A 115,022-nucleotide genomic window follows, 5' to 3' on the forward strand; every position below is an offset into this window, starting at 1 on the left:
ACGCCGCTGCCTGGCGCTCCAGCTCCGCCTTCGCGTTGCCCTCCCGGTTGGCCAGGTAGGACTGTGCGAACGCCTTGGCTCCGGCCTGCGCCTCCTCGGGCACCGACGCCGCGTAGTTGATCTGAAGGACCGCGGTGTTCGGCGGCACCTCGACCGAGACCGCGCCCGCGAGCACGTCCACGTCCTCGCGCTGGAGCACCTTGGCGGCTCCGGCGACCACGGCGGTCGAGCGCATGAGCTGCGCCTCGGTGTCCAGGTTGATCTCGTCGCGGGTGCGGCCGCCGGCCACGTTGGCGTCCAGCCCGGCCGGTCGCACCAGCACGGACGCCGTGGAGACGTACTCGCGCGGCAGTGATTCGTTGTACGCCGCACCGCCGGCGGTGCCGGCCAGGGTCAGCAGCACGGCGATCCACCAGTGACGGGCGATCAAACCCAGGTAGTCGCTCATGTCGTACGACGAGGGGGGAGGCCCGGCGTATGTCGCGTCCACGGCGTGTGGCCCTTCTCCGGCGTTGTTGCGTCCGGTGAGGTCAACGGTCCGGCGGTAACGACGTAACTAGGCATATCGGCCGATACCTGCGCAATGACCGTTCGTGCAGGTGAGAGGCCTGCGTGGTGCCAAGCGGCAGTTAGCGCGTTCTTCGGCGAAAAGCTCGCAAACAAGACACAACGGTTATGATGCCCCAGAGGGTACGCGGATTCGGACAGAAATCTGAGTGCCCGCTTTCGGGGGAAGGGGGCGACCTGATGAGTAGGACGCGAATCGGCATCGCGGTCACCGTCACCATGTCCACGCTGGCCTCGGCAGTGCTGCTCGGCCTGGTGGCGGGGCGGCTGTCCGCGCCGCCGACACGGGTCACCGTGTCCGAGGACTCGTACACGATGAGCACCGAGCCCGGCGTCACCGCCGGCAGCCGGCTCTACCTCACCGCGGGCGGGGTGGGCGGTGGCGCGGCGGTCAGCTACCTCAAGTTCGACGTCGAGCTGCCGGCCGGCCGCCAGCCGAAGAAGGTGTGGCTGTGGCTCGGCCGGCACAGCGGCCCGCTGCCCCGGCTGGTGGAGCTGACCACCGTCCCCGACACCCGCTGGCGGGAGGGCACCCTCACCGCCGAGTCCGCGCCCCGGCTGGGCAGCGTGGTGGGCAGCGTCGCACCGGGCCGCTTCGACCGGGCGGTCGCCTTCGACGTGACCCGCGTCGTCCGCCGCTCCGGCCGGTACGCCTTCGCGATCACCGCCCCCAGCAGCACCGAGGTCGCCCAGTTCGTGGCGGGCGAAGCCCGGGCCGACAGCACCACGACCGGCCCGCCGACCATCACCTTCGAGTGGAACGAGCCCGCCGCGCCGACCCTGCCGCCACCGGCCGACCAGCCCACGACCGCGCCGAGCCCGTCCGGGACGGGCGCGCCCGAGCCGACCGTGACGCCGTGGCCGGGCACGACGTTCGACCCGAGCGCGACGCCCCTGCCGTCCGCCGCCCCGGACCCGTCCACTCCGGTCGACCCGGCCACCGACCCCAGCCCGGTCCCGAGCGGCACCTTCGCGACCGACCCGGTCTACGAGCCCGAGCCGAGCCCGGCCGCCCCGAGCGACGAGCCGACCACCCCGGGCCAGCCCGGCGCCCCCGACCCGTCGACCGCTCCCGACCCCGAACCCGGCTCCGAGCCGAGTGCGGAACCGGACCCGAGCACCGACCCGGGTCAGCAGCCCAGCCCCGACCCGGGCACCCAGCCCGGCGACCCAGGCACCGAACCGGGTCCCGGCACGGAGCCTGGGCCTGGCACCGGACCTGGCACCGAACCCGGACCTGGCACCGAGCCGAGCACAGGACCGGACCCCGGCACCGAGCCGAGCACGGGTCCACAGCCCGGCACCGAGCCCACCGCAGGCCCGGACCCCGGCACGCAGCCGAGCCCCGATCCCGGCACGGAACCCGGTCCCGCGCCAGGTCCTGACCCGGGACCCGGGCAGCCCGATCCGGGCACCGAACCCGGCCCGGAGCCCAGCCCCGGCGTCCCGCCGGTCGAGCCGACCGACCCGCCGGTCACCGAACCGAGCATGCCGCCGGTCATCGACCCGACCGAGCCGCCCGCGACCGAGCCGAGCACGCCACCGGCTACCGATCCGAGCACGCCGCCCGGGACCGACCCGAGCGTCCCGCCGGTCGTCGACCCGAGCACCCCGCCCGGGACCGACCCGAGCACACCGCCCGGGACCGACCCGAGCACACCGCCCAGCACGGATCCGAGCGCGCCGGTGTCACCCGGCCCAAGCGTGCCGCCCACCTCGCCGTCGCCGTCGACCGACCCGAACCTGCCGGTGGAGTGCGTGATCGGGCAGGCGCTGGTGCCGACCTGCGGAGCCCTGTGGGGCGTCGCGCCGGGCGCGCACACCTCGCAGAACCGCATCCAGGCGCTGTACGAGTTCGAGCGGCGCACCAACCGCCAGCAGGTCGTCTACCACGCGTACCACCGCGGCACCTCGCTGTTCCCCACCGCGCAGGAGCTGTCCATCACCAAGGATCCGCTGCACAAGCGGGTGCTGTTCCTCAACTGGAAGCCGCAGGGCGTCAGCTGGGCCGGCATCGCCCGCGGTGACGCCCGCACCGAGGCCTACCTGGACCGGCTGGCCGTGCACATCCGCGGCTCGCTGCGCGACCAGTTCTTCTTCACGATGAACCACGAGCCGGAGAACGACGTCATCGCGCGGCCCGGCAGCGGCATGACCGCGAAGGACTACGCCGCGGCGTACCGGCACGTGGTCACCGGGCTGCGCGCCCGCGGCGTGACCAACCTGGTCTCGGTGATGTGCTACATGGCGTTCGTGCCGTGGAACGTCAAGGACTGGTTCGAGGACCTGTACCCCGGCGACGACGTGGTGGACTGGGTCGCCTGGGACACCTACGCCTACAGCGACCCGGGCTACGGCTACGGCGACTTCGCGGAGATGATGAACCGCAAGTCGGGCAGCCGCAAGGACTGGCCGGGCTTCTACAACTGGGCCGCGACGTCCTTCCCGGACAAGCCGCTGATGCTGGGCGAGTGGGGCGTGTGGCACTCCCGCAACAACCCGCAGCACCAGGCCAGGTTCTTCGACTCGGCGCGGCTGCAGCTGGAGCTGTTCCCGCGGCTGAAGGCGCTGGTCTACTTCGAGTCGCCGAGCGCCGAGGAGGGCCGCAGCTCGATGATCGACATGACCTCGACGGGGCTGTCCTCGTTCCAGCAGTTCAGCAAGCATCCGGCCTTCGACATCGTGACCGGACCGGCCTACTGAGCCCGACCGCGACGGCCCGCCTGGTGGCGGGCCGTCGCGCTGCTCAGCTGCGGGGGTTGATCCAGCCCTCTTCGCCCAGGAACACCAGCACGGTGTCCACGGCGTCGTCGATGGTGCCCTCCGAGGTGTCGAGCACCAGCTCGGCGTCGGTCGGCACCTCGTACGGGTCGTCGATGCCGGTCATCCCGGTGATCTGCCCGGCGCGGGCGCGGGCGTAGAGGCCCTTGCGGTCGCGCTGCTCGCACACCTCGATCGGGGTCGCCACGTGCACCAGCACGAAGTCGGCCCCGGCGGCGGTGGCCATGGCGCGGGCGTTGGCGCGGGCGCTGGCGTACGGCGCGATCGGGCAGCAGATGGCCATGCCGCCGTGCCGGGCCGTCTCCGCGGCGACCCACCCGATGCGGCGGATGTTGAGGTCGCGGTCGGCCTTGCTGAAACCGAGCCCGGCGCTCAGCTCGCGGCGCACCACGTCGCCGTCGAGCACGGTCAGGCTGCGCTCACCGGTCTCCAGCAGCGCGTCGGCGACGCCGCGGGCCACCGTGGACTTGCCGGAGCCGCTGAAGCCGGTGAAGAACAGGACCACACCGCGCTGGCGGCGGGGCGGGCGGGCCTTGGACAGCTCCCGGGCGACCGCCGGGGGCGTGTGCCACTCCGGCAGCGGCAGGCCGTCGTCGAGCAGCCCGGCGATCTCCTCGTCGGTGAGCGCGATGCGCTCGAAGCGCTCGGGCACCTCGTCGCGGTCGCGCCACTGGCCGTCCCGGCTGTCGTAGACCAGCTCGCGCGGGATCAGCACGCGCGGGCCGCCGCCGGACATGGTGGTGGCCGTGCCGAGCAGGTGCGTGGCGCCGTACGCGGCGGCGACCCGGGCCCGGATCAGGGCGTCGGTGATCTCGTTGCCGCGGCTCGCCAGCGGGATGGCGACGATCACGGGCTCGTTCATCCGGTCCCGCGCGGCCAGCACGCAGCGCACCAGCGACTCCGAGGTCAGGCCGTCGGGGCCGGGCGCGCCGACCGGCACCAGCACGACGAGCTGGGCGTTGAGCTGGCGGGCGGCGTGGTTGAGCTGGGCGAGCTGCGGGCGGTGCAGCGGCCGGTCGGCGAAGTAGCCGAGCACCCGCTGCGCGGTCAGCAGCCCGCGGACGTGGTCGGTGGGCATCCGCAGCCGGTCGAACGGGGCCCGCCCGCCGTCGCCGTACCGGGTGACCGGCCCGGCGACGCCGCACCAGCCCTCGCGGGTCGGCCACACCTCGGCGACGTCGAGCCGGGCGACGGGTGCGCCCTCGGCGTCGGTAAGCACGAGTGGCGGGGCGTCGGCGACCTCGATGCCGTCCAGCATCCCGGCCGGCACCTCCAGCTTGACCTGCAAAGGCCAGGGGCGTCCGTCGACGAGCCGGGAGGTGGCCGCCACCGAGCGCAGGTCGTCGCGGCCGAGGAAACCGCCGAGCGGCGCGTACGCCCCGGCCAGCAGCAGTTCGAGGTCGGACAGCTCGGTCGGGTTGGGGGTCCACGTGGGGGCGCCGCGCAGCGCCTCGTCGCCGATCACCCGTTCGCTCCGCTCGCTCACGTCTGCTCCTGCCTCCCCAGCGTCGGCATCGCACCGCGACGCTCCACTGTTGCCCATGACCTCTGCCCGGCTGACCGCCGCTGTCGCGGCGCGTCAAGCGACGCACCGTGTTCCGCAGGTGACAAGTGTGGCAGCAGTGCGCACCCCGGTCGAGTGCATCACGCCCATGATGAGATCGTGCCGCGGTTTCGGCGAAGTAACGCCCGCCGATATGTCCGGTAGGCGTGACTTCGCCGAAACATTCAGTCCGTTCAGCCTGTGTTGCGCATCCCGGCGGCGATGCCGTTCACGGTCGTGAGCAGTGCCCGCTCCAGGGTCGGGTCGGTGGTCGGTGCGCGGCGGCTGCCCGGTGCGGTGGCCACCGCCCGGCCGGCCAGCCCGGCGTCCCGGTACTGGCGCAGCAGCGCCACCTGAAGGTGGTGCAGCGGCTCCAGGTAGGTGTCGCGCACCCCGAGCGTACGCCGCAGCACCGGCTGCGACTCCAGCAGCGCCGACTCGCCGGTGATCGCGAGCACCTCGGCGACGCTGCGCTCGTACTCCTCCTCGATGCTGTCGAAGATGGGCAGCAGCGGTCCGGGGACCAGGGTCTGCACGTAGCCGCGGGCGATGGTGAGGTCGGTCTTGGCCAGCATCATCTCCACGTTGGACAGGAACGTCCCGAAGAAGTGCCAGCGCTCGAACATCTCCCGCAGGTCGTCGGCCAGACCAGCCTCGCGGGCGGCGCGCAGGCCGGTGCCGACGCCGAACCAGCCCGGCACGATCTGGCGGGACTGGGTCCAGCCGAACACCCACGGAATGGCGCGCAGGCCGCCCAGGCCCGCGCCGGAGTCGGGCCGCTTGGCCGGGCGGGAGCCGATGTTCAGCGCGCCCAGCAGCTCGGTCGGCGTCGCCGCCCAGAAGTACTCGGGCAGCTGCGGGTTCTCCACCAGCTCGCGATACTTCACGAAGGCCGCGTCGGAGACCACGGTCATCGAGCTGTCCCACTTGGCCAGCGCCTCGTCGGGCTGGCGCGGGGTGGTGTGCAGCAGCGTCGCCTGCAGCACCGCGGCCACGGTCAGCTCCAGGTTCTCCCGGGCCAGCGCGGGCAGCGTGTACTTGTCGGAGATGACCTCACCCTGCTCGGTGACCTTGATCGCGCCGTCGAGCGTGCCGTACGGCTGGGCCAGGATCGCCTCGTGGGTGGGGCCGCCGCCGCGGCCGACCGTGCCGCCCCGGCCGTGGAACAGCCGCAGCCGCACGCCGTGCTTGGCGGCGATGTCGCGCAGCGAGCGCTGCGCCTTGTGGATGGCCCACTGGCTGGTCGTGATGCCGGCCTCCTTGTTGGAGTCGGAGTAGCCCAGCATCACCTCCTGCACGTCGCCCCGCGCCCGCACCAGCGCCCGGTACGGTGCCAGGCTGAGCAGCTGGTCGAGGATCTCGCCACCGGCCCGCAGCTCGGCGACCGTCTCCAGCAGCGGCACGAACCCGATCGAGGCCCGCGGCGCGTGCGGGTCCACCAGGCCGGCTTCCCGGGCCAGCACGGCCGCCGCGAGCACGTCGTCCACCCCTCGCGTCATCGAGATGATGTACGACTCGACGACGTCCTCACCGAAGCGCTCCTGCGCGGTGCGGATCGTGCCGAACACGTCGTAGGTCTTGCGGGCCGAGTCGGTCAGCGGGCTGTCCACGCTCGACAGCGGCCGCCGCCCGGTCAGCTCCTTGGCCAGCAGCGCGATGCGCTCCGTGCGGCTCAGCGAGGCGTAGTTGGTGACCTCGCCGACCTGCGTGTAGAGCTGCGCCAGCACCGCGTGGTGCGCGTCGGCGTGCTCGCGCACGTCCATCGTCGCCAGGTGCAGGCCGAACGCGCTCACCGTGCGGATCACCGAGGCGAGCCGGCCCACCGCGGTGAGCTGCCCGGCGTTGCGGGCCAGCGAGGCGCGCATCAGCTCCAGGTCGGCGACCAGGTCGCGGGTGCCCCGGTAGTCGCGGCCGGGCACGTGCTCGGTGCCGCGGGCCAGCCGGGTCCGGGTGTTGGCGAGCTTCGCCCGGATGCAGCGGGCCTTGAGCCGGTACGGCTCCTCGGCGTTGACGCGGCGGAAGCGCTCGTCGACCTCGGCCAGCGCGTCCAGGTCCTTGGCCAGGCTGGCGGACAGGTCCAGGGACACCCCGCGCAGCCGGCGCGACACCGACACCTCGTTGATCAGTTCTTCGAGGGCGTGCTCGACCGCGCGGATGCCGTGCTCGTGCTGCAGCAGCAGCACGTCGCGGGTGACCGCCGGGGTGACGTACGGGTTGCCGTCGCGGTCGCCGCCGATCCAGGTGCCGAACGTCAGCGGGCGGGTGGTCGGGGCGGTGTCCACCCCGAGGCGCTTGAGGGTCTCGGCGAGGTCGTCGAGCACCTGCGGCGCGGCGTCGTCGTAGAGGTCGCGCAGGTAGTAGACGGCGTTGCGGGCCTCGTCGGTCGGGTCCGGCCGGTCCAGACGCAGCTCGTCGGTCTGCCACAGGAGGTCCAGCAGCTCCGACAGGCGGCGGTCGTTGAGCGCGGTCTCGCCGTACAGGGCGGCCGCGGCGAACTCGCCGTCGAGCTGGTCGGCGACGCCTCGCAGCTTGGTCAGGATCGAGCGGCGGGCCGCCTCGGTCGGGTGCGCGGTGAACACCGGCCGGATCGCCAGCCGGCGGGCGGCCGCCGCGATCTCGCTGGCGGGCACGTTGCGCTCGGCGATCAGCTTGGCGGTGGAGTCGAGCCAGCCGCCGTGCACGGCGCGGCGGCGGCGCAGCTCGCGGGCCCTGTGCACCTGCTCGGTGATGTTCGCCAGGTGGAAGTACGTGGAGAAGGCCCGGGCCAGCAGGGTCGCCGTGGAGACGTCGAGGCCGCCGAGCTTCACGGCGGCGGTGTCGGCGTCGCTGCGCACCAGCGCGCGCACCTCTTCGACCAGGTCGAGCAGGCCGCGGCCCTCCTGGCGGGCCAGGGTCTGGCCGAGCAGGCCGCCGAGGCGGCGGATGTCGGCCCGCAGCGCCGCGTCCGCGCCGTCCGGATCGCCGTCGACGTCCGGGTGATAGGTCAGCTCGCTCACCGCGCTGTTCCTTCCGTGGGTACGAAGGACGGCGCTGTCCTGCGGTGGATGCTACTGCCCGAGTGCCGGAAGCGGCGCTGTGACGCGGGCCATCCCACCATTCGCGATCATCTCCGCCCCACCCACAAGATCACCCGACTTGCCCGGCACCTGTGCGTATCTTGACGGCTCATCCGCCCAGGTGCCCGGCAAGCCGAACGATCAAGGGCACCCGGCGTGTCCCGGTGGCCGGGACGGCGAGCGCCTGGCCACGGGCCGGAAGTTCAGCTGCGGCCGCCGGCCGGTCGTGGGGCGGCGGCTCAGGCGACGTGCGTTCCCCAGCCGCCGGCGGAGTCGACGATCTGACCGGTGATCCACTCGGCGTCGGGGGAGCAGAGCCAGCCGACGAGCTTCGCCGTGTCGGCGGGTGTGCCCCAGCGCTTGGCCGGGAAGCGCTCACGGACCCAGACGTGGGTCTCCGGATCGGCCCAGCCGGTGTCGTTCGGGCCGGGGTTGACCGCGTTCACGGTGATGCCGCGTCCAGCCAGCAGGACCGAGAAGTCCCGGGTCAGATACTCGATCGCGGCCTTGCTCGCGGCGTATGCCAGCTCGCCGGTCATCGGGCCGAGCCGCTGCCCGGAGGTGAACAGCACGACCCGGCCCGGCCGGGTGTCGTCATGCGCGGCGGCGTACGCCTGGACCAGGAGCATGTTGGCCCGCACGTTGACGGTCAGGTGCCGGTCGATCTCGTCGGCCGCCAGCTCGCCCAGGGGCGTGGATGTCGAGTACGTGTGGCAGGACACCAGGGTGTCGAGCCCGCCGAACCGCTCGACGGCCGCCGCGACCAGCGCCTCCGGCCCGCCCGGGACGGTCAGGTCGAACGGTTGCCAGTGCGCGCCGAGTTCGGCGGCAAGCGCGGCCGGGTCGCCGCCGAGCAGCCCCTGCTCGGCGTCGTACGTCGGGTGGCCGGTGATCATGACGCGGTACCCGTCGGTGGCCAGCCGCCGGGCCACCGCCGCGCCGATGTTGGCGGTCCGCCCCACGCCGGTGACCAGCGCGACGGGTCGATAGGCAAGATCGTGAGTCATCGGCTCAGACGATAGGGGCGTGCCGAAACCGGTGCAAGCCGGAAACATCCATAAGCAGGTTATGTAGATGCGATCTACGTAGACGCCATCTACATAACCGTTCGGGAGGACGTTTTCGCAGGTCGGGGAGTGTGCGGCAGTGTTTCCGCAGCGTACGGCAGCGGGTGCGCGGCGGTCCGGCAGCGCGATGCCGCACGATCGTCGTCGTCAACCGCCCCGACCGGTCGCCACCTGCGCAGACGGTTCGTGGGGCGAATCCCCGTGCAAGAAAGAGGAACCCTCATGCGTCGTGCGCTCGCGGCCGTCTTCCTGGGCGGCGTGCTGCTCGCCACCGCCGCCTGCGGCACCGAGGCGGAGCCGGAGGCCGCGGCCCCCGACTACTCGGCCAACACCAAGACCGTCTGCACCTCGCTGGAGGAGGTGCTCTCCGGCAAGACGCTGGAGAAGGAGACCACCGACGCGCTGGCCGTGGCGCTCAAGGACAAGAAGACCCGGGCCGCGATCGAGAAGGCCTCGATCGCGGTGATGAAGGACGTCTTCACCAACTGGGCGGCCGGCATCGAGGCCGAGGCGGCCAAGGCCGAGGACCCGCAGTTCAAGGCCGACATCAAGGGCTTCGCCGACGCGCTCAAGGCCGAGGTCGAGAAGATCAAGAAGCTGGACGACGCCGACAAGATCACCGACGGCGCCGCCGTCACCGCGGCGGGCGAGAAGCTGGACAAGTACTGCGCCTGACGCCCGCACGGCCGCCCGTCGCACGCGGCCGCCCAAGATCGATCGACTTGCCTGGCACCTGGGCGAATACCGTCCCAAGATTCGCACAGATGCCAGGCAAGTTCGACGATCAAGGTGGGGTCGGGCCGGGCCCCGCCGCGCGTCGGGGGCGTAAACCGGTCGGCGGGCAGGAGTAGGCTCGACGACGAAACCCCGTACCTGCCTGGTTGCGGGGCTTTCGCCGTGGCTTGCCCATGGCCCGTGCGCACCGGGCGGGAAGGCGCTTACCCGTGAACCTCACCGGACTCCTCCAAGCCGCGACAGCCGACCCCGCGCTGGCCCGAGCCACCGACCTGGCCCGCACCGAACCACAGCTCGACCTGACCGCCCCGGCGTCGGCCCGCCCGTTCCTGGTGGCGAGCGCCGCCAGGCAGCGCCCCGTGCTGGTGGTGACCGCGACCAGCCGCGAGGCCGAGGACCTGGCCGAGGCGCTGGGCGAGTTCCTCGACCCGGCCACCGTGGCGGTGTACCCGGCCTGGGAGACCCTGCCGCACGAGCGGCTGTCGCCGCGCTCGGACACCGTCGGGCGGCGGCTGGCCGTGCTGCGCCAGCTCGCCCACCCCGAGGGCCGCCCGCTGAGGGTGCTCGTCGCGCCGGTGCGCAGCATGCTGCAACCCCAGCTCAAGGGGCTCGGCGACCTGGAACCGATCGACCTGGGCCAGGGCACGGTCGCGCCCCTGGACGAGCTCACGCACACGCTGCACGATCTCGCGTACGCCCGGGTGGATCTCGTCACCAAGCGCGGCGAGTTCGCGGTGCGCGGCGGCATCCTCGACATCTTCCCGCCCACCGACGAGCACCCGTCCCGGGTCGAGTTCTGGGGCGACGAGGTGGAGGACATCCGCACCTTCGCCGTCGCCGACCAGCGCACCATCGCCAAGGTCGACCGGCTGTGGGCCCCGCCGTGCCGGGAGCTGCTGCTCACCCCGGACGTGCGCGAGCGCGCCGCACAGCTCGCCGCCGACCATCCGGCGCTGGAAGAGATGCTGACCAAGCTGGCCGAGGGCATCCCGGTCGAGGGCATGGAGTCGCTGTCCCCGGCGCTGCACCACGGCCGCGACTCGATGCAGCTGCTGCTGGACTGCGTGCCCGGCGACACCCTGGTGCTGCTGGCCGACCCGGAGCGCATCCGCACCCGGGCCCACGACCTGGTCCGCACCTCCGAGGAGTTCCTGGAGGCGAGCTGGGCCGCGGCCGCCGTCGGCGGCAAGGCCCCGATCGACCTGGGCGCCGCCGCCTTCAAGACCCTCGCCGAGGTACGCGGACACGCCGCCGCTCTGGATCTGCCCTGGTGGACGACGTCCCCGTTCGGCCTGGTGGCCACCGAGAAGGCCGCCGACGAGCCGTGGTTGGACACCCCCGAGGTCGAGGTCGCGCCGGACACCGGAGCCGTGCTGACCTGGTCGGCGACCCAGCCGACGGTGTACCACGGCGACACCGCGAAGGTGATCGCCGACGTGAAGGGCTGGCTGGCCGACGGCTGGCGGGTGGCGCTGGTCTTCGAGGGCCACGGGCCGGCGCAGCGTTCGGTCGAGGTGCTGCGCGACGCGGGCGTCGGCGCGGTGCTGGTCGAGCAGATCGCCGACCTGCCGGACCCGGGTCAGGTCGTGGTGAGCTGCGGACGGCTGCGGCTCGGCCTGGTCGACGAGGCCGCGAAGCTCGCCGTGCTGACCGGGGCGGAGATCTCCGGCGGGCGCGGCACGGGCACCCGTGAGCTGGGGCGCATGCCGTCCCGGCGGCGCAACACCATCGACCCGCTGGAGCTGCGCGCGGGCGACTTCGTGGTGCACGAGCAGCACGGCATCGGCAAGTACGTCGAGCTGGTCCAGCGCAAGGTCAACGGTGCGGACCGGGAGTACCTGGTCATCGAGTACGCCGCCAGCAAGCGCAACCAGCCCGGCGACCGCCTGTTCGTGCCCACCGACGCCCTCGACCAGCTCTCCCGCTACGTCGGCGGGGAGCAGCCCACGCTGCACAAGATGGGCGGCGCGGACTGGCAGAAGGCCAAGGCGCGCGCCCGCAAGGCGGTCCGCGAGATCGCCGCGCAGCTCATCCAGCTCTACGCCGCCCGGCAGGCCGCCCCCGGCCACGCCTTCGGGCCGGACACCCCCTGGCAGCGCGAACTGGAGGACGCGTTCCCCTACCAGGAGACGCCCGACCAGCTCTCGGCCATCGAGGAGGTCAAGGCCGACATGGAGAAGTCGGCCCCGATGGACCGGCTGATCTGCGGCGACGTCGGCTACGGCAAGACCGAGATCGCGGTGCGGGCGGCGTTCAAGGCGGTGCAGGACGGCAAGCAGGTCGCCGTGCTGGTGCCGACGACGCTGCTGGCGCAGCAGCACTACAACACGTTCTCCGACCGGATGGCGCAGTTCCCGGTGGTGCTGCGGCAGCTGTCGCGCTTCGCGACCCCGAAGGAGGCCGAGGAGACGCTGAACATGGCTGCCGAGGGCCGCGCCGACATCATCATCGGCACCCATCGGCTGATCCAGAAGAGCACCCGGTTCAACCGGCTCGGCCTGGTCATCGTCGACGAGGAGCAGCGCTTCGGCGTCGAGCACAAGGAGCGCCTCAAGGAGATGCGCACCAACGTCGACATGCTGACCATGTCCGCGACGCCGATCCCGCGCACCCTGGAGATGTCGATCACCGGCATCCGGGAGATGTCCCAGATCACCACGCCGCCGGAGGAGCGCCACCCGGTGCTCACCTACGTCGGGGCCTACGACGACAAGCAGGTCGCCGCCGCGATCCACCGTGAGCTGCTGCGCGACGGCCAGGTGTTCTACCTGCACAACCGGGTCGAGACCATCGACAAGGCGGTGCGCCGCCTCCGGGAGCTGGTGCCCGAGGCGCGGGTCGTCGCCGCGCACGGGCAGATGGGCGAGGAGGCCCTGGAGAAGGTGATGGTCGGCTTCTGGGAGAAGGAGTACGACGTCCTGGTCGCGACCACCATCATCGAGTCCGGCATCGACATCCCGAACGCGAACACGCTCATCCTGGAGCGGGCCGACCTGCTCGGCCTGGCCCAGCTGCACCAGATCCGGGGCCGGGTCGGGCGGGGCCGCGAGCGCGCGTACGCGTACTTCCTCTACCCGCCGGAGAAGCCGCTCACCGAGCAGGCCCACGAGCGGCTGGCCACCATCGCCCAGCACACCGAGCTGGGCGCGGGCATGTACGTGGCGATGAAGGACCTGGAGATCCGCGGCGCGGGCAACCTGCTCGGCGGCGAGCAGTCCGGGCACATCGAGGGCGTCGGCTTCGACCTGTACGTGCGTATGGTCGGCGAGGCGGTGCAGCAGTTCAAGGGCGGCGGCGCGGCGCAGGAGGAGGCCGCCGAGGTCAAGATCGACCTGCCGATCGACGCGCACCTGCCGCACGACTACATCGACTCCGAGCGGCTGCGCCTGGAGATCTACCGCAAGCTCGCCTCGGCCCGCGACGAGGCGGCGCTGCAGGAGGTCGTCGCCGAGTTGACCGACCGTTACGGCGAGCCCCCCGCCCCGGTCGCCAACCTGGTCGCGGTCGCCAAACTGCGGATGACCGCGCGGGCGTACGGCCTGACGGAGATCTCCCTGCAGGGCAAGCACGTGCGGTTCGGCCCGCTGGAACTGGCCGACTCCAAGCAGCTGCGGCTCAAGCGCTACCACCCCGACTCGGTCTACAAGACGGCGAATTCACAGGTCAGCGTGCCCACGCCGATGAACCGCCGGGTTGGCGGCGAGCCGCTGCGCGACCAGGCGCTGCTGGACTGGTGCGCCCAGCTCCTGAAGGACGTGCTCGGCTCATGAGCGAGCGCAGCGAGCGAATCACGGAGCCCAGCACGCACGGTGTCGACGAGCGAAGCGAGGAGACGCCGTGAGCCGCCGCTGGACCGTCGTGGACACGCCCATCGGGCCGCTGAGCTGCGCGATCGATGACATCGGGCTGTGCTCGGTGCAGTTCGGCGCGCTGGAGGTAGCGCAGGAGGTGGACCCGCTGCTCGACGACATCGCCGAGCAGTTGCGCGCTTACTTCGCGGGAGAGCTGGTGGAGTTCACCCTGCCCGTGTCGGTGCGCCGGGGCAGTGACTTCGAACGGGCGGTCTGGGCCGAGCTGTCCCGCATTCCGTACGGGGAGACGCACACGTACGGCCAGGTGGCGCGGGCGGTCGGCGAGCCCGACGCGGCCCGCGCGGTCGGCGTGGCCTGCAACCGCAACCCGGTCGCCGTGGTGGTCCCGTGCCACCGGGTGGTCGGCGCGGGCGGCAAGCTCGTCGGCTTCGGCGGCGGCCTGCCCGCCAAACGCCACCTCCTCGAACTCGAAGCCCGCGTTCGCATGGAACACGACTGGCTCGCCTGACCCCCTTGATCGTCCGACTTGCCGGGCAGATGTGCGTATCTTGAGCACGCTTTCGCCCAGGTGCCAGGCAAGTCGAGCGATCAAGCACCGCAGCGCGGGCCCGGGACGCCGAAGGGGTGGCCCGGACAATGTCCGGGCCACCCCTTCGGGTGTGCGATGGGCGGGTCAGGCCCGCCGGCGGTTCGTGACGACGGCGATGGCGGCCCAGCCGAGCGCGAGGACGGCGAAGCCGTAGCCGAAGGCGGGGTAGTCGATCGGCGGGGCGCCGATGAAGAAGTCCTGCAGCCAGGTCGCGCCCGCGGTGGCCGCGGTGGTGACGGCCGCGCCGAAGACCGCGGCGATCAGGGCGAGGCCGAGCCCGGACGAGCCCTTCGCGACGGCGACGCGCTCCGGCCCGGCCTGCTGCGGGATCAGCTGCTTCCTCCCCCGTGAGGCGGAGAAGGCCAGGAAGACGATGTCGATAGCGATCGCGCCGGCGAGCAGCAGCAGCGGCGGGATGGACTTCGGGAAGCCCGTGCCGGCTAGCAGCCCCCAGACGACCAGGCGGTATGCCACGTACGAGCCGGCGATCGCGGTGGCGGTGAAACGCGCGCCGACGAGCGCGCGGGCGGCGACCAGCGTCAGCATGGCCGCGCCGGTGATCCAGACCGGGTAGACCCAGGAGTCGACCGGGAGCGCGAAGCCCGTGACCGCGATCTCGTCGACCGGGCGGCCGATCTGGTCGGCGGCGAACTGCAGCAGGATCGGCTCGGCGGTGGGCGCGCCCGCCTTCCAGCTCTCCAGGGAGAGCACGCCGTACTCCTGGTGCTGGCTGGGGAACAGAACGTTCTCCAGGAAGAAGCCCCAGATGAAGGCGCTGATCACGGTGCGGGTGCGGCTCGGCGGGGTGGAGATCCAGTAGCCGCGGGCGACGCCGAGCAGCATGAACGCGGTGCCGATGTACAGCAAGGCGTGGCTGGGGCTCCAGGCGGTGATGTCCAGGCCGTTGATCCGGTGGTTCAGGATGTCGATGGGGATGGCGATCAGGAACGTCGCCGTGCCGCCGACCATCAGACGCTTCGCGATCTTGTCGACGCCCACGTTGTGGTATGCCTGGAACAGCACCAGGGCCACCACGACGACCGTGCCCGCCGTGTTCAGCAGGTGCGGCGGGGCCGCGTCGTCGCGCAGCCACTTGAAGTGCCACGACATGTCCCAGGTCGAGCCCAGCATCTTCAGCGCGAAGGCGACCAGCCAGAGCCGGTAGACGGCGGCGACCACCGCGGGGCCCTGGCCTGCGTCGGGCCCGCTGCGGGCCAGGCCCACCCAGCCCGAGGTGGTACGAGGAAGCGTCTGCGTCGTCACGGCCGGAATTCTGCCGTGTCGGAGGGGGTCTACGCGCCCTCCGAACACCTGAATCCACCCTGAGATCTCCCGGAGTCGCCGTTCGTGAGAGAGTGGCGGCGTAAGCGCCTGTCACTGGAGGATTCCGTGCGCCGTCTGACCGCCGCGGCCGGCATCGCCGTCGCCCTGCTGGCCCTGACCGCCTGCCGGTCGAATCCGAACGTCGCCGCGTACGTGGGGAACACCACGTTCACCGAGGAGCAGGTGACGCAGCTGATCGACGAGGTCAAGAAGATCCCGAACATCGATCCGCAGGCCGTGCCCGACCGTTACCAGGTCGTGCAGATGCTGGTGCTCGACGAGGTCTGCAAGCGCGCCGCCGCCGATCTGAAGGCGACCCTGCCGCCCGTGCAGACCCAGCCGGGGCAGCCCGCGCTGGCCGGTGTGCAGCAGAGCCTGCAGAACTGCCGCGAGAACCTGCCGGTCAAGGGCGTCCAGCCGACCCCCGCGGAGCTGCGCGAGGTCTACGACAACGGCGTGGCGGTGGGCGCGATCAACGCCACCGACCCGGCGAACAGCTTCGACAAGGTCGCCCCGCAGCTGGCCCAGAGCGGTGAGCTGGGTGACGCGCTGGCCAAGCGCAACGTGCTGAAGGACACCGCGGACGCCATGAACGTCTCGGTCAACCCGCGCTACCGCCCGATGAACTTCGCCGTGCTCAGCTTCAACCAGGGCCCGGCGCTCAGCCTCGGCCTCGGCCAGCCGGCCGACGCGGTCAAGGACGGCGTGATCCCGGCGGACACGGCGGCCGAGCCCCAGCCCCAGCCCCAGCAGTGACGGCGGACCGCCGGATCATCCTGCTCGTCACGTCCCCGCGGATGCCCGCGGGGTTGCTCACCGCGGCCGCGTGGGACGTGGTGCGGGCGTTTCCGGTGCTGACCGGTGCGGAGAACGAGCACACCGCCGCCCTGCGCGCCGCGGGTGCGGCGGTGAGCGTGGTGCCGGACGCGAGCGCGGCGACGTTGCTCGACGCGGCGCAGCCGGTGGCCGTGTGGCTGGCCGGGCCGGGCGGCGACGAGTTCCTCGCCCGCGAACTCGGCCTGCGGCTGGCCCGCGAACCCGGCCTCGCCGAGCTGGAGCTGATGTACGGCTCCTGGGACCCGCCCGGCGCGCGCCTGCTCGACGCGGTGGCCGTCACCGACCGGCTGCAGAGCAGCGACCCGTGGCGGCGCGAGCAGACCCACCGCACCCTGGCGAAATACCTGCTGGAAGAGGCGTACGAGGCCTACGACGCGATCGTCGCCGGGGACCACGCGGCCGTGCGCGACGAGATGGGCGACGTGCTGCTGCAGGTGCTGTTCCACGCCCAGCTCGCCCAGGAGCTGCCCGAGGACGAGCGCTGGAACGTCGACGACGTGGCCGGTGACTTCGTGGCCAAGATGATCCGCCGCAACCCGCACGTGTTCGCGGACACCCCGGCCGAGGACATCGAGGAGATCATCGCCACCTGGGAGCGCGTCAAGGCCGAGGAGAAGGGCGGCGAGCGTGCCCCGCTGGACGGGGTGACCTGGTCACTGCCCTCGCTGACGCTGGCCGCCAAGCTGCTCTCCCGGGCCCGCCGCCACGGCCTGCCCGAACCCGCGCCGTCCGACACCCTCGGCGGCCGCCTGCTGGCCCTGGTCGCCGCCGCCGGCGAGGACGCCGACGCCGAAGCCGCCCTGCGCGAGGAACTGCACCACTACGCCGACTCGGTCGCGAACCGTTCTTGATCGTCCGACTTGCCCGGCAAGTGGGCGAATGGGCGGTCAAGATACGCACGGGTGCCTGGCAAGTCGAGCGGTCGCGGGGGCGGCGGGTACGTTGAGGCGATGACGCTGGAGTTCGCACCGCTGGCGGAGCACATCGCCGACGCCCTGCTGGAGTCGTCGCCCGAGCTGGCCGCCGCGGCCGGTGACCACCGCTTCGACGACCGCCTGCCGGACCTGTCGCCCGACGGCACCACCGCAGACATCGGCATGCTGCGTGACGCGGCCGACGCGCTGTCGCAGGTGGACGCGGACTCACTCGACGACGAGGAGCGGGTCGACCACGCCATCCTCAGCTCGCTGGTGGACCGGCAGCTGTTCGAGCTGACCGAGGTGCGCTCGCACCAGTGGAACCCGCTGCGGCACAACCCGGGCGCGCTGCTGCACGCGCTGATGGCCCGCCCGTTCGCACCGGTGGAGCAGCGCCTGCACGCGCTCGCGGGCCGGCTGCTCCAGGTGCCTGACGCGCTGGCCACGGCGCGTACGGTGCTGCGCGACGCGCCCCGCATCCACCTGGAGACGGCGGCGGGGCAGTTCGCCGGCACCGCCGCGTTGGTGCGCGAGGAGCTGCCGCGGCTGCTGCTGCAGGAGCCGGGACTGGCCGAGCAGATGCAGCTCGTCGCGGCGGAGGCGGTGCTGGCACTGGACGACTTCGCCGCCTGGTGCGCGACGCAGGCCGAGCGCGGCGAGGGACGGGACCCGCGGCTGGGGCGCCGGCTCTGGGAGGCCAAGCTGTGGCACACCCTGGACACCGAGCTGGGCGCTGCGGAGGTGCTCAAGCGGGCGCAGGACAACGTCGAGCGGGTCACCGCCGAGCTGCGTGAGGTCGCCGTCGAGCTGGTCGGCGGCAAGGCCGACGACGAGACGGTGCGCCGGGCCCTGGACCTGATCGCCGCCGAGCACCCGGACAACGACTCGATCGTCGGGCTGGCCTACCACGCGGTCGAGGAGACCACCGCGTTCGTACGCGAGCACGACCTCATCAGCCTCATCGACGACCCACTGGTCATCGAGGAGATGCCCGAGTTCTCCCGGGGCGTGGCGGTGGCCTACTGCGACCCGCCGGGCGCGCTGGAGACGGCGGTGGTGCCCACGTTCTACTGCATCGCGCCGACCCCGGCGGGCTGGCCCGCGCAGCGGGTCGAGTCGTTCTACCGCGAGTACAACGACCACGCCATCCGCAACCTGACCGTGCACGAGGCCATGCCGGGGCACTTCCTGCAGCTGGCGCACGCCCGCCGCTACCGGGGCAGCACCCGGGTGCGGGCGCTGGGCCGCTCCGGCACGTTCATCGAGGGCTGGGCCGTCTACGCGGAGCAGGCGATGGTCGAACGCGGCTTCGGCGGCCTGCCGGTGCGCGCCACCCAGCTGAAGATGCAGCTGCGGTCGAGCATCAACGCCATCCTCGACCAGCTCGTGCACTGCGAGGACCTCAGTGAGGCCGACGGCATGGCGCTCATGCTGGACCGCGGCTTCCAGGAGGAGGGCGAGGCGGCCGGCAAGTGGCGGCGTTCGCTGCTGTCCTCGACGCAGCTGTCGACGTACTTCGTGGGCTGGGCGGAGGTCGCCGAGATCGCGAGGCTGCGACCGGCCGGTGTCACGGCGCGTGAATGGCACGACCGCATGCTGTCGTACGGCTCGCCCGCCCCCCGCCACCTGCGCACTCTTCTCGGTCTGTGAGGGTTTGCGCGGCGGCGGGGCGATGGGGGAGGCTGTCGCCCATGCGAAATACGGTCGGCATGCCGCGTGCCCCGCGACTCTCCGTATTTCGGCGTGCGGCCATCGCGCCCCTGCTGGGGGCGCTGCTCGCGCTCACCGGCTGCCAGGCCATCACCGACGACGGCGTCGCGCCCGACCGCGCCCGGCTGCTCGGTGACCTGGCGGCGCAGCTGCAGCGCGCCTCGCAGCGCCCGTACCACGCGGAGTATCTGCTGGCCGGCGGCGTGCGTGGCGAGATCTCGCAGCAGACCAAGCCCGCGCGGGAGGTGTACGCCTACCCGGGCGGCCGCCTGCTGGTCGACCCGAACGGGCAGACGTCCTGCGTGACCGCGGTGCGCCCGGCGCGCTGCCAGATCCGCGCGCTGCCCGCGCCGGGCCCGGCCGCGCTCACCGGCTACAGCGAGGTGACCCGGCACGGGCTGGTCACCGCGCCGATCGTCGCCGACCTGCTGCAGGCCGCACAGCTGCAGTCCCAGGCCGACGTGGAGGCGCACGACGTCACCCTGGCCGGCCAGCAGGCGACCTGCCTGGAGGTGTCCGGGCTGACCGACGCCGAGGCGGGCGGGTTCACCGTCTGCGTGACCGCCGCCGGGGTGCTGGCCAGCTTCGCGGGCGTGGTCGGCGGGGTGGTGATCGACCAGGCGCTGACCCGGGTCTCCACGTCGCCCCCGGCGGAGGTCTTCGCGCTGCCCGAGGGAGCGCGGGTGGTGGACCACCGGCCGAAGAGCCCGGCGCCGTGACGGCTCGATAGGCTGCCAGGGTACGCACCGGCCGCTCCGGCCAGGGGATGTCATTGCCGACGACCACGCCAGTGAGCGCACATGAACGAGGGAGCACACGTGGCCACCATTGAAGGCTTCGTAGCCCGGGAGATCCTCGACTCCCGCGGCAATCCGACCGTCGAGGTCGAGGTCGGTCTCGACGACGGCACCATCGCCCGCGCCGCGGTGCCCTCCGGCGCCTCCACCGGCGCCTACGAGGCGCTGGAGCTGCGTGACGGCGACAAGAGCCGCTACCTGGGCAAGGGCGTCGAGAAGGCCGTCGCCAACATCGAAGACCAGATCATCGACCAGCTGATCGGGTACGAGGCCAGCGAGCAGCGCCTCATCGACGCCAAGATGCTGGAGCTGGACGGCACCCCGGACAAGTCCGTGCTGGGCGCGAACGCGATCCTGGGCGTCTCGCTCGCGATCGCGAAGGCCGCCGCGAAGAGCGCGGAGCTGAGCCTGTTCCGCTACCTGGGCGGCCCGAACGCGCACCTGCTGCCGGTGCCGATGATGAACATCATGAACGGTGGCGCGCACGCCGACTCCAACGTGGACATCCAGGAGTTCATGATCGCGCCGATCGGCGCGCCGAACTTCCGCGAGGCGCTGCGTTCCGGGGCCGAGGTGTACCACGCGCTCAAGAGCGTGCTGAAGAAGAAGGGCCTGTCCACCGGCCTGGGCGACGAGGGCGGCTTCGCGCCGAACCTGCCGACCAACGCCGCGGCGCTGGACCTGATCGCGGAGGCCGTGCAGGCCGCCGGCTACACCCTGGGCAGCGACATCGTGCTGGCGCTGGACGTGGCCGCGACCGAGTTCTTCGACAACGACGTGTACACCTTCGAGGGTGTCGCGAAGTCGCGCGAGGAGATGATCGCTTACTACGCCAAGCTGGCCGAGTCGTACCCGATCGTGTCGATCGAGGACCCGCTGGCCGAGGACGACTGGGCCGGCTGGAGCGCGATGACCGCCCAGCTCGGCGGCAAGATCCAGATCGTCGGTGACGACCTGTTCGTCACCAACCCGACCCGCATCGCCCGCGGCATCGCCGAGAGCGCGGCCAACGCGGTGCTGGTCAAGGTGAACCAGATCGGCTCGCTGACCGAGACGTTCGACGCCGTCGAGCTGGCCCACCGCAACGGTTTCCGCACCATGATGAGCCACCGCTCGGGCGAGACCGAGGACACCACCATCGCCGACCTCGCCGTCGCGATGGGCTGCGGCCAGATCAAGACCGGCGCCCCGGCCCGCTCGGACCGCGTCGCCAAGTACAACCAGCTGCTGCGCATCGAGGAGGAGCTGGCCGACGCGGCCCGCTACGCCGGCGCTGCGGCGTTCCCGCGGTACACCGCGGGAAAGTGACGCTGCCGCGTCACACCGCCGGAAAGTAAGCAAACTTAAGCAACCGCGCGGGTCCGTGACGCTGTTGCGGCACAGGGCCTAGCATGTGATCGAAGCTCCTTTCATGCCCACGCCGGACGTGGAAGGAGCTTCGATCATCGCGCAGGGGGGGGAGGGGTGATGCAGCGGCGACAGCCTGGAGGGCAGGGGCCGGTGCGCCGCCCCCAGGGCGGCGCCCGCGGCAGCGCCCGCGGCACCGCCTCCGTCCGCACCCGTGAGGGCGAGCGTTCACAGAGCCGTCCCGCCGCCGCCCGCCGCGCCGCCGCCGCCGGAGCGGCCAAGCGCACCAGTGCCCCGAACCCGCACGGCCTCACCGGCCGGGCCACCGCGCTGCTGGTGATCCTCGCGGCACTGGCGCTGGGCTACGCCTACCCGGTGCGCGTCTACCTCACCCAGCTCGCCGAGATCGAGGCGATGCGGCAGTCGCAGCTGGAGCAGCAGGAGCGCATCGCGGGGCTGGAGCGGCAGGCCGAGAAGTGGAAGGACGACGAGTACATCAAGGCTCAGGTCCGCCGCCGCTTCTTCTGGGTCTCCCCGGGGCAGACCCCGCTGATCCCGATCTGGGACCCGGACGGCAAGACCGACCAGGACCAGACCCCGAAACCGCCGCCGCCCGCCGAGCCCGACAGCTGGTACGGCAAGCTCTGGACCCGCCTGGACCCGGAGCCGGAGCAGAAGAACTAGGAGCACCCATGGATCGCGACCTCGTGCCGGCGCCGACGCGGCAGGAGGCGACCGAGTCCGATCTCGCCGCGGTCCGCGCCCAGCTCGGCCGCCCCACGCGCGGCACCCGGGCGGTGGCGCACCGCTGCCCGTGCGGCAAACCCGACGTGGTGGAGACGGTGCCCCGGCTGCCCGACGGCACTCCTTTCCCGACGCTGTTCTACCTGACCTGCCCGCGGGCGACCGCGGAGTGCAGCCGGCTGGAGTCGGCCGGGCTGATGAAGGAGATGAACGAGCAGCTGCGCACCGACCCGGAGCTGCGCGCCGCGTATCTGAAGGCGCACGAGGACTACCTGACCCGCCGCGAGGCGATCGGGAACGTGCCGGAGATCGAGAACGTCTCCGCGGGCGGCATGCCCGACCGGGTCAAGTGCCTGCACGTGCACCTGGGCCACGCGCTGGCCGCCGGTCCGGGCGTGAACCCGTTCGGCGACGAGGTGATCGACCTGGTCGAGCCCTGGTGGACGGCGGGTCCCTGCGTTGAGTGAGTTGACCGTCCGCAAGGCCCGCACCGCCGACGTGCGCGGCATCCGCCGCCTGATCGACACGTACAGCGGTGAGCGCCGCCTGCTGAGCAAGGCCACCGTCGCGATATACGAGGACGTGCCGGAGTTCCGGGTGGCCGTCGACGACGACGGCGCGGTCGTCGGCTGCGGCGCGCTGCACGTGCTCTGGGAGGACCTGGCCGAGATCCGCACCGTCGCCGTGGACGCGACCTGGCGGGGCCGCCGCGTCGGCCACCAGATCGTCGAAGCCCTCCTCGACGATGCCCGCGAGCTCGGCGTACGCCGCGTCTTCGTGCTGACCTTCGAGACCCGCTTCTTCGCCTCCTTCGGCTTCACCGAAATCGACGGCGCCCCCGTCCCCCCACCCGTCTACGAGCAGCTCCTCCGCTCCTACGACGAAGGCGTGGCCGAATTCCTAGGCCTGGAACGCGTCAAACCCAACACCCTCGGCAACACCCGCATGCTCCTCCACCTGTGAAGCAAGGGCATCATCGGCTCGCGTCAGCGAGACGAGCAGCAGCTCGGCTTATCGCTGTGCGTAGCGGAAGGGCACCTTCTTAACGCCTGTAGGGTGGTGACGTGGGAGATGCCGTCGCCGCGATCGACTGTGGCACCAACTCGATCCGCCTGCTGATCACCGAGAACGGCCACGACGTCGAGCGCCTGATGCGCATCGTGCGCCTGGGCGCGGGCGTGGACCGCACCGGCCGCCTCGACCCGGCCGCGATCGAGCGCACCCGCGTCGCGCTGACGGAGTATCGCGGGCTCATCGAGTCGCACGGGGTGAGCCGCATCCGCATGGTCGCCACCAGCGCCACCCGCGACGCGGCGAACGCGGTGGACTTCCACGACATGGTCCGCGCCACCCTCGGGCAGTCCGCCGAGGTCATCACCGGCACCGAAGAGGCCGCGCTGTCCTTCGGAGGAGCGGTGACCGGGCTGGACGGCAGCGGCCCCTACCTGGTGGTGGACATCGGCGGCGGGTCGACCGAGTTCGTCCGGGGGCACCGCGCCGTGGACAGCTCGATCAGCATGGACATCGGCTGCGTACGCATGACCGAACGCCACCTGCCCACCGACCCGCCCACTGCCGCGCAGCTCGACGCGGCCACCGCCGACATCGACGCCGCGGTGGCGCAGGCGCTGGCCCACGTCGGCACCGGGCCGGCCACGCTGGTCGGAGTGGCGGGCACGGTCACCACGCTGGCCGGCATCGCGCTGGGCCTGGACCGATACGACCCCGCCCGGATCCACCACTCGGTGCTGCCCGCCGCCACGATCGAGCGGCTGGCCGCGGAGTTGTCCGCGATGGACCACGACACGCGGGCGGCGATCCCGGTGATGCACCCGGGCCGGGTAGACGTGATCATCGCGGGCGGGCTGATCCTGCGGGAGATCATGCGCCAGACCGGCTTCGCCGAGATCGTCGTCTCCGAACACGACATCCTCGACGGCATCGCCGCCTCCATCAGCGGCTGAGCAGCAGATTACGCGCCGCAAGGTAGTCCGCTGCTTGCGGTACTATGCATAGCGAACTACTCTGCTGAGCGTGGATACCACCCAACTGCTCAAGGGGGTCCTCGACCTGGCCGTGCTCGCCGTGCTGCGCGACGACGACGGCTACGGATACGACATCCTCCGCCGCCTGCGGACTGCCGGGCTGACCGAGATCGGTGACGCCTCGGTCTACGGCACCCTGCGTCGGCTGTTCGCGGCCGGCTACCTCACCACGTACGTGGTGCCCTCGGAGGAGGGCCCGCACCGCAAGTACTACGCGCTCAACCCGGCCGGCCGCACCCAGCTCAAACAGGGCGGCGACGTGTGGCGCGAATTCGCCTCCACGATGAACACCCTGCTGAGGGAGCCGGCATGAGTGAGTTCTGCGAGCGAATCATGAGCCCTGGTCATGCCGCCGACGAGCGGAGCGAGGAGAAGGCATGAGTGAGCCAGTCGAGATCGCACAGTACGCGGCGCAGGTCGGCGCGGCCCTGGCCGACCTGCCCGAGCAGGCGCGCAACGACCTGCTGGAGGACCTGCCGGCGCACCTGGCCGAGGTGGCGGCGGAGATCGAGGCCGAGGGCGGCGGGGTGACGCTGACCGAGCGGCTCGGTCCGCCGAGCATGTACGCCGCGGAGCTGCGTGCCACGCTGGGCCACACGGGGGGTCCCAGCCGGCGGTTCGCCTGGGCCGGGCGGGCGTCGTCCCGGGTGCGGACGCGCTGGGCGGGGCTGGACCGCCGGCTGGGCCCGATCATCGGGTACCAGCGCCTCGGCGAGTTCCTGGCCCTGCTGCGCCCGGCCTGGTGGGTGGTGCGCGGCTGGCTGGCCGCGATGCTGGTGGCGCAGCTGTGGCGCGACGGCGACGGGCTGGGTCTGCTGCCCCGCTTCGAGGGCAGCACCGTGCTCGGCCTGCTGGTGCTGGCTGCGTTCGTGGTCGGCTCGATCTGGCTCGGTCGGCGCACCGCGGCGGTCCCACCGACCCGTCGCCGGGACCGGGTGGCGCTGGGCGCGGCGACGGCGGTGATGGTCGTCTTCGGCCTGGGACTGTGGGTCGCGGCGGACGACCGGCTGGTGGGTTCGTCCTGGCGGGAGTCGACGCCGACATCCTGGGTGGGCGACCCGTATCAGCAGGTCAACGATGTCTTCGTGCTGGGTCCGGATGGTCAGATCATCCAGGGTGCGCGGCTGGTGGACCAGGACGGCAGCCCGGTCGTGCTCGGGTATTGCGCGCAGCGCTTCGGCTGGGAGGGCCCCGGCGGGGGCGGACGCGGCTGGGAGTGGCGGGTCGTCTACCCGTCCTGCCCCGACCTCACCGCGCCGCAGCTGCCCTGGGTAGCCGTGTCGCCGGAGCCGGTGCCGTGGCAGACCCCGGTCGCCGGGGTCCCGTCGGCCGGACCGTCCCCGTCGGGCACGCCGTCCCCGAGCGCCTCCGCCGCGACACCCGCGGCCACCCCGTCGGGAACGCCCGCACCGCAGCCGAGCCCTTCCCGGCGATGAGGGCAGCCGAGCGTCCGCAGGGTGGGTGAACGGCCCCGGAAGCGCAACTGAACGACCAGGACGGCCCTCCCGATGTGGATCGTGAGGGCCGTCCTTTCGGTGGGGAATGTGGCCGGTGCCGTCCGGCAGGCTGCGGGAATGGCCGGACGGCGCGGCGACGGGGCGGTGCGCAACGGGCGGCCACGACAGAATGACCGCGCCACCACCCCTCGATCACGAAGGTTTCCCATGTACGAGCAGCCCGGCCGGCAGGTGCCGTCCTCGCCATACGTCACTCCGGCGCCCCCGCGCCGCAAGACCGGAAAGACCATCGCCATCGTCATCGCCGCCGTGCTCCTGCTCTGCTGCTGCGGGGGTGGGGCGGTGCTCGCGGTGAAGCCGGACGCGGTCAGCGGCTTCTTCAAGGACATCGTCGAGGCCGTCGAGAGCAATGTGGCGAACGCGAAGGTCGGCGACTGCGTGAACACCTTCACCGCCGTCGAGGACGCGCGGGTGGTCGACTGCACCTCGGCGGAGGCGGCGAACCGGGTCGTCGGGGTCCTCGCCGACAAGACCGAGACCGAGTTCAATGCCGACAGCGCCTGCGACGCGTACCCCACGACGGAGTACGTGATCTGGATCGGCCGGAAGGGCGGCCGAGGCAGCGTGTGGTGCCTGGAGCAGATCAAGAAGTGAGCGGTCGGCGTCACGGAGCATGAAATTCCGTCGCTGAACGGAGGATCCCCCGGCGCTGAATCGGCGGCACTGTTCGGCCGTCCGTACCGCATGCCGGGGGTCTCCGGCAACCAGGTCGCGAAGATTCACAGCCAACGCTAAGGTAACGCGGTCTCCGTGACGGCACGTGAGACAAGACGCCCCCGCCGCGACCCGTTCCGGACGAGGGCACCCCTCGGAAGGAAAGAAACACATGAGCGAGCAGGTAACCCCGGCGGTCCCGGCGGCCCAGGAGACCGCGACGGAGCCCTCGGGCGCCAAGTCGGTCGCGGCCGGGATCGGCAAGAAGATCCTCGGCTACATCGTCGTCGCGGTGGTCGTGCTGGGCGGCGGTCTGGCGTACAAGTACCTCAGCGGGTCCACCGACATCGCCAAGGCCGGCGACTGCATCACCGACGCGGCCAACGCCGACGACATGAAGGTCGTCGGCTGCGACTCGGCGGAGGCCAAGTACAAGGTGCTGGGTGTGCTGGAGGGCGTCAACGCGACCCAGGCCGAGTCGGCGACGGGCTGCGGCCAGTGGCCGGACGCGACCTCCTGGTTCTCGATCATCGAGCAGGGCAAGACCACGGGCAAGTTCCTCTGCCTGTCCGACAAGTGAGCTGAGCTCGCGCCCGCTATATCACTTCTGCGGCGGCGTGGTGAGTTACGACCATAAGTCGTAACTTTCGCCACGCCGCCGTCGTCTTCCCCGGTACCGTCCGGTGTGGTTGGCTACCCGGAACGCCACGACTGTGCGACCAGCCAATGACGACTGACCGTCAGGAGGACGACCTATGGGTGAAATGGTGGATTACCCCAGCAACGGGGGGACCAGTGAGGGCTACCTCGCGCTGCCCAAGAGCGGCAGTGGACCCGCGGTCATCGTGATCCAGGAGTGGTGGGGGCTGGTCCCGCACATCATCTCGCTGGCCGACCGGTTCGCCGAGGCCGGGTTCGTGGCGCTCGCGCCCGACCTGTACCACGGCGCGCACACCACCGAGCCCGACGAGGCCGGCAAGCTGATGATGGGCCTGGCCATGGACCAGGCCGCGAAGGACATCGCGGGAGCCGCGCGATACCTGGCCGGGCGGCCGGAGACCACGGGCGGCGTGGGCGCGGTGGGCTTCTGCATGGGCGGCAGCCTGGCGCTGTGGTCCGCCACGGTCAGCGACGAGATCACTGCCGCGGTCGGCTTCTACCCGGCGCTGCCGTGGGAGCGCATGGCCCCGCAGTGGTCGAACTACCAGGGCAAGACCGCGATGATCCACTGCAGCGAGGAGGACGGCACCTCCGCCGCGCCCGGCATCAAGACCGCCCGCGCCGCCATCGAGGAGGCCGGCGGCACCTGCGTCGTGCACGACTACCCCGGCACCCACCACGCGTTCGTCAACGACGACCGGCCCGAGGTGTACAACGCCTCGGCGGCGGCCAGCGCCTGGGCGCGCACGGTGGAGCTGCTGCGCACCAAGCTGTGACCTCGGCCGACGGCTCGTCCCGGCGGCCCGCCGGGACGGCCTCCGAGCTGCGCTCGAGGGCGGCCGAGCTGGCCGCGCTCGACGAGGAGGTCTCCCGCTGCCGCCTGTGCCCCCGGCTGGTGGCGTGGCGGGAGGAGGTTGCCGCGACCAAGCGGGCCGCGTTCCGCGACGAGGTGTACTGGGGCCGCCCGGTCCCCGGGTTCGGCGCGGCCGACGCCCGCATCCTCATCCTCGGGCTGGCCCCGGCGGCGCACGGCGGCAACCGCACCGGGCGCATCTTCACCGGTGACCGCAGCGGCGACGTGCTGTTCGCCGCGCTGCACCGGGCGGGTCTGGCCAACCAGCCCACCAGCGTGTCCTGCGACGACGGGCTGCACCTGACCGACGTGCGCATCGCCGCCGCGGTGCGCTGCGCCCCCCCGGACAACAAGCCGACGCCGGTCGAGCGCGACACCTGTGCCCCCTGGCTGCACCGCGAGGTCACGCTGCTGCGGCCGACTCTGCGGGTGGTGATCGCGCTCGGCGCGTTCGCGTGGGCGGCGTGGTGGCCTACGCTGTCCACGGTGTACGGCGTCAAGCCGCCGGTGCCGCGTCCGAAGTTCGGGCACGGGGCCGTCTTCCTCCCGGAGGGCGGCGCCGCCAGCTCGTCGCGCGGACCGGCGCTGCTCGGCTCGTACCACGTCAGCCAGCAGAACACCTTTACCGGGCGGCTCACACCCGCCATGCTGGACGACGTGCTGAGCCAGGCCCGGCACCTCGCCGGCCTCGACTGAGTCGACCTCGACCGCGTCGGGCCGCGACCTGACGCCGCCGGGCAGAAGCGAAAATCGGAGCGGGGAACATGGGAGCGTTGCGTCGCTGGTGGCCGTTGCTGGCCGTGGCCGCGCTGCTGATGCTCGCGGCCGCGACGGCCTCGGTCTCGGTGCTGCCGATCGGCCGGGCCGCGCCGGAGCAGTCCGCGTCGGCGAACCCCACCCCGACCGCCTCGCCGTCGCCGCGCACGCCCACCCCGTCGCCGTCCGCACCGCCGGAGGAGGCCGCCGACACCGGCTGGCTGGGCGTGGTCGGGCTGGCGGTGCTCCTCGCCATCGGTGCGGCCGTGCTGATCGTGCTGCTCAAGGCCGCCGCGAAGTCCACCACGAAGTTCCGCCGCCGGGCCATCCGGGAGAAGCCGCCGGTGCGCATCGCACAGCTGACCGACGAGGAGGAGGTCGTCGCGGCACTGGACGCGGGCCTGCTCGACCTCGACGACGACGCCGCCGATCCGCGTACCGCCGTCATCGCCTGCTGGGTGCGGCTGGAGCAGGCCGCCGCCGCCGCGGGCGTGCCGCGCCTGCCCGACGACACCGCCACCGACCTGGTCGTACGCATGCTGCACCGCCGCCGCCTGGACGCCGGCGTGCTCAACGGCTTCGCCGACGTGTACCGCCGCGCCCGCTACGCCACCCACCGCGTCGACGACGACATGCGCCTGCAGGCCAGGGCCTCCCTGCATCGCCTGCGCGACGAACTGACCGCCGGCACCCGCGGTGAGGTGAAAGCATGAGCGGGCTTCGCAAGCGAATCATGAGCACTGGACATGCCCCTGACGAGCGCAGCGAGGAGGGGGCATGAGCGAGCACGACGACTTCGTGGACGGTGACGTCGACGACGGTGCGACCCTGGGCGACCTGCTCGGCGGCTTCAGCCGGCCGGAGGGGCCGGTCGCGGCCCGCCCGCCCCGTCCGAGGGCGACCCGCTGGCTGAGCCTGCTCGGTTTCGCCGTCGCCTGGACCGCCGCGGGCTGGATCACGCTCCAGGTGTTCAGCCTGGAGATGTCGTTGCCGCTGGTCTTCGCGGTGGCGCTGACCGTGGTCGGGGTGTGGCGGATGGCCCGCTCGCTGAAGGCCCCGCTGCCGCCCCGGCGCGCGGGCCGAGCCGTCGCCGACGACCAGTCCGAGGTCACCGACGGGCTGCGGCTGGCGGTGGCCCGCTGGGAGACCATCCTGGAGTGGAGCCACACCGACGCCGCCCGCTTCCAGCGCCGGGTGCAGCCGCGCCTGGCTGAGGTGGTCGACGAGCGGCTGCGCCAGCACCACGGCGTGAACCGCGCGACCGAGCCCGAACGCGCGCGTAGGCTGCTCGGTGATCCGCTCTGGACGCTCCTCACGGTGCCGGCCAAGCGCCCGCCCAGCCCTCGCGAACTCGATGTGATCGTCAATGCCTTGGAGAAACTGTGAGCATGCAACCGATCCCCGCCGCTGAGGTGGGCCGTCTCGCCCAGCAGGTGCTCGACCGGGTCGGCACCGTGATGGTGGGCAAGCGCGACTCGCTGGAGCTGGTGCTGGCGGGCATCCTCGCCGGTGGCCACGTGCTGCTGGAGGACCTGCCCGGCCTGGGCAAGACGCTGACCGCGCGGACCTTCGCCCAGGCGCTGGGCCTGGACTTCCGCCGCCTGCAGTTCACCCCCGACCTGCTGCCCGCCGACGTCACCGGCTCGTTCCTGTACGACCAGCGCACCCACGACTTCACCTTCCGGGCCGGCCCGGTCTTCACGAACCTGCTGCTCGCCGACGAGATCAACCGCACGCCGCCGAAGACGCAGGCGGCGCTGCTGGAGGCGATGCAGGAGAAGCAGGTCTCCGTCGAGGGCGTGACGTACCGCCTGGAGGCCCCGTTCCACGTGCTGGCCACCGCCAACCCGATCGAGTACGAGGGCACCTACCCGCTGCCCGAGGCGCAGCTGGACCGCTTCATGCTGCGCGTGTCGTTCGGCTACCCGGAGGCCGACGAGGAGCTGAACGTGCTGCGCCGGCGCATGGTGCGCCGCCAGGAGGAGTCCGAGGTCGAGCCGGTCGTCGACGCGGCCACGCTGCTGCGTATGCAGGCCGGGCTGGAGCAGATCGAGGTCGAGGACTCCATCTGCCGCTACCTGGTGGCGCTGGCCGCGGCCACCCGCGAGCACCCCGCGGTGCTGGTCGGCTCGTCGCCGCGCGGCTCGCTGGCCCTGCTGCTGCTGTCCCGGGCCCGCGCGGCGCTCGCCGGGCGCGACTATGTCATCCCGGAGGACGTGAAGGCGGTCGCGCTGCCCGCGCTGGCGCACCGGATCACGCTGCGGCCGGAGATGTGGCTCAAGCGCATCGACCCGGTCTCCGTGGTGGCCGAGGTGCTCGCCGCGACGCCGGCCCCGGTCAGCGGCGCGCTGCCGAGCCACGCGGCGGCAGGCCGCCAGCCGGCCCCCGGGCGGCGGCTGGCGGAGTTAGAGGACGAGCTGCTGGACCCGCCGTACCGGTCGACCGGGCTGCGAGGCTGAGATGTCCCAGCCAGGCTCCCCCGAGGGCGACCTGGAGCCCGTCGCGTCCACCGACACCGGCGAGAACTGGGCGCCCACCCGGGCGCTGGGCCGGGCGGTGCTGGTGGCGGGCCTGCTGCTGGTCGCCGCCGTGCTGCTGGGCCGCACGGACCTGGTGATCCTCGCCGCGCCGCTGGCGCTGAGCGTGGCGTTCGCCCTGGCCAAGCGGCCGCGGACGCTGCCGGGCCTGCGGCTGTCCACGGTCGAGTCGTTCCCCGTCGAGGGCGGTGACCTCGGCGCGACCGTCGAGGTGGAGAACCGCGACATCACCGGGTACGACCTGACGGTGGTGCACCTGCAGCACTCGCCCTGGCTGCGGCTGGAGGGCGGGGCCGCCGAAGCGGGTCCGTCCCGGCGCGGCGGCAACCGTCCCTACGTGACCCTGGTGCCCCGGGGCGTGGCCACCGCCGTCGAGCTGGCCGGTCCCGCCGTGCGCTGGGGGCGGCACTGGCTGGGCCCGGCGTCGGCGCATGCGGTCGCCGCGGACGGGCTGCTGGTCAGCCGGGCCGTGGTCACCGGCGCGCTGGGCGTGAAGGTGTATCCGCTGACCGAGCCGTTCAACGCCGACGAGGCGATGCCCCGGGCGGCGGGCCTGGTCGGCCAGCACCGCTCGCGGCGGCCCGGCGAGGGCGGCGAGCTGGCGGGCGTACGCCAGTTCGGCCCCGGTGACCGGCTGCGCCGCGTCGACTGGCGGGTCTCCCTGCGCACCGAGCGGCTGCACGTGGCGGCGACGCTGTCCGACCGTGACGCCGAGGTGGTGGTCCTGCTGGACCTGCTGGCCGACGCGGGCCGCTCCGGCGGCATCGGCGGCGCGTCCTCGGTGCTGGACCGCTCCGTACGCGCGGCGGCCGCGATCGCCGAGCACTACCTGCACCGCGGCGACCGCGTCTCGGTCCTGGAGTACGGCGCGCAGGCCCGCCGCCTGCGCCCGGCCAGCGGCCGGCGGCAGTACCTGACGGTGCTGGAGTGGCTGCTGGACGCCCACCCGAGCCCGACCGCGCAGGAGCGGGGCGGCGCGCAGCTCGCGGCGGGCATCTCGGCGGCGGCGCTGGTCGTCGTGCTGACGCCGCTGCTGGACGCCCGCTCGGCGGCGATGCTGGCCGGCCTGGCCCGCTCGGGTCGCTTCGTGGTCGCCGTGGACACGCTGCCCACCGACCTGACCTCGCCGCCCGTGAACACCTGGAGCGACGTGTCGTACCGGCTGTGGAAGGCCGAGCGGGAGAACACGATGGGCCAGCTCGCCGAGCACGGGGTGCCGGTGGTCGCCTGGGCGGGCGCGGGCAGCCTGGACGCCGTGCTGCGGGACGTGTCGCGGCTGGCCGCCGCGCCGAAGGCGGTGCTGCGATGAAACAGCTTCTCTCGCAGGTCCGAGACCTGGGCCGGATCACCGGCGGCCCGCTGCTGGTGCGCGGGGTGGTCTTCGTGGCCGCTTTCACCGGCCTGCTGCTGGCCGCCCCGGGCGGGCTGCCCGCGCGGATGATGCTCGGCTTCCTGGCGCTGGCCGCGGTGCCCGCGCTCGCCCCGGGCGGGGTGGTGGTGACCCTGGTGATGCTGGCCACGGTCGGGATGTGGCTCGTCGACACGATGCTGTTCCTGGCCGAGCCGTCGACAGGGCGGCTGCTGGGCGCCGCCGCGGCGCTCTACCTGCTGCACAACGCGGCGGCGCTGGCGGCGGTGCTGCCGTACGACGCGATCGTGGACAACCAGGTGCTGCTGCGCTGGGCGGTGCGGTCGGGGCTGGTGCTGGCCGCGGCCGGGGTGCTCGCGGTGCTGCTGATGACGGTGTTGCCCGGCATGTACATCACCACGCCGACGGTGGCGCTCGTGGTGGGCCTGGCCGTGGTCGCGGCCGCCGTGGCGCTGCTCACTCGGCTGGGCAGGCGGCCCTGATCAGGGCGGCGTGACGGCCGTCGCTGTCCGGGATCACAGGCATCGGCGCTGATCAGGGCGATGTCACGGCGGTAGCGTGAATGCGTGAAGCCTGTACGGATCCTGGTGGTGGGCGCCGGCCATGTCGGCCTCTACGCCGCCCTGCGCCTGTCCAGCAAGTTGCGCTCGACCGAGGCCGAGGTCACGGTCGTCGACCCGCAGCCGCACATGACGTACCAGCCGTTCCTCCCCGAGGCCGCGGCCGGCAACATCTCCCCCCGGCACACCGTCGTGCCGCTGCGCCGGGAGCTGCGCGACTGCAACATCGTGCACGGGGCGGTGACGAAGGTCGAGCACTCCCGCAAGGTCGCCACGGTGCAGCCGGTGGTGGGCCCGTCCCGGGAGATCCCGTACGACCACATCATCGTCGCGCCCGGCAGCGTCTCCCGTACGCTGCCGATCCCGGGCCTGCGCGAGCACGCGGTCGGCTTCAAGACCATCGGTGAGGCCATCTGGCTGCGCAACCACGTGCTGGAGTGCCTGGACATCGCGGCCGCGACCACCGACCCGCAGACGCGGCAGCGCGCGCTGACCTTCGTGGTCGTGGGCGCGGGCTTCGCCGGGGTCGAGGCGCTGGGCGAGATGGAGGACATGGCCCGCGACGCGCTGCGCTACTACCCGGAGCTGAAGGCCGACGACATGCACTGGGTGCTGGTCGAGGCCACGCAGCGGGTGCTCCCTGAGGTCGGGCCGCAGATGGGCGCGTACACCGTCGAGGCGCTGCTCAAGCGCAACATGGACCTGCGCCTGGGCACCCGCCTGGAGTCCTGCGTCGACGGCGTGGTGAAGCTGTCGGACGGCGGCGAGTTCGCCGCGGACACCATCGTGTGGACCGCGGGCGTCAAGGCGCACCCGATGATCGCCGCGACCGACCTGCCCCGCAACGCCCAGGGCAAGCTCACCTGCGACCCGACGCTGCGGGTCGTCGACGGGGACTCCTTCGTCGAGGGCGCGTGGAGCGCGGGCGACTGCGCCGCGGTGCCCGATCTGACCGCCGCCGCGGGCGAGATGTGCTCGCCGAGCGCGCAGCACGCGGTGCGCCAGGCGCGCCTGCTGGCCGACAACCTGATCGCCACCGTGCGCGGCAAGGGCATCCGGGAGTACCGGCACAAGCACGTCGGCTCGGTGGCCAGCCTCGGCCTGCACAAGGGTGTCGCGCACGTCTACGGCTTCAAGGCCAAGGGCTGGGTCGCCTGGTTCATGCACCGCACGTACCACATGAGCCGCATCCCGTCGCTGAACCGCAAGGTCCGCGTGATCGCCGACTGGACCCTGGCCCTGTTCCTCAAGCGCGAAGTCGTCTCCCTGGGCGCTCTCCACCAGCCCATGGACCCCTTCGCCCAGGTCCCCCCCCCGCCCCCCCACCCCTCACCACCCCCGCCCCCCCTGGCCCACCCCTTAACCACTCGCGGCCACCCCGTGACCCCGAGGCCGCAAGTCTTTAAGAGTTGCCGCAGGAAGGCGGGCCCGCCGGAGGCGGGTGGGGTGGGGTCACCAGTTGCGGGGCCAGTAGAGGACGCCGCCGGAGGGGGTGCCGGGGCCGAGGAGGGCTTCCAGAGTGCGCTGGAGTTCGGCGTGGCGGGGGTGGCCGGGGGACAGGACGACGCAGGCGGCGTTCCACTTGGTCAGGTCTTTGCGGGCGTCCAGGCGGTGGTCGTCGTTGATCGCGGGCACCACTCCGGTGCGGGCCACCTCGGACAGCACCCAGGACGTGGTGCGCTTGCCGATGCCCATGGTCGCCTTGCCGTTCGACCCGTGCGGGCCGATGAAGAAGCCCTCGGGCAGGGCGAACGCGGTCAGTGCCGCGGTGGCGTATCGCATCGGCTGCGGCTGCTCCGGGGTCGGCAGCGGCACCGGGACGATGACGTCTCCGTCGGTGGCGCACTGCCGCCACAGGCCGTCGGCGAAGAACGCCGGCACGGCGGCGCGGTCGGCGGTCGGCAGCGGGGTCGGGAACAGCGGCACCAGCGCCGCGGCGACCAGCGCGGGGACGGCGATCCGCACGCCGCGCCGGTCCGACCGCTCAGCCCGCCGCAGCGCCAGCACCAGCAGCACGGCGAGCAGCGGGATCGCGGCCAGCGCGAAGCGCATCGGCAGCGCGCCGTCGACCACGGGCAGGTGCATGAGCAGCCGGTACGGGCCTGGCAGCGGGGTGCGTTCGCCGTGCAGCATGACCTGCGGGCCGAGCGCCAGCGAGCACATGACCAGCGCGCCCACGCCGCAGGCCGCCGCGAGCGCGTCCCGCCGCTGCCAGACCAGCAGCCCCAGCGACAGCAGCACCAGCGGCCAGCCCAGGAAGGTGTTGTACTCGGCCGGCCCGGTGGTCAGTTTCGCCGCCGCCTCGTCGCCGGCCACCGTCAGCGGCGAGAACGCGGTGAACCCGGCCAGGTCGGCGGAGAAGTAGAAGGGGCTGAACACCCCGTCGGAGACCGACTGGGGGCCCTTGAACTGGACCCACAGCGGATATGCCAGCAGCGCGACGGCGACCGCGACGGCGATCGACAGCCCGGCGGCGAAGCGAGCCAGCACCGCCCGCGGCGGCCGGGTCATCGCCACGTAGGCCACGGTCACGACGGCCAGCGCGAGTGCGGTGAGGAACAGGGTCTCCTCGCCGATGAACACCTGCAGGCTGACCAGTACGCCGAAGAGCGCGCCGCAGCCGATGACCCGGCGCGGCCGGGCGGTGCCGGAGCGAGCGGCGCGGGCCAGCTCGACGACGCACCACAGCATCGGCGGGATCAGCCACTGCGCGGTCATGTGCAGGTGGCTGTTGGACTGCGAGACCATGCCCGGGGCGAAGCCGCAGAACGCCGCGCCGACGGCGGCCGCGATCCGGCTCGCGCCCAGCGTGCGGTGCAGCAGCAGGTACCAGGCGATGGCGGTGCCGGCCAGGTTGAGGGCGACCAGCAGCGCGAACGTGGTGGCCGCGCCGAACGCGGCGGTGACCGGGGCGAGCAGGCCGCCGAGCAGGATGACCGTGGTGTTGGCGAGCAGGTTGACCCCGTACGGGGCGTTCAGCCGGTCGGTGACCAGCGAGAAGTCGCCGCTCCACAGCATGGTGTCGTGGGCCAGGAACCACTCGTAGAGGATCTGGTCGGGCGGGTTCAGGGCGAGGGTGCGGGTTTCCGGATCCGGCCAGAGCCCCAGGGTGAGCCATCCGGCCAGCGCCAGGAAGGCCAGGCCGACCAGGACGTCGCGGGCCCACTCGTGCCGCCGGGCGGGCCGCCCTGCCGCGGACGCGTCCGCACCACCCCGTTGGCCAGGCAGTTCGGCGTTTTCCGGGGCGGTGGTGAGGGCGGGCGCGGTGCTCGTCACGCGCTTGACCCTAGCGCTTCGCGTGCGCTTGTGGCCGATCGGCCGCTGTGCTCACGTTCTCCGGATAGTGACAACGGGCGTGCTTCGGGCCGGGGCGAACCGCTACCGTGTCAGGGCACAGCAACATGCGTAACGCGCCCGGGTGGTGGAACGGCAGACACGGTTGCCTTAAAAGCGACTGCCGAAAGGCGTGCGGGTTCGAGTCCCGCCCCGGGCACCAGCAGGTTGTGCCGTGGTCCGCGCCGGTGTGCCGAATGGCGTTTCCGCGGCCCGGTGGGCGATGCGCGAAAGACGCGGCGAAAAGCTTCACAAATAGTGACGCGCTCCGATCGCCTGCCACGGGGGAAGCGGGCGATTGGAGCGCGTTGTGGACGAGCATAGCGAGCGCCCGACGGTCTGTCACCCCCTGGTTGCCTGCTTTTCTCTCCGAATTTCACGAGGTGTGGTAACGGTCGATGGACACCCTGTGACGACGTGAATTCGCAGGCTTTTCATAAGGTTTCATTAAGGATCGGGCGTGGTGATTGTTTTGGGTGGTGGTCGAGTCCGACCGCATCCGCGCGCCGCAAGCGTCGCCGACTGAGGTGACCTCCGACACCGCGACGCGTGGGTCGGTTCTCCCAGCCCGGCCGGCCGCCAGTGGGAGGCTCGAAAAACCGTGATCTCCGTAGGTGCGCCGATCCGCTACTCTGTCGGCACATTCCCTGTGGAGGAGGCGAGACCCGCTGTGAAGAGTTCCAACCCGGTGCTCAGCCGCATCAGTGCGGCGGCGCAGCAGCCCCGGTACTCGGTGCCGGGCCAGGGCGCCCCGGCGGGCTACCCGGAGGGCGGCTACCCGGAGGTCGTCCAGTCCGGGCACGTCGACCGGATGACGATCGACGACGTCGTCGTCAAGACCGTGACCCTGCTCGCGACGACCGCGGCGACCGCGGCGATCGCCTGGTACGTGGTGCCGTTCGAGGTCATGCGGCCGGTGCTGTACGCCTCGATGTTCCTCGGCGTGATCGTCGGCCTGGTCATCTCGTTCGCCCAGGTCACCAACGCGGCGGTGATTCTCGGATACGCGGTGCTCGAGGGTGTCTTCCTCGGCCTGATCAGCAAGGCCTACGAGTACTTCTTCGAGGGCATCGTGCTGCAGGCGGTCATCGCCACGCTCTCGGTGTTCCTCGCCATGGCCGCGCTGTACAAGATGAAGATCATTCGGGCCACCCCGAAGTTCATGAAGATCGTCATCGGCGCGGCGGCCGGCCTCGCCGTGGTCATGCTGGTCAACTTCGTGATCTACCTGTTCAGCGGCTCGGTCGGCCCGCTGCGTGACGGCGGCCCGATCGCCATCGGCTTCAGCCTGGTCTGCATCGTGGTCGCGGCGCTGATGTTCGTGGTCAACTTCAAGCAGATCGAGGACGGCATCGCCGCCGGCCTGCCGCGCAAGTACGGCTGGCTGGGCGCGTTCGGCATCCTCGTCGAGCTGGTCTGGCTCTACCTGGAGATCCTGCGCCTGATCTCCTACTTCTCGGAAGACTGACCGGTGCGCCCCGAGCGGGCGCACCCGACGACCGCCGCTCCGGGGACGCCCCGGGGCGGCGGTCCGTTTTCCGGGCCGGGACAATCGCGGGGTGAGCATCGAGCAGTTGACGCGCGCCGTCGACCTCCTGGCCAACCAGGTCGGACACTGGACCCCCGCCCGCTGGCGCGATCAGGGCGACCAGCTGCACAAACTGGTCCAGCGTTTCGCCGACCAGGCCGCGGACCTCACCGGCACGCCGCGCCGCGACGTGCCCCGGCTGTCCGATCTGGCCTTGCCCGACCAGCTCAAGGTCGTCGTGGCCGACCTCGTCGCGGCCTCCCCGCCGCACGAGCTCACGGCCGCCGCCGCCGACGAGATCGCCGCCCTCCGCCGCACCCTCACCTGAGACGAAGGAAGGGCACCTTCCCAACGCTCCGCGTTGTAGAAGGTGCCCTTCCCGACGGCTCGACGCCGTGAAGTGCGGGAGTGTCAGCCGAGGCGCTCGATGATCATCGCCATGCCCTGGCCGCCACCGACGCACATGGTCTCCAGGCCGATGCTCTTGTCGTGCCACTGCAGGTTGTTGATCAGTGTGCCGGTGATGCGGGCGCCGGTCATGCCGAACGGGTGGCCGACGGCGATCGCCCCGCCCATCACGTTCACCTTCTCCAGCGGCAGGCCCAGCTCCCGGTACGACGGGATGACCTGCGCGGCGAAGGCCTCGTTGATCTCGGCCAGGTCGATGTCGTCGATGGTCATGCCGGCCCGCTTGAGCGCCTGCCGGGTCGCCTCGACCGGGCCGATGCCCATGATCTCGGGGCTCATCGCGGTGACGCCGGTCGAGATGATCCGTGCCAGCGGGTTGAGGCCCAGCTCGCGAGCCCGGCTGCCGCTCATGATCACGACTGCGGCCGCGCCGTCGTTGAGCGGGCAGCAGTTGCCCGCGGTGATCCGGCCGTCAGGGCGGAAGACCGGCTTGAGTCCGGCGGTGCCCTCCAGCGTCACGCCCGCGCGGGGGCCGTCGTCCTGGCTGACCACGGTGCCGTCGGGCAGGGTCACCGGAGTGATCTCGCGGGCCCAGAAGCCGTCCTTGATCGCCTGCTCGGCGAGGTTCTGCGACCGTACGCCGAAAGCGTCCATGTCCTCGCGGGTCACTCCGTGGACCTGGGCCAGGTTCTCGGCGGTCTGGCCCATCGTCAGGTAGATGTCGGGCAGCTCGCCCGTCTCGCGCGGGTCGGTCCAGACCGGCGTGCCGGCCCCGGCGCGCTGCGCGGAGCGGGCCTGGGCCGCCTCGAAGCGCGGGTTGTTCCAGCTCCCGCCGACGGCCGCGGCGGCGTCCGGGGGCAGCCAGTCCGAGTTGCCGCGGGCATACCGGGAGACCATCTCGACACCCGCCGAGATGAACACGTCGCCCTCGCCGGCCTTGATCGCGTGGAACGCCATCCGGCTGGTCTGCAGTGACGACGCGCAGTACCGGGTGACCGTGGCGGCGGGCAGCGAGTCGAGGCCGAGCAGGGTGGAGACCACCTTGCCCATGTTGAAGCCCTGCTCGCCACCGGGCAGGCCGCAGCCCAGGTAGAGATCGTCGATCTCGGCGGGGTCCAGGCCCGGGATCTTGTCCAGGGCGGCCTGGATGATGGTGGCGGTGAGGTCGTCCGCGCGCAGGTCCTTCAGGGAGCCCTTGCCGGCCCGGCCGATGGGGGACCGGGCGGTGGCGACGATGACAGCATCTGACATGAACGAACGTTAACTCCCCGGTAACTTGCCCCACCAGACCGGGTGAGAAAGTCATCAGCCCCGCCCGCCCCGCATGATTGCTCGACTTGCCTGGCATGTGGGCGAAAGGCAGCTCAAGATACGCACATGTGCCCGGCAAGTCGGCCGATCTTGACCGGGCGCCCGTCCCGCGCGGGGGCGGGGTCAGGGCAGGCGGGGGGTGACTCCGGCGGCGTGGGCCACGGCGGGGAGCAGGGCGTACGCCCACACCCGGTAGCCGTCCGCGGAAGGGTGGTAGCGGTCGGCCGACAGCGTGTTCGGGTCGGCGCGGAACACCGGCCCCGTCTCGGCGGCCAGGTCGACCACGGCGCCCCCGGCCGCGTGCACCGCGCGCACCTGCGCCCGCGCCACCCGGCGGCCCAGGAAGCCGACGACCTGGCGCAGCGGCGGCGCGATGGCGCGGGCCGCGCCCAGGTCGGGGCAGGTGCCCACGACGACCTCGACCCCGGCCTCGCGCAACCGGCGCACCGCCGCGCCCAGGTACGCCGCCGCGTCGGACGGGCGGCGCAGGGTGATCGCGTCGTTGCCGCCGACCAGGATCACCGCGACGTCCGGACGGTCGCCGAGCAGGCAGCGCGCCACCTGGGTGGCCAGGTCGGACGAGCGGGACCCGGCGACGCCGACGCTGGACAGCGCCACGGCCTGCACCGGGCCGCCCTTGCCGGACTCGCCGCCGGACAGCAGCGCGGCCAGCTGGCCGCCCACGGTGTCGGCGACCCGGTCCACACCCACGCCGAGCGCCGCGGAGTCGCCGAGCATGACCAGCCGCAGCGGGGCGGCGGAATCCGCGCCCACGGTGGTGCGCAGCGCGAGGCCGAGCCCCGGCTTGGCGTACCGGCGGCTGCGCGCCACCACCGCCTCGGCCGCGAGCAGCGCCGCACCGCCGACCGTGCCCGCGATGAGCGTGATCGCGGCAGCCTTCCCGATCCTCCGTGCCACGGAACTCATGCCCGCTCCTCGCTCCGCTCGTCGCGGACATGGCCGCTGAGCCCGCTGATTCGCTCGACAAGCTCGCTCATGCCTGCTCCACTACCTTCGTCTGGTCTGCCAGGCCGGCCGGGGCCTCGCCCTGGCGGACGACCTCCCACATGCGGCGGCGCAGCTGCGCCCACCGGCCGGCCGGGCCGCGATCACGGCCGTCGACGCGTACCCCGGCGACCTCGGTGCCGGCGTGGCGCGCCGCTTCGACCGCGGCCTGTGGCAGCGACCGTACCCCGTCGGCGGCGGTTCGTGCGCCCGCTTCCACGCGCTGCGGCCCGGCCGGGCTGCGCAGCGCGGCCACCACCGTGGGCAGCAGCACCGACGCGGCCAGCGCGTAGCCCTCGGCGGAGGGGTGGAAGCGGTCCCGGGCGAACAACCGGTGCGGCTGGGCGGAGAACGTCGGTCCGAGCAGCTCGCCCAGGGACACGGTGCGGCCCCCGGCCTCGACCACGGCGACGGTCTGGGCCGCGGCGAGCTGGCGGCTCCAGCTGCGGGCCAGCCAGCGCAGTGGCGGCCGGATCGGCTGCACGGCGCCGAGGTCGGGGCAGGTGCCCACGACGACGGTGGCGCCGGCCTCGCGCAGCCGCCGCACCGAGTCGGCGAGGTGGCGCACGGAGGCGGCCTGCCCGGCCCGGTGCGTGATGTCGTTGGCTCCGATCAGGATCACGGCCAGGTCGGGGTTCAGCTCCAGGGCCTCCTCCACCTGGTGCGTCAGCATTCCCGAGGTCGCTCCGACCACGGCGAGGCTGTGCAGACGGACCGGCCTTTCCAGACGGCGGGACAGTCCGGTGGCGATCAGCGCGGCCGGGGTCTGCCGGGCCCGCAGCGCGCCGAACCCGGCCGCCGAGGAGTCGCCCAGCATGGCCATGTGCACGGGCTCGCCGCCGAACCGGCCGCCGTACAGGCCGTCCGAGCGGGGCGGCGGGGCCTGGGCGATGGGGATGGTGCGCCGGGCCGCTTCGACCTGGCCGAGCAGCACGCCGACGGTGGCCAGGCCGAGCCCGGCCAGCGCGCCGCCGCCGTAGACGGCCAGCCGCGCCAGATCCCTGCCGCGACGGTGTGCCGCCGCGGCCCCTTGCGCAGTACGCTCGCTCATAGTGAACCCGCCTCACTCGGGAGACCCGCTGGGGAATCCTCGCTGAGGCTCCTACGTACCCAGCGGATCGTCGGCTGGTAACGCTCGCTCATGCGAGAAAGGTAGCGCTCTTCGGTTGCGCTCGGATGGAGGCGAGATGGGACGCACATTGCGTCGTACCGCGGCGTTCACCGCGCTGTGGAAGGCACTCATCACGGGTAACGGCAGCAGCGCCAGTCTGGCGGACCGGCTGGGCGCGATGCCGCGCATGGTCCTGGCCACGCTGCGCGGCAGGTACGACGGGCTCGGCCGGCTGATGGCGATCACCGCGGCCACCCTGTACGTGGTGTCCCCGGTCGACATGGTTCCGGAGGCGTTCCTGCTGGTGCTCGGCCTGGCCGACGACGTGATCATCGTCAGCTGGATCGCCGGGGCCCTGATCAGCGAAACCGATCGTTTCCTCCTGTGGGAGAACGGCGTCAAGGCGCCCGTCGGCGGTCCGATCATCGACGGCGACGTCGCTTAACGGCGGTTCAACCCCGGTCTACGCTTGACGCGTGCGCTACTACGAGAACGTCGTCGAGCTGATCGGTAACACCCCGCTGGTCAAGCTCCGGAATGTCACCGATCCCGGCGGCCCCACCGTGCTCGCCAAAGTCGAGTACCTGAATCCGGGAGGTTCGGTCAAGGACCGGATCGCGGTGCGGATGGTCGAGGCGGCCGAGCGGGACGGCCTGCTCAAGCCGGGCGGCACCATCGTCGAGCCGACCAGCGGCAACACCGGGGTCGGGCTGGCGCTGGTGGCCCAGCTCAAGGGGTACAAGTGCGTCTTCGTCTGCCCCGACAAGGTCAGCGAGGACAAGCAGAACGTGCTGCGGGCGTACGGCGCCGAGGTCGTGGTCTGCCCGACCGCCGTCGCGCCCGAGGACCCGCGCTCCTACTACAACGTCTCGGACCGGCTGGCCCGGGAGATCCCCGGCGCGTGGAAGCCCAACCAGTACTCGAACCCGAACAACCCGCTGTCGCACTACGAGCAGACCGGCCCGGAGCTGTGGGAGCAGACCGACGGACGGATCACGCACTTCGTGGCGGGCGTGGGCACCGGCGGCACGATCAGCGGCATCGGGCGCTACCTCAAGGAGGTCTCCCAGGGCCGCGTGAAGATCATCGGCGCGGACCCGGAGGGCTCCGTCTACTCCGGCGGCACCGGCCGGCCGTACCTGGTCGAGGGCGTGGGCGAGGACTTCTGGCCGGAGACGTACGACCGGACCGTCTGCGACGAGATCGTCGAGGTCACCGACAAGGAGTCGTTCGCGATGACCCGGCGGCTGGCCCGCGAGGAGGGTCTGCTGGTCGGCGGCTCGTGCGGGATGGCCGCGGTGGCGGCGCTGAAGGTCGCCGCGCAGGCCGGGCCGGACGACGTGGTCGTCGTGCTGCTGCCCGACGGCGGCCGCGGCTACCTGTCGAAGCTGTTCAACGACGACTGGATGGCCCGCTACGGCTTCCTGCGCACCGACGAGCACGGCGCGACCGTCGCCGACATCCTCACCGCGAAGTCGCACAGCAAGGGCGCGCTGCCGGAGCTGATCCACGTGCACCCCACCGAGACCGTGCGCGACGCGATCGACATCATGCGCGAGTACGGCGTCTCCCAGTTGCCGGTGCTCAAGGCCGAACCGCCGGTCGTCACCGGTGAGGTGGCCGGCGCGGTGGCCGAGAAGGACCTGCTGGACGCGCTGTTCACCGGGGCGGCCGCGCTGCACGACCCGCTGGACCGGCACGTCGGCCCCGCGCTGCCGATGATCGGCGGCGGCCAGCCGGTCGCCGAGATCGTGGCACTGCTGGAGAAGGCAGACGCCGCGATGGTGCTGATCGACGGCAAGCCCCACGGCGTGCTCACCCGCCAGGACCTGCTCGCCCAGCTGGGCTGATCCCGCCGCTCCGCCAAGATCGCTCGACTTGCCGGGCACTCGTGTGAATCGATCGTCAAGATACGCACAGGTGCCCGGCAAGTCTGCCGATCTTGGTGGGGCGGGCGGCCCGCGGTACGCGATCGGGTCGGTGTGTCGGGGATGCCACATTCACGATCGGCGTGCGGCGGGGGGCTACCCTCCGGTCATGCGCAGGCCGAGCGCGCTGAGCCGCTGGGTACGCCGGACGGATGCCGGCGCGCCGGGACGAGCCGTGTTCGCGGTGCTCATCGCGCTGCCGCTGGCACTCGCCGCCGGTTCCGCCGGTGCGGCCGCGCCCACCCCGGACCCCGCCGAACGCGACCGCTCGGCTGCGCTTGCCGCCTGCCTGCCGAACGTCGAGCTGCGCGCCCCCGACGGCGGCCCGCTGGCCCCGCCGCTGGCCCGCGGTTCGCGGGTGCTGGTCTACCTGCGCCAGGACCGCACCAACGTGCTCACCATCCGCTCGGGCGACCTCAACCGGATTGCCGAGCTCATTGTCGGCACGTCGCCGATCGAGTCCGCGCCGCTGCTGGTCAACGTCGACACCCGGCTCGTCGACGACCGGCTGACCTGGGCGGTGCCTCGGGTGACCGGCCTCGGCGGAGGCCCCGTGGACAGCGTCGTGTGGCACTTCCCGAGCGCGGTCCGCCTCGTGCTGACCGGTCCGCCGGCGCCCGGCGTGGTCTTCGCGCCGTACGCCGAGGTGTTCGCGGCACCCAGCCCGTCCCCCTCACCGAGCCTTTCGCCGAGCCCGTCGCCCGCGCCGAGCCTGTCGCCCGCCGCGTCGCCGATCGTCCCGCCGAGATCCTCCGGCCCGGCCGGCAAACCGTCCACCGCGCCCGGTCTGCCTCCCGTGGCGGCCCGTCCCGCCGGTCTGCGGACGCTGCTCCGCGGCGCCCCGGTGCTGCCGGACGGGCTGGACTGCGCCCCGCCGCCGTCAGCCTCGCCGAGCGCGTCCGCCGCCGCGGAGAGTCCCGCGGCCGGACCGGGCGGTCCCGCCCCGGGCGGCACCGGGTCCGCGGAGCCCTCGCCGAAGCCCGCGGGGGAGCGGCTGATGGCGCTGGCGTCACGCCCTGTGACGTGGTTCGGGGTCGCCGGGGTGCTCGTGGGGCTGGCCCTGCTTATCTCAGTAATCGCTGGTAACCGGGCACGCCGTCGGTTCCGTTAGCCCGTTTCGGCGGCAATCGCACAGCCTGTGCGACTGCACTGTCTTCCGCGAGTGTTGACTAAGCGTACGGAAGCGGCAGTGCTACCGAGGGGAGCGTGGAACGTGGTCACCGTCGACCATGCACCACCCACCGAGACCAGCCACAGGGAACCCTCCGACATAACCGATCACCTGCTGTGGCGCGACGCGCAGCAGATGCTGGGTCGGCACGACAGACCTGACGACGACCAGCTGTGCAACTGGTGCGGTCAGCATTGGCCGTGCCCGCCACGAAGGCTCGCCGAGCGTGCGCAAGCCGCGGCCAGCCGGCACTGGCGGGAGGCCTGGACCGTGCGGCACGACATCAACGGGATGCGCTCGCTACCCGCCTGGCGTGCTGATCTTGGCGAGCGTGGCGGCTCCATCATGCGAAACGGCACCCGCAGGAGCCTCTTCGACTAGCCAGTAAAGGGTGTTCCGACGACCCCCTGCCGTCCCCCGGCGTGTGGTCCTCGGGCCCCGTCCCAGCGGCGACGCCGTTGCGCTCCGCCAGCGTAGGCGCGCCGCGTGCATCGGTATGACTGAGCGGGAGCCGACATGCCTCCGTCGACTCCGCAACGCCTCCGGCCAGGCGTTCTCCCCAGTCGTGCAGATGCGTCAGTGGGCGAGGGTACGTGATCTCCGGTTCCCCGCAGTCCGGTCACGTACCCTCGCCCCGACTCGTCTAGGGCGAGAACTTCCAGATCAGCAGCAGGTAGCCGCCGCAGTACGCGGAGACGGCCGCGAGCGTGCCCACGATGACGAGCATCTTCGCCGGCTTCGTCCGGGCCAGCGCCCCCGCGACCGGCAGCAGCAGGGCGAATGCGGGCAGCAGGAAGCGCGCCTTCGCGTTGAAGTAACCCGAGCCGCCGAGCGAGACGGCGATCATGAGTGCGCTGAACATGAGCAGCTGCCAGGGTTGGCGGTCGATGACCGAGATCGCGAACAGCGCCACGCAGAGCAGCAAAACGAGCGCCACCAGCAGGTAGTCGGGCACTTTCGCCTCGGACAGCGCCGAAGCGGTCATCTTCGCCGTGTACCGGCCGGCGTCCCAGCTGGAGCCCCAGCCCTCGTGCTGGATGTGGAACCACCCGTCCAGCCGCCCGGTCCGGGCCGCCACCCAGCCCAGGTAGCCCAGCCAGCCCAGCGGCGCGACCAGCAGCGCGAACCAGGCCCGCCAGGTGCGGTCCTGCCGGCGCACGATCGCCACGAAGGCGGCCAGCACCACGACCGGGAAGAGCGCGGAGGCGGATGGCCGGGTCAGCCCGGCGAGCACGCTGAGCAGGGCCGCGGCCACCCACTGCCGACGCAGGGTGGCCAGCAGTGTCCAGGCCGCGAACGCGGTGAACATGGCCTCGGTGTAGCCCATCGACTCGACGATCGCGTGCGGCAGCAGGCCCCAGACCGTGGCCAGCAGCACCCCGGTGCGCCGGTCGTGCAGGTGGTTGCCGATCGCGAACAGCCCCCAGGCCGCCACCAGCGACATGACCCAGGTCAGCAGCACGCCGACGGTCGGCAGGCCGAACGGCAGGATCGCCCCGAGCCAGCGGGTGAGCGTCGGATGCAGGGGGAAGAACGCCATGGCGTTGGTCTGGATCTCGGCCGCGGAGGGGTAGCCGTGAGCGGCGATCTCGACGTAGTGCCCGGCGTCCGCCCGGCTGCCCAGCAGGCCGGCGGCATCCTTGCCGACCGTGTGGGCCCAGACGAACAGCACGACCAGTCCGCTGGTACGGGCGGCGGTGTACGCCACGAGCGCGGGCCAGGCGGCGGCCAGCGACCGCCGGACGGCGGCGGGCCATCCCGCGGGGCGGGTCCGGGCGGGCGCGCTCGGTGAGCTGATCTCGCTCAAGGGGGTGTCTCCGGGTTCAGCGCAGGAGGGGGCGTGGATCGCCGCGACGAGTTTAGGCCGTTCCCGTCAGCGGCGCGGTGGCACCGCGATCCGGGCCAGCTCCTCGGCGACCACGATCTCCCCGTCGAAGTGCGCCGCGGCCTCGTCGCCGAACACCGCCGCGTTGGGGTGGCGCTGGGAGAAGTGGGTGAGCACCAGCCGGCGTACGCCCGCCTCGGTGGCGATCCGGGCGGCCTGCGCCGCGGTGAGATGCCCGGCCTCGGCGGCCAGCTCGGCCTCCGTCTCCAGGAAGGTCGACTCGATGACCAGCAGGTCGGCGCCCTCGGCCAGCCGGATCGCGGCCTCGCACCAGCCGGTGTCCATCACGAACGCCGCCACCTGCCCCGGCCGGGGCTCGCTGACCTCGTCGAGGCTGACCAGCCGGCCGTCGGCCACCACCGTGCCGACCCGCTGCAGCACGCCGACGTCGGGGCCGCGTACGCCGAGCGCTGCCAGTCGCTCCGGCAGCATCCGGCGGCCGTCCGGCTCGGCCAGGCGGTAGCCGAACGACTCGACCGGGTGCCGCAACCGCTGCGCGCTGAGCGTGCCGAACGGTCCGGTGGCCAGCACGCCGTCCCCGTCGACCGGGCACTCGGTGATCCGGGCCTGGTCGTGGAAGTGGCTGGCGTGCCGCAGCCGCTGCAGGAAGTCCGCGCCGGAGCCGGGGAAGTGGATCGGCACCTCGTGCGGCACCCGGTCCAGCGACAGCCGCTGCACGATGCCGGGCAGGCCGAGGCAGTGGTCGCCGTGGAAGTGCGTGACGCAGATCCGGGTGATGTCGCTCGCCGCGGCGCCGGCCAGCAGCAGCTGCCGCTGGGCCCCCTCGCCGGGGTCGAACAGGAAGCCCTGGTCGTCCCAGCGCAGCAGGTAGCCGTTGTGGGCACGCTGGCGGGTGGGCACCTGGCTGGCCGTGCCGAGCACGATCAGCTCCCGGCTCACGGACGCCCCCACGCGGAGATCGTCTTCACCGGGGGAGGGTACCGCGCTGCGCATGCCCGTTGTTCTTCCAGCAAGCGCCAAGTCGCCGACTCGGACGCCGACGGCATGGCCCGAGGGTCACGGGATCGGGCGGGCGTAGCGCACGACCGGCACGCTCGCCGAGCCGATCGAGGTGGTGCGGGCGAAGCCGTCGGCGACCCAGCCGCCCCGCTCGTAGAAGCGGCGCGCCCGCGTGTTGTCGTTCACGACGTACAGCAGCGCCTGGCGGCAGCCGAGGGCGGCGAACTCGGCCAGGCAGGTGTTCATCAGGGCGAGCCCGACGCCCGAGCCGATCGCGTCGGGGTGCACGTGGATCGCGTTGAGCACGCCGGTGCACGCCGGGGCCTGTTCCTCGGCTCCAGCGGGACCCAGGTAGCTGAAACCGAGCACGGTGCCGCCGCGTTCGGCGAGGAGCAGGCGGTGCGTGTCCGCCTCGGCGGCGTACCGCCGCGCCCACTTGCCCTGCTGGTCCGCGACGGTGATCCCGGCCAGCTCCTGCGCGGTGAGCAGCTCGCGGTACGCCGACCGGCGGCTCAGCGCGTGCAGCTCGCCGATCGCGGCCACGTCCTCAGGCGTGCCGCCCCGGCGGATCGTCAGCGTCATGCCCGGCACGCTACCGCCAGGTGCTTCCGGCCGGGCGCGTGCTTCCGGAAATGAGAGCCTAGGTTGCGAAAGTTTCGGAACCGCGATGCGGCCTCCGATTTCGACATCGTGGGTGACAAAGTGCGCCGCAACCCTTGTCCTGAAGCCGGATTAGGGTGTTAGGGTGCGTGGGCTGATGCCTCAGTGGTGAGGCGCGAATACCGGAAACTACCGGAAGTGCAGCCATTCCGGGTGGAAGACAGGCAGGGCGATGTCGACCCACAAGGACGCCGCCGTCGCGGCCGCAGCCGATCTCGAACCCGACGAGCAGCCCTGGCGGGACCCGGCGTTGCCGGTCGAGCAGCGCGTCGACGACCTGATCGCGCGGATGACCCCGGCCGAGAAGATCGCCCAGCTCTACAGTGTGTGGCCCGGCGCGGGTGCGGACGGCGACGACGTCGCGCCCTACCAGCAGGACATGGTCGAGGACGGGTTCGACTGGCAGACCCTGATCGCCGCCGGGCTCGGGCAGCTGACCCGCCCGTTCGGCACCGCCCCGGTCACCCCGGCCGAGGGCATGGCCCGGCTGGCCGGGCTGCAGGAGGCGATCGTCGCGTCCGGACGGTTCGGCATCCCGGCCCTGGTGCACGAGGAGTGCCTGACCGGGTTCACCACGCACGGCGCGACCGTATTCCCGACCGCGCTGGCCTGGGGCGCGGCCTTCGATCCCGCACTGGTCGAGCGGGTGGCCGCCGCGATCGGCCAGGGCCTGCGCGCGGTCGGGGTGCACCAGGGCCTCGCGCCGGTGCTCGATGTGTCCCGCGACCCCCGGTGGGGGCGCACCGAGGAGACCATCGGCGAAGACCCCTACCTGGTCGCCACGATCGGCACCGCGTACGTGCGGGGGCTGGAGTCCGCCGGGATCGTGGCGACGCTCAAGCACTTCGCGGGCTATTCGGCCTCGCGGGCCGGGCGCAACTTCGGCCCCGTCGCGATGGGGCCGCGCGAGCTTGCCGACGTGATGCTGCCCCCGTTCGAGATGGCACTGCGCGACGGCGGGGCGCGCTCGGTCATGCACTCGTACGCCGAGATCGACGGCGTGCCCGCCGCCGCGGACGGCCGGCTGCTCACCGACCTGCTGCGCGGTTCGTGGGGCTTCGACGGCACCGTGGTCGCGGACTACTTCGGCATCACCTTCCTGCACTCGCTGCACGGCGTCGCGGGCGACCTCGCCGACGCGGCGGGCCTCGCTCTGGCCGCCGGCGTCGACGTCGAACTGCCGATCGTGCGCTGCTACGGGCGGCCGCTGGCCGACGCCGTGCAGGACGGCGCCGTTCCGATGACACTGGTGGACCGGGCGGTGCGCCGAGTGCTGCGGCAGAAGTGCGAGCTCGGCCTGCTCGACCCGGACTGGACACCGCCGCGCCCGGCAGCCGTGGACCTCGACCCGCCCGCGGCCCGCGAACTGGCCCGGCAGCTGGCCGAGCAGTCGGTGACCCTGCTGGCCAACGACGGCGTGCTGCCGCTGGCCCCGGCCGCCTCGATCGCCGTGGTGGGGCCGCTGGCCGACGACGCCGACGGCATGCTCGGCTGCTACACCTTCCCGCGCCACGTCGGGCTGCACCACCCCGGCCTGCCGCTCGGCGTGTCCATCCCGACGGTGCTCGAATCGCTGCGCGCCGAGCTGCCGAAGGCGGCGATCACCCACGCCGCGGGCTGTGCGGTCGACGGGACGGACACCACCGGCGTCGCGGCCGCGGTCGCGCTCGCCGAGCAGGCCGACGTGTGCGTCGTGGTGCTCGGCGACCGGGCCGGCCTGTTCGGCAAGGGCACCTCCGGGGAGGGCTGCGACGTCACCGAACTGCGGTTGCCCGGGGTGCAGGAGCGGCTGCTCGGCGCGTTGCTGGACACCGGTCGGCCGGTCGTCGCCGTGCTGCTGGCGGGGCGCCCGTACGCCCTGGGCGAGTGGGCCGGCCGGCTCGCCGCGGTGGTGCAGGCGTTCTTCCCCGGCCAGGAGGGCGGCCCGGCGGTGGCCGGGGTGCTGGCCGGCCGGGTCGAGCCGTCGGGGCGGCTGCCGGTCGGCGTGCCGCGCCACCCGGGCGGACAGCCCGCGAACTACCTCGCGCCGCCGCTGGGACACGCCACCGAGGTCAGCACCGTGGACCCGACCCCGCTGTTCCCGTTCGGGCACGGGCTTTCGTACACGAGCTTCGCCTGGGAGCCGCCCGCCGATGCGGGAACGGTGACCTGCCCGACCGACGGGGCGGTCACGGTCGCGCTGACCGTGCGCAACACCGGCGAGCGGGCCGGGACCGAGATCGTGCAGCTCTACCTGCACGATCCGGTCGCCCAGGTCACCCGGCCGGTGCAGCGGCTGATCGGATACACCCGCGTCGCGCTGGAACCGGGCGCGGCCCGGCGGGTGGAGTTCACCGTTCCCGCTGACCTGGCCGCGTACACCGGGCGCGACGGGCGACGGCTCGTCGAGCCGGGTGACCTGGAGCTGCGGTTCGGCGCGTCCAGCGGCGACATCAGGCACACCGTGCGGGTCCGGCTGACCGGCCCCGAACGCTTCGTCGGCCACCAGCGCAGGATGACCTCCGCGGCGACCGTCGCCGACCCGCACGTCTGACCGCCTGAAATCAGGGTGCAACCGGTGGGTACGCGAACACGTGTAGTGCGCATCCAGGACGACCGTCCTGCCACGACACGGGGAGACGAACATGCGTACCCACCTGGCTCGGCCCGCCGGCGCACTGGCCGCCGCGATCCTCTCGGCCGTGCTGCTCGCCGCCTGCGATACCGGAGCCGCCACCGGCCCCGCGGCCGCCTCGTCCGCCGCGCCGGCCACGTCGACCGCGCCCACACGCCCGGCGGGCGAGGTCCCGCTCGGGCCCGCCGGATACGGCGCGCTGCGGCTCGGCATGACCCCGGCGCAGGCCGCGGCCACCAAGCTGATCACCACGCCCGCCGGTGAGAAGACCGGCTGCTGGACGTACGCCCACCTGATCGGGTCGGGGAAGACGGGCCAGGACGACATCGACGGCAGGCTGTTCTTCTCGGAGAAGCTCGGCCTGGCCGCCATCTACGCCTACCCGGGAGTCGAGACGCCCGAGGGCATCACCGTGGGCAGTGCCGTCGACGAGGTGCGCCGGGCGTACCCGTCCTGGGAGGCCGTGGGCGGCGAGGCCGAGGGCCGCGGGTACGTCAAGGTGCCGGGCAACGACGCGGCGGTATACCGGATCGAGGTCGACAAGGGCAAGGTCATCCAGCTGTCCCTCCAGCTGGGCAACCAGGACTGCTACGAGTGACCGCACATCGCCGTTGCCCCCGGCCACGGCGGCTGCTACGTTCTGGCGCGATCAACGACCAGTCCTGGGGAGACCGTCATGGTGCTGCACCGCGCCCGCCCGCCGTATCTCGGCGTAGCCTTCTTCTTTCTCGCCGGGCTCTTCGTCATCTGGAGCTCGATGAACGGCTGGGAGCTGCGGTTCCTATTCATCCCGCTCGGCTCCGGCGCGCTGTTCGGCATCGGGCTGCTCTCGGTGCTCATCTCGCTGGCCGTGCTGGCCGCCGCCTTCCGGCCCGCACCGGTGGTGCTGGACACCTCCGGGCTGGCCCTGCGTACGGCGGGCATCAAGCGCACGCTGCCGTGGTCGGCGGTGGAAGCGCTGGTCCTGGAGCCGTTCACCGAGGAGGTCGGGGGCCGCACCGAGACCACCGCCCGGCTGGTCCTGGTGCCCGCTGCCGACGTCGACCTCGGCGTGGCCACGGACTACCGCGACATCATCGGCGGTCGGCCGTCGGTGATCCTCGTATCGGTCAAGTCGCTGCGCGCCTCCACCGCCGAGGTGGCCGGGGCGCTCGCCCACTACGCCGGGGGCAGGTTCGTCGACGGTCTGACCACCGCTCCGACCGGAAACGCCGCCTGAGCACAGTCTGACCGCTCGCAGCCGACTGAGCGGCGTGCTCAGGTCGCTGATCGCCTGAGCACGCGCGCCCAGTCGGCGAAGTCAGCCCGAAGCGCGGCCAGCCGCTCCGGGCTGACCTGATACTCGGCGAAGTCGGTGTCGGTGATCCGCTCCAAGGACTGCAACGCAGTCGCGAAGACACCCGCGTCGAACCCGGGATCTGCCTGGTGCGCGAGCTCGATCAAGGCCTCTCGCGAGTAGCGTCCGCTGCTGATCGCCGCGTCCACGTCCAGAAAGTCGCGCGACTCGGCACGACTGAACAAAGCGCACATCTTGTTGGCGACGGCGTCGTCGGCGTGGAGCACCGGGCCGACAGCGGAGGCGACCGGCGGATGGGCCCGCCAGTCGACGGCCATTTCCAGCTTGTCCGGCTCTGCGCCGTCGCTGCCGGTGAGCAGCAGCCGCGCGAAGACCTCGTTCCGTACGGTGCTGGTCACGGCGTAGCCCTGGGCCTCGAATGCGGCGATCACCTCGTCGACGGCGCGGGTGAAGTCAGCTTGCTGCCGGGAGTCGGTGAAGGGTCCACATCGCTGCTGAGACGATTTCCCATGCCATGAGCCTGCACCGCATAGCCGCCGGCCAGCGCGAACCCGTATCTGCCGGCTGAGGCAAGAGCGATCTTGGTGATCTCGCGATGGCGGGCTTCCACGACCGGAGTCTATGCGAGTTCTGTCGAAGTCCTGGCGGTGGCGAGGTCCGGAAAACGGCGTTCCCACGCGGCGCGAACCGGCGCGGGCAGCCAGATCGTTTCCCACAGTGATCTCAGCGCCGCCTTGTTGAGGTATCGGTGCAGGTCGTCAGGTGTGGTCGCTTCGTTGATCACGGTCCGGTAGAGATCCATGATCCGCCCCGGCTCGTCGAGGTCGTATCTCGCGCTGCCCGACCACTTCAGATGGCGGGGAAGCGCCACCACGCCCGAGGTCGGACCGGCGAGCAGCTCAAGGCCCTCGGGCAGCACGACGGGTTTGGCGTAGCGTGCTCTCGCGCGAGAAACCGCTCCGGCCACTGCCCTCACCTCCCACCGAAGCGTATCGCCTCGGCCCGGTACCGGCGCTGACGGCGGCTTCTCCTGAGCGGCGAACGGATGGGTGAGGCAACGCCGGGTACGGGCAGGAGGCTCAGCCGACCGGCGACGCGATACCGGCCGGTCGGCGGCACGTGGGCCTGCTCGGGGCGCATTAGCGTCTGCTGCCATGCGTATGACAAAGATCGTTTCTAGGCTCTTCCTTCCCGCCGTGGCCGCGACGACACTGCTGTCCGGCTGCGGTGCCTCTCATGACATCGAGTACTCCGCCACGGGCGGCGGGGAGGGCGGCAGCGGCACGGGCACGGTCACCTATGTCGACAGCTCTGGGGAGACCGTCACCGAGTCGGTGACGTTTCCGTGGCGTAAGACGGTCTCGGTGGACGAGGGCGTCAAGGTGACCCTGCGGGTGATGCCGGTGCCGCTCACGGCGAAGTTCGGGCAGCTGGACATTCCGCTCAAGGTGAGCTGCCAGATCTCGGTCGGCGGGGACGTCAAGGACTCGATGCCGCTGCACGAGCGGCTGGCCGATTGCGACACCGTCAGCCAGTAGCGCCTCCGGGCGCGACGACGCCGCCGCGCCCGGAGGGGCACGGCGGCGTCGTTCGAGCGGGTCGGGCCGTCAGGCGTCGGTCTTCGCGACGCCGATCGGGCAGCTCATGCCGTTGGGGCCGATGCCGCAGTATCCGTCAGGGTTCTTGGCCAGGTACTGCTGGTGGTAGTCCTCGGCGTAGTAGTACTCGCCGAGCGTCGCGATCTCCGTGGTGATCTGGCCGTATCCTTCGGCGGTCACCACCGGCTGGAACGCGTCCCGCGAGGCCTCGGCCTCCTTGAGCTGTTCCGGCGTGGTGGCGTAGATCGCCGACCGGTACTGGGTGCCGATGTCGTTGCCCTGGCGCATGCCCTGGGTCGGGTCGTGGTTCTCCCAGAACACCCGCAGGATCTCGGCGTACGAGATGACCTCCGGGTTGAAGACGATCTCCACGGCCTCGGTGTGCCCGGTGTAGCCGGAGCAGACCTCCTGGTAGGTCGGGTTCGGCGTGCTGCCGCCGGCGTATCCGACCGAGGTCGAGTAGACGCCGTCGAGCTTCCAGAAGAGGCGCTCGGCGCCCCAGAAGCACCCCATGCCCACGACAGCCACCTGCATGCCCTTGGGCCAGGGGCCGGTGAGCGGAGTGCCCAGCACGTAGTGCTCGGCCGGCGGCACGATCGGGGTGTCCCGGCCGGCCAGGGCCTCGCTGGCGTTGACGACATCGAGCTTCTTGTGGCGAAGGAACATGTCTCCAGTGTCCTCCTCTACGCTGGGGGAATGTCTTACGGGTTTGAAACGCTCGCCATCCACGCGGGCCAGGAGCCGGACGAGCGCACCGGCGCGGTGATCCCGCCGATCTTCCAGACATCGACCTACAAGCAGGACGCTGTCGGCTCGCCGCGGCTGGGTTACGAGTACTCCCGGTCCGGCAACCCGACCCGCGACGCGCTGCAGGAGTGCCTGGCGGCGCTGGAGGGCGGTTCACGCGGGCTCGCGTTCGCCAGCGGCCTGGCCGCCGAGGACACGCTCATCCGCACCGTGTGCAAGCCCGGCGACCACGTGATCATTCCCGATGACGCGTACGGTGGCACGTTCCGCCTGTTCGCGAAGGTCGCCGAGCGCTGGGGCCTGTCCTGGACGGCGGCCCGGATCTCCGACGTCGACGACGTGCGGGCCAAGGTGACCCCGAACACGAAGATGATCTGGGTGGAGACGCCCACCAACCCGCTGCTCGGCATCGCCGACATCGCGGGCCTGGCGGCCGTGTCGCGGGACGCGCACGCGCTGCTGGTGGTCGACAACACCTTCGCGAGCCCCTACCTGCAGCAGCCGCTGGCGCTGGGGGCGGACGTGGTGGTCCACTCGACCACGAAGTACGTGGGCGGGCACTCGGACGTGGTCGGCGGCGCGCTGGTGCTCAACGATCTCGCGCTGGCCGACGCGCTGAAGTTCCACCAGAACGCGATGGGCGCGGTGAACGGCCCATTCGACGCCTGGCTGACGCTGCGCGGGGTGAAGACCCTGGCCGTGCGCATGGAGCGGCACTGCGACAACGCCGAGAAGGTGGCCGAGTTCCTGACCCGGCACCCGAAGGTGAAGCAGGTGCTCTACCCGGGCCTGCCCGAGCACCCCGGCCACGAGCTGGCCACCAAGCAGATGCGCCGGTACGGCGGCATGATCAGCTTCCGGATGGGCGACCCCGAGGCCGCCGAGCGGGTGTGCAACACGACGAAGGTGTTCACCCTGGCCGAGTCGTTGGGCGGCATCGAGTCGCTGATCGAGCACCCGGGCAAGATGACGCACGCCAGCGTCGCGGGCTCGGAGCTGGAGGTCCCCGCCGACCTCATCCGCCTGTCCGTGGGCATCGAGACCATCGACGACCTGCTCGCCGACCTGGCCACCGCGCTGGGCTGACCGCGCCCGGGCCGCGTGCCGCGCCGTTCCCGACCGAGATCGCTGTTTCGGGTCAAAACCTCTGGTTGAACCACAGGTTCTGGCCCGAAACAGCGATCTTCTTATTCGGGCCGAGAGGAGATCAGACAGGGCGGCCGGGTGGGAGGATGCGGTCGGCCTCGATCGAGTAGCTATCGCCGTATATGCGAAGTTTGTCGCCTTTGCAGGTGTAGCGGTCGGGGGTGATCGTGGTGCTGAGGTTCTCGCGGTCGCGGACGCTGCCGTTGACCTTCCACGTGGTGGTGCCCGAGGCGGACGCGTTGCTGTAGCTGATCATCTCGTCGTCGGCCTCGTAGTTCAGGCGCGTGGTGCCGTTGTGGATCACCTCGTAGCGGTCGCCGTTGCGAGTGCCCTTGCGGGTGACCTTGTCCACGGTGACCAGGGTGCCGTCCGCGCCGTAGCTCAGCAGCGTGCCTGCCCCGGTCAGCTGCACGGTCACCCCGAAGATCTCGGCGCTGGAGGTGTACGACGTCTCCCGCCACTGTCCGATCAGGCATCGCGCGGGCGAGACCGGCACCGGGGACGGCAGCACGGCGACGGGACTCGGCGACGGCGAGGCCGACGGGGACGGCGCAGGGCCGGAAGCGCGCCGGGTCAGCAGATATGCCGCCGCGCCCCCGCCGAGGCACACCACGAGCACGACGACGAGCAGGATCACTCCGACCACGATCGGTATGGTCCAATCACGACCGCTCTGTTCCGGCTGCATCAGCCCAGCATCGCCAACGAAATCCGTCGCGGCAAGGCTCCAGTTGCTCACGACGCGTCACGGCACTCCATACTGGAGCCCCGGTTTTCTGGCTCACGACGTGGTGGAGGAAAGACATGGCGGACACCTGGGTCGGCGCCACCGCCAAGCAGATTGCGCGAGCCGTGCGGCGCGGTGACACGTCGGCGACGCAGGTCGTGGCCGATCACCTCGACTACCTGACCGGTGCCGACCCGGTGGTGGCGGCGTTTCGCACCGTGCGGGCCGCGGAGGCGGCCGCCGAGGCGGAAAAGGTCGACGACCAGAGCGACATGGCCAACCTGCCGCTGGCCGGGGTGCCGATCGCGGTCAAGGAGAACACCCCGGTCGCCGGGCTGCCGACGTGGCACGGGTCCGCGGGCGCGCGCCAGGCCGTCGCCGAGCAGGACCATGAGCTGGTACGCAGGCTGCGCGGCGCGGGTGCGGTGGTCCTCGGCACGACCCGGATGCCCGAGCTGGGGCTGTGGGGCGTGACCGACGACGACAGCGCGGTGACCCGCAACCCGTGGGCGCTCGACCGCACCCCGGGCGGCTCCTCCGGCGGCTCGGCGGCGGCGGTCTCGGCGGGCCTGGTGCCGATCGCGCACGCCAACGACGGGCTGGGCTCGATCCGCATCCCGGCGGCCTGCTGCGGCCTGATCGGGCTCAAGCCCGGCCGGGGCGTGCTGCCGGTGAACCTGGGCGCGGACGACTGGTTCGGCCTGGTCGAGCACGGCATGCTGGCCACGACGGTCGCCGACGCGGCGTTGGGCTTCGCGGTGCTGGCCGGGCGCACACCGCAGCCGCTGAGCCAGCCGGGCCGGCTGCGCATCGCGGTGTCGCTGAAGTCCCCGGTGGCCGGGGCGAGCGCCGACGAGGCCAACCGGGCCGCGGTGGCCACTGCCACCCGCCTGCTGACCGAGTGCGGCCACGACACGCTGGCCGCCGACCCGGCGTACTCGACCTCGCTCGGGCTGCGCGGCATGGCGACCTGGTTCGCCGCCGCTCACCGCGACGTCGAGGCGGCCGGGATCGACCGGTCCAAGCTGCAGAAGCGCACCCGGCGGCATGTCGCGATGGGCGGCTGGGCGTGGCGGCGCGGCTTCGTACGCGAGCAGGACCGCACCCAATTCCGTGACCGCTGCCTGGAGTTCTTCGCCACCAACGGCGTGGACCTGCTGCTCACGCCGGTGCTCGCCGGGCCGCCGCTGAAGGCTGGCGACTGGCACCGCCGAGGCTGGCTGACCAACGTGGTGGCCAACGTGCGCAACGCCCCGTTCGCCGCCCCCTGGAACATCACCGGCTTCCCCGCGATGACCCTGCCCGTCGGCGTACGCCCCGACGGCCTGCCCGCCGCCGTGCAACTCGTCGGCCCGCCCGGCACCGAACTGCTGCTCCTGGCGGTCGCCGGCCAGATCGAACTGGCCGCGCCCTGGCGCCGCCACGCCCCCGGCTTCCCCCGCCCGAACTGAGGAAAGGAAGGGCACCTTCCACTCGCTATGCGTTGTGGAAGGTGCCCTTCTTAACTTTCTTGCACGCAACGTGACTGACGTGGAACCGGGTGATCCTGGCTGAGCTGGGGTGGGTTTCGGCGTCGCCGGTGGTTCCGTTACTCTCCGTGGGCCCTCGACCCTGGAGAACGCCGTGACCTGCCCGCATTGCTCCGCCGTCAATCCGGCGACCGGGATCTACTGCCGCGCCTGCGGGCTGGACCGCACCGCGCCGCTGATCCACCCGCACGCCAAGCTGTACGCCGTGCGCGGCATCGGCCTGGCCGCAGTGGCCGCGGTCGTGGTCTCGACGGTGCTCACCGTGCTGGGCGCGGCGCTGGCCCTGGTGCCCGGCGCCATGGCGGAGCAGGCTCAGGCCGACCGCGACACCGACCTGCTGCAGCGGGCCTACCTGGTCGAGCTGGCGATCACCGGGGTAGACGTGCTCGGCATGCTGGCCGCGGGCGTACTGGTGATCATCTGGCTGTACCGCGCCCGGGTGAACATCGACGCGTTCCCCGAGGCGCAGCCGGGTATGGCCGCGGGCTGGGCGATCGGCGGCTGGTTCATCCCGTTCGCGAACTTCGTCATCCCGTGCCGGGTGATGCACCAGGTCGCCTCCGCCAGCCTCCAGCACCGGCGGGTCGGCCTGTTCACCGGCCTGTGGTGGGCCGGGTACGTGGTGAGCTTCGCCACCTCGCAGATCAGTGGCCGCATGGAGCCGGACGCGAACACCTTCGCGGCGCACGTGGCCTATTTCGACGACATGCTCATCTTCGGCGTGGTCGAGGCGGTGGGCACCGTGCTCGCCGGGTTCTTCCTGGTCAAGCTGATCCTGTCGATCAGCGGCGCACAGACCGCGCGGATCGAGCGCGGCCGGGCGGCGCACGTCCCCGTTGTGCCCGCGGCCGTGCCGAGTGGCACGATCAGCCTGTGACACCTGAGCTGGTCAGCCTGGCCGACATCGAGGCGGCGCGCGAGCGCCTGCGGTCCGTCGTACGCACCACCCCGATCGAGCCGTGCCGGCCGCTGTCGGCCAAGCTCGGCGGGCCGGCCGGGCTCAAGTGCGAGAACCTGCAGCGTGCGGGCTCCTACAAGGTGCGCGGTGCCTACGTGCGCATCTCCCGGCTCAGCGAGCAGGAGCGGGCACGCGGTGTGGTGGCGGCCAGCGCCGGCAACCACGCCCAGGGCGTCGCGCTCGCGGCCGGGCTCTGCAAGACCAAGGCCACCGTGTTCATGCCGGTGGGCGCGCCGCTGCCGAAGGTCGCGGCGACCAAGGGGTACGGCGCGCGGGTCGAGTTCGCCGGCAACACCGTCGACGAGGCGCTGGTCGCCGCTCAGGAGTTCGCCGAGCGCACCGGCGCGGTCTTCATCCACCCGTTCGACCACCCCGACGTGATCGCCGGGCAGGGCACGGTCGGCCTGGAGATCCTCGAACAGCGTCCCGACGTGCAGACCATCATCACCGGCATCGGCGGCGGCGGCCTGATCTCCGGCCTCGCCGTCGCCGCGAAGGCGCTGCGCCCCGACATCACCGTCATCGGCGTACAGGCCGCCGGCGCGGCAGCGGTGCCGCCCGCGCTGCGCGCCGGACGCCCGGTGCGCCTGCCCAGCATCGCCACCATCGCCGACGGCATCGCGGTCGGCCGCTGCGGCGACCTCACCTTCACCCACATCAGCAAGCTCGTCGACGAGGTCGTCACCGTCACCGACGAGGAGATCTCCCGAGCCCTGCTGATGCTCCTGGAGCGCGGCAAGATGGTCGCCGAGCCGGCCGGCGCGGTCGGCGTGGCCGCCCTGCTCGCGGGCCGTGTACAGGTGAAGACCCCGGTCGTCGCCGTCGTCTCCGGTGGCAACATCGACCCCCTGCTGCTGCTGCGCGTCATCGAACACGGCCTCAGCGCCGCCGGCCGCTACCTCCACGTCAACGTCCGCTGCGCCGACCGCCCCGGCCAGCTCGCCGCCCTGCTCTCCCTGATCGCCGACCAGCGCGCCAACGTCCTCGACGTGGCCCACCAGCGCCACGACCCCCGCCTGCACTTCGGCGAGGTCGAAGTCGAACTCTCCGTCGAAACCCGCGGCGCCGAACACTCCGACCAGCTCGTCACCGCCCTCCGCACCGCCGGCTACCAGGTAGACGTCGACACCCCCTTCGCCTGACCCCACCCGAGATCAAGACGATCTTGCAGAGCGGGCGGGAAACGGCGAGGGCCGGCGCCGCGGGAGCGGGCCGGCCCTGGGGTGGTGCGGGGCGGGGTCAGCCGCCGAAGGCTTCGAAGGAGACGACGGTGACCTTGATGTCGACGCCGCTGGGGGCGGTGTAGGTGACGGTCTGGCCCTTGCGGGCGCCGAGGATCGCCTGGCCGAGGGCCGACTCGGGGGAGTACACGGTGATGTCCGTGGTCGCCGCGATCTCGCGCGAGCCGAGCAGGAAGGTCTCGGTGTCCTCGGTGTCGTCGTCGAAGTAGATGACGACGACGTTGCCGATGGAGACGCTGTCCCCGCGGGGAGCCTCGCCGACGTGGGCGACCCGCAGCAGCTCCTGGAGCTGGCGGATGCGGCCCTCTGCCTTGCCCTGCTCCTCGCGGGCGGCGTGGTAACCGCCGTTCTCCTTGAGGTCACCCTCCTCGCGGCGGGCGTTGATCTCGGCGGCCATCGCGGGCCGGGCGGCGATGAGGTCGTTCAGCTCGCCCTGGAGCCGGTCGTACGCGTCCTGGGACAGCCAGGTGGCATCAGTCGTGGACACGGGCGTTCTCCTCAGGTCTTGCGGGTTCTCGGAAGTGGTTGCCGGTCGGCCATGCGCCGCAGTGGTTACTGCCCCCATGAGCGCGATGGGCGAAGTTACCAACCTACCAGCGACTCACGCCGGGTGGCAGCCCTTAACCTCGCCGGTCACCGGACGTCCCGTCGTCGCGAGGCGGTGTGTCACCACGGTGCGCTCCGGATCCGGGCCCGGCCGCACGGTGACCTCCTCCAGCCCGACCTCGTGCCCGGTCTTGTCCCGGGCGCGGACGAGGCAGACCGCGGTGCCGTCGGCCGGCATCTGGATCATGAACGTCACCGCGACCTGCGTGTCGCTCATCTCGAACGCCGTCACCGACGCTGTGTAGTCTCCGTCACCATACGCCCGGTAGAGGCGGGCGCCGATGAGCGTCATGGCCAGGACGGTCAGCGCGCCCAGCACGGCCACCGTCGAGCGGGAGGCGCGTCGCTGCTCACGGCGGCGGCCGTACCGTCCGGCCGGCCACGGCGCGCGCTCGGCCGCCTGGCCGGCGGCGGTGTCGGTGGAGGTCTCGGTCACCGGTGGGGGTCCTTCGTGTGACGCGTCAGACGCGTGAGGAACACTGTCAGGGTCGATTCTCGCACGTGGGGAGAGCACGGTGACGCAGCGGCTGCGACTGATGGCGGTGCACGCGCATCCGGACGACGAGTCGTCCAAGGGTGCCGCGACTATGGCGCGGTATGCCCGCGAGGGTGCGGAGGTGCTGGTCGTCACGTGTACGGGCGGCGAGCGGGGTGACGTGCTCAACCCGAAACTCGACCGCCCGGACGTCTGGGAGAACATCGCCGAGATCCGCCGCGCGGAGATGGCCGCAGCCCGCGACATCCTCGGCGTGGACCAGGCCTGGCTCGGTTTCGTCGACTCGGGCTGGGTCGAGGGATACACCCACGACGACCCGTCCGGCCTGCCCGAGGGCTGCTTCGCCCGGGTGCCGGTCGAGGAGGCGGCGGCGCCGCTGGTCAAGCTGATCCGGGAGTTCCGGCCGGAGGTGGTGCTGACCTACGACGAGGAGGGCGGCTACCCGCACCCGGACCACATCCAGACCCACCTGGTGACCATGGCCGCGGTCGAGGCCGCCGCCGACCCGCAGCGCTACCCCGACTTCGGCCCGGCCTTCGAGGTGCCGAAGCTCTACTACCACATCAGCTTCACGAAGCTGAAGTTCACGGCGCTGCACGAGGCGATGCTGGCGGCCGGGCTGGAGTCGCCGTACGCCGAGCGGCTCAACGACGACTGGGTCGGCGACAAGTCGCCCCGGATCACCACCCGGGTGCCCTGCGGCGAGTACTTCGAGCTGCGGGACGACGCCCTGCGCGCGCACGCGACGCAGATCGACCCGGACGGGCCCTGGTTCCGCGCGCCGCTGACCGTGCAGCGCACGGCCTGGCCGACCGAGGACTACCAGCTGGTCAGGTCGACCGTGGCGACCGCGATTCCCGAGGACGACCTGTTCGCCGGCGTACGCGCGCCGGCGGGAGCGGATAGGTGAGGCACATGCTGGAGATCCTGGCCGACAACAACTTCGGCGACACCCGGTCGGGCGACGGTCTCGCCGGTCCGATGGCACTGCTGCTGATCCTGCTCCTGGCCGCTGCAACGGTTTTCCTGATTCGCAACATGAATCAGCGGCTCAGGCGGTTGCCCGAGACGTTCGATTCGGCGAGCATGAGTGACGGTGCGCGGACGGACTCGCCCGTCACGCCGGACCCTCGCTGAGGCGGACCGAGGGAATCGGACACGGCCTGTCGCGTCAGGCGGAGAGCGTGTCGTCTTCAGAGGGAGACGACGGGCCTCCGCCTCCGGTGCGCGCGGACAGGGGGCACGGATGGGCAGGTGGCTCACGCGGGCGGCGGACGGACTCTACCGCTGGTCCGGTGCAGCCTCGCTGACGTCGCGTGTCCGCATTGTCATAACCTGTCTCGTCGTCACCGCGGTGCTGGTCGCGGGCGTCGGCGCGATCGTCGGCGTACACGAGGGTGACCTCGGCCAGTTCGGCCTGCTCATCGGCCTGATCACGCTGGCCCACCTGTTCGGCCTGCGCATGCGGGTCGGCTCCACCACCATCGACGTCGACTGGGGCGAGGCCGCCCTGATCGTCGGCTTCGTCCTGGTGCCGGTCACCTGGATCCCCGCCGCGGCGGGCATCGGCGTGCTGCTGGCCAAACCGGTGGTGTCACTGGTCTCCGGCAACCGCACCAGCCCGGTCGAGACCGTCCGGGCCGCCGCCTCACTGACGCTGGCCGCCGCCGTCGCGGCACTGGTGGTGTGGGTCGGCGGGGTGCCGGTCGCCCCCGGCGCGTCCGGGATGTCGGCGCAGGCCGCCGCGATCGTCGTGCTGGCCGCCCTCGTCTACCTGCTCAGCAGCGCCGTGCTGCTCGCGGTGCACCTGGCCGTGCGGGACGGGCAGAACATGATCGGGGTGGTCTGGCAGGCGCTGCGCGGCACGCCCGTGATGATCGTCGGCAACGTCGCGCTCGGCCTGGTCGCGGTGCGGTTGTGGGACAGCAGCTGGCTCTGGGTGCTGCCACCGCTGCTGTGGCTGCTGCACCAGCTCTACGTGCACCGGGTGCACGAGGACGAGGAGCGCCGCACCTGGCGGGCGTTCGCGCTGGCCAGCCGCTCACTGCACCGGCTCGACGAGCTGGCCGTGGCGCAGGAGGGCCTGCAGGCGGCCCGTTCGCTGTTCCCGGTGCGGGCGGTGGAGCTGACCGTGCTCGGCTCGCAGACCCGATACCGCAGCAGCCTGCGTACCGGCGAGGAGATTTTGGTCGAGCCCGCCTCGGGGACGCCCCCGGCGGACGCGGGCCGCGCGCCCGCGGTGACCCGGGCACTCGAGGTGGCCGGCGGCCGGGTCGGCGTGCTCACCCTGCGGCTGCTGCGCCAGCGCGCCTGGGGCCCCAACGACCAGCACCGGCTGGCCGTGTTCGGCGACGCCCTGGCCGCCGCCCTGCACGACGCCGCCACCCACAGCGCCCTGCGCGAGCTGCGCGAACGCACCATGTACGAGTCCCACCACGACCCGCTGACCCGCCTGCTCAACCGCGACGCCCTGATGGACCGCGGCGACGCGGTGCTGCGCGGGCTCGACGCCCGGGTGCCGGTCGCCCTGCTGCTGCTCGACATGGACCACTTCAAAGAGGTCAACGACACCCTGGGCCACCTCGCCGGGGACGAGCTGCTGCAGACCGCGGCGTCGCGGCTGTCCGGCGACGTGGGGCACGGCGAGCTGCTGGCCCGGCTCGGCGGCGACGAGTTCGCGCTGCTGGTCACCGACCTGCCCGGACTGTCCGCGGACCACGACGAGGTCGACCGGCTCAGCGCCGCGAACCTGGTCGCCCAGCGCCGGGCGCGCATGCTGACCGCCACGCTCGCCAGCCCCACCGAGGTCGCCGGGGTGACGCTGTCGGCCGAGGTCTCGGTCGGGGTGGCCGTGGCGACCGCGGGCGAGTTCGACCTCACCGAGCTGCTCCGGCGCGCCGACGTCGCGCTGTACCAGGCCAAGGAGTCGGGGTCGCGGGTCGCCGCGTACGACCCGCACCGCGACCGGACCAGCACCGACCGGCTGGCGCTGGTCGCCGAGCTGCGCGCCGCGCTCGCCGCCGACGATCAGCTCCACCTGGTCCTGCAGCCTGCGGTCGAGCTGGACACCGGTGCGCCGTCCGGGGTGGAGGCGCTCATCCGCTGGCACCATCCGCGCCGCGGCCTGCTGCTGCCCAAGCACTTCGTCCGCGCCGTCGAGGCCAGCGACCTGCTCGGCAAGTTCACCCGGCACGTGCTCGACCAGGCGCTGACGCTGGCGGCCGAGTGGACCCGGCAGGGCCTGGAGGTGCCCGTCGCGGTGAACCTGTCCCCGCGCAGCCTGCTCGACCCGCAGCTGCCCGCGGACGTGGCCGAATTGCTGCGCCGCCACAACATGCCCGCCTCCCGCCTGGTCCTGGAGATCACCGAGACGGTGGTGCTCAGCCCGCTGCCCGTCACCGACCAGGTGCTGCGTGAGCTGCGCGGGCTCGGGGTCCGGTTCGCCGTGGACGACTTCGGCACCGGGTTCTCGTCGCTGACCTTCCTCACCCGGATCGCGGTCGACGAGCTGAAGGTCGACCGCACCTTCGTCGGCCGGATGGCCGAGTCACGGCAGGCCGCCGCCATCGTGCAGGCGGTCGTCGACCTGGGCCGCCAGCTCGGCCTGCGCGTGGTCGCCGAGGGCGTGGAGACGGCCGACCAGCGGGTCGCGCTGCGCCGCCTCGGCTGCGACGCGGGCCAGGGCTTCTACTTCTCCCACCCGCTGCCCGCCGACGAGATCACCGAAGCCCTGCACACCCTCACCCGCGCGGCCCGCCCCATCCGCCCCCTCCGCGCCCGCCCCCACACCGCCTGACCCAGGGGCGATTGAGGCAGGGCTATTCGCCGGGTTCGGGGTGATTGCTGGGGATATCGTGATCACGTGCCGGTGCAGACCACTGAGGTCGATCTCTTCTCGGTTCTGTGCTGCCTCGCGATCATCGTGCTGGGCGTGGTCCTGGCGCTGACGGTGGCCAGGCGGCGCAAGGGGCGCGGTCAGGGGACGGCGCAGGCCACCCCGCAGCAGGCCGGCCCGGCCGACCCGTTCGCCGCATACAGCACCACCCAGCTGAACACGTACGCCAACGGGCAGCTGGTGGCCGTGGACAACGCGGTGCGCACGAGCGAGCAGGAACTGGGCTTCGCGACCGCCGAGTACGGTGCCGAGGCCGTGACCACGTTCGCCGCCGCGGTCGCCGCCGCGAAGGAGGACCTGGCCGCGGCGTTCCGTATCCGCCACCAGCTCGACGACGAGATCCCGGAGGACGACGACACCCAGCGGCGGCTGCTGCGCGAGATCGTCGACCGGTGCTCGACGGTGGACAGGCGGCTCGACGCCGAGGCGGACGCCTTCGAGAAGTTGCGTGCCATGCAGGCCAACGCCGAGGAGCTGGCGCAATCGCTGACGGCGCGCGCCGGGCAGCTGCGCGGCACGCTCCCCGTGGCCGAGGCGAAGCTGACCAGGCTCACCGACCGTTACACCGAGGGCGCGCTGACCGCCGTGGCGGGCAACGTCACCGAGGCCACCGCACGGCTCGACTTCGCCGACGAGCAGCTCACCGCGGCGGGCGCCGACATCGCGGCGGGCGACCGCGGCAAGGCGGCGCTGTCGCTGCGCGGGGCCGAGCAGGCCACCGGCCAGGCCGGAGCCCTGCTGGACGCGCTGGACAAGGCGGCCACCGATCTGGACGCGGCAGGGCAGCACGTGACCGGCCTGCTCGACGAGGTGCAGGCCGAGGTCGCCGCCGGCAAGGCCGCGATGCAAGCCGCCGGGGGCGCGGGCGGCGCGGACCAGATGAATCTCGCTGCCGCGGTGGCCCGGGCCGACCAGGTCGCCGGGGACGTGCGTACGCAGCTGGCGGGCGCGAAGACCGACCCGCTGGGCATGATGCGCCGGCTGGAGACAGCCGCTTCCGGCCTGGCCGAGGCCATGGGCGGGGTACGCGACGCCGCGAACCGCACCGAGCAGGCCCGCCGCCAGCTCGAGCAGACCCTGCACGCTGCCCGTGCCGCCGTCGACTCGGCGACCGGCTACATCACCACGCGCCGCGGCGCGGTCGGCTCGACGGCCCGCGCCCGCCTGTCGGAGGCGCACGCCCAGCTCGACCGCGCCGAGAGCGGCACCGACCCGGTCGCCGCGCTGGCCGCCGCGGAGCGCGCGCACGACCTCGCCGCGCAGGCCGTCGACTCGGCCCGCGACGACGTCGAGCGCTGGTCCTTCCCGTCGGCGTACGGCGGGCAGCTGGGCGGCGGCCGCGTGATTATCGGCGGTCCGGGCGGCTTCGGCACGGCGGCCGCGGGCGGCATGGGTGGCGCAGTGCTCGGCGGCATCCTGCTGGAGAACATGCTCGGCGGCGGCATGGGCGGCTTCCGTATCGGCCTCACCAGCGAGGCGAACCAGACCGGCGGCGCGGCTGCGTCCGTGGCGCCGCCGGTGCAGGGCCGTTTCGGCGGCCCCAGCACGTGGGCGAGACCGGAGAAGGAACAACCAGGGGGGAATTGATCATGGCGGCACAGTCGATCCTCGGGCGCATCACCCAGATGGCCCGCGCCAACATCCACGCCATCCTCGACGACGTCGAGGATCCGCAGCAGATGCTCGACCAGATGGTGCGCGACTACACCGCGAACATCAGCGAGGCCGAGAACGCCGTCGCGCAGACCATCGGCAACCTGCGGCTGCTGGAGGCCGACTCGGCTGAGGCGACGAAGAACGCCGCCGAGTGGCAGGCCAAGGCCCAGGCCGCCAGTGCCAAGGCCGACCAGGTGCGCTCCAGCAACGCCGCCGACGCCGACAAGTTCGACAACCTCGCACGGATCGCGATCGGCAAGCAGATCGCGTACGAGAACGACGTGAAGAGCTTCGGCCCGATGATCGCCGAGCAGACGCAGGTCACCGAGCAGCTCAAGCAGGGTGTCACCCAGATGCGCGGCAAGCTCGACGAGCTGCGCCGCAAGCGTGACGAGCTGGTCGGCCGGGCCAAGGTCACCGAGGCGCGCGGCCGGGTGCAGAGCTCGGCGCGCAGCATCGACGCGCTCGACCCGAGCAGCGAGATCAACCGCTTCGAGGAGATGGTCCGCCGCGAGGAGGCCCGCCTCAAGGGCCACGACGAACTCCAGGCCTCCACCGTGGACGCCCAGTTCGAGGAGCTGTCCGCCTCGGCCCGCGACCAGGAGATCGAGTCCCGCCTGGCGGCGATGAAGTCCGGCCGCTGACGCCGTCCCGCCGTCCATCCGGTGGCTGCGCTTCGGGGAAAGCGCAGCCACCGGACTGCCCGCCGGTCAGCGGCCCGCGAACGGACGGCCGGTGTGCACGAGGGTGTGCCAGAGCTGTTTGACGTACTGGAGGAGTTCGTCGGGGGTGCCCCAGGGGGACCACGAAAGCGGGTCGCGGAGCATGTCGGCGGCTGCGCGGCCGACCAGTTCGGCGTCGAAGGTCCCGCGCGGGCCGGCGTAGCGCTCGCACACGTGGGCGGCCAGGGGCGGGATCGCCGGACCGCGGAAGTCCGGCCCCACCTCGGCGGCGGTCAGCTCGAAGCCGGCATGCCACTCCAGATCCACGCCGAGTCGTGCGGCGAGTCCGGCGAGCACGTCGCCGGCGGCCGTGCCGTGGAAGCTCGGGTCGAGCACCAGCGCCTCGGCGTCCACGGCCAGGTCCACCGGCCCGTGGACCTGCACTTCGAGGTAGTCGTCCAGGGCCCGGCCGGGCTCGGCGGCCGGGGCGGCCCCGGCGAGTTCCCGCAGCGCCGCGAGCGGGTCGACACCGGGACGGCCCAGCGTCACGCCGGTCTCGCGGGCCTGTTCGACGAGCCCGGCCAGCACCGGCGCGAAGACGGCGAGCGTGCCGACGTCGGCGGGGCCGAGGTGGCTGTCGCCCAGGGTCACCGTGCAGCGTGCGTTCACCGACGGCCGGAGCCGCACGTGGCAGGAGCCGAACCGCGGGCACGCCCCGTCGGGGTGGCCGAGCAGGTTCAGCCCGCCGTACAGCGGCCGCTCGGCGGGCAGCGCGCCCGGGTAGGCGTCGCCGAACAGGGCCTGCTCCCAGCGGTCGCGGTCGCCGCCCAGGAAGGCGGTGCGGCTGCCGTTGGTCACGCCGGTCTCGAACTGGCTCCGGTAGCGGCCGTCGGCGGCCATCGACTCGGCGACGGTACGCCCGTCGGACATCAGCCGGTCCGGGTGGAAGTTCAGCGTGACCCGCCCGTGCGTGGCCACGGCCGCCAGGAGTTCGGGCAGGTCGGGCACCTCCCCGAGGCGTTCCAGCGCCCGCGCGCGACGCCGGGTCGCGACCCCGGTCACGTGCGCGAGCGCCGCCCGTTGCGCGGTGGTCAGTGCCGTCGGTGTGTCCAGGAAAGCCGCCCCCGTCATGCCCGAGACCTCATCACACCGCCCCCACCGGCGGCAACGTGGTTACTTGGGGCCGTCCGGCTGAGCGAGCGGCCCTTCCGCTGCCGCGCCCGAAATCAGCGTCACCGCGACCGTCCGCAGAGACCGGCAGGCGGCGCGACTGAGGGGTTTCAGCTGGTGTCGGCTCGTGATGAGACGCTCTTGGGCGTGCCTCAGAGCTCACACCTGAGAAGAAACGCTCACCTTGTCGTATGCGCGGCTCCGCCCGCGACGGCCGTGGCCGAACTGATCGGGCTGCTTCTGGCGGACGAGTGGACGGTCCAGGTCGTGCCGACCGCGACCGCCGTGGACTGGCTAAATCTGCCGGCGCTGGAGGCGCTGACCGGCAACTCGATCGCCGTTGGCCCCCGCAAACCCGACGAGCAGCGGCAGGCGGCCGGTCCGGATCTTGTCATCGTCGCTCCGGCCAGCTTCAACACGATCAACAAGTGGGTGGCCGGGATCAACGACAACGTGGCGCTGGGGCTGCTGAACACGGTGTTCGGGCTCCGGGTGCCGACGATCGTCAGCCCGTACGCGAAGGCGGCTCTCGCGGCGCATCCCGGCTTCCGCCGCAACCTGGCCCTGCTGGCGGAGTGGGGTGCGCTGGTGACGGAGCGCGACGCGTTACGCCCCGAGCGCCAGGACCAGCCGTACCGCTGGAATGCGATCATGAATCTGTTGCCCGTGCACCTGCGCTGAGGTGCAGTTTCCGGGTTTCTGCACTCATCCCGGCCGTGATTCGCGCAGTTCCCCGAAACTGCAGGACCGAGCGCGTGGTACGGCGACAAATGGGGCACCGAGGCACGGGGCGGGGCGCTGTGAGAGGGTGGGACGTGTGAACCGACTCGGGGACGCGACCTCGCCCTACCTGCTGCAGCACGCTGACAACCCGGTGCACTGGTGGCCGTGGTGCGACGAGGCGTTCGAGGAGGCCAAGCGGCGCGACGTGCCGGTGCTGATCTCCGTCGGATACGCCGCCTGCCACTGGTGCCATGTGATGGCGCACGAGTCGTTCGAGGACGCGGTCGTCGGTGACCTGGTCAACGAGCACTTCGTGGCGATCAAGGTGGACCGCGAGGAGCGGCCCGACGTGGACGCGGTCTACATGTCGGCGACGCAGGCGATGACCGGGCAGGGCGGCTGGCCGATGACGGTGTTCGCCGCGCCCGACGGCAAGCCGTTCCTGTGCGGCACGTACTACCCGAAGGCGCAGTTCACCCGGCTGCTGGAGGCGGTCACCGAGGCCTGGCGTGATCAGCGCACCCAGGTGCTGGAGCAGGGCGACGCGGTGGTCGAGGCGATCGCGCGCAACCCGCTCGACGGCGGCGGCGAGATCACCAAGGAGCTGCTGGACCACGCGGTGGAGCGGCTGCGCGCCGACTACGACAGCGTGCGGGGCGGTTTCGGGGGCGCGCCGAAGTTCCCGCCGCACATGCTGATGCTGTTCCTGCTGCGCCACCACCAGCGGGCCAAGGACGCCGACGCGCTGGAGCTGGTGCGCCACACCGGCGAGGCGATGGCCCGGGGCGGCATCTACGACCAGCTCGGCGGCGGGTTCCACCGGTACGCGGTGGACGCGACGTGGACGGTGCCGCACTTCGAGAAGATGCTGTACGACAACGCGCTGCTGCTGCGGGTGTACAACGAGATCTGGCGGCTGACCGCCGACCCGATGGCGCAGCGCATCGCCACCGAGACGGCCATGTTCCTGGTCAACGACCTGCAGACGGCCGAGGGCGGCTTCGCCTCGGCGCTGGACGCCGACACCGAGGGCGTGGAGGGCACGACGTACTCGTGGACCCCGGCGCAGCTGGTCGAAGTGCTGGGGGAGGACGACGCGAAGTTCGCGGCGGACCTGTTCGGGGTGACCGTCTCGGGCACGTTCGAGCACGGCACGTCGGTGCTGGTGCTCAAGCGCGACATCGACGACGTCGCGCCGGAGGTCCAGCAGCGCTGGGAGCGGGTGCGCGGGCTGATGATGGCCGCGCGCCGCGAGCGGCCGCAGCCGATGCGCGACGACAAGGTGGTCGCGGCCTGGAACGGCCTGGCGATCACCGCGCTGTGCGAGTTCTGGCGCAACTACACCGAGGTCGGCGACGTCGCCGACGTGGAGAACGTGGACTTCCGGTCGATCGCGGTGGAGGCGGGCGAGCTGCTGCTGACGCGGCACGTCGTCGACGGGCGGCTGCGCCGGGTGTCCCGGGACGGGGTGGTCGGGCAGCCGGCGGGTGTGCTGGAGGACTACGGCTGCGTGGCCGAGGCGTTCTGCGCGCTGCACCAGGTCACCGGGGACGGGCGCTGGCTGGAGGCGGCGGGGCGGCTGCTGGACACGGCGGGGGAGCGGTTCCGGGACGGGCAGGGCGGCTTCCACGACACCGCCGACGACGCGGAGCAGCTGGTGATCCGGCCCGCCGACCCGACCGACAACGCCACCCCGTCGGGGCTGTCGTCGCTGGTCAACGCGCTGCTGAGCTACTCCGCGCTGAGCGGGGAGCCGCGCTGGCACGAGATGGCCGAGCGGGCGCTGTCCACGGTGGTGCCGCTGCTGGCCCGGCATCCGCGCTTCGCCGGGTACGCCGCCGCGGGGGCGGAGGCGCTGCTGTCGGGGCCGTACGAGATCGCGATCGCGACCACGGACCCGGAGACCGACCCGCTGGTGCTGACCGCGATCGAGCACGCGCCACCCGGAGCGGTGATCGTGGCGGGTCACCCGGACGCGCCGGGCGTGCCGCTGCTGGCGGGCCGGACGATGGTCGGCGACCAGCCCACGGCGTACGTCTGCCGGGGCTTCGTCTGCGACCGTCCCGTGACGACGACTGTCGAACTGGCGACAATTCTCGCCCGATAGTGCGATATGAACGGCCAAACGGACAATCCTGGCTAGGCTGAGGCTTCCCCCGCGTGGCGTGCCCCGTGCCGCCACTGTCGCCCAGCCTTCCCTGAGGAGATGGTCGCGTGGCCGGTCTGGCCGCCCTGCTGAGCTTCGGCTCCGATCGCAGCTCCACCGACACGCTCACCGCACTGTCCCGCGCGCTCGCCCCGCGCGGCTCCGAGGAGGCCCGCGGCGTCTGCGGCTCCGCGAAACTCCTGATCCGGGCGGCGATGCCGATCGTGCACCGGCTGGACACCACCACGCTGGTCGTCGACGGCATCGTCGAGCTGAGCACCCTGGCCAACCGGTACGCCGATCGCGGGCCGCTGGGCCTGGTCGGCGGTCCCGACCCGTACACCCTGATCATGGCCGACCCGGACGGCCTGGTGCTGGCCCGCAACGGCGACGGCCCGCCGCTCTACTACGCCCGCTGCCGCGGCGCGGTGCTGGTCGCGAGCGAGCCCTCCGCGCTGCTCGCCGCGGGGGTGCCGGCCCGGCCCGACCCGGAGACGGTCGCCCGCTTCCTGGCCGTGGGCAGCTGCGACGAGGGCGCGGCCACCTTCTTCGACGGCATCCGCCGGGTGCTGCCGCACCAGGTCGTCGAGATCTCCGCCGGGCACACCGAGGGCTGGGTGGTCCGCGCGCACCCGCCCGTCCGGCACCGGGGTCACCCGATCACCGGCCGGATGGCGCTGCTCGGCGCGGTCGGCGAGGGACGGCTGGGGGTGCTGCTCGGTCCCGGCCTGCCCGGCGCGGCGGTGCTCGGCGCGGCCCTGTCCGAGCGCAGCGAGCCCCGCGGCCTGCCCGTTTACTCGGTCAACTTCCCGGGGCTGCCGGCGGACTCGTCCGCGTACGCCTCGGCGCTGCTCGGGCCGCTGCCCGACGGCCATGTACGGCACCGGGCGCTGCCGTTCTTCGCCGACGAGATCGACGTCGACGGCTTCCTCGCCGACGTCGGCGAACCCATGCCCGACCTGGCGAGCTACCTGGCCTGGGCGGTGGCGCGGGCCACCGGCGGGGAGGTCGACGCGCTGCTCGGGGCCGGCGGCTGGAACGGGCCGGTCGGGCACCTGCCGCGCCTGGCCGACCGGGTCGCCAGCCGGTACGGCGTCGCGCTGCGCTTCCCGTACCGGGACCTGGAGACCACCGACGAGGCCCTGCGCGCCGAACTGCGCGGGTTTGCCGAGCGCACCCTGCCGCCGGTCTCGCTGCGCGCCGCCGCCGCGGCCCCGGCCGCCGCCACCCTGGAGCCGCCGCTGCGGGAGATCCTGCTGCGGCTGCGTGCCGAGACGATCAGCGCGCTGCTGTACCCGCGCCACGGCGGCACCGATCACGACGCGCTCGCCGTCATGCAGCACCTGCCGACCGCGCCCGAGGCCGACGTGACCCGGCTGTGGCGGCGCTACCTGCTGGAACGCTGGCTGACCACGGTCCTCGGCCCGTACGAGCGCACCCCCGACGTGCCCGCCGCCCGCCCCGCGCCCGGCCCCCTGGTGATCACCGCGGCCGGCCAGGACTGGACCACGTACCCGGTGCTCACCGAGCCCATCGCGGCCGGTGACCGCTACACCGAGAAGTTCGCCTGGTACGTCGCCGAGTTCGCGCACGGCGCCGACAAGACCGCCCGGCAGGCGCTGCGCCGCCCCTGGCACCTGCTCGTCGCCGCGAAACCCGTCGCCGTGGCCCAGGGCCTGTCCCGCGCCATCTGGGAGATCGAGCCCGGCTCGTACGCCCGCGCGCTGGTCAAGCTCGCCGGGCCCGCGGTCGGGCTCGCCGACCCGTGGAGCATGCAGGTGGCGCTCGACCACGGCGGCCCGGTCCGGCTGGGGCTGGCGGTGCTCAGTGCCCGGCTCGGCCGCCGGGCCTGGTCCGAGCGTTTCGCCGGGCCGCTGGTCCGCTCCGTCTGCCCGCCCCGCGAGCAGGCCTGCCCGCCCGCGCACCTGGCCGTGGTGCCGCCGCCGCGCGACGCCGACCGGGTCGCCGAGCAGATCGTCGCGGCGCTGCGCAAGACCCTGCCCGACGAGGTGTACGCCATGCTCGCCGGCTGCGCCGTCGTCGGCGCCGGAGACGGCGGCATGCGGCTGCTGGGCTGGTCGTTGCCCGGTGAGCCGCCCGCCGGGCTGCTGGAGCGGCTGTGCGAGCGCAACCCCTTCGGCCAGGGCGACGAGCGCACCCCGCTGGTGCTGGCGCTGTCCGCGCCCCGCCGCGTGGCGCAGCCCACCGGTCGCAAGGGCGCGAAGGCTTCGGCACGTCGGCGCTGACTAGACTCCTTGCCGATGGACACTCGCACCGGCCTCCCTGTCGTCGGCATGATCGGCGGCGGCCAGCTCGCCCGTATGACCCACCAGGCGGCGATCGCCCTCGGCCAGTCCCTGCGGGTGCTGGCCAACGACGTCGACGAGTCCGCGGCCCTGGTCGCGGCCGACGTCCAGCTGGGCAGCCACACCGACCTGGACGCCCTGCGCACCTTCGCGAAGTCGTGCGACGTGGTCACCTTCGACCACGAGCACGTTCCCGGCGAGCACATCCGCGCCCTGGTCGCGGCCGGTCACAAGGTCTTCCCGGGGGCCGACGCGCTGCAGTACGCCCAGGACAAGCACCTGATGCGCCGCAAGCTGTCGGAGCTGGGCGCGCCCGTGCCGCGGTGGGCCCCGATCGCCTCGGCCGCGGAACTGGTCGAGTTCGGGCTGCCCGCGGTCGTGAAGACCGCCCGCGGCGGCTACGACGGCCGCGGCGTGTTCGTCGTCAACGACGTCGAGGAGATCATCGACTTGCTGGCCAGCGGGGCCGAGCTGATCGTCGAGGAGAAGGTCGAACTGCGCCGCGAACTCGCCGTGCAGGTCGCCCGCTCGCCGTACGGGCAGGTCGCGGTGTACCCGGTGGTCGAGACGGTGCAGCGCGACGGTATCTGCGTCGAGGTGCTCGCCCCCGCCCCGGACCTGCCCGAGGACGTGGCGGTCGGGGCGCAGGAGCTGGCCATCCGCCTCGCCAACGAGCTGGGCGTGGTCGGGCTGCTGGCGGTGGAGCTGTTCGAGACTCCGTCGGGGCTCGTGGTGAACGAGCTGGCCATGCGGCCGCACAACTCCGGGCACTGGACCATCGAGGGTGCCCGCACCTCGCAGTTCGAGCAGCACCTGCGGGCGGTCCTCGACTACCCGATGGGCGACACCTCGCTCGCCGCGCCCGTGGTCGTCATGGCCAATGTGCTCGGCGGGCCCGACGGCGGCCTGTCGATCGACGAGCGGCTGCACCACCTGATGGCCGCCGAGCCGGGCGTGAAGGTGCACCTGTACGGCAAGCAGACCCGCCCCGGCCGCAAGATCGGGCACGTCACCGCGCTCGGCGACGACCTCGCCGACTGCCGCGCCCGTGCGGCCCGCGCCGGCCACTGGCTCACCTACGGCAAGGCACCTGAGGCATGAGCAGGCGGCGCGCCACGCTCGATTCGTTGGCCGCCACCCGGCGAAGGAAGGTTTCGGCATGACTGAGCAGACTCCCGCACCGCAGGTCGGGATCATCATGGGGTCCGACTCGGACTGGCCCGTGATGAAACCGGCGGCCGAGGCGCTGGCCGAGTTCGGCGTGACCTACGAGGTGCGGGTCGTGTCGGCGCACCGTACGCCGCAACTCATGATCGATTATGGGCAGACCGCCGCGGACCGGGGCATCAAAGTCATCATCGCGGGCGCGGGCGGCGCGGCGCACCTGCCCGGCATGGTCGCCAGCGTGACCCCGCTGCCGGTGGTCGGTGTGCCGGTGCCGCTGAAGTACCTCGACGGCATGGACTCGCTGATGTCCATCGTGCAGATGCCCGCGGGCATTCCCGTCGCCACGGTCTCCATCGCGGGTGGCCGCAACGCGGGCCTGCTCGCCGCGCGCATCCTCGGTGCCCACGACGCCACCCTGCGCGCCAAGCTCACCGACTACGCCCACAGCCTCACCGAACTGGTCGCCCAAAAGGACGCCGCCCTCCAGGCGACGCTCTGACCCTGCCGGGTCCTTCGCGCCGCAGCCCTGGGCGCGGTCCCGCGCCGCACCAAGATCGCTCGACTTGCCAGGCACCTGTGCGTATCAACGGTCAAGATACGCACAGGTGCCTGGCAAGTCTGATGATCAAGGACCGGTCAGCGGAGTTGTTTGTAGCGGTCCGTGGCGCGGCGGCGGCGTTCGGAGTTGGCACCCAGGACGATGAGGACGATGCCGCCGACCAGGACGCCCAGCCAGGTCGTGCCGACCAGGGTGAGGGCGTGCAGGGCGGCGATGACGGTGACTGCCGCGCCGATCGCCACCGGGGCCTGCTGGCCGTAGCGGGAGCCGATCACCAGGGTCAGGATCGCCGCGACGAGCAGTCCGACCTCGCGGATCGGGTTGGTGTCGGTGACCAGCACGACCACCACGGTGGGGCCGAAGCCCGCGATCAGCGCCGGCCCGTACGCCGCCCAGCTGCCCAGCTGCGGGCGCTGCCGTAGCTCCAGCAGCCCGACCGCGAGCGCGAGCACCGCGAACGGCATCGTGTACGCCTCCGGCAGCGCGATGTCGGCGCTGCGCATGATGAGCCACCACGCGGCGATCTCGCTGGCCGCGGCGGCCCACCACAGGATCCGGCGCTGGGTCGGCGGCCGACCCGCTCGGGTGGCCGCGATGCCGAGCACCGCTCCCCAGCCGACGAGCAGCGCCGCGACCTGCGACGGCGCCCGCACGGCCAGGGCCAGGGCGATCACCCCGGCGGTGTAGCCGGCCCACTCGACCGCGCTGGCCTCGCGCACCGCCTCCGGGCGGGTGAACCGCGGGTGCAGCGCCGCGCCGACGATGAGGATCGCCCCGACGCCCAGCACGCCGAACGCCGCCCATTCCGGCTTCGCGCCGACCCGCAGGCTGACGGTCAGCACGAACAGCTGCGCGGCCAGTGCCGCGCCGAGCCAGCCCAGGATGCGGGCGCGCTGGCTCTTGCCACCAAGCGCCGCGACGGCTCCGACGGCGACCGCGCCGCCGAAGGTGAAGATGGTCAGCCCCGGGGTGGCCAGCGCCCCGGCCAGGCCCGCGCCGCCCGCGATGAGGCCCAGCAGCAGCACCGCGACCCGCGCGGCCCGGACGGGCCGGTCGACGTCGTCACCGGACGGCGGCTCGGTGAGCGCGACGCTGAGCATGCAGACCGTGAACACGCCCAGCCCGGCCAGCACGCTCGCGGGCCAGGCCAGGCCGAGGCCGGCGGGGGCGATCAGCAGCGTCACCGCCGCGCCGGGGACCACGACGGACACGGCCCGGGTGGGCCCGCCGCCGAAGCCGACGGCGGCGATGCCCGCGGCGACGGTGAGCAGCACCGCGGTCAGCACCGCGGCGACGTCCGTGGTGACCGTGGCGGCCGCGGGCGGCCCCTGCCAGATCGCGTTCAGGCTGTCGTACGGGCGGACCAGCGCGGCGTGCAGCGCGGGCGCGAGCGAGGTGAGGGCGATGAAGGCCGGTGCGGCGGCCGCGGCGGCCGCCATCGCGCCCGGGTACGACGGGAAGCGCCGGCTGCGCTCGATCAGCTCCTGGCGGGTGTCGAACCCGACGCGCCAGCGCTGCGGCCCCTCCTTCGGCACGCGGCGCGGCATCGGCACGGCCACCGGTTCGGGGGTGAGGCCGAGCTGGTCGCGGGTGGTGGTGCGGAGCAGTTCGGCGAGCACCACGAGCAGGGCCGCCGCGGCGGCGTACACCCCGGCGGGATGCCCGTTGGCGAGCGCGAGCAGGGCGATCAGCGTGCCGGAGATCGCCACGCCGACGGTGCCCCAGCCCAGGTAGGGCGCGGCGGGCCGGCGCGCCGCGGCCAGCGCCGCGAGCCCGATGCTGACCCCGCCCAGCGCCGCGGTCAGCAGCACCTCGGGTTCCTTGCCGGCGCTCGCGGCGAACGCGGCCAGCGCCGCGGGACCGGCCAGCAGCACGGCGAGCACGCCCCCGCCGCCGAGCACGTCCAGGTGTCCGGGCGGCTGGTCGCCGGCCTGCCGGGCCTGGTCGGTCATCAGCGCGGCCATCAGCACGAGCGCCGCGCCGACGAGGGCGATCATGCCGAGCGCCGCGGCGGTGGTCCACGGGCGCACCAGACTGGCCCCGAGCGCGTGCAGTGCCACCGCGGTGGCCACGGCCAGACGGGTGTATCCGGCGCGCGCGTCCTGCGCCACGGCCGCCGCGAGGGCGTACCCGGTGGCGATGGTCAGGCCCAGCACGATCGGGGACCACCAGGGCCAGCCCAGGGCGGCGGGGGTGCCGACGGTGGCCAGGATCGCGGCGATCGCGGCGGCCTGGTGGCTGCGCGGCGGCGGCAGCACGACGGCGGCGGCGATCGCGAGCACCACCAGGGCGGCGGGTGCCTGCCAGCCGAACTCCACCCCGCCGCCGACCGGGGCCAGGTTGGCCGCCCACAGGTCGCCGGGCCGGGCGAGCGCCTTGATCCCGCCCGCCAGCGCCGGGTAGCCGGCGATGAGCACGAGGATGCCACCGGCCATGGCACTGCCCGCGACGGGCCCGCGGCGCAGTTCCTCCGGTAGCAGGCGGACGGCGACGCCGACCGCGAACACCAGCAGGGCCGACAGCACCAGCCAGTACGCCGGGGCGATCAGGTGCGCCACCCGGGCCAGGGCGGCGATCAGCGCGGTGGTGACCGCCGCGGCGGCGAAGTCCGCGCCGTCCAGGGCCCGGTCGGCCCGGCGGCCGGAGTCGATGTACGGGGCCAGCGCCAGCAGGATCGCCGCGACCAGCAGCAGCGCGCCCAGCCCGGCGTCGAGCACGCCCGCGCCCGCGGTGCCGAACGACGCCCCGGCCACGACCAGCGCGCCCAGCCCCGCACCCAGCGCGAGCGGGGTGCCCAGGCGGCGATGCGCGACCAGACGCGCCGCGACCACGCCCAGGGTGGCCGCACAGGCGAGGAACGCGGAGGCGAGCGCGACCTGCTCCCCGGCCGCGGGGAACAGGGTGAGCACACTGGTGCCGACGGCGAGTGGCGCGGCGAACGCGGCCGCACCGGCCGCGGCGTCGCCGAGCAGCCCGGTGGCCGGGGGCACGGGCAGCGCCCGCTGCGCCGCCGCGAGCAGCACCCCTGCCAGCGTGAACGCCACCATCAGCCCTGCGGTGGACCAGGTGTGCGCCAGCGCGACCCCGACCGCGGTCGCGCCGACCAGGAACGAGGCGATCAGGTGCGTGCGAGCCGCGCGCGGGGTGGCCGCGGCCCAGGGCGCGCCCTCGGCGGCGCCGATGCCCGCGACGCCGATCCCGGCGGCCAGCAGCGCGATCGCCGCGGCGGCCAGCAGCCATTGGGTGGCGACCCAGCCCAGCCCCAGCGAGGCGGGTGCGGCCAGCGCGGTGAGCGCCGCGCCCGCGACGACGGTCTCGTGCCGCCATGCGGCGGGCAATGCCAGCGCCGCCGCGATGGTGAGCAGCGCGATCGTGGCGACCAGCGGCCAACCCGGATGACCGGCCCGCTGCGCGATCTCGGCGGTGAACCCGGTCACGTCGGCGCTGCCGAACGGCCAGGCCGCGGCGACCGGCGCGAGCGCGGCACGCAGCGCGCTGCCCGCGGTGAACAGGCCGATCACGACCAGGGCGAGGGTGGAGGCGAGCTGCGGGCCGCGCCGGGTCGGCTCCGGGATGGCCCGCACGCCCAGGCCGGTGATCGCGACGGCGGCGGCGATGACCAGCAGCGCCCGGTCGGGCAGGGCGACCACGGCGACCCGCGCGGCCGAGCCGATGACGGCCAGCACCATGGCCCCGGCGGCGAGTTCGTTCAGCGGTGCCCGGCGCAGCATCAACGCGCCGACCAGCGCCACACCGACCGCCAGCAGCAGCGTGCCGGAGGCGCGCAGCACCGACGGCACCGTGTCGGCGGTGAGCAGGGCGGCCACGGCATATACGGTGGCGGCGGCGATGGCCAGCCCGTGCAGCACCCAGGCCAGCTCACGCAGCCAGAACGCCGAACGCCGGCTCGCCGTGGCGGCCGTCTCGGGCCGACGCATGAACGTCGCGACGCTCTCGGGAAGCCCGGCGGTCTTCGCCGACGCGGGCCGGGCGGGGGCGTTGGCCAGCTCGACGGCGCGGGCGATCACGGCGTTCTGCGCGGCCACCACGGTCAGCACCACGGCCCAGCCGGCCGGACCGTGGATCAGGTCGTACACCAGCAGCGGCAGCACCGGCTGGATCGCGATCACCACGGCGTAGCGCGGGATGGTCAGCCCGGTGGCCCGATGGTAAAAGTACGAGATCCCGGCCGTCGCGGCGAAGACCAGCCCGGCCACGACGGCCAGCGAGGTGTCGATCAGGCTCAGCTGCGCCAGCAGGTAGCCGTCGACCGGCAGCAGCGCCAGGCCGACCGCGGCCAGCGCTTCGGCGGTCGAGGACAGGCCGCCCCGGACCAGGCTCGGCGCGATGCCGAGCAGCGCGATGGTGGCCACCGCGAGCACGGTGAGCCGGATGCCGGGGGCGACGTTGCTGAGCGCGACCGCCCCGAACACCACCGCGGCGATGCCGAGCAGCAGCGAGCCCAGCGCGAGCATGATGTTCTGCACCGAACGCGCGGACGCCTCCGGCGGCGGCTCGGCCATCGACTCGGGCAGCGGCGCGACCCGCGGCCCGCCGCCGCCCCGCGCCGAGTCGGCAGGCCGACCCGAGCCTGGCGGCCGGGCCGCGCCCCCGGGCCGACCCGTGCCGGCGCCACGAGGGGCGGCAGGGGCCTGGCGGGGCACCGTAGCGTCGTCCCCTGCCGCGGGGCCGGCCGCCGCCGGATCCGGCGACTCCGCGGGCGGCACGGCGGGATCCTTCGCGCCAGGCGGCCGGGGAATCCAGCGGCGCTGCTTGGGCGCGGCCTTCTTCTGCCGCTGCGCTTCGGCGTGGGCGAGGATGTCGCGCTGGTACAGCGCCGCCTGCAGCTTGCCGCTCAGCTTCTTGCGCTCGCCGGACAGGCGCAGGTCCTCGGCGTTCATGTCGGCGATGGCCTTGTTGAGCCGGGCCACCTCGGCAGCGAGCTGCTCCGGGGTGTTGCCGCAGTGCGGGCAGCGCACCGACGGATCCCGTTCCCGGCCACACATCGAGCACGTGCTGGTGGCCGCAGCCATGGCTACCTCCGACTCCCGGCACGTCACTGAACGCTGACGCGGCGTATGGATCCACTCAGCAGCAGCATGCCTAATAGGAGTGACCTTTGAAAAGCCCCATTTCAGTCAGCAAGTGGATCGCCGGGACACGCCGCACCCCACGTAAACGAAAGGGCCCGTCCGCGCGGTGCGGACGGGCCCTTCTCGGCAGTGCGTCAGACCGTCGGGCGGCCCAGTGCGCGCAGCGTCCAGCCCGCCGACTTCCAGGCGGTCGCGTCGAGGCAGTTGCGGCCGTCGACGATCAGCTTGTTCGCGGCGACCTCGCCCAGCGCCACGGGGTCGGCGTTGCGGAACTCGGCCCACTCGGTGAGCACGCAGACCAGGTCGGCATCGGTGACGGCGTCGACCATCGACTTGGCGTACTCGACCTCGGGCAGCGCCCGCTTCGCGTTCTCCATGCCCTGCGGGTCGTACACGTGCACCGAGGCCCCGGCGCGGGACAGCATGCCCGCCACGGCGAGCGCCGGCGCGTCGCGTACGTCGTCGGAGTTGGGCTTGAAGGTCGCGCCGAGCACGGCGATGCGCGCACCGGACAGGTCCGGGCCGGCCGGGCCGAACTTGCGGCCGAGCAGGCCGGCGGCCAGGTTCAGCACCCGCTGGCGGCGGCGCAGGTTGATCAGGTCGACCTCGTGCAGGAAGCGCAGCGCCTCACCGGCGCCCAGCTCCTGGGCGCGGGCCTGGAACGCGCGGATGTCCTTGGGCAGGCAGCCGCCGCCGAAGCCGACGCCCGACTGCAGGAAGCGGTTGCCGATGCGCGGGTCGTAGCCGAGCGCGCGGGCCAGCTGAGTGATGTCGCCGCCGGCGACCTCGCAGACCTCGGCCATCGCGTTGATGAAGGAGATCTTGGTGGCCAGGAACGAGTTCGCGGCGACCTTGACCAGCTCGGCGGTGGCGAAGTCGGTGGAGACCACCGGCACCTCGCGGTCCTCGGTGGCGGCCAGGTCGAAGACGCCCTTGTGCGCGGCGTGCAGCAGCGAGTTCGACCACTCGGTCTTCGTCGCGACCACGATGCGGTTGGGCCGCATGACGTCGTCGACGGCGAAGCCCTCCTGCAGGAACTCGGGGCTCCAGGCGACCTCGACCGCCAGCTCCGGGCGGGCGTGCTTGGCGACCAGCTGCTCGACCCACTCGGCGGTGCCGACCGGCACGGTGGACTTGCCGACGATCAGGGCCTTGCGGCTCAGGTGCTGGGCCAGGTTGCTGACCGACGCCTCGACGTAGGTCAGGTCGGCGCCCAGGCCGCTGGCGCGCTGCGGGGTGCCCACGCAGATGAAGTGGACGTCACCGAAGTCGGCGGTCTCCTGGTACGACGTGGTGAAGCGCAGCCGGCCCGCGGCCAGGTTGCGGCGCAGCATCTCGTCGAGCCCGGGCTCGTGGAAGGGCACCTCGCCCTTGCCCAGCTTCTCGATCTTGTCGACGTCCACGTCGAAGCCGATGACCTCGTAACCGAGTTCGGCGTAGCAGATGGCGTAGGTGGCTCCCAGGTAACCGGTGCCGATGAAGGTCAGTCGGGGCCGGGCGGCGCCTGACGGCGGGGTCACCGGGGCAGGCTGGCTCGCGTACGGGAGCGTCACGCTTCGTCTCCTTGATCCGCAAGGGGGGTGGGGGTATCAGGTTTGAGCAGTTGAAGAGCCTACGCCCTCGACCACCCCAAAGAAAGTTTACCGGCAGCCGATGGACGACCTTGGCTGATCGAGCGTTAAGCTACCGACCGGTACGCCCCATCTGCTAGCCGGTTCTGAGGAGGTCTCGGGTGTTCACGCTGTACCAGCTCTCCGAGGAGCACGTGGCGATCCGCGAAGCCGTGCGTGAAGTGTGCGACGCCAAGGTCGCCCCCAACGCCGCCGAGGCGGACGAAACGAGCGAGTTCCCGCAGGCCAGCTTCGATGCGCTGCGCGCCTCGGACTTCCACGCCCCGCACATCCCCGAGGAGTACGGCGGCGCGGGCGCTGACGCGCTCGCCACCGCGATCGTCATCGAGGAGGTCGCCCGCGCGTGCGCCTCGTCCTCGCTCATCCCGGCCGTGAACAAACTGGGTACCATGCCCCTGCTGCTGGCCGGGTCCGCCGAGCTCAAGCAGCGTTACCTGCCCAAGGTCGCCTCCGGCGACGGCATGTTCTCGTACTGCCTCTCCGAGCCCGAAGCGGGCAGCGACGCGGCCGCCATGACAACCCGGGCAGTTCGTGACGAAGATCACTATATTCTCAACGGCGTGAAGCGCTGGATCACCAACGCCGGCGTCAGCGAGTACTACACCGTCTTCGCCGTCACCGAGCCCGGCATCGGCGCCAAGGGCATCTCCGCGTTCGTCGTCGAGAAGTCCGACCCAGGCGTGAGCTTCGGCGCGCCGGAGAAGAAGCTCGGCATCAAGGGCTCGCCCACCCGCGAGGTGTACCTCGACAACGTGCGCATCCCGGCCGACCGGATGATCGGCGAGCCCGGCACCGGCTTCGCCACCGCCATGCGCACCCTCGACCACACCCGGGTCACCATCGCCGCGCAGGCGCTGGGCATCGCCCAGGGCGCGCTGGACGCGGCCCTGGACTACGTCAAGGAGCGCCGCCAGTTCGGCAAGCCGATCGCGGACTTCCAGGGCGTGCAGTTCATGCTCGCCGACATGGGCATGAAGCTCACCGCCGCCCGCGAGCTGACCTACTCCGCCGCGGCCCGCTCCGAGCGCGGCGACGCCGACCTGACCTATTTCGGCGCGGCCGCCAAGTGCTTCGCCTCCGACGTGGCCATGGCCATCACCACCGACGCGGTCCAGCTGCTCGGCGGCTACGGCTACACCAAGGACTTCCCGCTGGAGCGCATGATGCGCGACGCCAAGATCACCCAGATCTACGAGGGCACCAACCAGGTCCAGCGCATCGTCATGGCCCGCCAGCTCCTCAAGGGCGTCATCTGACCCTGTCGCCCTCTTGCCGCAACTCTAAAAAGTCGCGCCCTCCCGGGTCTGGGAGGGCGCGACTTTTAAGCATTGTGCAGGAGAGGTCAGATGGTGAGGGTCCAGCTGTCGATGTAGCCGGTGTCGCCTGCGAATGCGTCCTGGATCAGCCGACGACCAGTCGTTCGCCGCCGAAGTCAGCGATGATCTCCATGCGGCCGCCGAGGGCTTCAATGTAAGCGGCGAGGGTGCGAAGTTCGCTGGTAGTGACCTTGGCGCGTTCGATGGCGGAGACGCGTTCCTGCCGCACGTGCATCCGCTCGGCTACCTCGGCCTGGGAGAGTCCGAGCCGTTTGCGCATCTCGACCAGGCGGGTGGCACGACTTACGTTGATCAGGTGCTCGGCACCGGCCTCGACCTCGGCGCGGTCGGCCTGGTCGGGAAAGAACTCGGTGAGAAAGGCGTCCCGGTCGTAGCCAGAGGTGCTGCTCATGCCTGCTCCCTCTCCTTCAGATAGGTGCTGTATCGAGCCTCGGCGGTGGGGATCGCCTCGCGGTACCACGTGCTCCAGTTACCAGCCTTGTCGCCCGCGACCAGCAGTACCGCGTTGCGTGCCGGGTCGAATAGGAACAGGATCCGGATCTCCGTCGACCCGGTGGAGCCTGGCCGCAATTCCTTGAGGTTGTGCAGTGACGAACCTTTGACACGATCGACGAGCGGCCGTCCGAGGGCGGGCCCTTCGTCTAGGAGGGCGGTTATGGCCTGGCCGATGAGGACTGCCGTGTGGCGATCGGCGTGTCGCAGCTCGTGAAGCCAGTCTCGGACCTCGTTGACCATCTCCAGTCGGAAGCTCACCAAGCGAAACTAATTGGTTCTTAGTACTCCTGCATACTAATGCGTCCGGTACCCGATCGTCGACGGTTTCCGCGTCCCGACGCGGACAGGGCCCGGCGGTCACCCGCCGGGCCCTGTCCGTTGCGCGTCAGGCGGTGCGGTACGCGCGCACGATCGTCTGCGTCACCGTGTTGCCCGCCTGGTCGGTGGCCTTTACACGCAGCGACACGAAGCCGGGCCGCTTCGGGTGGCTGACGAAGGCCGTTCCCCAGAGCACGCGCTGCTTGACCCACGTCCGGCCGTCGTCGAACGACGCCTCGACGCCGAGTTCGCGGCAGGACGCGGACGCCGTGGCCAGGTGCCGGTCCAGCACCACCGGAACGGCCGCGGTGCGGCCCGCCCGTGCGGTGTTGGTGTCGTCGAGCACCGGCACGAGCCGGGCCGTGGTCAGCGGGAACCGCTCCGGCGCGGAGGTGTGCGCCGAGGTGAAGGTCCAGACGACCGTGACCGAGGTGGACAGGGTGTCCGGCGCGCCGCGGGTGACGGTCGCCTCCAGCCGGTACGCGGCCTTCGCAGCGGGCACCGTGAACTCCGCGTACGAGCCCTCGGCGGTGCCGATCTCCTTGCCGTTGCGCGACAGCCGCATCTTCACCTGCAGGTCGTCGCGCCCGACCGGCCGGCCGTCCGCGTCGGCGAACATGGCCGGCTGGACCGTGATCACGTCACCGTCCCGGCCCGCGTACCCCGTCGGCGACCACTCCGGGGCCCCGAGCACCGTCGGCCCGAACGGCGCCGCGTTCCAGTTCTGGGTATACGCCTTCCCGGGCTCGTAGATCGACTCCTGCGTGGTGGAGTTCGCGCCCTCGACGAACGTCGTCGTCCAGATCAGCCCGCCGTCGGTGTTGTAGTACTCGGTGGCGCGGAACGGCAGGTCGATCGCGGTGTTGGAGCCGATGGGCCCGGGCCCGCCGATGGCTGCCGCGCGGTGGAAGCGCACCGCGGAGGCGGTCGCCGACTGGCTGCGGTAGACCGCCTTGACGGTGGCCAGGTTGGCCGGGGACAGCTTCCTGGCCAGGCCGGTGAACATGTCACCCTTGCGCACGTATGCGAGGTCGTACGTGTACGGGCTGTTGCGGAAGGTCCCGTCCTTGCCGGGACGGGCGAGCCCGATACCGAGGGTCACGGCGAACTCGGGTGCCGCGACGGCGGGCCCGATCCGGCCGAAGAACACGTCCCGGAACGACGTCCCGTTGAGCTGCACACCGGGGTAGCGCAGGCCGTCGTCCCAGTTGGCGCTGATGTTGATCGCCGTCGGGGCGGCGTCGCGCTGCGGCACGGTCAGGGCGACCGGCTTGGCGGTACGCGCGTCGAGCGCCTCGGTGACCGGCCCGTGCACGTCCAGCAGGGGCTGCACGAGCAGCGTGGACACGCTGCCGTCGTGGATGGTGCTGTACAGCGCGTACCGGCCCTTGGGCAGCCGTATGGTGCCGCCGCCCGCCACCGAGGACAGGGTGGTGAACTCGCCGGTGGCCAGGTTCGCCGCCACGGTCTCGTAGTCCGTGGCCGGCTTGCCGTCCCGCCCGGTGTGGGGCAGCCGGACGTCGTAGCTCTCGATCTCCCGGTTGAGCGCGAACGGGACGCGTACCCGCAGGTCGCCGGCCCCGGTCGCGGTGACGGTGCCCTGGTAGACGCCGTCGGGCGCGTCGACGCGGGTGTCCACGGTGACCGTCGCCGAAGCGCGGCCGCCCGCGGGCACGACCAGGGTGGCCGGGTTGACGGTGAGCATGCCCGCCGGTGCCGGGGCGACCGACAGCGACAGCGTGACCGGCGCGGGGCTCGTGTTGCGATACCAGATGACCTGGTCGAACGGCGTGTCGTCGGCGTGCGGCCAGCGCTGGACCGGGAAGTCGATGGAGCCGACCTCGGCGGCGACCGGCTGCGCGACGGCACGTCCGATGTCGAGGCGGCCCGCGCCCACCTCGTACAGGCTGTCTTCGCCGCCGGGCTTCGTGGCGTTCATCAGCGCGGCCTTGAGCTGCGGTCCGGTCCAGTCCGGGTGCTGCCCGGCGAGGATCGCGGCCGAGCCCGCGACGTGCGGGGTCGCCATCGAGGTGCCCGCCATGGGCTGGTAGCCACCGCCGGGGGCGGCCGCGACGATGTCGACGCCGGGCGCGCTGAGGTCGGGCTTGATGTGGTTGTCGCCGAGGCGGGGGCCGCGGCTGGAGAAGTACGCCCGCTGGTCGTCGGCGTCGACGGCGCCGACGGACAGCGCCTCGTCCACCGTGGACGGCGACGAGATCGACTTCGGCTTACCCTCGTTGCCCGCGGCGACGACGAACAGGGTGCCGTACCGCCGGCTCAGGTCCTGGACCGCGGTCTCCAGCGGGTCGAGGCCGGGCCGGTCGGTGTCGCCGAGGCTCAGGTTGACCACCTTCGCCTGCGCCGCCGCCCACTCCATGCCCGCGATGACGTCGGAGTCCTGGCACAGGTCGGTGGCGCAGACCTTGCCGACGACCAGCTTCGCGCCGGGCGCGACGCCCCGGTACGTCCCACCGGAGGCGGCCCCGGTGCCCACGATGGTCGAGGCCACGTGGGTGCCGTGCCCGACGTTGTCGGACGGGTCGTTCCCGCCGGTGAAGTCCCGGACCGCGGCGAGCTGCCCGGCGAAGTCGGGGTGGGCGGCGTCGATGCCGGTGTCGAGCACACCGACCGTGACACCCGTACCGTCGAAGCCGGCCTGCCAGGCCGATGGCGCGCCGATCTGGCGCACGCTGCGGTCGAGCGAGATCCGGCGCTTGCCGTCCAGCCAGATGCTCGTGATCCCGGCCGTGAGCGAGCGCTGGGACGCGGTGCCGCGGGTCAGTGACGACCAGAGGTCCGCCCGGTCGTCGCGGTTCGCCCGGACAGCGAGCACGTCGGCGGCGGGCAGGTCCGCCCGCACCCGCGCGGCACCGTCGACGACGGCCGCCCGCGCTCGCGCGGACGCGTCCTGCGGGTAGGCGACCAGCAGCGGCAGCTCGGCGGCCCGGTCGTCGTAGCCGAACCCGCCGAGCGCGGTCAGGTCGAACAGCCGCCGGTCGAGCCGTCCGTCGCGCAGCAGCGGCATCGCGTCGGCCGGCACGACGTACCGGTGGCCGTCCTCGCGGCTGCTCACGAACCGCATGCCGGTGCGGCCCGGCCCGCGCTCGATGCCGACGGCACCGTCCGCGTGCAGGGTGACCCGGTCCCCGGTGATGAGCGTGAAGACGGCCGGAGCGGCGCTCCCGGCTGTCGGGCGCTGCGCCGCGGGCGGTGCCGTCGGGCCCGTTGCGGTCACCGCGTTCGCGGGTTGAGCTGTCAGTGCCGCCGCAACAAGCGCGGTCGCGAGCGCCCCGGCTGTCAGTGCGTGTCGTTGCCGTCGTCGCACATCGTCCTCTCCGCCGCCGGGTGTCTCCCGGGACCGCACGATGACGTCCGGTCCCGGCGGCCGGTTGAACGGCCGGGCGTGACGGTGCTCACAAAGCGGGCCCTGGGCGGGCGGCCGGCGGTCCGGCCGGGGTTCCATTCGCCTGGTGACCGCGGAACGAAGCTTCGGGGGCACGGGCCGGCCGAGTGACGCCGAGGACTTCGACGCCTTCTACGCCGCCTGTGCGGGACGGGTGGTGGGTCACGTCTACACGCTGACCGGCAACCGCACCGAGGCGGAGGACGCGGTCGCCGAGGCCTTCACGCGGGCCTGGCAGCACTGGCCGGAGGTCCGGGACGCGGACAGCCCGGAGGCGTGGGTGCGCCGGGTCGCCACCCGGATCGCGGTGAGCAGCTGGCGCAAGGCCTTCAACCGGGTGCGCGCCCACCGCAGGGCGGCCGTCGACCACAGCGTGCCCGGCCTCACCGAGGACCATGTCGCCCTGCTGCAGGCGCTGCAGCGGCTGGGCGTCAACGAGCGCCGAGCCGTGGTGCTGCACCACCTGAACGATCTCAGCGTCGCCGACGTGGCCGCGGAGATGGGCAAGCCGGTCGGGACCATCAAGACCTACCTGGCCCGCGGCCGCAGGGCCATGGCCGGGCTGCTGGACGAGGCGCACCAGGAGGAGGCCTCCCATGGCTGAGCTGCACGACGACCTCACCGGGATCGCCGAGGGGGCCCAGCGGGCCGCGAAACTCCCCGCCGCGCGGACGTTGCGCGAGCGCGCCGACCGCCGTCGCCGTCGGCGTGCGGCCGTCACCGGCGCGGGCTTGGTGGTGCTCGCCGTGGCCGCCGCCACGGCCCTGCTGCAGGCGCGCGACGGTGCCGAGCCGCCGGTGGTCGGCGCGCCGACGTCAGCGGCCACGTCCGTGACCACTTCGGCGGGACCGTGGGAAATCCTCGCCGGTCGACGGCAGGTCGTGATCGTGGTGCCCGGCATGCGCGATGCCGTGCTGGCGATCGGGCCCGACGACGACCGGGTGCGCGCCACCACCGAGCAGGGTGTCGACGACAGAGCCCGCTGGGTCCTGCGTCCCGAGGGGGACCGGTACCGGATCGAGCTGGCCGCTCCGCAGGCCGGTGGCCGCCTCTGCATGACCGTCGTGCACGACGCCGCGCCGGGCAGCGTGCGCGGCCAGGCGTGCGATCCCGCCGCGCAGACGCAGTTGTTCAAGATCGAGCAGGTCGCCGACGGGACCTGGTCGCTGTTCCAGGGCCGACGCTACGTCCAGGTCGTCGACGGCACCAACGCCCTGGTCCCCGACCTGCCCGAGAACCTCACCACCACGTACGAGTTCGCGGACCGCGGTCCGGCGATCGGGTGAACTGCACGGACCTGCCGCGTCGGTGCTTCGTGCGGCGGGTGCCTCAGGGCTTCGGCGCGGCAGGCGGGTCGGCCGGGCGGGTGCGGCCCGCGGTGCCGGCGCGGACCTCGCGGGTGGCCGCCAGCAGCGCTTCTGCGGCCCGGCCGAAGTAGTCGAACAGCACGGCCAGCTCCTCGGGCCGGTATCGGTGGAACACCTCGCCGAGCCGTTGCCGGGCCGGGCCCACGATGGTGTCGACGTCCAGTTTCGGCACGGGTTCGACCAGCACCCGGCGGCGGTCGGCGGGGTCGGCCACGCGGCGCACGTGCCCGGCGCGCTCCAGCCGGTCGATGAGCCGGGTGGTCGCGCCCGTGGTGAGGCCGGTGCGCTCGGCCAGCGCGCCCGAGGTCAGCCGGCCGGCGAGGTTGAGCGTGCTCAGCGCGGCCCAGTCGGTCGGGTGCATGCCCGCCGCGTCGGCCGCGGCCTGGGCATGCGAGGTCATCGCGTCGAGGTAGCGCCGGAACGTCTCGTGCGCTCCCGGCGGCAGCCCGGCAGGCGGCGTGGCGGCGGACATGGCGTGACGGCTCCCTCTGCGCTAATCTCTGCATGAGTGCAGATATTGCATACATGCAACTTCTGTGTGTCCGGAGACCATGCTAGGCCCGGCCGACCAGGGAGGAACACGTGAACCACCCCGACCGCACCGCCGATCTGGCGGCGATCGAGCAGTTGCTGGCCTCGATCGCGCACGCCTGGGAGAACGCCGACGCCGACGCGTACGGCCGCGCCTTCACCGCCGAGGCCAGCTACGTGACCTTCGTCGGCACCGTGTACCGGGGACGCGCCGACATCACCGAGAGCCACCGTGCCCTGTTCCAGGCGTTCACCAAGGGCACCCGGCTGTCCGGGGAGACGATCTCCACCACGTTCCTCGGCCCCGACACCGCCGTGGTGGTCGGCCGCGGTGACACCTACAAAGGGGACCGCCGCCCCGCGCCGACGAAGATCCAGACCTACGCGCTGGTACGCGAACCCGACGGCTGGCGGGTCGCCGCCTTCCACAACACCCGCCGCCGCTCGCTGATGGAGGCGATCCAGTTCCGCTTCGCCCCCGGCACCCGGCCCGCCGTCCGCTGAGGGCGAAACGTCCAGGGCGGACGGTGACGGTTGACGAGGCCGCGCGACGGGTACCCGCCTGGCAACGTCAGCCGTGCAGAGGAAGGCTCCCATGACACAGACCGAATGGGCCGCGGACAGCCGCGCCGCGGGGCAGGTCGTCGTCGCGACCTACGACACCTACGCCGAGGCGGAGCGGGCCGTCGACCACCTGTCGGACAACGGGTTCCCGGTCGAGCGCACCGCGATCGCCGGCCGCGGGCTCAGTCTGGTCGAGCAGGTCACCGGGCGGATGACGACGTGGCGCGCGGCGGCGAACGGCGCGGTCAGCGGAGCCCTGCTGGGCATGCTGTTCGCCTGGCTCTTCGGCTTCTTCAACTGGGTCACGCCGCTGATCTCGCTGCTGCTGCTCGTGCTGTACGGCGCGGGGTTCGGCGCGGTAGCGGGCAGCCTGTTCGGCCTGGCCGGGCACGCGCTCACCGGCGGCCGCCGCGACTTCTCCTCGGTGTCGGCGATGCAGGCCGACCGCTACCAGATCCTGGTCGACGCGGCCGCCGCCGACGAGGCGATCCGCCTGCTTGACGGGATCGCTGCGGAAACCGATTACTGAGCAGACTGCCAAGCTATTTGATGTTCTATGACCGAGACTGGTGAAAACGCTTTCCGTTGGTCTAGACTCCTCGGCCATGCCAGTCTTCAGTGTCACGCCGGACGCCGTCGAGCTCGATGGAAAGCCGTTCCAGGTGCTCTCCGGGGCGATCCACTATTTCCGGGTGCTGCCCGAGCAGTGGGGCGACCGGCTGCGCAAGCTGCGCGCGATGGGTCTGAACACGATCGAGACCTACGTGCCGTGGAATCTGCACGAGCCCCGGCCGGGAGAGTTCGACTTCGGCGGCCGGATCGACCTGGGGCGCTTCCTGGCCGAGGCGGCTGAGGCGGGGCTGTACGCCATCGTGCGGCCGGGGCCGTACATCTGCGCGGAGTGGGACAACGGGGGGCTGCCCGCCTGGCTGCGGGCCGCCGAGGAGATCCCGCTGCGCTGCCACGACCCGCGGTTCCTGGAGCCGGTCGACAGGTTCTTCGACCGGCTCGTCCCGCATCTGGTCGAGCACCAGGTGACCCGGGGCGGCAACGTGCTGATGGTGCAGGTGGAGAACGAGTATGGCTCGTACGGCTCGGACCGGCGCTACCTGCGCCACCTCGCCGACGGTCTGCGCGCCCGGGGCATCGAGGTGCCGCTGTTCACCTCCGACGGCCCGACCGACCTGATGGTCACCGGGGGCACCCTCGACGACGTCTACGCCACCGCCAACTTCGGCAGCCGCCCGGCGGAGCGTTTCGCCGAGATGGCCGCGCTGCGCCGCTGGCCGTCCTTCTGCATGGAGTACTGGAACGGCTGGTTCGACCACCACGGCAAGGACCACCACGTGCGGCCCGCGGCGGAGGCGGCGGCCACGCTGGCCGCGCTGGTGGACGCGGGTGCGTCGGTCAACCTCTACATGGCCCACGGCGGCACCAACTTCGGCTTCCTGGCCGGGGCCAACGCGGTCGGCGAACACCTCGACGACGTGTACCTGCCCGACGTGACGTCCTACGACTACGACGCCCCGCTGAGCGAGCACGGGGCGCTGACGCCGAAGTACTGGGCGTTCCGGGAGGTGCTCGGGCGCGGGGTGGAGTTGCCCGATCCGCCGTCGGAGCAGCCGAAGACGCTGCCCGCCGGGCGGGTCGAACTGACCGAGCGCCTGTCGCTGCTGGACTGCCTGGACGTGCTGTCCACGGGCACCGTGCACAGCGCCGTCCCGAAGACGCTGGAGGAACTCGGCCAGGCGTACGGGCTGGCCGTCTACCGCACCCGCGTCCCCGGGCCGCGGACCGGCCATCAGCTGCGCGTCAAGGGCCTGCACGACCGGGCGCTGGTGCTGGTCGACGGCTCGCCCGCCGGCGTGCTCGACCGCAACGGCCCCGTCGCGCTGCCGCTGGAGATCGCCGACGACGCGGCGGACGTGACGCTCGTCGTCGAGGCGATGGGCCGGGTCAACTACGGCCCGCTGGTGGGCGAGCGCAAGGGCATCGTCGGCGGGGTCTTCCACGGCCAGCAGCTCGTGCACGGGTACGAGATCGACCCGGTGCCGCTCGACGACCTGTCGGTGCTGCCGTGGGGCCGGGAGACCGGCGCGGCCGGGCCGGTGTTCCACCGCGGAGTGCTGCGCGTCGACGAGGTGCGCGACGCGCTCCTCGCGCTGCCCGGCTGGCACAAAGGCTACGTCTGGGTCAACGGCTTCAACCTGGGCCGCTATTGGGAGCGTGGTCCGCAGGTCACCCTGTACGTCCCCTGGCCGCTGCTGCGCGAGGGCGACAACGAGATCATCGTCCTGGAACTCGACGCCGAACCCGCAGCCCGTTCCGTCGAGGTGCGGGAAGAGCCCGACCTGGGCCCCGCGACCACCTACATCGCGACCTGACCCGCCGCATGATCGCCGGAGTTGCCAGGCACCTGTGCGTATCTTGAGCAGTCATTCGCCCAGTTGCCTGGCAATTCGAGCGATCTTGGAAGGTGGTCAGGATTCGACGAGCGGGGTGTCCACCAGGTGCTCGGCGAGGAACCAGGCCTGCAGTTCGCCGGTGCGGATGACGTCCGAGACGAGCAGGTCGTTGGTGCCGTCGTCGCCCATCTCGTCGGCGCGCTTGGCGGCGTCGTGCGCGGCGATCAGGATGGCCTCGTGCGCCTCCAGCAGGCGGGAGATCATCGCGGGCACCTCCTCGACGCCGTCCGGCGGGCGCGGGATGACGGTGATCTCCGCGACGTGGCGCGGGTCGCCGATCGCCACGCCGCCCAGGGTCTGCACCCGCTCGGCGATGGTGTCGATGAGTTCCAGCTGCTCGCCCGCGTGCTTGTCGAGCAGCAGGTGCAGCTGGTAGAACGTCGGGCCGCGCATCAGCCAGTGGTGCTTCTTGTAGAGGCTGTAGAGGATCTGCGAGTCGGCGAGGCACTGGTTGAGCCGCTCGCACGAGTACATCCGGGCGTCGTGGGACAGGCCCACCGGGAGCTGGCGTACGGTGCCGAACTCCTGGATCTGCATGCCCTTCTGATGCAGCATGGGCTGGCTGCCGCGCGTCGCGGACTTGGCGGGCGACTTGGTGGGCATCGAGGTTCCTCTCGTTCCGGCCGCGTCGGCGGAAGCGGGCACAGGCTTGTGACCAGCAGATATACCGCCCCTATGGGTACGCGGCACGCCTTGGCCAGTCTTTCAGGAGCGACCGCAGACAGGCTGCCGGTTGCCGAAGTCCGCCGCCGCTCCTTCGGGCGGAATTTCGGCGATGCCGGGGTCTTCCCGCGCGCGCGGAGTAAGGATGTCGGCATGGCGGCAACCTATGAGCAGGGCACCCCGAGCTGGGTCGACCTGGGCAGCACCGACATCGAGGGCTCGGTGGCCTTCTACGGGCGGCTGTTCGGCTGGACCGACGAGGACCTCGGCCCCGACGCCGGCGGCTACCGGATGTTCCGCAAGGACGGCAAGCAGGTCGCCGGGCTCGGCCCCGCCACCGACGTGGCCCGGGGCAGCGCGTGGACCACCTACTTCGCCGCGAACGACGCCGAGGACATCATGGCGAAGGTCGCCGAGCACGGCGGCACCGTTCTCGTGTCGCCGATGGACGTGATGGGCCAGGGGCGGATGGCGGTCTTCGTCGACCCCGAGGGCGCGTTCTTCTCCGTGTGGCAGCCGCTGGCGTTCGCCGGGTTCGAGCTGGCGAACGAGCCGGGCAGCGTCACCTGGAACGAGCTGATGACCTCTGACGTCGACGCCGCCAAGGTGTTCTACCGGGAGGTCTTCGGGGTGGGGATGCGCGACGTGTCGATGGCCGAGGGCATGACGTACACCCTGCTGGAGGCCGAAGGGCGGCCGGTGGCGGGCGCGCTGCCGATCGACGCCGCGTGGGGCCCGATGCCGTCGCACTGGTCGGTCTACTTCGCGGTCGACGACTGCGACGCGGCGTACGCCAAAGCCCTGGAACTGGGCGCGACCAAGGTGATGCCGCCGGAGGACTCGGCCGCCGGGCGGTTCGCCATCCTCAAGGACCCGCAGGGCGCGACCTTCTCGGTGATCAGAAACAACCCGGATTTCTCCATCTGAGAACGCGCGGGGTCAAGGCACTTCGATGGCTATCGTGTCCGCATGGCCGTGCCGAGACTGTCCGTCGTCATCCCGATGTACAACGAGGAGGCGGTCCTGCCCCTGCTCGTGAGCCGGTTGCGGCCGGTGCTCGACGGGCTGGGCCAGACCTACGAAGTCGTCGCCGTCGATGACGGCAGCCGCGACGCCACGGCCGCTATCGTGACCCTGATTCGGGCGAAGTGGCCCGAGCTGCGGCTGGTCCGGCTGCGCCGCAACAGTGGGCACCAGGCCGCGCTCACCGCCGGCCTGCACCGCTCGCGCGGCGACTACGTGGTCACCATCGACGCCGACCTGCAGGACCCGCCCGAGACCATCACCGAGATGCTGCACCTCGCGCAGTCGCAGGAGCTGGACATCGTCTACGGCGTGCGCGGCGACCGGGCCAGCGACACCCTGTTCAAGCGCGGCACGGCGAACCTCTACTACCGGCTGATGCGCCGCATCGTCGGCAACCGGATGCCGCTCGGTGCGGGTGACTTCCGGCTGCTCAGCCGGGCCATGGTGGACGCGCTGCGCGAGCTGCCCGAGCAGGCGCCCGTCTATCGCCTACTGGTGCCGTGGCTGGGTTTCCCCAGCGGGCAGGTCGTCTACACCCGGGAGAAGCGGGCGGCGGGCAGCAGCAAGTACCCGCTCGGCAAGATGATCAACCTGACCGTCGACAGCATCATCAGCTTCACCGCGGCCCCGCTGCGGCTGGGCATCTGGCTGGGCGTGTTCGGCGCGCTGGCCTGCGTCGTCGCCGCGGCGAAGGTGCTCGTGGCGTACTTCCAGGGCACCGTCGTGCCCGGCTGGACCTCCCTCTCCCTGGTGGTGCTGTTCCTCGGCGCCTGCCAGCTCATCTGCCTCGGCCTGCTGGGGGAGTACGTGGGCCGGATCTACCAGGGCGTCCAGGCCCGGCCGTCGTACTTCGTCGGCGAGGACTCGCTGGCCGAGGCCGAGGGTCGGGCCCGCACGCGTCAGCGGAGGCCGTCGGAGGAACCCGACGAGGAGTCGGATCCCTTGCAGCACTTAGGAAATCTAACTGTTAGGTCTCTTGACTGAAGCGCGCTCCCGCGTGAAAGTTCGCATGGACGAACGATGGGAGTGCATATGCTCAGAACACTGCTCCGCCCGGGCATCGCCGGGGCGGTCGCCCTGGCCCTGGGCGCCGGCTTCCTGGCCGCGCCGGCCTCCGCCGGCGGCGCACCCAAGCCGGACGCGCCGAAGAAGGTGATCTCCGCCTACTTCGCCAACTGGTCCGTCTACGGGCGGGGCTACTTCGTCAAGGACATCCCCGCCGACAAGCTGAACGTCATCCAGTACGCCTTCGGCGTGCCGACGTTCAACCAGGCCACCGGGGCCGTGGGCTGCGACGTGCTCGACCCGTGGGCCGACTACCAGCAGGTCTACTGGGGTCCGGAGAACACCGTGGACGGTGTCGCCGACACCTACCCCGGCCAGAACGTCTACGGCAACTTCAACCAGCTGCGCAAGCTCAAGGCCGCGAACCCGCACCTGAAGATCGAGATCTCGCTCGGCGGCTGGACGAAGTCGACCTGGTTCTCCAGCGTCGCGAAGACCCCCGAGCGCCGCCAGGCGTTCGTGACGGCCTGCATCGACACGTTCATCAAGGGCAACCTGCCGACCGGCGGCTGGCCCGAGGACGCGGGCGGCATCGGCGTCGCGAAGGGCATCTTCGACGGCATCGACCTGGACTGGGAGTACCCGACGGCCAAGGCCGACAGCAACGTCGACTACGGCCCGGAGGACCGGCACAACGCGACGCTGCTGGCCAAGGAGTTCCGCCGCCAGCTCGACCTGCAGGGCAAGGCCGACGGCAAGCACTACCTGCTGACCGCGGCGCTGCCCGCGGCGAAGAGCTCGACCAAGTACTACGAGCTGCGCGAGTTCTCGAAATACATGGACTGGGTCAACATCATGACCTACGACTTCAACGTGGCCGGCGGTTCCGTGGCGGGGCCGAGCACGCTGTTCACCCGGGACCCGCGCGACCCCGAGGCCGACGACTGGACCTGGAACACCGTCGGCACCGTGGGCTACTACCTCGCCCAGGGGGTGCCCGCCAACAAGATCGTCGTCGGCGTGCCCTTCTACGGCGTGCAGTACATCCGCAACGCCAACGGGCTCTACCAGGCGTTCGACAACACCGGCATGAACCCCGACTCGCTGGTCTGGGACTCCAAGCCGCAGCCGTCATACCACGACCTGGTCGACGTGGCGGGCATCCTGAGCCCCTCGGGAACCGCGAGCAACGGCTGGACCCGCAAGTGGAACCCGTTCGCGGGTGAGCCGTACCTGTGGAACCCGGCGGCCGAGCACGTGCTCGCCACCGGCACCGTCACCGCGCCGACGACGATCGTCTACACCGATCCGAAGTCGCTCGCCGAGCGCACCGCGCTGATCAAGCTGCTCGGTCTGCGCGGCGCGATGGCCTGGGAGCTCAGTCAGGACTCCGACGACAACGCGCTCATCAACGCGCTGTACCCGGTCCTGCAGTAGGTCACCTGGGGGCCGGTGTCACCGCTGCGGCGGGGACGCCGGCCCCCGTGGCGAAAACCGCTGGTCGGCAGGGGAGGTCGGCGGCATATCCTGGGGCCCGTCATGACATCGCAGTCCGAGTCCGCGCCGCTCCGCAACAGGCCGCCCCGTAACCCCAGCCAGCTCTCCGAGCTGCGCAAACGCGTCGACGAGCTGATGGCGCAGGATCGCCGCAGGCTCGGCCGGCGCCTCGACGGCGTACGCCGGATGAAGCCGGGCGATGCGCTGGACGCCGCTATGGCGCAGATCACCTCGGCCGTCGGCACCGCCGAGGAGAAGCTCGCCCTGCGGGCCGCCGGGGTGCCCGTGGTCACCTACCCCGACGAGCTGCCGGTCAGCCAGAAGCGCGACGACATCGCCGACGCGATCCGCGACCACCAGGTCGTGATCGTCGCGGGCGAGACGGGCTCCGGCAAGACCACCCAGATCCCGAAGATCTGCCTCGAACTGGGCCGCGGCGTGCGGGGGCTGATCGGCCATACCCAGCCGCGCCGGCTGGCCGCCCGGACGGTCGCCGAGCGCATCGCCGAGGAGCTGCAGACCCCGCTGGGCGGCGTCGTCGGGTGGAAGGTCCGGTTCACCGACCACGTCGGCGACCAGACGATGATCAAGTTGATGACCGACGGCATCCTGCTGGCCGAGATCCAGCACGACCGTTCGCTCGCGATGTACGACACGCTGATCATCGATGAGGCGCACGAGCGCAGCCTCAACATCGACTTCATCCTCGGCTACCTCAAGCAGCTGCTCCCGAAGCGCCCCGACCTCAAGGTGATCATCACCTCGGCGACCATCGACCCGGAGCGCTTCGCGGCCCACTTCTCGACCGCGGTCGTCGGCGGCGAGCCGAAGCCCGCCCCGATCGTCGAGGTGTCCGGCCGCACGTACCCGGTCGAGGTGCGCTACCGCCCGCTCGTCGTCGAGGGCGACGAGGACGACAACGACGACGAGCGCGACCAGATCCAGGCCATCTCCGACGCCGTCGACGAGCTGGCCGGCGAGGCCCCGGGCGACGTGCTGGTGTTCCTCAGCGGCGAGCGGGAGATCCGCGACACCGCCGACATGCTGCGCAAGCGCAACCTGCGGCACACCGAGATCCTGCCGCTGTACGCCCGGCTGTCCACCGCCGAGCAGCACAAGGTCTTCCAGCCGCACACCGGGCGGCGCATCGTGCTCGCCACGAACGTCGCCGAGACGTCGCTGACCGTGCCGGGCATCAAGTACGTGGTCGACCCGGGCACGGCCCGCATCTCCCGCTACAGCAACCGGCTCAAGGTGCAGCGGCTGCCCATCGAGGCGGTCTCGCAGGCCTCGGCCAACCAGCGCAAGGGCCGTTGCGGGCGCACCTCGGACGGCATCGCGATCCGCCTGTACGACGAGGCCGACTTCATCGGGCGGCCGGAGTTCACCGAGCCGGAGATCCTGCGTACCAACCTGGCCTCGGTCATCCTGCAGATGATCTCGCTGGGCCTGGGCGACATCGCCGCGTTCCCGTTCATCGACCCGCCGGACCGCCGCAACATCGCCGACGGCCTGGACCTGCTGCACGAGCTGGGCGCGCTGGAAGCCCCCGTGCGTGGCGAGCCCGGCAAGCTCACCCCGCTCGGCCGCAAGCTGGCGCAGTTGCCGGTGGACCCGCGCCTGGGCCGCATGGTCCTGGAAGCCGACCGCAACGGCTGCCTGCGCGAGGTGCTGATCATCACGGCGGCGCTGTCCATCCAGGACCCGCGTGAGCGCCCCGCCGACAAGCAGCAGGCCGCGGGGGAGAAGCACGCCCGGTTCGCCGACAAGGACAGCGACTTCGTCGCGTTCCTCAACCTGTGGAACTGGATCAAAGAGCAGCAGCAGGAACTGTCCTCGAACCAGTTCCGGCGCACGTGCAAGACCGACTTCCTGCACTACCTGCGCATCCGCGAGTGGCAGGACCTGGAGTCGCAGCTGCGCCAGGTGGTCAAGGGCATGGGCTTCACGCTGAACACGGTGCCCGCCGACCCGCAGCGTATGCACCAGTCGCTGCTGTCCGGCCTGCTGTCGCACATCGGTATGCACGACCCGGAGAAGCGCGACTTCATCGGCGCCCGCAACGCCCGGTTCTCGCTGTTCCCCGGCTCGTCGCTGTTCAAGAAGGCGCCCAAGTGGGTCATGGCCGCCGAGCTGGTCGAGACGTCGCGGCTGTGGGGCCGCATCGCCGCGAAGATCGAGCCCGAGTGGGCCGAGAGCCTGGCCGAGCACCTGGTCAAGCGGCAGTACAGCGAGCCGCACTGGGAGAAGAAGCAGGCCGCGGTGCTGGCGTACGAGAAGGTCACGCTCTACGGCATCCCCATCGTCGCCAAGCGCAAGGTCAACTTCGGGCGCATCGACCCGGCGCTGTCCCGGGAGCTGTTCATCCGGCACGCGCTGGTCGACGGTGACTGGGAGACCCACCACGAGTTCTTCCACGCCAACCGGGACCTGCTCGCCGAGGTGGAGGAGCTGGAGCACCGGGTACGCCGGCGCGACATCCTGGTCGACGACGGCACCCTGTTCGACTTCTACGACGAGCGGCTGCCCGCCGACGTCGTCTCCGGCCGCCACTTCGACAGTTGGTGGAAGAAAGCCCGGCACCAGACCCCCGACCTGCTCAGCTTCGAGAAGTCGATGCTGGTCAACGAGGCCGCGGGCGGAGTGGACGAGGACGACTACCCGGACGTGTGGCGGCAGGGCGAGTTCGAGCTGCCGTTGACCTACCAGTTCGAGCCGGGTGCCAACGCTGACGGCGTGACTGTGCACATCCCGCTGCCGCTGCTCAACCAGATAACCCCGGCCGGGTTCGACTGGCAGATCCCCGGTGTACGCGAGGAGCTGGCCGTCGCGCTGGTGCGCTCGCTGCCCAAGGCGATCCGGCGCAACTTCGTGCCGGTGCCCGACTACGTCAAGGAGGCGCTCGCCGGGCAGAAGCCCGACGGGCAGCCGCTGCTCGCCCTGCTGGAACGGCAGTTGCGCACGATGACCGGCGTGGTGGTGGCCCGCGAGGCCTGGGAGCCGGACAAGATCCCCGACCACCTGCGGATGACCTTCCGGGTCGAGGACGAGCAGGGCAAGACGCTCGCCGAAGGCAAGGACCTGGCCGAACTCAAGCGCAGGCTGCGGGACAAGGCGCAGGCCGCGGTCGCCGCGGCGGCCGACGACATGGAGCAGCACGGGCTGCGCGCGTGGACCATCGGCCCGCTCGCGAAGGTCGTGGAACGGCAGCGCGGAGGTTATGCCGTCAAGGGCTACCCGGCGCTGGTCGACGAGGGCGACAGCGTGGGTGTCGGCGTGTTCGACAGCCCCGGCGAGCAGTGGACCGCGATGTGGCGCGGCACCCGGCGGCTGGTGCTGCTCGGCGCGCCGCCGCCGCTCAAGTCGCTCCAGGGGCGGCTGTCCAACCAGGCGAAGCTGGCGCTGAGCCGCAACCCGCACGGCAGCGTCGCGAAGCTGCTGGAGGACGTCGTCACCACCGCCGTCGACAAGGTGATCATCGAGGCGGGCGGCCCGGCCTGGGACGCCGACGCTTTCGCCGCCCTGGTCGGCAAGGCGCGGGCCGACATGCCCGACACGATGTACGCCATCCTGCAGCAGCTGGAGCCGATCCTGTCGCTGGCGTACGACATCGACCGGCAGCTCAAGTCGATCACCAATGTGCTGCTGGTGCGGTCGGTGGCCGACATCCGGGCACAGCTCACCGGGTTGGTCTACCCCGGGTTCGTGGCCGCCACCGGGCTGCGCCGGCTGCCCGACCTGGTGCGCTACCTGCGCGCGATCGAGCAGCGGCTGGCCAAGCTGCCCGAGTCCCTGCAGCGCGACCGGGAGCGGCTGCTGCTGCTCGAGGACGTGCAGCAGGAGTACACCGACGCGCGGGCGTCGATCCGGCCCGGCGCGCCCGGCTGGGACACCCTGGCCGAGGTCCGCTGGATGATCGAGGAGCTGCGGGTCAGCTACTTCGCCCAGTCCCTGGGCACCCCGTACCCGGTCTCCGACAAGCGCATCTACCGCGCGCTGGCGACCCTGCCCGCCTGACCCATGAAAACGGGCCCACGACCTCAGGTCGTGGGCCCGTTCGGGGTCTGTCAGTCCTTCTCCAGCTTGATGGTCTGCTGGTCGGCGGGCGGGGTCAGCATGACCGTCGACTCCTCCGGCAGCGGCGGCGGAGCCGGGGTCTGCGTGGCCGGCGGCGTGGCCGCCTGCGACGGGGCCGAACGCTGCGGCGGAACGGGAGGAGCCGCCGGCGGCGTCGGCTGGGTCACGGCCTGAGCCGGGGGCGTCGGCGGGGTGGCCGCGGCGGCGGCGACGGCCGACTCGGCGGAGGGAGTGCGGCGCGGCAGCGGTGGGGCCTCGGCGGTCGGCGTGGCCTTGGGAGCCTTGGGAGTCTTGGCCGGAGCCGCCTTCGCGGGCGCGGGCGGGGTGACCGGTGCGGCAGGTGCGGGCGGCACGTTCACCGTCGGGACGCCCTGCGGCGTGGCGCGCGGGTAGTGCAGCGACGGCGGCGGCACGTCCGGCAGGCCGGTGTACCCGGTCTCGCCGGGCACGCTGGTGAAGGCCCGGGTCTGGTCCGCGGGCACGGCCGGGCGGCCCTGCTGCAGCGGATACGCCGCCAGCGCCACGGTCTCGTCGGCCAGCCGCTCGTGCTTGCGCCAGCGGCGCGGGCTGGCCACCGTGGCCAGCAGCGGCAGCGACAGCACCAGGCCCAGGCCGGACTGGCCGACCGCGCCGCCCATGTGCACGTCGAGCATCGCGAACGTGTCGGCATAGGACTGCTGCCAGCCCGCCGCCCACACGCTCATGCCCAGCATGCCCAGGCCGGCCAGGAACGGGCCGACCGGCGACAGCCGCACCATGGTGAGGATCGCGTAGAGGGCGCTCGCCAGCAGCAGGGCGCCCGCGGCGACGGCGGCGTCGACGACCGCGGACGGCGCTCCGCCGTTGACCCACATGGTCTGGAAGGCGCTGAGCCCGGTGCCGGTCAGCAGAAAGATCGCTGGGGCGAACACGAGCGCGAGCAGAAACGATCCAATGTGGCGCATCCATGCCTCCGGGGTCAGACCTTGGTTGGCGCGCTCCAGGATGGCGCATCGACGCCGCTCGTCGCTGCCGGGGTCCGCAAGTCCGCGAATCCGTTGAAGGTGTCCCGGTCTGCCAGGGTGTTCTCGTCGCGGTCGGCTGCGGTCGGGGCGAGCATCTCCGGCCAGGTCGGCTCGGTCGCCGCGTCCGGGCGCGGCCAGCCGCGCCAGCGCTGCAGGCTCGCCACGGCGATCAGCAGCATCGCGCCGATCAGCCCCAGCACGCCGGTGGACACCGGGCTGAGCGGGACGACCAGGGTGCCACCGACCTGCACCAGGTCGGGAAGTGCCTGCTTGGCGGTCTCGGGCCGCGCGATGAGCAACCCGGTCATGCCGAGGTAGCCCACGGCCACGAACAGCGGTCCCGCGGGCGACACCCGCAGGCTTCCGATCAGGCCGAGCAGCAGGCCGACGGCGGCGAACAGCGCCAGCCCCAGCCACAGCGGACGGGTGCCGCCGATCTGCGCGGCGTCGAACATGACGGCCTGTCCGTAGGCGACGGCGAACCAGGCCAGGGGCGTGATCACAATTCCGGCGAGAAGGCTCCATACATGACGCATGTGGCGCTACCTTACGGAAATCCTGCCGTTCGTCAACCGTTCGGAGGAGGGGCGTACGGTGAACGGCGTGATCGACACTCCGCCGCCCGGCCGACCGACCGCGTTCTCGCGGGTCACGCTGAGCCGCATCATGACGAACCAGGACGTCAACCTCTACGGCACCGTGCACGGTGGCGTGATCATGAAGTTCGTGGACGACGCGGCGGGCGCCGCCGCGGCCCGGCACTGCGGGTTCAACGCGGTGACCGTCGCCATCGACGAGATCACGCTCATGGTGCCGGTCAAGGTCGGCGACCTGGTGCACGCCAAGGCGCAGGTCAACTGGACCGGCAAGACCTCGCTGGAGATCGGCGTGACGGTGTTCGCCGAACGCTGGAACGAGGCCGACCGCGAGCCGGTCAACGTCGCCACGGCGTACCTGGTGTTCGTCGGGGTCGACGCCGACGGCAACCCCCGGCACGTGCCGCAGGTCGTTCCGGAGAGCCCCGACGACGTCCGCCGCTGGCACGAGGCCGAGATCCGCCGCGAGCACCGCCTCGCCCGCCGCCAGGCCATCGACCGCCACCGCGCCGACGGCGCCTGACGGGGTGTCGGCCCGGCCCACTCCCGGCCGGGCCGCGATGTGCCCCGACCCAGCGCGGGCACCGCGTGCCAGGTCGGAGAATGATCCGTCGTGCCATGCGGCAGGATGCCACCAGCGGCACGACGAGGTATCGCGGGAGAGGATCATGATGACCGAAGCGCTGTGGACCCCACCGGCCGACATCAGGCAGCACTCCCGCATCGGCGACTACCTGGGCTGGCTGGAGCGCGAGCGCGGGCTGACCTTCGGCACGTACGACGAACTCTGGCGCTGGAGCACCACCGACCTGGCCGGTTTCTGGTCCTCGATCTGGGACTACTTCGACGTCATCGCCCACGACCAGCCGACGGATGTGTTGCCCGACGCCACCATGCCGGGCGCGGAGTGGTTCCCCGGCGCGACGCTGAACTACGCCGAGCACGTGCTGCGCATGCCCGGCATCGGCGACGACGAGCCGGTCGTGCTGGGCTACTCGCAGACCCGCGAACCGGTCATCCTGACCGCCGCGCAGCTGCGCGAGCAGGTCCGCCGGGCGCGGGCCGGGCTGCGCCGGCTCGGCGTCGGCGAGGGCGACCGGGTGGCGGCGTACCTGCCGAACATCCCGGAGACCGTGGTGCTGATGCTGGCCACGGCGAGCCTCGGCGCGATCTTCTCGTCGTGCGCGCCCGAGTTCGGCACCCGCAGCGTCACCGACCGCTGGCAGCAGATCTCCCCGAAGGTCCTGGTCGCCGTCGACGGCTACAAGTACGGCGTGAAGCTCATCGACCGGCAGGGCGAGGTCGCGGCCATCCAGGCGGCGCTGCCGTCGCTGGCGCACACCGTGCTGCTGCCGTACACCCAGGGGGTGGTGGGTCTCGGCGAGCTGGCCGCCGACACCGACGAGCCGCTGGAGTTCACGCCCGTCCCGTTCGCCCAGCCGCTGTACGTCCTCTACTCCTCCGGCACCACCGGCCTGCCCAAGCCGATCGTGCACGGCCACGGCGGCATCCTGCTGGAGCACCTGAAGATGCTCGCCCTGCACCACGACCTGGGGCCGGGCGACCGCTACTTCTGGTTCTCCACCACCGGCTGGATGATGTGGAACTACCTGGTCTCCGGCCCGGCCGTGGGCGCGGCGATCGTGCTGTTCGACGGCAACCCGGCCGCCCCCGACCTGGGCGCGCTGTGGCGCCTGGCCGAGCAGGCGGGCATGACCTACTTCGGCACCTCCGCGCCGTACCTGCTGGCCTGCCGCAAGGAGGGCATCGTGCCGCGGGAGATCGCGGACCTGTCCAAGCTGCGCGGCCTGGGCTCGACGGGCGCGCCGCTGCCGCCCGAGGGCTACGTCTGGGTGTACGAGAACGTCAAGCCCGACCTGCTGCTGATCTCGCTGTCCGGCGGCACCGACGTGTGCACCGGCTTCGTCGGCGGCACCCCGCTCAACCCGGTCTACCCCGGCGAGATCGCGGCCCGTGCGCTCGGGGCGAAGGTCGAGGCGTACGACCCGACCGGCAAGCCGCTCGACAACGCCCTCGGCGAACTGGTCATCAGCGCGCCTATGCCGAGCATGCCGGTCGGCTTCTGGGGCGACAACGACGGCTCCCGCTACCGCGAGGCCTACTTCGACGTGTTCCCGGGCGTCTGGCGGCACGGCGACTGGATCACCGTCACCGACCGCGGCACCTGCGTGATCACCGGCCGCTCCGACGCGACCCTCAACCGCGGCGGCGTACGCCTCGGCACCGCCGAGTTCTACTCCGTCGTCGAGGGCATGAGCGAGGTCGCCGACTCGGTCGTCGTGCACCTGGAGGACGACGAGGGCGGGGCGGGCGAGCTGCTGCTGTTCGTGGTGCTCCAGCCCGGCCTCGAACTCGACGACGCGCTCAAGTCCAAGATCGCCCGCGAGCTGCGTACCGCCCTGTCGCCCCGCCACATCCCGGACGTGATCCACCAGGTGGCGGCGGTGCCGCGCACGCTGTCGGGCAAGAAGCTCGAAGTCCCGGTCAAGCGCATCCTCACCGGCACCCCCGTCGAGTCGGCCGCCGCCAAGGGTGCGCTGGCCAACCCCGACTCCCTCCTCGCCTTCGAACACCTCGCCAAGTCCCGCTGAGACCTCGGCGTCCCGCTGACGCCCCTGCTTGTCATCGACGCTGGCCTATCTCATCGAATCCGGGTGCCGATTTTTCGATGTGATAGGCCAGCGTCTATCAAGGTGGGGCAGGGCGGGGTGGGCCTCGGTGACGGCCGACAGGTCAGGGGACGAGGCGGGCGTGTTCCGTCGCTGCGCGGGAGTCGAGGATGCCGGAGGCGGTGCGGTACGACAGGACCAGGGACGCGCCGGCGGCGATCGGGGCGGTCAGCCAGTCCAGCGGACGCGGGTGCGCCCCGATGTCGATCAGCACCCGGTCGCCCTTGGCGATCTCCAGCTCCTTCGCGCGGGCCAGCGAGCGCTCCGCCAGCTCCACGTGCGTGATCGAACCGCCGCCACCGGGCAGGCCGACCAGCGACGGTGCGCCGGGGTCGGCGGCGGGGCCGCCGTAGAAGTCGCCGTGGGCGCGGGCCGAGCTGACCCAGTCCGACACGCCCGGCGGGAGCCCACGCAGCGGTAGCGCGAACGGGTGAAGGCTCACCGCGTACGTGTCGGGCGCGGCCGGGGCGGCCTCGGCCTCGGGCTCGACGAAGGCGACGTCGGCCGGCACGTCCGCGCTGTGCGACACGGCCAGGCCCGCCGTCCAGCAGGCCAGCATGATCGAGGCGGTCTGCCAGTGCGGTGGCAGCGAGATCGACGCGACACTGCCCGGGCCGAGGCCGCACCCGTCGACGAGCAGGTTCGCCGTCTTGGACACCCAGTTGGCCAGGGTCGCGCCGGAGAGCTCGGTACGCTCGCCTGTCGCGTCGTCGTACCAGGTGAGAAGCGGTTTTGCCGGATCGGCGGCGACCGTCGCGGCGAAAAGCTGACCGATGGTGGACACGTGGTCAGGCTACCGACACTGCCGCGTCGTGGACCTTGCCATGGGGCATGTCGGGCGTAGTCTGAAGCGTGACTGCTGTGAAACAGCGCACAGTCTCACAACCGCAGAGCGGCGGTCGGCTGGGCTGCGCTGCACACCCCCACAAGGAGTGTTCACCGTGACGATCGCTCGCTCTCCCCGGGTGCTTGTCGACGCCACCAGCGTCCCCGCTGATCGCGGCGGCGCGGGTAGGTACCTCGACGGCCTGCTCGGCGCCCTCGCCGACCATTCCGACATCGACCTGGTCGTGGTTTCCCAGCGCACCGACCAGGAGCGCTACGCCCGCACCCTGCCGCATGCGCAGGTCGTCGCCGCGCCCGCCGCGGTGTCGCACCGCCCGGCCCGGCTCGCCTGGGAGCAGACCGGCCTGCCGCTGCTCGCCCAGCAGGTCGGCGCGCAGGTGCTGCACTCGCCGTTCTACACCTGCCCGCTGCGGGCCAGCTGCCCGGTGACGGTGACGGTGCACGACGCGACCTTCTTCACCGAGCCGGAGCACTACGAGAAGTCGCGCGGCACCTTCTTCCGGTCCGCGATCAAGACGTCGCTGCGCCGGGCCGAGCGGGTCATCGTGCCCAGCAAGGCCACCCGCGACGAGCTGATCCGGCTGCTCGACGCCGACCCGACCCGCATCGACGTGGCCTACCACGGCGTCGACCACACCGCCTTTCATGTGCCCGGCGAGGAGGAGAAGGCCCGGGTGCGGTCCCGGCTCGGGCTCGGCGACCAGAGCTACATCGCGTTCCTCGGCGCGAAGGAGCCCCGCAAGAACGTCCCGAACCTGGTCCGGGGCTGGATCGCGGCGGTGCGCGACCGGGTCGACCCGCCCGCGCTGGTGCTGGCCGGCGGCCAGGGCCACGACGACGAGATCGACCGGGTGGCCACCGAGGTGCCCGCACATCTGCGGCTGGTGCGCCCCGGCTATCTGCGGTACGCCGACCTGCCCGGCTTCCTCGGCGGCGCGGTGCTGTGCGCGTACCCGAGCCACGGCGAGGGCTTCGGCCTGCCGATCCTGGAGGCCATGGCCTGCGGCGCGCCGGTGCTGACCACGCCCAGGCTGTCACTGCCCGAGGTCGGCGGCGACGCGGTCGCGTACACCAGCCAGGACGCCGACCACATCGGCAAGGACCTCGCCAGCCTGCTCGACGACGAGGCGCGCCGGTCCGCGCTGGCCGCGGCCGGCCTGGCCCGGGCGAAGGAGTTCAGCTGGAGCTCCAGCGCCGACGCGCACGTCACCGCCTGGCAGCGCTCGATGCGGCACCCGCGCTGAGCTGCCCGCACCCCGCCCACTAGCAGGCGAACGCGGCTGGTGTCGCGGGCGGGGTGCAGCTCGCGTTCACACTCGTCAGGCAGAATGGGCGGATGCTGCACGCCGTCATTCCCGCAGGTGGAAGTGGAACCCGTCTCTGGCCGCTGTCGCGCGCCACGAACCCGAAGTTCCTGCACCCCCTGACGGGCACCGCCGAGACGCTCATCCAGGCGACCGTGGCCCGGCTCGCCCCGGTGGCCGCGCTCGGCGACACGTACGTGGTGACGGGGGTCGCCCACGCGCCCGGAATCGCGCGGCAGCTGCCCGATCTGCCCGACTCCAACATCCTCATCGAGCCCAGCCCGCGCGACTCCTGCGCCGCCATCGGCCTGGCCGCCGCGGTCATCGCCCAGCGCGACCCCGAGGCCGTGATGGGCTCGTTCGCCGCCGACCACCTGGTCCGCGACGGGGCCCGGTTCGTCGAGGTGCTGCGCGACGCCGAGGCCGGCGCCCGCCGCGGCCTGCTGATGACCGTCGGCATCACCCCCACCCACCCCGAGACCGGGTACGGCTACCTGCAGTGCGGCAAGACGATCGACGGCCCGATCCGCACCGTCGACGAGTTCAAGGAGAAGCCCTCCCTGGACGTCGCGACCGAGTACGTGCGCTCCGGCCGCTACCTGTGGAACGCCAGCATGTTCGTCTGGCGGGTCGACGTGTTCCTCAAGGAGCTGCACCGCCAGCAGCCCGAACTGCACGACGGGCTGATCCGCATCGCGGCCGCCTGGGACACCGCCGACCGCGACCGGGTGCTCGGCGAGATCTGGCCCACCCTGCCCAAGATCTCCGTCGACTACGCCGTCATGGAAGGCGCCGCCGCCGCCGGGCTCGTCGCGACCGTGCCCGGCGACTTCGGCTGGAACGACGTCGGCGACTTCCACACCCTCGGTGACGTGCTGCCCGCCGACGACGCCGGCAACGTGATCGTCGGCGACAGCGCCACCCTCGACGGCGGCAAGCCCGAGGTGCTCCTGCACGACTCCACCGGCACCGTCGTCGTGCCGCAGTCCGGCAGGCTCGTCGCCGCCCTCGGCATGCGCGACGTGATCGTGGTCGACACCCCGGACGCGGTGCTGGTCTGCCCGCGCGACCGGGCCCAGGACGTCAAGAAGCTGGTCGACGAGCTCAAGGAGCGCGGCGACAGCCGCATCTGACCCGGGACGCGGCTCGCCTCGACTGCCTACGCTGATCTCCATGCGACTGGTGGAGCTGTCCGCGGCGGGCAACGAGGCGAGCGACCTGCTACCCGTACACGACGAAGGTCTTCTCGCCGAACTCGGCGCCCGCCGGGCCTACTGGACCGTCCTCGACGAGGGCCCGGCCGAGGAATGCCTGGCGCTGCTCGTCGAGCAGCACGACGGCGACTGGCGGGCCGAGCACGTCAAAGCGACGGCCGGCGAGCACGAGGGCCGCACCGAGGACGCCGAGGCGCTGGCCCGGCTCGACGGCTGGGTGTACGTGCTCGGCTCGCACTTCGGCTCCAAGGCCGGCCCGCTCCAGCCCAAACGCGCCTTCGTCGCCCGCTTCCGCGAATCGGCCCGGCCGCAGCTCCAGATCATCAGACACCGGTTCGCCCTGCACCGTGCCGTCAACGACGCGCTCGCCGCGCTGGCCGCCACCGGGCACCCGGCTGCCCCCGAGCCGGTCCGGGACGTGGTGCACGCGGGCTTCGTGACCGAGGCCGTTCGTCGCGGCAACGCCAAAGGCAAACGCTGGACCAGCCAGCTCGCCCCCGGCGACCACCCGGTCAACATCGAGGGCGCGGCGTTCACCGCCCGCGGCACGCTGCTGGCCGGCCTCCGCTGGCCGGTCACCGCGGCGGGCGAGCCGATCCTGGTCGAGCTCTCCGGTGTGCCCGGCCTGTTCAGCGGTGCGGAAACCCTCGGCGTGACCGGGGTGTACGCACTCACCGGCATCGCCCAGGGGCCGCTCGGCGTACGGGCGCTCTCGGCCCGCGAGGACGGGGCCTACGACATCGTCGTCGGCTCCATCGACGCCCTCGACAAGGGTTCCATCCTGCTGGAGCAGCACCCCGACGCCCGCGACGCCACCTGTCGGCACCTGCGCTTCCGGTTGCCCGACGGCACCGGCCCGGCGCTGATCGCCCCGACCCTGGTCGCCGACCTGGCACCGCTGCACCACGTCGAAGGCATCAGCGAACGCGAGGGCGCTCCGCTCTATGTGGCCGATGAGGATCACCGCATCGCGCTGTGGCTTTGAACTGGGGTTCCGTAGCCTCGCCCCGCGTACGGAGCGGCCGATCGGCTTGCCCCCCGGCAAACCGATCAGCCGCTACCGCATCGCCCCGTACGCCCCCGTACGGCCGAGTTCGCTCCTCAAGAAGAGGTGCCGCCTCGGTTCCCCAGGCTGCGCCAAGGATCATCCACCGAATGGCGAAGGGTCTACGTCTTTCGGTTGTGACTTAAAGACCCAGGTCACCTCGGCCGGTAGAGTCAGCGCCGACCCCTAGCCCGGAGAGCCCATGCTGCGTATCCACTTCACCAGCGCCGACCTGGTCCGTACGCGGATCTCGTCGATGCCGGACCCGATGTGGGAACTCGCGCTCAGCATCCACCTGCTGCGATACCGCGGCACCGATCCGCTGCTGGGCGGCTGGAAGAACCGCATGATCACCGACCTGAAGCCGGGCGGGGCCCTGCGCGACCAGGTCGGCCTGCTGCTTGCCCTGAACCCGCCGGTCGGCTACTTCCCCGACTTCCTCACCCCGCCCGAAGCCGCCGCCGGCTTCGCGCCCGGCCTCGAAGCCGTGCTGTCCACGCCCAGGGACCGGCTGCGCAAGGAGATCAACGCGCTGGGCGATGCGCAGGGCTCGCTGTCCGGCGTCATCGACGACGTCGGTGGGGGAGCGACCCGGGCGCTCGGCGAGCTTGGCACGGCCATCAGCCGGTATCACGAGACGGCCATCGCGCCGATGTGGGACCGGGTGCGTACCGCTGTCGACGCGGATCGTGGACTGCGCGCCCGGACGATGCTCGAATCGGGTACCGAAGGGCTGCTCAACACGTTGCACCCGACGGTGCGGTTCGACGGCAGCGTGCTGGAGATCTCCGAGTATCCGTCGAATCGGGACGTTTTCTTGGAGGGGCGTGGGCTGCAGCTGGTTCCGTCGTACTTCAAGACGCCCAGCAAGCCCGTGTGCCTGTTCGATCCGGAGCTGCCGCCGGTGCTGGTGTACTCGGTGCATCACGAGGCGCGGGCTGCGGTGGTGCGCAGTCAGGAGGCGCTGGCGGCGCTGTTGGGGCGTACGCGGGCTGCGGTGGTGGAGTTGCTCGCCGACGGGAGTACGACGACGGAGCTTGCTCGGCGGCTCGACGTGTCTCCGGCGGCGGCCAGCCAGCATGTGGCGGTGCTGCGCGAGGCCGGCCTGGTGCACAGCCTCCGCGACCGGAACACGGTTCTGCATACCCTCACGCCCCTGGGCCATGCGATGCTCGCGGGCCGCTCACCTACGCCGGCGTGATCTGAGGACCAGCACCAACGCTCCCATAGCCACGATGGCACCGATCACCCATGGCCACGGATTCGGGCCGTCAGACGCGGGGTCCTTCGTGCCTCCGGGGGATGGCGTCGAAGAGCCCAGTGGCGGCACGTCTGCCGTCAGCGCGCCGACGACATCGAGTACACCGAAGCCATACTGCGCATCCCGCCCGGCCGGACCCTTGTCGATGGCAGTCGAGGTGATTCGGTGGACGATCTCTGGCCCGGAGAGATCCGGGTACTTTGCACGTACCAGGGCAACCGCGCCTGCGACGATCGCTGTCGCATCTGAGGTTCCAGTGCCTTTCCTCCAGAGGTGTCCTAGTCCCGTGCTGCTGATGTCATCGCTCGGCGCCGAGATCACGATGGCCGTACCGGTTACGGAAATCTTCGCGTGCTCACCATCTCGTCCAACCCCCGCGACCGCGACGACCCCGGGTATGGCAGCAGGGAACCCCACGGCGGAATCGGGCTTGTTGCCCGCTCCTGCAACGACCACGATGTCTGCCTTCAACGCAGCGGCGACCGCCGTTCGCATGGTGGGGTCGTCGAAGTCCATGGCCAAGGAAATTGAGATTACGTCGACCTTTTGGGCTGTCGCCCAATTGATTGCATCCACAATTTCCGTGGTCGTTCCAACCCCCCAGACCGACTCCCGGACGGGCATGATCTTTGCTGCGGGTGCTAGTCCTCTGACCTTTCCATGCGCCGCGATTAGTCCTGCCATGGCAGTGCCATGTCCCTCTCGGTCGGTCCAACCGTTGCCGAGTCCCTCCTCGGTGAGGTCCGCCCCCGGCAGTACCGAGCCTTTTAGATCCGGATGTGTGGCATCTACTCCGCTGTCAATGACGGCGACTGTTACGCCAGCTCCTTCGGTGATCCGATGCGCTTCTGTTGTACGGAGGAACGAGTGGAACCACTGTCCATCGGAGACCTCATCAGCCCAGGTCGGCGTGGCGACACCAAGCGTCGCCACCGTCAAGGTCAGGGTGGCAAGTGCGCTGATCATCTTGACGAATCGGCTCAAGATGGTCCGCCTCCTCGCCGGATTGTGACAATCGGGGTGGGGCCATTGGGCGTCTCGTCGTTGCGCCAGGGCAAGGCCGTCCTGGTGAACCACTGACGGAACTGTTCCTCGGTCTCCTCCTCCGTAGGGGAGGTCTGTCTGACAGCCTCGGGCCGGATGACCGGTGTCACGCCATGCGCGACTTCCCAGCGAGTATCTGCGCCACGCCGGTAGGACGAGTCGCTTCGCCCACCCTGCTGTCCCAACGCCCCGCCCATGGGCATCGGCATCAATCCCGGCGACGCGGCGGCAGTCCGAGGCTGTGACACGACTGCGGCACCGCCGCTCCCAGGTGGGGGAAGCGCCACCACGTATCCGTTCGGGCCGACGCCTGGGCCTGGCAGTACATAGCCGCCACCATATGGTGCATATTGATTGCCGGGCGCGATTGGCAACATAGAAACCGGCTGGCCGGGAACAGCCGGAACGGGTGGCGTTGAGCCCTGCAGATCCGGACCTGGTCCTTCTGGCCCTGGCGGCGGCAAGGTGACCAACGGTGGCCGACCGGGAAGGCTCGGTGGAATGGGCCGCTGGACGGTTTGGCCGCGGCCTCGCCCTGTATTGGTTACCGACGGCCCGCTGGCGGGTTCTTCCCGCAGGGGAGGCATCGGCCCTACTAGAGTTCCGTCATCGACTTCTTTCCAGTCGGGAGGTCTGACCATCTGACCGCGATGGTCACGTATTGCCCGTTCGGTCGCCATCATTGTCTGCTCTGTTAGGTAACTGAGCCGGGTGGCTTCCCGATCCCACCACTCTGGGCCGCCGTCCTTGGTAGTCAGCTCCCACGCTTGCACGACTCGGTGGACCTCGCGCTTGGCTTTCGCCGTCGCTTCTACAATCCCCTGGATGGCGAGCGCATTCTGAATCGCGGCCTCGCTGTCATATCGAAGCACCGCTATCATTTTGTCGAGTTTTTTTAAAGCGATTGTTGCGGCCTGGCTCTGTTCGGCTGGCCAGATCTGCGCGAGCGCCGCACGGTGGCTCGATAGTCTGTCAGCTTGCGCCGTAACGACCGATGCATAAGCTCGCAGGCCGTCGACCTGCTTCAAGCCGAGGGCAACATCCTCCTGCTGAAGCATGTCCCAGACCCGTGGCGGATCGACCGCAACCCAATTGGTGGTTCCTATTGTCGGCCAAATAGCCAAGGCACCTTGCTGCCTTGCGACGTAGCCTCCTTCAGAGGAAAGCATGCCCCCTGGCCTTGTGGTCATGGGAGCATTCCTCTCGGCGGAGGAGCCTGGTTGGCTGCTGCCTCTCTCAATAGGGTAAACGCCTTATCGAGTTCCTTGTCCACATCGAAGATGCGAGCCGCCGCACGTGCATCGGCGTCGGCATAGTTCTTCGCGATTTGGTCCAAGGCGTTATTCAGTATCTCGATGATCTGGATCTGTAAATCGGCGTTGCGCCAGTGCTGGGCTAGTACGTCATCTGCCGAGACGCGGGCAGCCCTTCCTTCAGCACAATCCAGTGCGAGACAGAATTCCGCACTCCAGCCCATCCTGTCTTTTGCCGCGTTTAGCCCGGGCTTGAGATCCGCCTCAGTCTGGTGCCGAAGGCTGGCGCTGACCTCGCGTAAACCGGCTAGGTCGACGGTGATCTGTACCGGTACACGTCGTTCAGGCATGCTTCCCTCCCCAAAGAAGCGCGCAATGGGGACGGCCCCGGCACCAATCGATCCACACCCGCCGGAGTCACGTCTGCGGGCAGGGTAACGGATTGACCACGCTGAGCACAGCCCTTACCTGGTGACCTGTGGATAACCCAGCGAGCGCCTGTGAATCAGGCCTGGCCGAGCGCCTCCGCCCGCCCTTGCTCCCGCGCCTCCGCGGTACCGAGCGAGAACAGATCATGCTCCGCATCCCGAACCAGCGCTGGCACCACCCCGCTGCTGTCCCGCGTGGACGTGAGCAGCCCACGTACGACCGCGACCGGCACCCGATCGACCTTCCCCTTCACCAACTCCGCAGCCGCCGCCAACTCGTCCACGACCGCCATCTGCGTGATCTGCAGCTCGTTGCCGTACGGATCCGTCTCCCCGCGGTGGTCCCGCAGCGGCTCGATCCCCGCACACCCCAGGGCGACATCCGTCAGCCCGTTACGCCACGGCCGGCCCATCGTGTCGCTGACGATCACGGCCACATCGAGCCCGTACTGCTCCCGTAGCGCCTCTCGCAGCGCCCGAGCCGACGCGTCCGGGTCGACCGGCAGCAGCACAAGCTGGGACCGGTCGACGTTGGAGTTGTCGATCCCTGCGGACGCCATCACGAACCCGTGGTGCGTCTGCACGATCCGCGTATGCCCCCGCGTGGCCACCGCCCGGGCGGTCTGCGACCGCAGCACCTGCTCCCGCGCCGCCTCCCGCTCAGGCCCCCCGACAGGCACCGACGCCAGCGCACCCTCCGACTTCGACACGATCTTGCTGGTGACGACGAGGATGTCCCCGTCGGCGAGCCACGGGGCCGCACCGACGATGAGTTTGGCCAGATCGTCACCAGGCTGCACGTCCGGGATGCCGCGCACCGGGTGCACGCTGAAACCGTCGATCATGCCGCCACCTCGTTGCGCTCGTTGCCGTGACCAGTGTGCTCATTCACGCGACGCCGCCCAACTCCAGGGCTGCGCGAACCATGGCGGCGGTGGCGTCGTCATCGGTCATCCAGAGGGGTACGGCGCGCACACGTACGCCGGGGACGTCGGTGGGGGCGTCTGCGGTGTCGACGAGCCAGCCGTCGAGCACACCGCCGGCGGATTGGGCTCCGAGCAGGCGGCCGACGCCCTGGGCGGAGCATTCGACGTCCACGGCGGACAGGCACTTGTCGGCCATGCCGCGTACGGGGCTGCCGCCGATGATGGGGGAGACGCCGACGACGGGGGCGGAGCCGCTGACGAGGGCGTCGCGCAGGGCGCTGACGGCCAGCACGGGCGCGATGGACACCACGGGGTTGCTGGGGGCGAGCAGCACGATGTCGGCGGCCTGGAGCGCGTCGAGCACGCCCGCGGCGGGTTTGGCGGTGTCGGCGCCGACGAAGCGGAACTGCTTGGCGGGCAGCGCGGCGCGGTGGCGTACCCACCATTCCTGGAAGTGGATGGCCTGGTCGCCGCTGCCGTCCTCGGCCGCGACCACGACGTGGGTTTCGAGCCGGTCGTCGGTGGCGGGCAGCAGGGTGATGCCGGGCTGCCAGCGGTCGCAGAGCGCGGTGACGACGGCCGACAGCGGGTAGCCCGCGTTGAGCATGCGGGTGCGGACC

97 protein-coding genes, 1 tRNA gene and 2 pseudogenes (2 of these 100 cut by a window edge) are annotated in these 115,022 nt (G+C 71.9%); 66 read left to right on the plus strand and 34 right to left on the minus strand.

The window, feature by feature from the left end:
• On the minus strand, positions 1–448 hold the beginning of the coding sequence (locus AB0B66_RS02865) for a lipopolysaccharide biosynthesis protein (RefSeq protein WP_360521929.1). Its footprint begins 1,220 nt before the window's first position; only the first 448 of its 1,668 coding nucleotides appear in the window; it begins with the start codon at positions 446–448; the stop codon falls past the left edge of the window.
• 299 nt (positions 449–747) lie between these two features.
• Between AB0B66_RS02865 and AB0B66_RS02870 the strand changes: the two genes are divergently transcribed.
• The gene (locus tag AB0B66_RS02870; RefSeq protein WP_360521932.1) at positions 748–3,270 is read left to right on the plus strand and encodes a hypothetical protein; all 2,523 of its coding nucleotides are present in this window, start codon (positions 748–750) and stop codon (positions 3,268–3,270) included.
• A gap of 43 nt (positions 3,271–3,313) precedes the next feature.
• On the opposite strand, the gene cysC is transcribed toward AB0B66_RS02870, so the two are convergent.
• The 3 genes from cysC to AB0B66_RS02885 form a co-directional block, all read right to left on the minus strand.
• Complete coding sequence (gene cysC / locus AB0B66_RS02875; RefSeq protein ID WP_360521935.1) at positions 3,314–4,834, minus strand: adenylyl-sulfate kinase; 1,521 nt, start codon at positions 4,832–4,834, stop codon at positions 3,314–3,316.
• A gap of 251 nt (positions 4,835–5,085) precedes the next feature.
• Entirely contained in the window at positions 5,086–7,887 is a 2,802-nt protein-coding gene (ppc, locus tag AB0B66_RS02880) for a phosphoenolpyruvate carboxylase (RefSeq protein WP_360521937.1), read from the minus strand.
• 299 nt (positions 7,888–8,186) lie between these two features.
• Positions 8,187–8,954 carry an SDR family oxidoreductase gene (locus AB0B66_RS02885; RefSeq protein ID WP_360521940.1) on the minus strand — a complete coding sequence of 256 codons (768 nt, stop codon included), beginning with the start codon at positions 8,952–8,954 and terminating at the stop codon, positions 8,187–8,189.
• A gap of 282 nt (positions 8,955–9,236) precedes the next feature.
• Between AB0B66_RS02885 and AB0B66_RS02890 the strand changes: the two genes are divergently transcribed.
• The 3 genes from AB0B66_RS02890 to AB0B66_RS02900 all read left to right on the plus strand — a co-directional run bounded on the left by AB0B66_RS02890 (position 9,237) and on the right by AB0B66_RS02900 (position 14,069).
• Entirely contained in the window at positions 9,237–9,689 is a 453-nt protein-coding gene (locus AB0B66_RS02890) for a hypothetical protein (protein ID WP_360521943.1), read from the plus strand.
• 233 nt (positions 9,690–9,922) lie between these two features.
• Entirely contained in the window at positions 9,923–13,519 is a 3,597-nt protein-coding gene (gene mfd, locus AB0B66_RS02895) for a transcription-repair coupling factor (RefSeq protein WP_360521946.1), read from the plus strand.
• A gap of 67 nt (positions 13,520–13,586) precedes the next feature.
• Complete coding sequence (locus tag AB0B66_RS02900; protein WP_360521949.1) at positions 13,587–14,069, plus strand: methylated-DNA--[protein]-cysteine S-methyltransferase; 483 nt, start codon at positions 13,587–13,589, stop codon at positions 14,067–14,069.
• A 165-nt stretch (positions 14,070–14,234) separates the two neighbouring features.
• On the opposite strand, the gene AB0B66_RS02905 is transcribed toward AB0B66_RS02900, so the two are convergent.
• Positions 14,235–15,413 (minus strand): hypothetical protein, encoded by a 1,179-nt coding sequence (locus AB0B66_RS02905; protein WP_360521952.1) that lies wholly within the window; start codon positions 15,411–15,413, stop codon positions 14,235–14,237.
• 126 nt (positions 15,414–15,539) lie between these two features.
• On the opposite strand from AB0B66_RS02905, the gene AB0B66_RS02910 reads away from it, so the two are divergent.
• The 21 genes and pseudogenes from AB0B66_RS02910 to AB0B66_RS03010 all read left to right on the plus strand — a co-directional run.
• Positions 15,540–16,229: a hypothetical protein gene (locus AB0B66_RS02910; protein WP_360521955.1), complete on the plus strand. Its 690-nt coding sequence runs from the start codon at positions 15,540–15,542 to the stop codon at positions 16,227–16,229.
• Positions 16,226–17,161: a MazG family protein gene (locus AB0B66_RS02915; protein WP_360521958.1), complete on the plus strand. Its 936-nt coding sequence runs from the start codon at positions 16,226–16,228 to the stop codon at positions 17,159–17,161. Before AB0B66_RS02910 ends, AB0B66_RS02915 begins: the two co-directional genes overlap by 4 nt.
• Before the next feature lie 99 nt (positions 17,162–17,260).
• A complete protein-coding gene (locus tag AB0B66_RS02920; protein ID WP_360521960.1) occupies positions 17,261–18,877 on the plus strand; it encodes a DUF885 domain-containing protein in 1,617 nt (538 codons plus the stop codon).
• Positions 18,878–18,918: 41 nt separating this feature from the next.
• Complete coding sequence (locus AB0B66_RS02925; RefSeq protein ID WP_360521963.1) at positions 18,919–19,656, plus strand: hypothetical protein; 738 nt, start codon at positions 18,919–18,921, stop codon at positions 19,654–19,656.
• A gap of 99 nt (positions 19,657–19,755) precedes the next feature.
• Positions 19,756–21,042 (plus strand): phosphopyruvate hydratase, encoded by a 1,287-nt coding sequence (gene eno / locus AB0B66_RS02930; RefSeq protein WP_203698117.1) that lies wholly within the window; start codon positions 19,756–19,758, stop codon positions 21,040–21,042.
• A 159-nt stretch (positions 21,043–21,201) separates the two neighbouring features.
• Positions 21,202–21,765, plus strand: a complete 564-nt coding sequence (locus AB0B66_RS02935; RefSeq protein ID WP_360521966.1) for a septum formation initiator family protein — start codon at positions 21,202–21,204, stop codon at positions 21,763–21,765.
• Positions 21,766–21,773: 8 nt separating this feature from the next.
• The gene (locus AB0B66_RS02940; RefSeq protein WP_360521969.1) at positions 21,774–22,292 is read left to right on the plus strand and encodes a DUF501 domain-containing protein; all 519 of its coding nucleotides are present in this window, start codon (positions 21,774–21,776) and stop codon (positions 22,290–22,292) included.
• Positions 22,285–22,788 carry an amino-acid N-acetyltransferase gene (locus AB0B66_RS02945; protein WP_191840828.1) on the plus strand — a complete coding sequence of 168 codons (504 nt, stop codon included), beginning with the start codon at positions 22,285–22,287 and terminating at the stop codon, positions 22,786–22,788. Before AB0B66_RS02940 ends, AB0B66_RS02945 begins: the two co-directional genes overlap by 8 nt.
• A gap of 101 nt (positions 22,789–22,889) precedes the next feature.
• On the plus strand, positions 22,890–23,789 hold the full coding sequence (locus AB0B66_RS02950; RefSeq protein ID WP_360521973.1) for a Ppx/GppA phosphatase family protein: 900 nt from the start codon (positions 22,890–22,892) through the stop codon (positions 23,787–23,789).
• Between the two features lie 70 nt (positions 23,790–23,859).
• Complete coding sequence (locus tag AB0B66_RS02955; RefSeq protein ID WP_155374211.1) at positions 23,860–24,183, plus strand: PadR family transcriptional regulator; 324 nt, start codon at positions 23,860–23,862, stop codon at positions 24,181–24,183.
• A 64-nt stretch (positions 24,184–24,247) separates the two neighbouring features.
• Complete coding sequence (locus tag AB0B66_RS02960) at positions 24,248–25,306, plus strand: hypothetical protein (protein ID WP_360521978.1); 1,059 nt, start codon at positions 24,248–24,250, stop codon at positions 25,304–25,306.
• Between the two features lie 228 nt (positions 25,307–25,534).
• The gene (locus AB0B66_RS02965) at positions 25,535–25,981 is read left to right on the plus strand and encodes a hypothetical protein (RefSeq protein ID WP_360521981.1); all 447 of its coding nucleotides are present in this window, start codon (positions 25,535–25,537) and stop codon (positions 25,979–25,981) included.
• 232 nt (positions 25,982–26,213) lie between these two features.
• Positions 26,214–26,621: a hypothetical protein gene (locus AB0B66_RS02970; protein ID WP_360521984.1), complete on the plus strand. Its 408-nt coding sequence runs from the start codon at positions 26,214–26,216 to the stop codon at positions 26,619–26,621.
• Positions 26,622–26,796: 175 nt separating this feature from the next.
• Complete coding sequence (locus AB0B66_RS02975) at positions 26,797–27,477, plus strand: dienelactone hydrolase family protein (RefSeq protein WP_360521987.1); 681 nt, start codon at positions 26,797–26,799, stop codon at positions 27,475–27,477.
• Positions 27,478–27,524: 47 nt separating this feature from the next.
• Entirely contained in the window at positions 27,525–28,250 is a 726-nt protein-coding gene (locus AB0B66_RS02980; RefSeq protein WP_360522907.1) for a uracil-DNA glycosylase, read from the plus strand.
• A 68-nt stretch (positions 28,251–28,318) separates the two neighbouring features.
• A complete protein-coding gene (locus AB0B66_RS02985; protein WP_360521990.1) occupies positions 28,319–29,023 on the plus strand; it encodes a DUF4129 domain-containing protein in 705 nt (234 codons plus the stop codon).
• A gap of 64 nt (positions 29,024–29,087) precedes the next feature.
• Complete coding sequence (locus AB0B66_RS02990; RefSeq protein WP_360521993.1) at positions 29,088–29,696, plus strand: hypothetical protein; 609 nt, start codon at positions 29,088–29,090, stop codon at positions 29,694–29,696.
• Positions 29,697–29,698: 2 nt separating this feature from the next.
• Positions 29,699–30,769, plus strand: a complete 1,071-nt coding sequence (locus tag AB0B66_RS02995; RefSeq protein WP_360522910.1) for a MoxR family ATPase — start codon at positions 29,699–29,701, stop codon at positions 30,767–30,769.
• Between the two features lies 1 nt (position 30,770).
• Positions 30,771–32,156: a DUF58 domain-containing protein gene (locus AB0B66_RS03000; RefSeq protein ID WP_360521996.1), complete on the plus strand. Its 1,386-nt coding sequence runs from the start codon at positions 30,771–30,773 to the stop codon at positions 32,154–32,156.
• Positions 32,153–32,698 (plus strand): hypothetical protein, encoded by a 546-nt coding sequence (locus AB0B66_RS03005; RefSeq protein ID WP_360521999.1) that lies wholly within the window; start codon positions 32,153–32,155, stop codon positions 32,696–32,698. Before AB0B66_RS03000 ends, AB0B66_RS03005 begins: the two co-directional genes overlap by 4 nt.
• An 84-nt stretch (positions 32,699–32,782) precedes the next feature.
• Positions 32,783–34,081 (plus strand): annotated as a pseudogene (locus AB0B66_RS03010) (NAD(P)/FAD-dependent oxidoreductase); the annotation flags it as partial.
• 147 nt (positions 34,082–34,228) lie between these two features.
• Here the strand turns inward: AB0B66_RS03010 and AB0B66_RS03015 are convergent.
• Entirely contained in the window at positions 34,229–36,052 is a 1,824-nt protein-coding gene (locus tag AB0B66_RS03015; RefSeq protein ID WP_360522002.1) for a hypothetical protein, read from the minus strand.
• A gap of 136 nt (positions 36,053–36,188) precedes the next feature.
• Between AB0B66_RS03015 and AB0B66_RS03020 the strand changes: the two genes are divergently transcribed.
• The 3 genes from AB0B66_RS03020 (at position 36,189) to AB0B66_RS03030 (ending at position 37,965) form a co-directional block, all read left to right on the plus strand.
• Positions 36,189–36,272 (plus strand) — tRNA-Leu (locus AB0B66_RS03020).
• Between the two features lie 507 nt (positions 36,273–36,779).
• Positions 36,780–37,577: a Bax inhibitor-1/YccA family protein gene (locus AB0B66_RS03025; RefSeq protein WP_360522005.1), complete on the plus strand. Its 798-nt coding sequence runs from the start codon at positions 36,780–36,782 to the stop codon at positions 37,575–37,577.
• Positions 37,578–37,668: 91 nt separating this feature from the next.
• A complete protein-coding gene (locus AB0B66_RS03030) occupies positions 37,669–37,965 on the plus strand; it encodes a hypothetical protein (RefSeq protein ID WP_360522008.1) in 297 nt (98 codons plus the stop codon).
• 83 nt (positions 37,966–38,048) lie between these two features.
• Here the strand turns inward: AB0B66_RS03030 and AB0B66_RS03035 are convergent, their stop codons facing one another.
• The 3 genes from AB0B66_RS03035 to AB0B66_RS03045 all read right to left on the minus strand — a co-directional run bounded on the left by AB0B66_RS03035 (position 38,049) and on the right by AB0B66_RS03045 (position 41,412).
• Positions 38,049–39,296: an acetyl-CoA C-acetyltransferase gene (locus AB0B66_RS03035; RefSeq protein ID WP_360522011.1), complete on the minus strand. Its 1,248-nt coding sequence runs from the start codon at positions 39,294–39,296 to the stop codon at positions 38,049–38,051.
• Between the two features lie 183 nt (positions 39,297–39,479).
• Positions 39,480–40,283 (minus strand): SGNH/GDSL hydrolase family protein, encoded by an 804-nt coding sequence (locus AB0B66_RS03040; protein ID WP_360522014.1) that lies wholly within the window; start codon positions 40,281–40,283, stop codon positions 39,480–39,482.
• 67 nt (positions 40,284–40,350) lie between these two features.
• Complete coding sequence (locus AB0B66_RS03045) at positions 40,351–41,412, minus strand: SGNH/GDSL hydrolase family protein (protein ID WP_360522017.1); 1,062 nt, start codon at positions 41,410–41,412, stop codon at positions 40,351–40,353.
• A gap of 136 nt (positions 41,413–41,548) precedes the next feature.
• On the opposite strand from AB0B66_RS03045, the gene AB0B66_RS03050 reads away from it, so the two are divergent.
• The 4 genes from AB0B66_RS03050 to AB0B66_RS03065 all read left to right on the plus strand — a co-directional run bounded on the left by AB0B66_RS03050 (position 41,549) and on the right by AB0B66_RS03065 (position 44,952).
• Positions 41,549–41,917, plus strand: coding sequence for a DUF1232 domain-containing protein (locus AB0B66_RS03050; RefSeq protein WP_360522020.1), 369 nt, complete (start codon positions 41,549–41,551; stop codon positions 41,915–41,917).
• Between the two features lie 31 nt (positions 41,918–41,948).
• A complete protein-coding gene (locus AB0B66_RS03055) occupies positions 41,949–43,322 on the plus strand; it encodes a cystathionine beta-synthase (protein ID WP_360522023.1) in 1,374 nt (457 codons plus the stop codon).
• Positions 43,323–43,509: 187 nt separating this feature from the next.
• Positions 43,510–44,511, plus strand: a complete 1,002-nt coding sequence (locus tag AB0B66_RS03060) for a choice-of-anchor A family protein (protein WP_360522026.1) — start codon at positions 43,510–43,512, stop codon at positions 44,509–44,511.
• A 102-nt stretch (positions 44,512–44,613) separates the two neighbouring features.
• The gene (locus AB0B66_RS03065) at positions 44,614–44,952 is read left to right on the plus strand and encodes a hypothetical protein (protein WP_360522029.1); all 339 of its coding nucleotides are present in this window, start codon (positions 44,614–44,616) and stop codon (positions 44,950–44,952) included.
• Positions 44,953–45,214: 262 nt separating this feature from the next.
• Here AB0B66_RS03065 and AB0B66_RS03070 read toward each other — a convergent pair whose 3' ends face one another.
• The 3 genes from AB0B66_RS03070 to AB0B66_RS03080 form a co-directional block, all read right to left on the minus strand.
• Positions 45,215–46,378 carry a hypothetical protein gene (locus AB0B66_RS03070; RefSeq protein ID WP_360522032.1) on the minus strand — a complete coding sequence of 388 codons (1,164 nt, stop codon included), beginning with the start codon at positions 46,376–46,378 and terminating at the stop codon, positions 45,215–45,217.
• Positions 46,379–46,444: 66 nt separating this feature from the next.
• Positions 46,445–47,368: a ribonuclease Z gene (locus tag AB0B66_RS03075; protein WP_360522035.1), complete on the minus strand. Its 924-nt coding sequence runs from the start codon at positions 47,366–47,368 to the stop codon at positions 46,445–46,447.
• Positions 47,369–47,473: 105 nt separating this feature from the next.
• A complete protein-coding gene (locus AB0B66_RS03080; protein WP_360522038.1) occupies positions 47,474–47,998 on the minus strand; it encodes a GNAT family N-acetyltransferase in 525 nt (174 codons plus the stop codon).
• Positions 47,999–48,248: 250 nt separating this feature from the next.
• On the opposite strand from AB0B66_RS03080, the gene AB0B66_RS03085 reads away from it, so the two are divergent.
• From AB0B66_RS03085 to AB0B66_RS03095, 3 genes are all read left to right on the plus strand, one after another.
• Complete coding sequence (locus AB0B66_RS03085) at positions 48,249–50,609, plus strand: glycoside hydrolase family 3 N-terminal domain-containing protein (protein WP_360522041.1); 2,361 nt, start codon at positions 48,249–48,251, stop codon at positions 50,607–50,609.
• 91 nt (positions 50,610–50,700) lie between these two features.
• Positions 50,701–51,288 carry a hypothetical protein gene (locus AB0B66_RS03090; protein ID WP_360522044.1) on the plus strand — a complete coding sequence of 196 codons (588 nt, stop codon included), beginning with the start codon at positions 50,701–50,703 and terminating at the stop codon, positions 51,286–51,288.
• Between the two features lie 78 nt (positions 51,289–51,366).
• The gene (locus AB0B66_RS03095) at positions 51,367–51,909 is read left to right on the plus strand and encodes a hypothetical protein (protein ID WP_360522047.1); all 543 of its coding nucleotides are present in this window, start codon (positions 51,367–51,369) and stop codon (positions 51,907–51,909) included.
• A gap of 38 nt (positions 51,910–51,947) precedes the next feature.
• Here AB0B66_RS03095 and AB0B66_RS03100 read toward each other — a convergent pair whose 3' ends face one another.
• From AB0B66_RS03100 to AB0B66_RS03110, 3 genes are read right to left on the minus strand one after another with little or no spacing between them, the layout of a single operon-like run.
• Positions 51,948–52,418, minus strand: coding sequence for a nucleotidyl transferase AbiEii/AbiGii toxin family protein (locus AB0B66_RS03100; protein WP_360522050.1), 471 nt, complete (start codon positions 52,416–52,418; stop codon positions 51,948–51,950).
• The gene (locus AB0B66_RS03105; protein ID WP_360522053.1) at positions 52,415–52,597 is read right to left on the minus strand and encodes a hypothetical protein; all 183 of its coding nucleotides are present in this window, start codon (positions 52,595–52,597) and stop codon (positions 52,415–52,417) included. Before AB0B66_RS03105 ends, AB0B66_RS03100 begins: the two co-directional genes overlap by 4 nt.
• 9 nt (positions 52,598–52,606) lie before the next feature.
• Positions 52,607–52,954: a hypothetical protein gene (locus AB0B66_RS03110; RefSeq protein ID WP_360522056.1), complete on the minus strand. Its 348-nt coding sequence runs from the start codon at positions 52,952–52,954 to the stop codon at positions 52,607–52,609.
• Positions 52,955–53,183: 229 nt separating this feature from the next.
• Between AB0B66_RS03110 and AB0B66_RS03115 the strand changes: the two genes are divergently transcribed.
• Complete coding sequence (locus tag AB0B66_RS03115) at positions 53,184–53,525, plus strand: hypothetical protein (RefSeq protein ID WP_360522059.1); 342 nt, start codon at positions 53,184–53,186, stop codon at positions 53,523–53,525.
• A 69-nt stretch (positions 53,526–53,594) separates the two neighbouring features.
• Here the strand turns inward: AB0B66_RS03115 and msrA are convergent, their stop codons facing one another.
• Entirely contained in the window at positions 53,595–54,251 is a 657-nt protein-coding gene (msrA, locus tag AB0B66_RS03120; protein ID WP_360522062.1) for a peptide-methionine (S)-S-oxide reductase MsrA, read from the minus strand.
• Positions 54,252–54,281: 30 nt separating this feature from the next.
• Between msrA and AB0B66_RS03125 the strand changes: the two genes are divergently transcribed.
• On the plus strand, positions 54,282–55,418 hold the full coding sequence (locus tag AB0B66_RS03125; RefSeq protein WP_360522065.1) for a cystathionine gamma-synthase: 1,137 nt from the start codon (positions 54,282–54,284) through the stop codon (positions 55,416–55,418).
• A 121-nt stretch (positions 55,419–55,539) separates the two neighbouring features.
• Here AB0B66_RS03125 and AB0B66_RS03130 read toward each other — a convergent pair whose 3' ends face one another.
• Positions 55,540–56,124, minus strand: coding sequence for a hypothetical protein (locus tag AB0B66_RS03130; RefSeq protein WP_360522068.1), 585 nt, complete (start codon positions 56,122–56,124; stop codon positions 55,540–55,542).
• A gap of 158 nt (positions 56,125–56,282) precedes the next feature.
• Between AB0B66_RS03130 and AB0B66_RS03135 the strand changes: the two genes are divergently transcribed.
• The 3 genes from AB0B66_RS03135 (at position 56,283) to ilvA (ending at position 59,834) form a co-directional block, all read left to right on the plus strand.
• On the plus strand, positions 56,283–57,656 hold the full coding sequence (locus AB0B66_RS03135; protein ID WP_360522071.1) for an amidase: 1,374 nt from the start codon (positions 56,283–56,285) through the stop codon (positions 57,654–57,656).
• A gap of 172 nt (positions 57,657–57,828) precedes the next feature.
• A complete protein-coding gene (locus tag AB0B66_RS03140) occupies positions 57,829–58,611 on the plus strand; it encodes a DUF4328 domain-containing protein (RefSeq protein ID WP_360522074.1) in 783 nt (260 codons plus the stop codon).
• Positions 58,608–59,834 (plus strand): threonine ammonia-lyase, encoded by a 1,227-nt coding sequence (ilvA, locus tag AB0B66_RS03145; RefSeq protein WP_360522077.1) that lies wholly within the window; start codon positions 58,608–58,610, stop codon positions 59,832–59,834. The genes AB0B66_RS03140 and ilvA overlap by 4 nt, the downstream gene beginning before the upstream one ends.
• Positions 59,835–59,931: 97 nt before the next feature.
• On the opposite strand, the gene greA is transcribed toward ilvA, so the two are convergent.
• Positions 59,932–60,420, minus strand: coding sequence for a transcription elongation factor GreA (greA, locus tag AB0B66_RS03150; protein WP_360522080.1), 489 nt, complete (start codon positions 60,418–60,420; stop codon positions 59,932–59,934).
• A 114-nt stretch (positions 60,421–60,534) separates the two neighbouring features.
• Positions 60,535–60,975 carry a DUF4307 domain-containing protein gene (locus AB0B66_RS03155; protein WP_360522083.1) on the minus strand — a complete coding sequence of 147 codons (441 nt, stop codon included), beginning with the start codon at positions 60,973–60,975 and terminating at the stop codon, positions 60,535–60,537.
• A gap of 79 nt (positions 60,976–61,054) precedes the next feature.
• On the opposite strand from AB0B66_RS03155, the gene mca reads away from it, so the two are divergent.
• From mca to AB0B66_RS03180, 5 genes are all read left to right on the plus strand, one after another.
• On the plus strand, positions 61,055–61,945 hold the full coding sequence (mca, locus tag AB0B66_RS03160; protein WP_360522086.1) for a mycothiol conjugate amidase Mca: 891 nt from the start codon (positions 61,055–61,057) through the stop codon (positions 61,943–61,945).
• 5 nt (positions 61,946–61,950) lie between these two features.
• Positions 61,951–62,172, plus strand: coding sequence for a hypothetical protein (locus AB0B66_RS03165; protein ID WP_155374249.1), 222 nt, complete (start codon positions 61,951–61,953; stop codon positions 62,170–62,172).
• Positions 62,173–62,281: 109 nt separating this feature from the next.
• Positions 62,282–64,831 carry a bifunctional diguanylate cyclase/phosphodiesterase gene (locus tag AB0B66_RS03170; RefSeq protein WP_360522090.1) on the plus strand — a complete coding sequence of 850 codons (2,550 nt, stop codon included), beginning with the start codon at positions 62,282–62,284 and terminating at the stop codon, positions 64,829–64,831.
• A gap of 66 nt (positions 64,832–64,897) precedes the next feature.
• Positions 64,898–66,517, plus strand: coding sequence for a hypothetical protein (locus tag AB0B66_RS03175; protein ID WP_360522093.1), 1,620 nt, complete (start codon positions 64,898–64,900; stop codon positions 66,515–66,517).
• Between the two features lie 2 nt (positions 66,518–66,519).
• Positions 66,520–67,230: a PspA/IM30 family protein gene (locus AB0B66_RS03180; RefSeq protein WP_360522096.1), complete on the plus strand. Its 711-nt coding sequence runs from the start codon at positions 66,520–66,522 to the stop codon at positions 67,228–67,230.
• A gap of 66 nt (positions 67,231–67,296) precedes the next feature.
• On the opposite strand, the gene AB0B66_RS03185 is transcribed toward AB0B66_RS03180, so the two are convergent.
• Positions 67,297–68,379, minus strand: coding sequence for a DUF3626 domain-containing protein (locus AB0B66_RS03185; RefSeq protein WP_360522099.1), 1,083 nt, complete (start codon positions 68,377–68,379; stop codon positions 67,297–67,299).
• Positions 68,380–68,565: 186 nt separating this feature from the next.
• Between AB0B66_RS03185 and AB0B66_RS03190 the strand changes: the two genes are divergently transcribed.
• From AB0B66_RS03190 to purE, 5 genes are all read left to right on the plus strand, one after another.
• Entirely contained in the window at positions 68,566–69,099 is a 534-nt protein-coding gene (locus AB0B66_RS03190) for a flavoprotein (RefSeq protein ID WP_360522102.1), read from the plus strand.
• 136 nt (positions 69,100–69,235) lie between these two features.
• Positions 69,236–71,248 (plus strand): thioredoxin domain-containing protein, encoded by a 2,013-nt coding sequence (locus tag AB0B66_RS03195; protein WP_360522105.1) that lies wholly within the window; start codon positions 69,236–69,238, stop codon positions 71,246–71,248.
• Positions 71,249–71,355: 107 nt separating this feature from the next.
• Positions 71,356–73,533 carry a hypothetical protein gene (locus AB0B66_RS03200; protein WP_360522108.1) on the plus strand — a complete coding sequence of 726 codons (2,178 nt, stop codon included), beginning with the start codon at positions 71,356–71,358 and terminating at the stop codon, positions 73,531–73,533.
• A 15-nt stretch (positions 73,534–73,548) separates the two neighbouring features.
• Complete coding sequence (locus AB0B66_RS03205) at positions 73,549–74,694, plus strand: 5-(carboxyamino)imidazole ribonucleotide synthase (protein ID WP_360522111.1); 1,146 nt, start codon at positions 73,549–73,551, stop codon at positions 74,692–74,694.
• Between the two features lie 58 nt (positions 74,695–74,752).
• Positions 74,753–75,259, plus strand: a complete 507-nt coding sequence (purE, locus tag AB0B66_RS03210; protein WP_360522114.1) for a 5-(carboxyamino)imidazole ribonucleotide mutase — start codon at positions 74,753–74,755, stop codon at positions 75,257–75,259.
• A gap of 137 nt (positions 75,260–75,396) precedes the next feature.
• Here purE and AB0B66_RS03215 read toward each other — a convergent pair whose 3' ends face one another.
• Positions 75,397–80,352: a permease gene (locus AB0B66_RS03215; RefSeq protein ID WP_360522117.1), complete on the minus strand. Its 4,956-nt coding sequence runs from the start codon at positions 80,350–80,352 to the stop codon at positions 75,397–75,399.
• Between the two features lie 194 nt (positions 80,353–80,546).
• Positions 80,547–81,965: a UDP-glucose/GDP-mannose dehydrogenase family protein gene (locus AB0B66_RS03220; RefSeq protein ID WP_203689517.1), complete on the minus strand. Its 1,419-nt coding sequence runs from the start codon at positions 81,963–81,965 to the stop codon at positions 80,547–80,549.
• A gap of 164 nt (positions 81,966–82,129) precedes the next feature.
• Between AB0B66_RS03220 and AB0B66_RS03225 the strand changes: the two genes are divergently transcribed.
• Entirely contained in the window at positions 82,130–83,299 is a 1,170-nt protein-coding gene (locus AB0B66_RS03225; RefSeq protein ID WP_360522913.1) for an acyl-CoA dehydrogenase family protein, read from the plus strand.
• 145 nt (positions 83,300–83,444) lie between these two features.
• Here AB0B66_RS03225 and AB0B66_RS03230 read toward each other — a convergent pair whose 3' ends face one another.
• From AB0B66_RS03230 to AB0B66_RS03240, 3 genes are all read right to left on the minus strand, one after another.
• Positions 83,445–83,771 carry an XRE family transcriptional regulator gene (locus AB0B66_RS03230; protein WP_360522121.1) on the minus strand — a complete coding sequence of 109 codons (327 nt, stop codon included), beginning with the start codon at positions 83,769–83,771 and terminating at the stop codon, positions 83,445–83,447.
• Positions 83,768–84,115 carry a type II toxin-antitoxin system RelE/ParE family toxin gene (locus AB0B66_RS03235; RefSeq protein ID WP_360522916.1) on the minus strand — a complete coding sequence of 116 codons (348 nt, stop codon included), beginning with the start codon at positions 84,113–84,115 and terminating at the stop codon, positions 83,768–83,770. The genes AB0B66_RS03230 and AB0B66_RS03235 overlap by 4 nt, the downstream gene beginning before the upstream one ends.
• 145 nt (positions 84,116–84,260) lie before the next feature.
• Positions 84,261–87,428 carry a S8 family serine peptidase gene (locus tag AB0B66_RS03240; protein ID WP_360522124.1) on the minus strand — a complete coding sequence of 1,056 codons (3,168 nt, stop codon included), beginning with the start codon at positions 87,426–87,428 and terminating at the stop codon, positions 84,261–84,263.
• Between the two features lie 235 nt (positions 87,429–87,663).
• Between AB0B66_RS03240 and AB0B66_RS03245 the strand changes: the two genes are divergently transcribed.
• Together AB0B66_RS03245 and AB0B66_RS03250 are read left to right on the plus strand one after the other, a co-directional pair.
• Complete coding sequence (locus AB0B66_RS03245; RefSeq protein WP_360522127.1) at positions 87,664–88,200, plus strand: SigE family RNA polymerase sigma factor; 537 nt, start codon at positions 87,664–87,666, stop codon at positions 88,198–88,200.
• Complete coding sequence (locus AB0B66_RS03250; protein WP_360522130.1) at positions 88,193–88,882, plus strand: hypothetical protein; 690 nt, start codon at positions 88,193–88,195, stop codon at positions 88,880–88,882. Before AB0B66_RS03245 ends, AB0B66_RS03250 begins: the two co-directional genes overlap by 8 nt.
• A gap of 43 nt (positions 88,883–88,925) precedes the next feature.
• Here the strand turns inward: AB0B66_RS03250 and AB0B66_RS03255 are convergent, their stop codons facing one another.
• Positions 88,926–89,435, minus strand: a complete 510-nt coding sequence (locus AB0B66_RS03255; protein WP_360522133.1) for a MarR family transcriptional regulator — start codon at positions 89,433–89,435, stop codon at positions 88,926–88,928.
• Positions 89,436–89,545: 110 nt separating this feature from the next.
• Here AB0B66_RS03255 and AB0B66_RS03260 point away from each other — a divergent pair, with 110 nt between their 5' ends.
• The 3 genes from AB0B66_RS03260 (at position 89,546) to AB0B66_RS03270 (ending at position 92,442) form a co-directional block, all read left to right on the plus strand.
• Positions 89,546–89,998, plus strand: a complete 453-nt coding sequence (locus AB0B66_RS03260) for an SgcJ/EcaC family oxidoreductase (RefSeq protein ID WP_360522136.1) — start codon at positions 89,546–89,548, stop codon at positions 89,996–89,998.
• 91 nt (positions 89,999–90,089) lie between these two features.
• Complete coding sequence (locus AB0B66_RS03265; protein WP_360522139.1) at positions 90,090–90,587, plus strand: general stress protein; 498 nt, start codon at positions 90,090–90,092, stop codon at positions 90,585–90,587.
• A gap of 76 nt (positions 90,588–90,663) precedes the next feature.
• Positions 90,664–92,442 (plus strand): beta-galactosidase family protein, encoded by a 1,779-nt coding sequence (locus tag AB0B66_RS03270; RefSeq protein WP_360522142.1) that lies wholly within the window; start codon positions 90,664–90,666, stop codon positions 92,440–92,442.
• Between the two features lie 96 nt (positions 92,443–92,538).
• On the opposite strand, the gene AB0B66_RS03275 is transcribed toward AB0B66_RS03270, so the two are convergent.
• On the minus strand, positions 92,539–93,126 hold the full coding sequence (locus tag AB0B66_RS03275) for a DNA starvation/stationary phase protection protein (protein WP_360522145.1): 588 nt from the start codon (positions 93,124–93,126) through the stop codon (positions 92,539–92,541).
• A gap of 213 nt (positions 93,127–93,339) precedes the next feature.
• Between AB0B66_RS03275 and AB0B66_RS03280 the strand changes: the two genes are divergently transcribed.
• From AB0B66_RS03280 to hrpA, 4 genes are all read left to right on the plus strand, one after another.
• Complete coding sequence (locus tag AB0B66_RS03280) at positions 93,340–94,113, plus strand: VOC family protein (protein WP_360522148.1); 774 nt, start codon at positions 93,340–93,342, stop codon at positions 94,111–94,113.
• 42 nt (positions 94,114–94,155) lie between these two features.
• Positions 94,156–95,196, plus strand: a complete 1,041-nt coding sequence (locus AB0B66_RS03285) for a glycosyltransferase family 2 protein (protein ID WP_360522151.1) — start codon at positions 94,156–94,158, stop codon at positions 95,194–95,196.
• Between the two features lie 48 nt (positions 95,197–95,244).
• Positions 95,245–96,654 carry a glycoside hydrolase family 18 protein gene (locus AB0B66_RS03290; RefSeq protein WP_360522154.1) on the plus strand — a complete coding sequence of 470 codons (1,410 nt, stop codon included), beginning with the start codon at positions 95,245–95,247 and terminating at the stop codon, positions 96,652–96,654.
• A gap of 102 nt (positions 96,655–96,756) precedes the next feature.
• A complete protein-coding gene (hrpA, locus tag AB0B66_RS03295) occupies positions 96,757–100,731 on the plus strand; it encodes an ATP-dependent RNA helicase HrpA (protein ID WP_360522157.1) in 3,975 nt (1,324 codons plus the stop codon).
• 50 nt (positions 100,732–100,781) lie between these two features.
• On the opposite strand, the gene AB0B66_RS03300 is transcribed toward hrpA, so the two are convergent.
• Positions 100,782–101,735, minus strand: coding sequence for a hypothetical protein (locus AB0B66_RS03300; protein WP_360522160.1), 954 nt, complete (start codon positions 101,733–101,735; stop codon positions 100,782–100,784).
• Positions 101,736–101,749: 14 nt separating this feature from the next.
• The gene (locus AB0B66_RS03305) at positions 101,750–102,331 is read right to left on the minus strand and encodes a hypothetical protein (RefSeq protein WP_360522163.1); all 582 of its coding nucleotides are present in this window, start codon (positions 102,329–102,331) and stop codon (positions 101,750–101,752) included.
• A gap of 130 nt (positions 102,332–102,461) precedes the next feature.
• Here AB0B66_RS03305 and AB0B66_RS03310 point away from each other — a divergent pair, with 130 nt between their 5' ends.
• Positions 102,462–102,914: a hotdog domain-containing protein gene (locus AB0B66_RS03310; protein ID WP_360522919.1), complete on the plus strand. Its 453-nt coding sequence runs from the start codon at positions 102,462–102,464 to the stop codon at positions 102,912–102,914.
• Between the two features lie 148 nt (positions 102,915–103,062).
• Positions 103,063–105,003, plus strand: a complete 1,941-nt coding sequence (locus AB0B66_RS03315) for an acetoacetate--CoA ligase (RefSeq protein ID WP_360522922.1) — start codon at positions 103,063–103,065, stop codon at positions 105,001–105,003.
• Positions 105,004–105,145: 142 nt separating this feature from the next.
• Here AB0B66_RS03315 and AB0B66_RS03320 read toward each other — a convergent pair whose 3' ends face one another.
• The gene (locus AB0B66_RS03320; RefSeq protein WP_360522166.1) at positions 105,146–105,865 is read right to left on the minus strand and encodes a TIGR03089 family protein; all 720 of its coding nucleotides are present in this window, start codon (positions 105,863–105,865) and stop codon (positions 105,146–105,148) included.
• 157 nt (positions 105,866–106,022) lie between these two features.
• Between AB0B66_RS03320 and AB0B66_RS03325 the strand changes: the two genes are divergently transcribed.
• The 4 genes from AB0B66_RS03325 to AB0B66_RS03340 all read left to right on the plus strand — a co-directional run bounded on the left by AB0B66_RS03325 (position 106,023) and on the right by AB0B66_RS03340 (position 110,691).
• On the plus strand, positions 106,023–107,171 hold the full coding sequence (locus AB0B66_RS03325) for a glycosyltransferase family 1 protein (RefSeq protein WP_360522169.1): 1,149 nt from the start codon (positions 106,023–106,025) through the stop codon (positions 107,169–107,171).
• A gap of 92 nt (positions 107,172–107,263) precedes the next feature.
• On the plus strand, positions 107,264–108,364 hold the full coding sequence (locus AB0B66_RS03330; protein ID WP_360522172.1) for a mannose-1-phosphate guanylyltransferase: 1,101 nt from the start codon (positions 107,264–107,266) through the stop codon (positions 108,362–108,364).
• Positions 108,365–108,398: 34 nt separating this feature from the next.
• On the plus strand, positions 108,399–109,430 hold the full coding sequence (locus tag AB0B66_RS03335; RefSeq protein ID WP_360522925.1) for a hypothetical protein: 1,032 nt from the start codon (positions 108,399–108,401) through the stop codon (positions 109,428–109,430).
• Positions 109,431–109,692: 262 nt separating this feature from the next.
• Complete coding sequence (locus AB0B66_RS03340; protein WP_360522175.1) at positions 109,693–110,691, plus strand: winged helix-turn-helix domain-containing protein; 999 nt, start codon at positions 109,693–109,695, stop codon at positions 110,689–110,691.
• Here the strand turns inward: AB0B66_RS03340 and AB0B66_RS03345 are convergent.
• The 4 genes and pseudogenes from AB0B66_RS03345 to cofD all read right to left on the minus strand — a co-directional run.
• On the minus strand, positions 110,674–111,735 hold the full coding sequence (locus AB0B66_RS03345) for a S8 family serine peptidase (RefSeq protein WP_360522178.1): 1,062 nt from the start codon (positions 111,733–111,735) through the stop codon (positions 110,674–110,676). The two genes, AB0B66_RS03340 and AB0B66_RS03345, sit on opposite strands and share 18 nt — an antisense overlap.
• 1,246 nt (positions 111,736–112,981) lie before the next feature.
• On the minus strand, positions 112,982–113,398 hold the full coding sequence (locus AB0B66_RS03350) for a hypothetical protein (protein ID WP_360522181.1): 417 nt from the start codon (positions 113,396–113,398) through the stop codon (positions 112,982–112,984).
• Between the two features lie 191 nt (positions 113,399–113,589).
• Positions 113,590–114,321: pseudogene (locus AB0B66_RS03355) on the minus strand (coenzyme F420-0:L-glutamate ligase); the annotation flags it as partial.
• Positions 114,322–114,364: 43 nt separating this feature from the next.
• Positions 114,365–115,022, minus strand: the 3' portion of a protein-coding gene (cofD, locus tag AB0B66_RS03360) for a 2-phospho-L-lactate transferase (RefSeq protein WP_360522184.1). The gene runs 305 nt beyond the window's last position; the window shows 658 of its 963 coding nt (coding positions 306–963); its start codon lies off the right edge, out of view — the gene reads right to left on this strand; its stop codon occupies positions 114,365–114,367.

It is taken from the genome of Catellatospora sp. NPDC049111 (assembly GCF_040648615.1).
GTDB lineage: Bacteria > Actinomycetota > Actinomycetes > Mycobacteriales > Micromonosporaceae > Catellatospora > Catellatospora aurea.

What these genes read in the sequence shown, in the direction of transcription:
- AB0B66_RS03265 (WP_360522139.1), top strand. Translation starts at nt 90,090, where the DNA reads ATGACACAGACCGAATGGGCCGCGGACAGCCGCGCCGCGGGGCAGGTC.
- AB0B66_RS03255 (WP_360522133.1), bottom strand. Translation starts at nt 89,435, where the DNA reads ATGTCCGCCGCCACGCCGCCTGCCGGGCTGCCGCCGGGAGCGCACGAG.
- msrA (WP_360522062.1), bottom strand. Translation starts at nt 54,251, where the DNA reads ATGTTCCTTCGCCACAAGAAGCTCGATGTCGTCAACGCCAGCGAGGCC.
- AB0B66_RS03080 (WP_360522038.1), bottom strand. Translation starts at nt 47,998, where the DNA reads ATGACGCTGACGATCCGCCGGGGCGGCACGCCTGAGGACGTGGCCGCG.
- AB0B66_RS03040 (WP_360522014.1), bottom strand. Translation starts at nt 40,283, where the DNA reads ATGAGTTCCGTGGCACGGAGGATCGGGAAGGCTGCCGCGATCACGCTC.
- AB0B66_RS03310 (WP_360522919.1), top strand. Translation starts at nt 102,462, where the DNA reads ATGACGAACCAGGACGTCAACCTCTACGGCACCGTGCACGGTGGCGTG.
- AB0B66_RS03250 (WP_360522130.1), top strand. Translation starts at nt 88,193, where the DNA reads ATGGCTGAGCTGCACGACGACCTCACCGGGATCGCCGAGGGGGCCCAG.
- AB0B66_RS03135 (WP_360522071.1), top strand. Translation starts at nt 56,283, where the DNA reads ATGGCGGACACCTGGGTCGGCGCCACCGCCAAGCAGATTGCGCGAGCC.
- AB0B66_RS03280 (WP_360522148.1), top strand. Translation starts at nt 93,340, where the DNA reads ATGGCGGCAACCTATGAGCAGGGCACCCCGAGCTGGGTCGACCTGGGC.
- AB0B66_RS02990 (WP_360521993.1), top strand. Translation starts at nt 29,088, where the DNA reads ATGAGCGAGCACGACGACTTCGTGGACGGTGACGTCGACGACGGTGCG.
- AB0B66_RS02960 (WP_360521978.1), top strand. Translation starts at nt 24,248, where the DNA reads ATGAGTGAGCCAGTCGAGATCGCACAGTACGCGGCGCAGGTCGGCGCG.
- AB0B66_RS03285 (WP_360522151.1), top strand. Translation starts at nt 94,156, where the DNA reads ATGGCCGTGCCGAGACTGTCCGTCGTCATCCCGATGTACAACGAGGAG.
- mfd (WP_360521946.1), top strand. Translation starts at nt 9,923, where the DNA reads ATGGCCCGTGCGCACCGGGCGGGAAGGCGCTTACCCGTGAACCTCACC.
- AB0B66_RS03090 (WP_360522044.1), top strand. Translation starts at nt 50,701, where the DNA reads ATGCGTACCCACCTGGCTCGGCCCGCCGGCGCACTGGCCGCCGCGATC.
- AB0B66_RS03165 (WP_155374249.1), top strand. Translation starts at nt 61,951, where the DNA reads ATGCTGGAGATCCTGGCCGACAACAACTTCGGCGACACCCGGTCGGGC.
- AB0B66_RS03300 (WP_360522160.1), bottom strand. Translation starts at nt 101,735, where the DNA reads ATGCGCCACATTGGATCGTTTCTGCTCGCGCTCGTGTTCGCCCCAGCG.
- AB0B66_RS02920 (WP_360521960.1), top strand. Translation starts at nt 17,261, where the DNA reads ATGACGCTGGAGTTCGCACCGCTGGCGGAGCACATCGCCGACGCCCTG.
- AB0B66_RS02975 (WP_360521987.1), top strand. Translation starts at nt 26,797, where the DNA reads ATGGGTGAAATGGTGGATTACCCCAGCAACGGGGGGACCAGTGAGGGC.
- AB0B66_RS03180 (WP_360522096.1), top strand. Translation starts at nt 66,520, where the DNA reads ATGGCGGCACAGTCGATCCTCGGGCGCATCACCCAGATGGCCCGCGCC.
- AB0B66_RS03305 (WP_360522163.1), bottom strand. Translation starts at nt 102,331, where the DNA reads ATGCGTCATGTATGGAGCCTTCTCGCCGGAATTGTGATCACGCCCCTG.
- AB0B66_RS03275 (WP_360522145.1), bottom strand. Translation starts at nt 93,126, where the DNA reads ATGCCCACCAAGTCGCCCGCCAAGTCCGCGACGCGCGGCAGCCAGCCC.
- AB0B66_RS02985 (WP_360521990.1), top strand. Translation starts at nt 28,319, where the DNA reads ATGGGAGCGTTGCGTCGCTGGTGGCCGTTGCTGGCCGTGGCCGCGCTG.
- AB0B66_RS02965 (WP_360521981.1), top strand. Translation starts at nt 25,535, where the DNA reads ATGTACGAGCAGCCCGGCCGGCAGGTGCCGTCCTCGCCATACGTCACT.
- AB0B66_RS03235 (WP_360522916.1), bottom strand. Translation starts at nt 84,115, where the DNA reads ATGGTCAACGAGGTCCGAGACTGGCTTCACGAGCTGCGACACGCCGAT.
- AB0B66_RS03095 (WP_360522047.1), top strand. Translation starts at nt 51,367, where the DNA reads ATGGTGCTGCACCGCGCCCGCCCGCCGTATCTCGGCGTAGCCTTCTTC.
- AB0B66_RS02925 (WP_360521963.1), top strand. Translation starts at nt 18,919, where the DNA reads ATGCGAAATACGGTCGGCATGCCGCGTGCCCCGCGACTCTCCGTATTT.
- AB0B66_RS03035 (WP_360522011.1), bottom strand. Translation starts at nt 39,296, where the DNA reads ATGTCAGATGCTGTCATCGTCGCCACCGCCCGGTCCCCCATCGGCCGG.
- AB0B66_RS03000 (WP_360521996.1), top strand. Translation starts at nt 30,771, where the DNA reads ATGTCCCAGCCAGGCTCCCCCGAGGGCGACCTGGAGCCCGTCGCGTCC.
- AB0B66_RS03315 (WP_360522922.1), top strand. Translation starts at nt 103,063, where the DNA reads ATGACCGAAGCGCTGTGGACCCCACCGGCCGACATCAGGCAGCACTCC.
- AB0B66_RS03085 (WP_360522041.1), top strand. Translation starts at nt 48,249, where the DNA reads ATGTCGACCCACAAGGACGCCGCCGTCGCGGCCGCAGCCGATCTCGAA.
- purE (WP_360522114.1), top strand. Translation starts at nt 74,753, where the DNA reads ATGACTGAGCAGACTCCCGCACCGCAGGTCGGGATCATCATGGGGTCC.
- AB0B66_RS02890 (WP_360521943.1), top strand. Translation starts at nt 9,237, where the DNA reads ATGCGTCGTGCGCTCGCGGCCGTCTTCCTGGGCGGCGTGCTGCTCGCC.
- AB0B66_RS03005 (WP_360521999.1), top strand. Translation starts at nt 32,153, where the DNA reads ATGAAACAGCTTCTCTCGCAGGTCCGAGACCTGGGCCGGATCACCGGC.
- AB0B66_RS03270 (WP_360522142.1), top strand. Translation starts at nt 90,664, where the DNA reads ATGCCAGTCTTCAGTGTCACGCCGGACGCCGTCGAGCTCGATGGAAAG.
- AB0B66_RS03045 (WP_360522017.1), bottom strand. Translation starts at nt 41,412, where the DNA reads ATGAGCGAGCGTACTGCGCAAGGGGCCGCGGCGGCACACCGTCGCGGC.
- AB0B66_RS02995 (WP_360522910.1), top strand. Translation starts at nt 29,699, where the DNA reads ATGCAACCGATCCCCGCCGCTGAGGTGGGCCGTCTCGCCCAGCAGGTG.
- AB0B66_RS03215 (WP_360522117.1), bottom strand. Translation starts at nt 80,352, where the DNA reads ATGGCTGCGGCCACCAGCACGTGCTCGATGTGTGGCCGGGAACGGGAT.
- AB0B66_RS02940 (WP_360521969.1), top strand. Translation starts at nt 21,774, where the DNA reads ATGGATCGCGACCTCGTGCCGGCGCCGACGCGGCAGGAGGCGACCGAG.
- AB0B66_RS03125 (WP_360522065.1), top strand. Translation starts at nt 54,282, where the DNA reads ATGTCTTACGGGTTTGAAACGCTCGCCATCCACGCGGGCCAGGAGCCG.
- AB0B66_RS02885 (WP_360521940.1), bottom strand. Translation starts at nt 8,954, where the DNA reads ATGACTCACGATCTTGCCTATCGACCCGTCGCGCTGGTCACCGGCGTG.
- AB0B66_RS03340 (WP_360522175.1), top strand. Translation starts at nt 109,693, where the DNA reads ATGCTGCGTATCCACTTCACCAGCGCCGACCTGGTCCGTACGCGGATC.
- AB0B66_RS02870 (WP_360521932.1), top strand. Translation starts at nt 748, where the DNA reads ATGAGTAGGACGCGAATCGGCATCGCGGTCACCGTCACCATGTCCACG.
- AB0B66_RS03290 (WP_360522154.1), top strand. Translation starts at nt 95,245, where the DNA reads ATGCTCAGAACACTGCTCCGCCCGGGCATCGCCGGGGCGGTCGCCCTG.
- AB0B66_RS03185 (WP_360522099.1), bottom strand. Translation starts at nt 68,379, where the DNA reads ATGACGGGGGCGGCTTTCCTGGACACACCGACGGCACTGACCACCGCG.
- AB0B66_RS02935 (WP_360521966.1), top strand. Translation starts at nt 21,202, where the DNA reads ATGCAGCGGCGACAGCCTGGAGGGCAGGGGCCGGTGCGCCGCCCCCAG.
- AB0B66_RS03230 (WP_360522121.1), bottom strand. Translation starts at nt 83,771, where the DNA reads ATGAGCAGCACCTCTGGCTACGACCGGGACGCCTTTCTCACCGAGTTC.
- AB0B66_RS02970 (WP_360521984.1), top strand. Translation starts at nt 26,214, where the DNA reads ATGAGCGAGCAGGTAACCCCGGCGGTCCCGGCGGCCCAGGAGACCGCG.
- AB0B66_RS03205 (WP_360522111.1), top strand. Translation starts at nt 73,549, where the DNA reads ATGGACACTCGCACCGGCCTCCCTGTCGTCGGCATGATCGGCGGCGGC.
- AB0B66_RS03330 (WP_360522172.1), top strand. Translation starts at nt 107,264, where the DNA reads ATGCTGCACGCCGTCATTCCCGCAGGTGGAAGTGGAACCCGTCTCTGG.
- AB0B66_RS03060 (WP_360522026.1), top strand. Translation starts at nt 43,510, where the DNA reads ATGCGCAGGCCGAGCGCGCTGAGCCGCTGGGTACGCCGGACGGATGCC.
- hrpA (WP_360522157.1), top strand. Translation starts at nt 96,757, where the DNA reads ATGACATCGCAGTCCGAGTCCGCGCCGCTCCGCAACAGGCCGCCCCGT.
- AB0B66_RS03170 (WP_360522090.1), top strand. Translation starts at nt 62,282, where the DNA reads ATGGGCAGGTGGCTCACGCGGGCGGCGGACGGACTCTACCGCTGGTCC.
- AB0B66_RS03050 (WP_360522020.1), top strand. Translation starts at nt 41,549, where the DNA reads ATGGGACGCACATTGCGTCGTACCGCGGCGTTCACCGCGCTGTGGAAG.
- AB0B66_RS03350 (WP_360522181.1), bottom strand. Translation starts at nt 113,398, where the DNA reads ATGCCTGAACGACGTGTACCGGTACAGATCACCGTCGACCTAGCCGGT.